General features: G+C 40.9%; 105 protein-coding genes and 5 pseudogenes (2 of these 110 cut by a window edge). 24 read left to right on the forward strand and 86 right to left on the reverse strand.

Annotation, left to right across the window (positions count from 1 at the left end):
* Positions 1 to 697, reverse strand: partial view of a malonate decarboxylase subunit epsilon gene (mdcH, locus tag QYF49_RS20545; protein ID WP_290401466.1) — the 5' portion only. The gene continues 239 nt to the left of window position 1, outside the view; only the first 697 of its 936 coding nucleotides appear in the window; the start codon lies at positions 695 to 697; the stop codon falls past the left edge of the window.
* A 61-nt stretch (positions 698 to 758) separates the two neighbouring features.
* Positions 759 to 1415 carry a GntR family transcriptional regulator gene (locus QYF49_RS20550; protein ID WP_290401467.1) on the reverse strand — a complete coding sequence of 219 codons (657 nt, stop codon included), beginning with the start codon at positions 1413 to 1415 and terminating at the stop codon, positions 759 to 761.
* Between the two features lie 337 nt (positions 1416 to 1752).
* Here QYF49_RS20550 and QYF49_RS20555 point away from each other — a divergent pair, with 337 nt between their 5' ends.
* The gene (locus QYF49_RS20555; protein WP_290401468.1) at positions 1753 to 3033 is read left to right on the forward strand and encodes an SLC13 family permease; all 1281 of its coding nucleotides are present in this window, start codon (positions 1753 to 1755) and stop codon (positions 3031 to 3033) included.
* Between the two features lie 335 nt (positions 3034 to 3368).
* Here QYF49_RS20555 and QYF49_RS20560 read toward each other — a convergent pair.
* A pseudogene (locus tag QYF49_RS20560) lies at positions 3369 to 3658 on the reverse strand (zinc-binding dehydrogenase); the annotation flags it as partial.
* Positions 3659 to 4391: 733 nt separating this feature from the next.
* On the opposite strand from QYF49_RS20560, the gene QYF49_RS20565 reads away from it, so the two are divergent.
* A complete protein-coding gene (locus tag QYF49_RS20565) occupies positions 4392 to 4994 on the forward strand; it encodes a hypothetical protein (protein WP_290401469.1) in 603 nt (200 codons plus the stop codon).
* 339 nt (positions 4995 to 5333) lie between these two features.
* Here QYF49_RS20565 and QYF49_RS25880 read toward each other — a convergent pair whose 3' ends face one another.
* From QYF49_RS25880 to QYF49_RS20620, 12 genes are all read right to left on the reverse strand, one after another.
* Positions 5334 to 5654, reverse strand: coding sequence for an aminopeptidase P family N-terminal domain-containing protein (locus QYF49_RS25880; RefSeq protein WP_354005860.1), 321 nt, complete (start codon positions 5652 to 5654; stop codon positions 5334 to 5336).
* A 61-nt stretch (positions 5655 to 5715) separates the two neighbouring features.
* Positions 5716 to 6699 carry an ABC transporter ATP-binding protein gene (locus QYF49_RS20570; protein ID WP_290401470.1) on the reverse strand — a complete coding sequence of 328 codons (984 nt, stop codon included), beginning with the start codon at positions 6697 to 6699 and terminating at the stop codon, positions 5716 to 5718.
* Complete coding sequence (locus tag QYF49_RS20575) at positions 6674 to 7687, reverse strand: ABC transporter ATP-binding protein (protein ID WP_290401471.1); 1014 nt, start codon at positions 7685 to 7687, stop codon at positions 6674 to 6676. The genes QYF49_RS20570 and QYF49_RS20575 overlap by 26 nt, the downstream gene beginning before the upstream one ends.
* Before the next feature lie 13 nt (positions 7688 to 7700).
* Complete coding sequence (locus QYF49_RS20580) at positions 7701 to 9020, reverse strand: aspartate aminotransferase family protein (protein WP_290401472.1); 1320 nt, start codon at positions 9018 to 9020, stop codon at positions 7701 to 7703.
* Positions 9021 to 9031: 11 nt separating this feature from the next.
* On the reverse strand, positions 9032 to 10231 hold the full coding sequence (locus tag QYF49_RS20585; protein ID WP_290401473.1) for a DUF885 domain-containing protein: 1200 nt from the start codon (positions 10229 to 10231) through the stop codon (positions 9032 to 9034).
* A 1-nt stretch (position 10232) separates the two neighbouring features.
* Positions 10233 to 11171 (reverse strand): succinylglutamate desuccinylase/aspartoacylase family protein, encoded by a 939-nt coding sequence (locus QYF49_RS20590; protein WP_290401474.1) that lies wholly within the window; start codon positions 11169 to 11171, stop codon positions 10233 to 10235.
* Between the two features lie 13 nt (positions 11172 to 11184).
* The gene (gene nikC, locus QYF49_RS20595) at positions 11185 to 12087 is read right to left on the reverse strand and encodes a nickel transporter permease (RefSeq protein WP_290401475.1); all 903 of its coding nucleotides are present in this window, start codon (positions 12085 to 12087) and stop codon (positions 11185 to 11187) included.
* Between the two features lie 14 nt (positions 12088 to 12101).
* Positions 12102 to 13085 carry an ABC transporter permease gene (locus QYF49_RS20600; protein ID WP_290401476.1) on the reverse strand — a complete coding sequence of 328 codons (984 nt, stop codon included), beginning with the start codon at positions 13083 to 13085 and terminating at the stop codon, positions 12102 to 12104.
* Between the two features lie 48 nt (positions 13086 to 13133).
* Positions 13134 to 14732 (reverse strand): ABC transporter substrate-binding protein, encoded by a 1599-nt coding sequence (locus QYF49_RS20605; protein WP_290401477.1) that lies wholly within the window; start codon positions 14730 to 14732, stop codon positions 13134 to 13136.
* 21 nt (positions 14733 to 14753) lie between these two features.
* The gene (locus tag QYF49_RS20610) at positions 14754 to 15857 is read right to left on the reverse strand and encodes a M24 family metallopeptidase (protein WP_290401478.1); all 1104 of its coding nucleotides are present in this window, start codon (positions 15855 to 15857) and stop codon (positions 14754 to 14756) included.
* A 226-nt stretch (positions 15858 to 16083) separates the two neighbouring features.
* On the reverse strand, positions 16084 to 16425 hold the full coding sequence (locus QYF49_RS20615; RefSeq protein ID WP_290401479.1) for a DUF3870 domain-containing protein: 342 nt from the start codon (positions 16423 to 16425) through the stop codon (positions 16084 to 16086).
* A gap of 352 nt (positions 16426 to 16777) precedes the next feature.
* The gene (locus QYF49_RS20620) at positions 16778 to 17635 is read right to left on the reverse strand and encodes a helix-turn-helix domain-containing protein (RefSeq protein ID WP_290401480.1); all 858 of its coding nucleotides are present in this window, start codon (positions 17633 to 17635) and stop codon (positions 16778 to 16780) included.
* 150 nt (positions 17636 to 17785) lie between these two features.
* Between QYF49_RS20620 and QYF49_RS20625 the strand changes: the two genes are divergently transcribed.
* Complete coding sequence (locus QYF49_RS20625) at positions 17786 to 18559, forward strand: phytanoyl-CoA dioxygenase family protein (RefSeq protein WP_290401481.1); 774 nt, start codon at positions 17786 to 17788, stop codon at positions 18557 to 18559.
* Between the two features lie 732 nt (positions 18560 to 19291).
* Here QYF49_RS20625 and QYF49_RS20630 read toward each other — a convergent pair.
* Positions 19292 to 19522: a hypothetical protein gene (locus QYF49_RS20630; protein WP_290401482.1), complete on the reverse strand. Its 231-nt coding sequence runs from the start codon at positions 19520 to 19522 to the stop codon at positions 19292 to 19294.
* Positions 19523 to 19771: 249 nt separating this feature from the next.
* On the opposite strand from QYF49_RS20630, the gene sda reads away from it, so the two are divergent.
* Complete coding sequence (gene sda / locus QYF49_RS25885) at positions 19772 to 19876, forward strand: sporulation histidine kinase inhibitor Sda (RefSeq protein ID WP_354005865.1); 105 nt, start codon at positions 19772 to 19774, stop codon at positions 19874 to 19876.
* Between the two features lie 265 nt (positions 19877 to 20141).
* On the opposite strand, the gene QYF49_RS20635 is transcribed toward sda, so the two are convergent.
* Both QYF49_RS20635 and QYF49_RS20640 read right to left on the reverse strand, forming a co-directional pair.
* A complete protein-coding gene (locus tag QYF49_RS20635; RefSeq protein WP_290401483.1) occupies positions 20142 to 20366 on the reverse strand; it encodes an alpha/beta-type small acid-soluble spore protein in 225 nt (74 codons plus the stop codon).
* Between the two features lie 581 nt (positions 20367 to 20947).
* The gene (locus QYF49_RS20640) at positions 20948 to 22009 is read right to left on the reverse strand and encodes a 2,3-butanediol dehydrogenase (protein WP_290401484.1); all 1062 of its coding nucleotides are present in this window, start codon (positions 22007 to 22009) and stop codon (positions 20948 to 20950) included.
* Between the two features lie 555 nt (positions 22010 to 22564).
* Here QYF49_RS20640 and QYF49_RS20645 point away from each other — a divergent pair.
* On the forward strand, positions 22565 to 22855 hold the full coding sequence (locus QYF49_RS20645; RefSeq protein ID WP_290401485.1) for a hypothetical protein: 291 nt from the start codon (positions 22565 to 22567) through the stop codon (positions 22853 to 22855).
* Positions 22856 to 23932: 1077 nt separating this feature from the next.
* Here QYF49_RS20645 and QYF49_RS20650 read toward each other — a convergent pair.
* Together QYF49_RS20650 and QYF49_RS20655 are read right to left on the reverse strand one after the other, a co-directional pair.
* Complete coding sequence (locus QYF49_RS20650; protein ID WP_290401486.1) at positions 23933 to 24082, reverse strand: hypothetical protein; 150 nt, start codon at positions 24080 to 24082, stop codon at positions 23933 to 23935.
* A gap of 92 nt (positions 24083 to 24174) precedes the next feature.
* Positions 24175 to 24918: a hypothetical protein gene (locus tag QYF49_RS20655; RefSeq protein WP_290401487.1), complete on the reverse strand. Its 744-nt coding sequence runs from the start codon at positions 24916 to 24918 to the stop codon at positions 24175 to 24177.
* Positions 24919 to 25202: 284 nt separating this feature from the next.
* On the opposite strand from QYF49_RS20655, the pseudogene QYF49_RS20660 reads away from it, so the two are divergent.
* Positions 25203 to 25570: pseudogene (locus QYF49_RS20660) on the forward strand (translocation-enhancing protein TepA); the annotation flags it as partial.
* A gap of 648 nt (positions 25571 to 26218) precedes the next feature.
* Positions 26219 to 26515: a hypothetical protein gene (locus QYF49_RS20665; protein ID WP_290401488.1), complete on the forward strand. Its 297-nt coding sequence runs from the start codon at positions 26219 to 26221 to the stop codon at positions 26513 to 26515.
* A gap of 80 nt (positions 26516 to 26595) precedes the next feature.
* Here QYF49_RS20665 and QYF49_RS25890 read toward each other — a convergent pair whose 3' ends face one another.
* The 3 genes from QYF49_RS25890 to QYF49_RS20675 form a co-directional block, all read right to left on the reverse strand.
* A complete protein-coding gene (locus QYF49_RS25890; protein ID WP_354005861.1) occupies positions 26596 to 26988 on the reverse strand; it encodes a helix-turn-helix domain-containing protein in 393 nt (130 codons plus the stop codon).
* 618 nt (positions 26989 to 27606) lie between these two features.
* A complete protein-coding gene (locus QYF49_RS20670) occupies positions 27607 to 27777 on the reverse strand; it encodes a hypothetical protein (RefSeq protein ID WP_290401489.1) in 171 nt (56 codons plus the stop codon).
* Between the two features lie 320 nt (positions 27778 to 28097).
* A complete protein-coding gene (locus QYF49_RS20675) occupies positions 28098 to 29789 on the reverse strand; it encodes an L-lactate permease (RefSeq protein WP_290401625.1) in 1692 nt (563 codons plus the stop codon).
* A gap of 282 nt (positions 29790 to 30071) precedes the next feature.
* Between QYF49_RS20675 and QYF49_RS20680 the strand changes: the two genes are divergently transcribed.
* The 4 genes from QYF49_RS20680 to QYF49_RS20695 all read left to right on the forward strand — a co-directional run bounded on the left by QYF49_RS20680 (position 30072) and on the right by QYF49_RS20695 (position 33879).
* On the forward strand, positions 30072 to 30800 hold the full coding sequence (locus tag QYF49_RS20680; protein ID WP_290401490.1) for a FadR/GntR family transcriptional regulator: 729 nt from the start codon (positions 30072 to 30074) through the stop codon (positions 30798 to 30800).
* A gap of 182 nt (positions 30801 to 30982) precedes the next feature.
* Positions 30983 to 31699 (forward strand): (Fe-S)-binding protein, encoded by a 717-nt coding sequence (locus QYF49_RS20685; protein ID WP_290401491.1) that lies wholly within the window; start codon positions 30983 to 30985, stop codon positions 31697 to 31699.
* Between the two features lie 36 nt (positions 31700 to 31735).
* Positions 31736 to 33160 (forward strand): LutB/LldF family L-lactate oxidation iron-sulfur protein, encoded by a 1425-nt coding sequence (locus tag QYF49_RS20690; RefSeq protein WP_290401492.1) that lies wholly within the window; start codon positions 31736 to 31738, stop codon positions 33158 to 33160.
* The gene (locus QYF49_RS20695; RefSeq protein ID WP_290401626.1) at positions 33160 to 33879 is read left to right on the forward strand and encodes a LutC/YkgG family protein; all 720 of its coding nucleotides are present in this window, start codon (positions 33160 to 33162) and stop codon (positions 33877 to 33879) included. Before QYF49_RS20690 ends, QYF49_RS20695 begins: the two co-directional genes overlap by 1 nt.
* A gap of 179 nt (positions 33880 to 34058) precedes the next feature.
* On the opposite strand, the gene QYF49_RS20700 is transcribed toward QYF49_RS20695, so the two are convergent.
* Positions 34059 to 34634, reverse strand: a complete 576-nt coding sequence (locus QYF49_RS20700; RefSeq protein WP_290401493.1) for a dihydrofolate reductase family protein — start codon at positions 34632 to 34634, stop codon at positions 34059 to 34061.
* A gap of 18 nt (positions 34635 to 34652) precedes the next feature.
* Between QYF49_RS20700 and QYF49_RS20705 the strand changes: the two are divergent.
* A pseudogene (locus QYF49_RS20705) lies at positions 34653 to 34856 on the forward strand (SAM-dependent methyltransferase); the annotation flags it as partial.
* Between the two features lie 366 nt (positions 34857 to 35222).
* Here QYF49_RS20705 and QYF49_RS20710 read toward each other — a convergent pair.
* The 3 genes from QYF49_RS20710 to QYF49_RS20720 form a co-directional block, all read right to left on the reverse strand.
* Positions 35223 to 35660, reverse strand: a complete 438-nt coding sequence (locus QYF49_RS20710; protein ID WP_290401494.1) for a YybH family protein — start codon at positions 35658 to 35660, stop codon at positions 35223 to 35225.
* A 61-nt stretch (positions 35661 to 35721) separates the two neighbouring features.
* Entirely contained in the window at positions 35722 to 36621 is a 900-nt protein-coding gene (locus tag QYF49_RS20715; protein ID WP_290401495.1) for an RCC1 domain-containing protein, read from the reverse strand.
* A gap of 585 nt (positions 36622 to 37206) precedes the next feature.
* Complete coding sequence (locus QYF49_RS20720; protein ID WP_290401496.1) at positions 37207 to 38784, reverse strand: FAD-dependent oxidoreductase; 1578 nt, start codon at positions 38782 to 38784, stop codon at positions 37207 to 37209.
* 513 nt (positions 38785 to 39297) lie between these two features.
* Here QYF49_RS20720 and QYF49_RS20725 point away from each other — a divergent pair.
* On the forward strand, positions 39298 to 41154 hold the full coding sequence (locus QYF49_RS20725; RefSeq protein ID WP_290401497.1) for a family 43 glycosylhydrolase: 1857 nt from the start codon (positions 39298 to 39300) through the stop codon (positions 41152 to 41154).
* A gap of 296 nt (positions 41155 to 41450) precedes the next feature.
* Here the strand turns inward: QYF49_RS20725 and QYF49_RS20730 are convergent, their stop codons facing one another.
* From QYF49_RS20730 to QYF49_RS20775, 10 genes and pseudogenes are all read right to left on the reverse strand, one after another.
* Positions 41451 to 42656, reverse strand: coding sequence for a family 1 glycosylhydrolase (locus QYF49_RS20730; RefSeq protein ID WP_290401498.1), 1206 nt, complete (start codon positions 42654 to 42656; stop codon positions 41451 to 41453).
* Between the two features lie 5 nt (positions 42657 to 42661).
* Positions 42662 to 44422, reverse strand: a complete 1761-nt coding sequence (locus QYF49_RS20735; RefSeq protein ID WP_290401499.1) for a glycoside hydrolase family 2 protein — start codon at positions 44420 to 44422, stop codon at positions 42662 to 42664.
* A 13-nt stretch (positions 44423 to 44435) separates the two neighbouring features.
* Positions 44436 to 45260: a carbohydrate ABC transporter permease gene (locus QYF49_RS20740; protein WP_290401500.1), complete on the reverse strand. Its 825-nt coding sequence runs from the start codon at positions 45258 to 45260 to the stop codon at positions 44436 to 44438.
* The gene (locus tag QYF49_RS20745) at positions 45260 to 46159 is read right to left on the reverse strand and encodes a carbohydrate ABC transporter permease (protein ID WP_290401501.1); all 900 of its coding nucleotides are present in this window, start codon (positions 46157 to 46159) and stop codon (positions 45260 to 45262) included. The genes QYF49_RS20740 and QYF49_RS20745 overlap by 1 nt, the downstream gene beginning before the upstream one ends.
* Positions 46160 to 46175: 16 nt before the next feature.
* Complete coding sequence (locus QYF49_RS20750; RefSeq protein ID WP_290401502.1) at positions 46176 to 47423, reverse strand: ABC transporter substrate-binding protein; 1248 nt, start codon at positions 47421 to 47423, stop codon at positions 46176 to 46178.
* Between the two features lie 125 nt (positions 47424 to 47548).
* Positions 47549 to 48457 (reverse strand): ArsR/SmtB family transcription factor, encoded by a 909-nt coding sequence (locus QYF49_RS20755; protein WP_290401503.1) that lies wholly within the window; start codon positions 48455 to 48457, stop codon positions 47549 to 47551.
* Positions 48458 to 48759: 302 nt separating this feature from the next.
* Positions 48760 to 49018 (reverse strand): annotated as a pseudogene (locus tag QYF49_RS20760) (zinc-binding dehydrogenase); the annotation flags it as partial.
* Positions 49019 to 49298: 280 nt separating this feature from the next.
* Positions 49299 to 49610, reverse strand: coding sequence for an alpha/beta hydrolase (locus QYF49_RS20765; RefSeq protein ID WP_290401504.1), 312 nt, complete (start codon positions 49608 to 49610; stop codon positions 49299 to 49301).
* 456 nt (positions 49611 to 50066) lie between these two features.
* Complete coding sequence (locus QYF49_RS20770) at positions 50067 to 51161, reverse strand: zinc-dependent alcohol dehydrogenase (RefSeq protein ID WP_290401505.1); 1095 nt, start codon at positions 51159 to 51161, stop codon at positions 50067 to 50069.
* Between the two features lie 38 nt (positions 51162 to 51199).
* Positions 51200 to 52480, reverse strand: a complete 1281-nt coding sequence (locus QYF49_RS20775) for a Rieske 2Fe-2S domain-containing protein (RefSeq protein ID WP_290401506.1) — start codon at positions 52478 to 52480, stop codon at positions 51200 to 51202.
* A gap of 259 nt (positions 52481 to 52739) precedes the next feature.
* Between QYF49_RS20775 and QYF49_RS20780 the strand changes: the two genes are divergently transcribed.
* Entirely contained in the window at positions 52740 to 52982 is a 243-nt protein-coding gene (locus QYF49_RS20780) for a Rossmann-fold NAD(P)-binding domain-containing protein (protein WP_290401507.1), read from the forward strand.
* A 176-nt stretch (positions 52983 to 53158) separates the two neighbouring features.
* The gene (gene pheA / locus QYF49_RS20785; protein ID WP_290401627.1) at positions 53159 to 54055 is read left to right on the forward strand and encodes a prephenate dehydratase; all 897 of its coding nucleotides are present in this window, start codon (positions 53159 to 53161) and stop codon (positions 54053 to 54055) included.
* Between the two features lie 203 nt (positions 54056 to 54258).
* Here the strand turns inward: pheA and QYF49_RS20790 are convergent, their stop codons facing one another.
* Genes QYF49_RS20790 through QYF49_RS20820 form a run of 7 tightly spaced genes read right to left on the reverse strand, consistent with a single transcriptional unit; the run spans position 54259 to position 60392 of the window.
* A complete protein-coding gene (locus QYF49_RS20790; protein WP_290401508.1) occupies positions 54259 to 55107 on the reverse strand; it encodes a DODA-type extradiol aromatic ring-opening family dioxygenase in 849 nt (282 codons plus the stop codon).
* Positions 55108 to 55126: 19 nt separating this feature from the next.
* Entirely contained in the window at positions 55127 to 55321 is a 195-nt protein-coding gene (locus QYF49_RS20795; RefSeq protein ID WP_290401509.1) for a 4-oxalocrotonate tautomerase, read from the reverse strand.
* Positions 55322 to 55343: 22 nt separating this feature from the next.
* Positions 55344 to 56129, reverse strand: coding sequence for a 2-keto-4-pentenoate hydratase (locus tag QYF49_RS20800; RefSeq protein ID WP_091007438.1), 786 nt, complete (start codon positions 56127 to 56129; stop codon positions 55344 to 55346).
* Positions 56130 to 56143: 14 nt separating this feature from the next.
* A complete protein-coding gene (gene dmpG, locus QYF49_RS20805) occupies positions 56144 to 57172 on the reverse strand; it encodes a 4-hydroxy-2-oxovalerate aldolase (RefSeq protein ID WP_290401510.1) in 1029 nt (342 codons plus the stop codon).
* Between the two features lie 13 nt (positions 57173 to 57185).
* A complete protein-coding gene (locus QYF49_RS20810) occupies positions 57186 to 58070 on the reverse strand; it encodes an acetaldehyde dehydrogenase (acetylating) (protein ID WP_091007445.1) in 885 nt (294 codons plus the stop codon).
* Positions 58071 to 58094: 24 nt separating this feature from the next.
* Complete coding sequence (locus QYF49_RS20815; protein WP_425589614.1) at positions 58095 to 58904, reverse strand: 2-keto-4-pentenoate hydratase; 810 nt, start codon at positions 58902 to 58904, stop codon at positions 58095 to 58097.
* A gap of 12 nt (positions 58905 to 58916) precedes the next feature.
* The gene (locus tag QYF49_RS20820; RefSeq protein ID WP_290401511.1) at positions 58917 to 60392 is read right to left on the reverse strand and encodes an aldehyde dehydrogenase; all 1476 of its coding nucleotides are present in this window, start codon (positions 60390 to 60392) and stop codon (positions 58917 to 58919) included.
* Positions 60393 to 60614: 222 nt separating this feature from the next.
* Between QYF49_RS20820 and QYF49_RS20825 the strand changes: the two genes are divergently transcribed.
* Both QYF49_RS20825 and QYF49_RS20830 read left to right on the forward strand, forming a co-directional pair.
* Positions 60615 to 61391 (forward strand): IclR family transcriptional regulator, encoded by a 777-nt coding sequence (locus QYF49_RS20825; protein ID WP_290401512.1) that lies wholly within the window; start codon positions 60615 to 60617, stop codon positions 61389 to 61391.
* Between the two features lie 33 nt (positions 61392 to 61424).
* Positions 61425 to 62363, forward strand: coding sequence for an amidohydrolase family protein (locus QYF49_RS20830; RefSeq protein ID WP_290401513.1), 939 nt, complete (start codon positions 61425 to 61427; stop codon positions 62361 to 62363).
* Between the two features lie 1074 nt (positions 62364 to 63437).
* Here QYF49_RS20830 and QYF49_RS20835 read toward each other — a convergent pair.
* The 5 genes from QYF49_RS20835 to QYF49_RS20855 all read right to left on the reverse strand — a co-directional run bounded on the left by QYF49_RS20835 (position 63438) and on the right by QYF49_RS20855 (position 71192).
* Positions 63438 to 64835, reverse strand: a complete 1398-nt coding sequence (locus QYF49_RS20835; protein WP_290401514.1) for a hypothetical protein — start codon at positions 64833 to 64835, stop codon at positions 63438 to 63440.
* A gap of 282 nt (positions 64836 to 65117) precedes the next feature.
* Positions 65118 to 65351: a ferredoxin gene (locus QYF49_RS20840; RefSeq protein ID WP_290401515.1), complete on the reverse strand. Its 234-nt coding sequence runs from the start codon at positions 65349 to 65351 to the stop codon at positions 65118 to 65120.
* A gap of 178 nt (positions 65352 to 65529) precedes the next feature.
* Positions 65530 to 66546 (reverse strand): NAD(P)/FAD-dependent oxidoreductase, encoded by a 1017-nt coding sequence (locus QYF49_RS20845; RefSeq protein ID WP_290401516.1) that lies wholly within the window; start codon positions 66544 to 66546, stop codon positions 65530 to 65532.
* Positions 66543 to 70019, reverse strand: a complete 3477-nt coding sequence (gene pyc, locus QYF49_RS20850) for a pyruvate carboxylase (RefSeq protein WP_290401629.1) — start codon at positions 70017 to 70019, stop codon at positions 66543 to 66545. Before pyc ends, QYF49_RS20845 begins: the two co-directional genes overlap by 4 nt.
* 291 nt (positions 70020 to 70310) lie before the next feature.
* On the reverse strand, positions 70311 to 71192 hold the full coding sequence (locus QYF49_RS20855; RefSeq protein WP_290401517.1) for a LysR family transcriptional regulator: 882 nt from the start codon (positions 71190 to 71192) through the stop codon (positions 70311 to 70313).
* Between the two features lie 408 nt (positions 71193 to 71600).
* On the opposite strand from QYF49_RS20855, the gene QYF49_RS20860 reads away from it, so the two are divergent.
* Complete coding sequence (locus QYF49_RS20860) at positions 71601 to 72845, forward strand: MFS transporter (protein ID WP_290401518.1); 1245 nt, start codon at positions 71601 to 71603, stop codon at positions 72843 to 72845.
* A 325-nt stretch (positions 72846 to 73170) separates the two neighbouring features.
* Positions 73171 to 73404: an IS3 family transposase gene (locus tag QYF49_RS20865; protein ID WP_290401519.1), complete on the forward strand. Its 234-nt coding sequence runs from the start codon at positions 73171 to 73173 to the stop codon at positions 73402 to 73404.
* Positions 73405 to 73510: 106 nt separating this feature from the next.
* Here the strand turns inward: QYF49_RS20865 and QYF49_RS20870 are convergent, their stop codons facing one another.
* The 23 genes and pseudogenes from QYF49_RS20870 to QYF49_RS20980 all read right to left on the reverse strand — a co-directional run bounded on the left by QYF49_RS20870 (position 73511) and on the right by QYF49_RS20980 (position 96710).
* Positions 73511 to 73633 carry a Rossmann-fold NAD(P)-binding domain-containing protein gene (locus QYF49_RS20870; protein ID WP_290401630.1) on the reverse strand — a complete coding sequence of 41 codons (123 nt, stop codon included), beginning with the start codon at positions 73631 to 73633 and terminating at the stop codon, positions 73511 to 73513.
* Between the two features lie 362 nt (positions 73634 to 73995).
* On the reverse strand, positions 73996 to 74676 hold the full coding sequence (locus tag QYF49_RS20875) for a class II aldolase/adducin family protein (protein WP_290401520.1): 681 nt from the start codon (positions 74674 to 74676) through the stop codon (positions 73996 to 73998).
* A gap of 19 nt (positions 74677 to 74695) precedes the next feature.
* Positions 74696 to 75640 carry a DMT family transporter gene (locus QYF49_RS20880; protein ID WP_290401521.1) on the reverse strand — a complete coding sequence of 315 codons (945 nt, stop codon included), beginning with the start codon at positions 75638 to 75640 and terminating at the stop codon, positions 74696 to 74698.
* Positions 75641 to 75650: 10 nt separating this feature from the next.
* A complete protein-coding gene (locus QYF49_RS20885) occupies positions 75651 to 75887 on the reverse strand; it encodes a ketol-acid reductoisomerase (protein WP_290401522.1) in 237 nt (78 codons plus the stop codon).
* Positions 75888 to 76072: 185 nt separating this feature from the next.
* On the reverse strand, positions 76073 to 76966 hold the full coding sequence (locus tag QYF49_RS20890; protein WP_290401523.1) for an ABC transporter substrate-binding protein: 894 nt from the start codon (positions 76964 to 76966) through the stop codon (positions 76073 to 76075).
* Positions 76967 to 77163: 197 nt separating this feature from the next.
* A complete protein-coding gene (locus tag QYF49_RS20895) occupies positions 77164 to 77802 on the reverse strand; it encodes an isochorismatase family protein (RefSeq protein ID WP_290401524.1) in 639 nt (212 codons plus the stop codon).
* A gap of 162 nt (positions 77803 to 77964) precedes the next feature.
* Positions 77965 to 79239, reverse strand: coding sequence for a Rieske 2Fe-2S domain-containing protein (locus QYF49_RS20900; protein ID WP_290401525.1), 1275 nt, complete (start codon positions 79237 to 79239; stop codon positions 77965 to 77967).
* Positions 79240 to 79305: 66 nt separating this feature from the next.
* Positions 79306 to 79605, reverse strand: a pseudogene (locus QYF49_RS20905) (hypothetical protein); the annotation flags it as partial.
* 114 nt (positions 79606 to 79719) lie between these two features.
* A complete protein-coding gene (locus QYF49_RS20910; RefSeq protein WP_290401526.1) occupies positions 79720 to 80526 on the reverse strand; it encodes an ABC transporter permease in 807 nt (268 codons plus the stop codon).
* Positions 80526 to 81341, reverse strand: coding sequence for an ABC transporter ATP-binding protein (locus QYF49_RS20915; RefSeq protein WP_290401527.1), 816 nt, complete (start codon positions 81339 to 81341; stop codon positions 80526 to 80528). The genes QYF49_RS20910 and QYF49_RS20915 overlap by 1 nt, the downstream gene beginning before the upstream one ends.
* Before the next feature lie 39 nt (positions 81342 to 81380).
* A complete protein-coding gene (locus QYF49_RS20920) occupies positions 81381 to 82391 on the reverse strand; it encodes an ABC transporter substrate-binding protein (protein WP_290401528.1) in 1011 nt (336 codons plus the stop codon).
* A 489-nt stretch (positions 82392 to 82880) separates the two neighbouring features.
* Entirely contained in the window at positions 82881 to 83648 is a 768-nt protein-coding gene (locus tag QYF49_RS20925; protein ID WP_290401529.1) for an IclR family transcriptional regulator, read from the reverse strand.
* A 642-nt stretch (positions 83649 to 84290) separates the two neighbouring features.
* A complete protein-coding gene (locus QYF49_RS20930) occupies positions 84291 to 85511 on the reverse strand; it encodes an MFS transporter (RefSeq protein WP_290401530.1) in 1221 nt (406 codons plus the stop codon).
* Between the two features lie 95 nt (positions 85512 to 85606).
* Positions 85607 to 86827 (reverse strand): Gfo/Idh/MocA family protein, encoded by a 1221-nt coding sequence (locus QYF49_RS20935; protein ID WP_290401531.1) that lies wholly within the window; start codon positions 86825 to 86827, stop codon positions 85607 to 85609.
* A 198-nt stretch (positions 86828 to 87025) separates the two neighbouring features.
* Positions 87026 to 87820 carry an IclR family transcriptional regulator gene (locus tag QYF49_RS20940; RefSeq protein ID WP_290401532.1) on the reverse strand — a complete coding sequence of 265 codons (795 nt, stop codon included), beginning with the start codon at positions 87818 to 87820 and terminating at the stop codon, positions 87026 to 87028.
* A gap of 229 nt (positions 87821 to 88049) precedes the next feature.
* Complete coding sequence (locus QYF49_RS20945) at positions 88050 to 88727, reverse strand: isochorismatase family protein (RefSeq protein WP_290401533.1); 678 nt, start codon at positions 88725 to 88727, stop codon at positions 88050 to 88052.
* 60 nt (positions 88728 to 88787) lie between these two features.
* Positions 88788 to 90764: a TRAP transporter permease gene (locus tag QYF49_RS20950; protein ID WP_290401534.1), complete on the reverse strand. Its 1977-nt coding sequence runs from the start codon at positions 90762 to 90764 to the stop codon at positions 88788 to 88790.
* A gap of 43 nt (positions 90765 to 90807) precedes the next feature.
* A complete protein-coding gene (locus tag QYF49_RS20955) occupies positions 90808 to 91893 on the reverse strand; it encodes a TAXI family TRAP transporter solute-binding subunit (protein WP_290401535.1) in 1086 nt (361 codons plus the stop codon).
* Positions 91894 to 91979: 86 nt separating this feature from the next.
* Positions 91980 to 92258: a hypothetical protein gene (locus tag QYF49_RS20960; RefSeq protein WP_290401536.1), complete on the reverse strand. Its 279-nt coding sequence runs from the start codon at positions 92256 to 92258 to the stop codon at positions 91980 to 91982.
* A complete protein-coding gene (locus QYF49_RS20965; protein ID WP_290401537.1) occupies positions 92255 to 93505 on the reverse strand; it encodes an aromatic ring-hydroxylating dioxygenase subunit alpha in 1251 nt (416 codons plus the stop codon). The genes QYF49_RS20960 and QYF49_RS20965 overlap by 4 nt, the downstream gene beginning before the upstream one ends.
* A gap of 55 nt (positions 93506 to 93560) precedes the next feature.
* Positions 93561 to 94301: a class II aldolase/adducin family protein gene (locus tag QYF49_RS20970; protein WP_290401538.1), complete on the reverse strand. Its 741-nt coding sequence runs from the start codon at positions 94299 to 94301 to the stop codon at positions 93561 to 93563.
* A 305-nt stretch (positions 94302 to 94606) separates the two neighbouring features.
* Positions 94607 to 95698 (reverse strand): zinc-dependent alcohol dehydrogenase, encoded by a 1092-nt coding sequence (locus QYF49_RS20975; RefSeq protein WP_290401539.1) that lies wholly within the window; start codon positions 95696 to 95698, stop codon positions 94607 to 94609.
* A 19-nt stretch (positions 95699 to 95717) separates the two neighbouring features.
* Positions 95718 to 96710: a substrate-binding domain-containing protein gene (locus tag QYF49_RS20980; RefSeq protein WP_290401540.1), complete on the reverse strand. Its 993-nt coding sequence runs from the start codon at positions 96708 to 96710 to the stop codon at positions 95718 to 95720.
* Between the two features lie 59 nt (positions 96711 to 96769).
* On the opposite strand from QYF49_RS20980, the gene QYF49_RS20985 reads away from it, so the two are divergent.
* Positions 96770 to 97216 carry a hypothetical protein gene (locus tag QYF49_RS20985; RefSeq protein WP_290401541.1) on the forward strand — a complete coding sequence of 149 codons (447 nt, stop codon included), beginning with the start codon at positions 96770 to 96772 and terminating at the stop codon, positions 97214 to 97216.
* Between the two features lie 679 nt (positions 97217 to 97895).
* Here QYF49_RS20985 and QYF49_RS20990 read toward each other — a convergent pair.
* From QYF49_RS20990 to QYF49_RS21015, 6 genes are all read right to left on the reverse strand, one after another.
* The gene (locus QYF49_RS20990) at positions 97896 to 98834 is read right to left on the reverse strand and encodes a DMT family transporter (RefSeq protein WP_290401542.1); all 939 of its coding nucleotides are present in this window, start codon (positions 98832 to 98834) and stop codon (positions 97896 to 97898) included.
* A gap of 249 nt (positions 98835 to 99083) precedes the next feature.
* Positions 99084 to 100376 (reverse strand): SLC13 family permease, encoded by a 1293-nt coding sequence (locus QYF49_RS20995; protein ID WP_290401543.1) that lies wholly within the window; start codon positions 100374 to 100376, stop codon positions 99084 to 99086.
* A 567-nt stretch (positions 100377 to 100943) separates the two neighbouring features.
* Positions 100944 to 102155, reverse strand: coding sequence for a Gfo/Idh/MocA family protein (locus QYF49_RS21000; RefSeq protein ID WP_290401544.1), 1212 nt, complete (start codon positions 102153 to 102155; stop codon positions 100944 to 100946).
* 13 nt (positions 102156 to 102168) lie between these two features.
* A complete protein-coding gene (phtC, locus tag QYF49_RS21005) occupies positions 102169 to 102906 on the reverse strand; it encodes a 3,4-dihydroxyphthalate decarboxylase (RefSeq protein WP_290401545.1) in 738 nt (245 codons plus the stop codon).
* Positions 102907 to 102933: 27 nt separating this feature from the next.
* Positions 102934 to 103119 (reverse strand): hypothetical protein, encoded by a 186-nt coding sequence (locus tag QYF49_RS21010; protein ID WP_290401546.1) that lies wholly within the window; start codon positions 103117 to 103119, stop codon positions 102934 to 102936.
* Positions 103120 to 103187: 68 nt separating this feature from the next.
* Entirely contained in the window at positions 103188 to 104444 is a 1257-nt protein-coding gene (locus QYF49_RS21015; RefSeq protein ID WP_290401547.1) for an aromatic ring-hydroxylating dioxygenase subunit alpha, read from the reverse strand.
* A gap of 943 nt (positions 104445 to 105387) precedes the next feature.
* Here QYF49_RS21015 and QYF49_RS21020 point away from each other — a divergent pair.
* Positions 105388 to 106350 (forward strand): LysR family transcriptional regulator, encoded by a 963-nt coding sequence (locus QYF49_RS21020; RefSeq protein WP_290401548.1) that lies wholly within the window; start codon positions 105388 to 105390, stop codon positions 106348 to 106350.
* 150 nt (positions 106351 to 106500) lie between these two features.
* Positions 106501 to 106854, forward strand: a complete 354-nt coding sequence (locus QYF49_RS21025) for an LUD domain-containing protein (protein WP_290401549.1) — start codon at positions 106501 to 106503, stop codon at positions 106852 to 106854.
* 326 nt (positions 106855 to 107180) lie between these two features.
* Here QYF49_RS21025 and QYF49_RS21030 read toward each other — a convergent pair whose 3' ends face one another.
* The 8 genes from QYF49_RS21030 to QYF49_RS21060 form a co-directional block, all read right to left on the reverse strand.
* Positions 107181 to 107342 carry a hypothetical protein gene (locus QYF49_RS21030; protein ID WP_290401550.1) on the reverse strand — a complete coding sequence of 54 codons (162 nt, stop codon included), beginning with the start codon at positions 107340 to 107342 and terminating at the stop codon, positions 107181 to 107183.
* Positions 107342 to 108511: a DUF4062 domain-containing protein gene (locus QYF49_RS21035; protein ID WP_290401551.1), complete on the reverse strand. Its 1170-nt coding sequence runs from the start codon at positions 108509 to 108511 to the stop codon at positions 107342 to 107344. Before QYF49_RS21035 ends, QYF49_RS21030 begins: the two co-directional genes overlap by 1 nt.
* A 391-nt stretch (positions 108512 to 108902) precedes the next feature.
* The gene (locus tag QYF49_RS25895) at positions 108903 to 108989 is read right to left on the reverse strand and encodes a putative holin-like toxin (RefSeq protein WP_354005866.1); all 87 of its coding nucleotides are present in this window, start codon (positions 108987 to 108989) and stop codon (positions 108903 to 108905) included.
* A 62-nt stretch (positions 108990 to 109051) separates the two neighbouring features.
* Positions 109052 to 109498: a PIN domain-containing protein gene (locus QYF49_RS21040; RefSeq protein WP_290401552.1), complete on the reverse strand. Its 447-nt coding sequence runs from the start codon at positions 109496 to 109498 to the stop codon at positions 109052 to 109054.
* A complete protein-coding gene (locus QYF49_RS21045; protein WP_290401553.1) occupies positions 109495 to 109791 on the reverse strand; it encodes a helix-turn-helix domain-containing protein in 297 nt (98 codons plus the stop codon). The genes QYF49_RS21040 and QYF49_RS21045 overlap by 4 nt, the downstream gene beginning before the upstream one ends.
* A gap of 19 nt (positions 109792 to 109810) precedes the next feature.
* Entirely contained in the window at positions 109811 to 110071 is a 261-nt protein-coding gene (locus QYF49_RS21050; RefSeq protein ID WP_290401554.1) for a hypothetical protein, read from the reverse strand.
* A 503-nt stretch (positions 110072 to 110574) separates the two neighbouring features.
* Positions 110575 to 110907 carry a hypothetical protein gene (locus QYF49_RS21055; protein WP_290401555.1) on the reverse strand — a complete coding sequence of 111 codons (333 nt, stop codon included), beginning with the start codon at positions 110905 to 110907 and terminating at the stop codon, positions 110575 to 110577.
* A gap of 78 nt (positions 110908 to 110985) precedes the next feature.
* Positions 110986 to 111672, reverse strand: coding sequence for a zinc-dependent metalloprotease family protein (locus tag QYF49_RS21060; RefSeq protein ID WP_290401556.1), 687 nt, complete (start codon positions 111670 to 111672; stop codon positions 110986 to 110988).
* A gap of 1116 nt (positions 111673 to 112788) precedes the next feature.
* Here QYF49_RS21060 and QYF49_RS21065 point away from each other — a divergent pair.
* Both QYF49_RS21065 and QYF49_RS21070 read left to right on the forward strand, forming a co-directional pair.
* Positions 112789 to 113232 (forward strand): JAB domain-containing protein, encoded by a 444-nt coding sequence (locus QYF49_RS21065; protein WP_290401557.1) that lies wholly within the window; start codon positions 112789 to 112791, stop codon positions 113230 to 113232.
* 1300 nt (positions 113233 to 114532) lie between these two features.
* A protein-coding gene (locus QYF49_RS21070; RefSeq protein ID WP_290401558.1) for an ArdC-like ssDNA-binding domain-containing protein crosses the window boundary here: on the forward strand, positions 114533 to 115343 show its 5' portion. The gene runs 26 nt beyond the window's last position; 811 of the gene's 837 nt are visible here — the first part of the coding sequence; its start codon is at positions 114533 to 114535; the stop codon falls past the right edge of the window.

The raw sequence follows: 115343 nt of genomic DNA on the forward strand, positions 1-115343 counted from the left end.
TCCTTAATGCCCGAGCTGTACGATTTCCTGCATACGGAATACAAGGCTCATGGAACGAAATATCCTCAAAAGCTTTCTCTAACGCATCAGAGACAAATTGCAGGAGTGCACAGTGAGAAGGAACACTTACATTTAGGAAATGTGCTTTTCTTGCACCTTTACGACGGGCTATCTCAAAAACATTCTCGATTGCCGAAAGCATACCTGCGATGGTGATTTGGTCAGGAGCGTTTACATTGGCTAGGAAAACAGGATGGGTAGAAGTAGAGATTTCTTCAATGATGGGTAGTAGGGTGCGCTCATTTAAACCTAACACAACACCCATACCATAACCATGAGGATAAGCGCCTTCCATCAACTCTCCCCGCTTTTTTACCAATAGCAGCGCATCCTTAAAGTTTAGTACTCCTGCAATAACCGCAGCACTGAATGATCCAACGGAATGTCCAGCAACCATATCAGGTACAGCTCCTTCAGACATTAAAGCGCGAGCAGTCGCCACTTCCACAGTGAGTAGCGTAACCTGTACAGCAACAGTGGATTGAAGGGCTTCCTCTGTATCCCATAACAAAACGTCTTGATTAAGAACCTCATTGGCTTCCAGCAGAGTCTTTAATATGGACGTATGCTGTGGTAAATCGTGGAGCATTCCGGCTTTTTGGGAACCTTGACCAGGGAATAAAAAGGCCGATTTCACCCCATTATCTCCTTTCCTTTAAGGTGATTTTATGAAAGTAGGTTATTATAAAATCCCCTAACTAAATCCCTTTATTTAACCATTGTTGAATACTTTTTATGACGTCTTGATTATGTTTATTTAATACTCTGGAAGCATCTAAAACGTTTCCTTGTTTTAATAGTTTTACGATAATTGCATGCTCGGCCACTGATTTTTTTATATTCCCCTCACCCGAAAAAGACAGATTCTGAATTCTTTGGAGCGGATGTTTCAATCGGGAATAAACGTTATGGATTACCTCACTTTGACTCATCTCGATCAGACACATATGAAAGGAGTGGTTTAATTGTGTATAAACACCGATCTCCTTCTGTTCTTGCATCTCTACTAATAGAGATTCCATTTTCTTAAAAATGACTGAATCCACTCCGCATTCCGCTATTCGTTTCATTGAAAGTGATTCCAGCATGATACGAATTTCGAGTAAATCATGAATTTCGCTCGTAGTATAACTTTTTACAACCGCACCTTTTCTTGGAATTTTTTCAACAAGTCCTTCCATTGTAAGCAAATAAATAGCTTCTCTTACCGGGGCTTTACTAATTCCAAATTCTTCTGCATATGAAAGTTCAATAAGTTTTTCGCCAGGTTTTAATTCCCCTGTTACGATCTGCTCTATTATATGTTCTGCAATATGGTTGGAAAGCGCATTGTTCTTAAGATCTATAGTACTCATCGGGTAACCTCCATTAGAAGAATTACTATTTGGTCGACTGTCGTTTTGATTATACAACATAAAATAATATTATTCAATATTTTCGGAATATTATAAAAATAGATTGCAATTCTAAAACATTGCGATTAATATAATGATAGAAATATAGTCGACTGTTGAATCTTTTGTTTTGTAAGCGCATTTATTTTAAAGGACAGAGGGTGTATATAGGGTTCGATCCGTTTTCTGTATGTAATCTTTTTTTGTCGGGGGACAAGTCTCCACAATTCTTCCTACATCATGTCCTTCCCCCTAACTTTAAAACATTATTGTTATTTAAGAATAGGAGGAAGTTAATATGAGTTTAGAACTTATTAGTATTATTGTACTTTTATTAATGTTTGTGATTGGGGCTTTCTTGCCAATTAACCTTGGCATATTGGGTTTTGTCGCGGCTTTTTTGGTCGGTTCTTTGGTCAGTGGGATGAGTGTTGATGATATCTTTAGCGGATTTCCAGGGGACCTCTTTGTTCTCCTTGCAGGTGTCACCTACCTTTTTTCTATTGTCCAGAATAATGGGACTGTTGATTTGATCACAGGCTGGGGACTTCGCTTAGTTAAAGGGAATCTCGGTTTAGTCCCTTGGGTTATGTTTTCACTTTGCACGCTTTTGACCGGTGTGGGTACGTTAGGTCCGGCTGCTATTGCAATCCTGGCTCCCATTTCAATGCGCTTTGCTTTCCGATATAACATTAACCCTCTTTTGATGGGTGTCATGGTTGTTATCGGGTCGACAGCCGGTTCCTTTTCTCCCCTAAATCCCTATGGAGTAATTGTGAATGGTGTCATGGAGTCTCGGAATCTTCCATTCTCTCCAGGAATGCTCTTCATAAATGCTTTTATTTATGGATTCGTCGTGTCGATGCTTATATTTATCGCTCTTGGCGGTTTACGTATGTTTAAAAGAAAAACCAGTACTGAGGTACAAGTAGCAGCTGCCTTAGACATAAATGCCGAAAACAACATAGAAAAACAAGAAAACGGTTTGACATTCTATAAAGGAGTTACTCTTCTAGGGTTAGTTGCCCTTGTTGTGTTAGCTTTAGGCTTCAAAGTCAACATCGGATTTGCTGCGTTCATCATCGGATTGATCCTGGCATTGATTGCTCCAAAACAACAATCTGCAGTCCTTGGAAAAATGCCATGGTCGGTAATCCTTCTTATTACTGGAATCGTGACATACGTTGAAGTATTGGAAGCGATTGGAACCATTGAATACGTTACAGAACTAATAGCTAATGTAGGAAACCCAGTCATCGCGGCTCTTTCTGCGTCCTATGTCGGAGGATTTGTCTCGGCGTTCGCCTCAACTACAGGTATGCTTGCAGCACTTATCCCGCTTGCAGCTCCTATCCTGCAGGATCCGGCTATTTCATCAATCGGTGTTGTCTCCGCGATTGCCATTGCTTCCAGTATTGTTGACTTAAGTCCTTTCTCAACAAACGGAGCGTTGCTTCTCGCAAATGTTCAAGGCGTGAACGAACGAGTGTTTTTCAAACAACTATTACTTGTTACTGCCCTCGTCGTAGTTTTTGGACCAGGACTCGCTTGGCTTATATTTGTAGTGATCGGAGGGTGACAATTTACAGTATGGGTTGCTGATGTCGTACACACAGTAGGCGAAGTGAAGTCCGCAACCTTAAAGTATAGGTACACTTAGCCATGGAGCTATGATCTTCTTATTGGTTAGAAATGCCCCACGTTCATTGTGTTTACATTAGTAAAATACAATAAGATTCAAAAGGAGCTGACTGTATGTCTATCAGGATTTGCATCAGCTCCTTAATATCATTCATGAGCGCTTAACTATTTTTCAAACCCTTCCCCGTACTCCGCCTGCTTGCTTTTGCTACCTCTTCTAGAGAAAAGCGCTTACCAACTTTCATGTCCAGCTGCTTATCCGCTAAACTGCCATATAACGCCAGACAACGAAACAATAATATCCGCTCTATGCCCATTTGTTAATTCATTTTACCTTCTCAGAAAAATCCTCTATCTGAAAACAAATAACATGATACGCCCCAGCTTCAAGAGCCGCCTCAAACTTTTACTCATATCCTACTGTTCCAATCACACGGCCAGCACTTAAAATTTTTTTCCAGCTGGATCGTTGTGGTACCGATTCCACCAGCTGCAGCATGAATGAGCACCGTTTCTCCGGGCGCAAGCCTTGCTACACCAGCGAAAAGCCTATATGACGTGAATACATTTTGCGGGTCAATTCCCGAGTATTAAAGACGGTGCCAATATAGCTCCGATTTTACCAAACCCGAGTGCCCAGCCAACACCTGTTGCAAGCCAAACGCATGTTGGATTTATATTTATGCGGCACATTTAGCTCGATTTATATGGGGAAAAGAGCAGATCAGTATGGACTCTCCCTTATATTGAAAATTTTAGGCATTATGGCTTCCGCGGCGCCATCCTCACACGGGTCACTTACCCTCACTAGTCATGGTATGAGGAGCTTGTACAGTCGGTAACCAGAAACTTATAAACCCACAGTGTGTACTGGAAACACATGGAGCAAAAAAGTACTGGAAACAGCAGTTAGCTGTTTCCAGTGCTTCCGATGTCTATAAATAACAGCCAATAATCCCATCCATCCTGACCACGAATAAGACAGTCCGTCGAACAAGCCTCTTATTAAGGCAGCCAGAATGTACCACTAAGCATAAAAAAGAATTATATATAATAACCGGTCAGGTTTCCATTCCATAACGAATTCACCTCTATATATGTTTCTTAATGATGATTCAGCTCAAGTTGCTGTAGTCTTTAAGTATATGACACTTTGATGTGCGATAAAAAATTTCAAAACAAATTTTTCTCTAAACCTTCATCTTGAAGAATAACCGGTAACTGGGAATATAGCTATATATTACTCCTTTAAATAGGGGTTAGGAATGATACAATGTGCACACGGAGGTGTGGGATATGTTATTTCAAAAAAAGGAAGAAATAAAGAAAGACTCTACAAGTCTCAATTTAGAACTAACGAAATTAGAACTTATTAATATTCTTAGCGTTTTAAAAAATCGTTGGGTGAACATTGTTGAGTTTAACAAGCAGCACTTTCTAATTTTCGACATTAAAAGATCTGCTCATGTAAAAGGAACAGAACTATCAGACATAAAATATGACTTCTGTTTAAAGGTGCCCCTACATCATGAATTTGACCTAAACGGATTAAATGTATTAAAACCAGAATTCCAAGATGGAAAGGGTCAAAAGAAAACGGCCAAAATTGATTTTGAAAATGCGATTTTGGTAGTGGTAGAGTCAACGGCACCATTGTTCTCTATTCATAAAAAGATAGTAGGTGTTCCAAAAGAGGATGAAGACTTCGAGGGAGTGTTTGATACTATAAAATTGAATGCTGGAACCGTGGAATATCTAAAAGAACGATACACAGATAGATACGATAGGCCCCAGTTTGAAAAGTTCATCAATGAAGTCAAAGTAAATGAAGTAGTTAAAAGACAACATAAATGGATACAAAGTTACCGGAAGAAAGTCGATAAATACTTCATTGTATAATACCACTTTTGCGATTCATTATATATTGATAACCAATATAAGTTATGCCTTTGTCAAGGTCAACAGAAGGCGTTCTTACGAACCCTTCTGTTTTCATTTTCAAGCTTTTTTTCTTTCATTCAAATAACATTCTCCATTACATTAATGAACCCAATTATCCTGCCCGTAAACTTAATAATCTTTATTGTTGATAAAAAATCTGGAAATCACTCTTCAACCTCCTCTATATAGAAAGGAAAATCTTTCTGCATGATTCTTTAATCAATTCAATTTCAGACGATGATTTTTTTGCTCTCATATCCTGTATTATCCGATTTATCAATGGAAACTCCCGAACATTTAAAAATTGATCCAGACCGGGTCCGTGAACCCAGAGGCCGATCCAAAGCCACTTGAAACACACCCTACCGTTTTTCCTTGAAAACCTGAGTTCACCATCTCTTCCTTCAAGTACTCCATAGGATGCTTAATTCCAGGATATTCTGGGTAGGAATGCACGAATTCTATTACAGCAAAATCTTCTGTATGCTCATGCTCCAAATACGGTACCAACAAATGTGTCTTTTGTTGAGAATCAATAAAAAAGGCAATGGGTCTCTTTGTTGGATGAAAGTGAAACCCTGTAACATAAAAGATATCAATGGGACTATAACGGCACAATCAATTCCTTTTTCTTCTGTATGTTTTGAAAGAACCTATGTCGTACCTCCCTTAGTATTCATTAATACAAATGACAGGCTACCGATCGGCCGGGAGAAACTTCTTTTAACGCAGGTATTTTTACTTTACAGACATCCATACAACTCGGACACCTTGTATGAAAGGTGCAACCACTAGGAGGATTCGCGGGACTTGGCACATCTCCTTTTAAAACAATTCGTTCTTTTTTCTGTTTTGCATTTACTTCTGGAGCTGCTGACATTAGCGCAATCGTATACGGATGAAGAGGATCAGAGAATAGTTGAGCTTTATCAGCCATCTCCACCACTTTTCCAAGATACATTACAGCAATTCGGTCCGAAATGTGCTCGACCACCGATAAATCATGCGTGATAAAAACATAGGTGAGGTTGTATAGTTCTTGTAAGTCCTGCATTAAGTTAATCACTTGTGCCTGTACCGAGATATCAAGAGCCGATACCGGTTCATCCGCAATAATGAGCTTGGGATTGAGAACTAAGGCTCTCGCAATCCCAATCCTTTGTCTTTGTCCACCACTGAACTCGTGAGGATGACGTTTGGCATAGCTGGGGTCTAAGCCGACCTTGTTCAGCAAATCGGCCACTTTTTCTTTTCTATCACGGGGAGTTCCGATTTTGTAAACTTTCATGGGCTCTAGCAATGTTCGTTCAATTGTCCATCTAGGGTTTAAGGAAGCATATGGATCCTGAAAAATCATTTGAATGTCTTTTCTTGTAGAACGCATTTCCTTTGAAGGAAGGGTCGTTAATTCTTTGCCCTGAAGTTTAATGGAGCCGTCTGTGGCTTCTAGCAACCGAATGACTAAGCGAGCCATCGTGGATTTACCACAGCCACTTTCACCTACAATTCCCAAGGTTTCTCCTCGTTTGACGCCGAAAGAAATACCATCAACTGCTTTAATAGAACCCACTTCTTTGGAAAAAACGCCTTTTTTTATCGGAAAATATTTTTTAAGATTTTCTACCTCTAGCACATAGTCATCTGACGGTTTCATGCTTAACATCTGCCTCCCTCCCTTCTTCTTTTACGAGCCAGCAAGCCGCGTGTTGATCTTCTGAAATTGGAAATAGCGGGGGCAGACTCACGTAACATTGGTCCATCACATAAGGACAACGATCTGAAAAGCGGCATCCTTTTGGCCAGTTCTTTGGTGCTGGGACTTGTCCGGGAATATAACTCAATCTTTTATGGCTTTCACCTTTTCTCGGCAAGGATGCAAGCAAGCCTTTTGTATAAGGATGTTGAGGGTTCTGTAAAATTTGTTTTACTGGCCCTGATTCCACAATTTTTCCGGCATACATGACTAACACCCGATCGCAAACTTCCGATACGACGCCCAAATCATGCGTAATTAATATCATGGACATTCCTTTTTGTTCTTGAAGTTCTTTGATCAACTCTAGTATCTGAGCTTGAATGGTTACATCTAATGCTGTTGTGGGTTCATCAGCAATAATGAGCTTCGGATCACAGGCCATGGCCATCGCAATCATGACCCTTTGCCGCATACCGCCTGATAATTGATGCGGATAACTGTAGAAGATTTCATCAGGACGAGGGATTCCCACCAATTTCAATAATTCAACGACCTTATCTTTTTGTTCTATTCCTTTTATTTTTTTATGAATTTTTAACGTTTCTCCGATTTGATTACCGATACGGTAAACTGGATTTAATGAAGTCATGGGTTCCTGAAAAATCATCGCAATCTCATTTCCCCGTAGCTTCCTCATTTCTTTTTGATCCAAATGGAGCAAGTCGATGCCATCACCATCAAACCGAATGTGCTTGCCCGATACTTTTCCGGGGGGCTTAACAAGCCCCATAATGGAAAGAGAGGTTACGCTCTTCCCGCAGCCTGATTCTCCTACAATACCAAGCGTCTCCCCTTTTTCAACATGAAAAGATATTCCATCCACCGCATTAAAGGTACTTTTGCGGGATGTAAAGGTAGTGGTCAAATTGCTGACTTCTAACATATTCTGCTGCATGGATCAATCCCCCTTACGATCTTGCGTTGACTTCCACGGTTTGTTTTAAACTTTCATCCATATAAGTTGTCAGTTGGTTCAAAACCTGATCGTTATGTGCAAATGAAATTGCATGATGCAACAAATAATTAGGTGAACAGTAAACTCCCTTTTCAGAAAGCTTTGTATGAAAAGCTACATATTCTTCCTTATTAGTGCTTGCGGCATCACGGTAATTATTTAATTCTTGATCTGTAAAATACCACTGGAAGTGTCCGCCTCTACCCTGTATTTTAGTCGCCACGCCATGCTTTTCGCCCAATCGTTTAAATTCAGAAATTAATTTTTCTGTTCGTTGTTGCAAAATTTTAAAAACCTGTTTTTCTTCATAAAGCTCCATGAAGGACATTGAAGCGGCAAGCGATATTTGATGGCCATTATACGTTCCCACAAAGGAGCAGTTCCCTATTCCGGGGGTAACCGTTTTAAAAATGTCTGCTTTACCCGCTAATGCTGCCAACATATACCCGTTGCTAATGGCTTTTCCAAAAGTAGAAAGATCCGGGATCACCCCATAATATCCTTGTGCCCCACCTGGAGAAACTCGAAAACCGGTTAACAGTTCATCAAAGATCAACAAGATATTCAAGTTATCGCAAATCATTCGTAACCCTGTTAAGTATTCTTTTTTTGCCGGTATATAACCAATATCAATCATAGTCGGCTCGATAATAAGGGCAGAGATCCGATGTTGGTTTTGTGTTAACAATCGTTCTGCCGTTTCTAAATCATTAAAGGGAAGTACCAGTGTGCTTTGGACGGTTTCTTGAATTAATCCAGGAGAACCAGGAAGAGATCGAGGGGAAGATGAGCCCCCAGCTTGGGTTAAATCAGGCCATGTGCTCACAAATACGGCATCGTGCCAGCCGTTATAAGCTCCTTCAATTACGGCGATGTCGGTTTTTCCAGTAGATACTCTGGCCATCATCATCGCATGCATAATCGCTTCCGTGCCGGTATTCGTAAAACGAACTTGTTCGGCGGTCGTCACAAAGGATAGGAATTTTTGAGCTGCTTTAATACTGAGTTCTGTCTCTAATCCAGTGACGATTCCAGAGGAACAATACGTCGTCATTCGTTCATTAAAATCTGAATCATTGTGACCTAAAATGATTGAACCATTCCCCATCACGCAATCAATATAGGTGTTACCATCGATATCTTCGATGAAAGCCCCGTCACCCTTTTGAAAGTAAATCGGATGCGGATTTCGAAAGCGGGAATTGGAATGTACGCCACCAGGAACAAAGACGTTTGCCTTTTCAAAAAGCTCTTTTGATTTTGTCATAGACATAATGTCACTTCCTATCTAAATTGTTTGACGGTATCGGCTGATAACATGTTTTTATACAAAAAGTGATAAAAGAAGGATTTTTGCTTCTCATTCAATCTTGTGAACACTTCGCTAACCGCCTCATTTCCTCTCCAATACGAATAAATAAAAGGCGCTCGTAAGGAATGCTTAAAAAAACGCATTCTAGACCGTATCCAGTTATCCTTCGCAAAAGCAAAATTCCTTAAAAAGTCACTCACTTCTTCGTCAGATTTGTTTTCCTCGTGAATCATATGGGCGGCATTCATGCCGGAAATAGAACGGATTAGCTGATAAACGAGATAAATTTGATCATCCAGTGTATCAACCCAATTTATAAAATGAATACCGTTATCCCCAATCCCTTCAAAAACGGAACTGCTCGCTGTATTCGTAATCACAAGTGCCGCATCCATAGGAACATCACCTGATCGAAAGCCCATCTCCCGCATTCTCATATGGGTGGTATGTCCTGGAAAGCATTCATGGGTTACTAAATGTTTCAACGATTCATAGGTATACGATAAATCACCGTTGATATACATTTTTCCATTTTCATAATCACAGTAGGCACTGTAAGGAACCCTCTTTACAACCACCGGCATAACATCTACATCTTCAATTTCTTTAAATAGGTATTGAATCACTCGTTCTTTGGCTTGTGAAAGTAATTCCTTTAATACAGATTCAATTTGATTAGAAGTAACACTTTGACTTTCTTCCCATTGGCGCACCTTTTCTGTTAAGGGTCCTTTTAAGCCCTTTTGAATCAATAGAGAATCAAGCTTGTCATGAAGACGTTTCCTCTCCGCTTCCACATACGGATTTTCATTCACATATAACAAGCCTCTTACTTTTTCTCTAAAGGACATACCTATACCACTGCACCATTTCGCTAGCGTAATCAATGATCCAATTTGTTGCTGCATATAATTGCGGCGCACCTCATCCTTAATTATGATGTAGCGTTGTCTTAACTGTTCCAGATGTGAAATAATATCCTCCCAGCTGGAATAGTTGTTAGGCGTTTCGCTTGTTAAATTTATCGGAACGAGGCCTTCCTGATCCAATGATGCCTCTGTACCTGAATTTGTTTTTTCTCGATAAAACTGATCCATTCCTAAAACGATCTGAGTGTAATCTCTCGATAGCTCAAAATCTCGTGCTTCAAATGTCGCCGTTAGGGAGTTCATTTTAACTCTTCTCCGCTGTGAGCGTATTTCCAATCATAAAGCCATAATCACCCGGATTTACTTTATTTAAAAGCCCTCTGGTTAAGATCACTAAATTTTTTTCAAATGGTGTTCGGATGACTTCAAGTTCCTCAAATGTTCGTGGATTATAAGTCCGTGCAAGAACCTGGTTACCCTCAATGACAGTGCCAACGGAACTGAAGTCAAACTCAGGCACCATAATACCTCCATGCTTAGGACGAATAATTTGAATTTCTGTCATGACTGTTTGCTCAGGCGGCGGAACAACTTCTCCTGGCAACATGTTAAGCTTACGCATACAGTTAAAAATCCCATCTACTCCTCGTTCTATATCATTCTCAAAGTTTGGCCCACCTCCGACCTCGACGGTGACACTTGGAATCCCCCTTTCTACTGTATAGGTAGCTGTTGTTCCTTCATAAGGATAGGACGGACGGAAAAGAACAGGGAAGTTAAACGCTCTGGATAGCTCCTCATCGTTTTGGATGTATACGTAATCAACGATGGGAACCGTTCCTCCAGCATGTAAATCAATATAAATATCAATTTCATTTAAGAAGTTTTCCACCATACTGTGGGCCACTTGTTCTGTTACCCATCCATCTTCAAATCCCGGAAAAACTCGATTAAGATTGTTCATATCAAGCGGTGTGTTTCTGGTCATGTTCTCAAATGCCAATGGATTAGAAACCGGAAGAAGTTTGACTACACCAGAAAGCTCAGATTCTTTTAAACGGTTATAAACGCGTCGTAAAATTTCAGCTCCAATGATTTCATCACCGTGAACAAGTGCGGATAAGCCTAAAACTGGGCCGTCTTTTTCTCCATGTATTGTGTGAATGGGTAAGCTTAATGGAGTCCCATTGGATAGGTGGGTTACTAATACTTCCTTATACTCTCTAGTTGAAGTGACTGGCATTGCAATTCCTCCCTTATTTTCGTTTTAATTTTGAATCTGTTAGATCACGAATACCATCGCCAAGTAAGTTGAAGCCTAAAACCGTGATCATAATGGCAAGTCCTGGATAGAGGGATAAATACGGAGTTTCCCTAATGAATTTCATACCAAATGCGAGTGTCCATCCCCAACTGGCTTTTGGTGGTTGGATACCAAGACCTAAGAAACTTAATGTAGCCTCTGCAATTATCGCAACGCCAAGTCCAAGAGTCGCAACTACGACTATTGGTGCCAAGCAGTTAGGCAATATGTTATAAAAAATAATACGAAAATCACTCGATCCGATCGTTTTTGCTGCCTGAATATATTCCTCTTCCTTAATCGCCAGTACACTGGCGCGAACAATTCGTGCATAATTTGTCCAATAAACCACTCCTAGTGCCAGTATCACGTTTTGAATGCCTGGACCTAAGGCCGCAACCAATGCAATGGCTAGCAATAAAACAGGGAAAGATAAAACGATATCTACAAATCTCATAATAATCATATCGATCCATCCACCGTAATAACCCGCAATTAATCCAATCGTTACGCCGATTAATAGTGATAAACCAACAGAAATAAATCCTACCTCAAGTGAAACCCTGGCTCCGTAAATTATGCGTGTGAAAAGATCCCGACCATATTGATCGGTTCCTAATAGGTGTCCATGTTCCATTGGCTTAAGAAGTCGATCCCCGATATTCATTTGATACGGGTCATGGGTAGCAATAAGTGGAGCGAAAATAGCGCAAAAAATGACAATAAATACGATCATTCCACCAATTAGAACAGACTTGCTCTTTGTCAACACATATAGAATTTCTTTCACATCAAGTGCTAACTTTGCTTTTTCTCTCACTGGCTCGTCAAACTTAACTTGCTTAAATAGTTCCATTCTCCCCTCCCTCCTTACACATGCTGAATTTTTGGATTGATGATGGCATATAAAATGTCTACAACTAAATTGATTAAGGCAAATAATAAAGCAATGATAAGAACACAACCCTGCACAACTGGAAAGTCTCTTTGACTGATCGCTGTTATAACCAATCGACCGATCCCTGGCCACCCAAACACGGTTTCGGTGACGATTGCACCACCAAGCAAGTTGCCAAATTGCAAGCCGACAATGGTTACAACTGGAATTAATGCATTTCGGAAAACATGCTTTAAAATGATGATATACCCCTTTACTCCTTTTGCTTCGGCTGTTCGGACATAATCTTCTTTCAAAACTTCTAGCATTGCAGAACGTACCATTCTAGTAATCAATGCGGCACTCATTAGCCCAAGTGTAAACGCAGGTAATAGTAAATGTTTGAAGCTGTCGATGATAAAATACAAATTTCCAGTTTGGATCGTATCAATTGTAGCCTCGAAAATGGGGTCTCCCCTTCCAAACGAAGGTAGAACATTTAAATTGACAGAAAAACCGATAATTAATAAGAGTCCCATCCAAAAGACGGGCATGGAAATGCCAAGTTGCGCGAAAAACATACTGCTATAATCCAACCACGAAAATTGTTTTACAGCCGAGAGAATGCCTAATGGAATAGAGATTATCAAGGCAATAATCAGTGAAAGTAACGCTAATTCAAGGGTTGCGGGTAAATGGTCGAAAATTAAGTTCAAAACAGGGACATCTTGAAAAATTGAATTACCTAAATCCCCCTGAAGGAGGTTCTTAAGAAATACGAAAAGCTGTATCCATAAAGGTTCATTTAATCCCAATACATTCCTCAATCTAGCGAGATCCTCTTTTGATGCATCTTGTCCAAGAAGGGTTAAGGCAGGGTCACCTGGAATTAGATGAAGGAGAAAAAACACCAGTATCGATATACCGAGTAAGACCGGTATGAATTGAAATAACCGTTTTATAATATAGGTAGCCATTTACACCACTCCGATTTGAACAGAGGAGGGGCAAGCCTCCTTCCGTTTTTATTCTGCTATTTCGGCGTCCTTTAAACGATAGAAGCTTCCGCTTGGATATGGTTTAAAACCTATAAGGTTTTTGTTATACATGGCAATATAGCCTTGATATAAAAGAACGTCATAAGGAGCTTCTTCCGTAACAATACTAGCTGCCTTCTGATAAACTTTAATGCGTTCTGCTTGAGATAATGCCGTTCTTCCCTTTTCTAAAAGAACATCGACTTGACGATTGGAATATTTTCCATAGTTGCCTCCCCCATCAGTGTGAAACTGGTTATACATGGCTCGATCAGGGTCGACGAGATTTAGCCAACCTACTAAAGCGATATCGAATTTACCTTCTGTTAAACTAGCACTGAATGTCGGCCATTCATTAGTGGTAACTTTTGTTTCAATCCCTGCTTTTGTAAATTCGTTTTGAAGATACTCCACCGTCTGAACGCGGTTAGGATCTTCACTATGAGTAGATAATGTGAATTTTAGTTTCTTTCCATTTTGATCTAAAACCCCATCTCCATCACTATCTTGCCAACCAGCTTCTTTAAAAAGTGCTTTAGCTCGTTTGACATCATAATCAAATGTCGGAACATTATCGGTATAAGCCCAGGATGCAGGAATAAGTGGAGATTTACCAGGCTTGTCCATCCCTTTATAAATCTTGGAGGAAATCACATCTTTATTAACTAAGTTGGAAAGTGCCTGACGAATTTTTACTTCAGAGAGAATCTTATTCTTTACGTTAAAGTTTAAGTAGGTAAACCCTAACCCTTGTGTTTCAACTACCTTTAACTTATCATTTTGTTTTATTCTACTAATGTCTTGAGGTGAAACTGGCGAATGAACTAAGTCCACATCTCCTGATTCCAATGAAGCGACTCGCGTGGTATTATCCGGAATGATATAGTACGTTATTTTCTTCGTTTTCGGTGCTCCCCCCCAATATTTAGGGTTGGCTTCAAAAGCAATTTTGTTATTTTTACTCCATTTCACCAACTTGTAGGGCCCAGTTCCAATGGGATGATTAGCAAGAGATTTGTCATTTTTTTCTCCAATATGTTTTGGAACGATTCCAATATCTAAATAGCTTAATAGTGCTGCATAAGGTTGTTTTAACGTAAATTTAACTTGATATTTATTGACAACATCCACAGATTTTATAGGTTCATAAAGGATGGCTGATGGAGCCTTTAAATTCGGATCTAATAGAGTATCAAACGTATATTTGACATCTTCTGCTGTAAATGGTGTTCCATCTTGAAAGTTAACATTTTTTCGTAACGTAAATATCCATGTGGTTGGATTCGGATTGTCCCATTTGGTCGCTAGAGATGGTTCTGCTTCTAGGTTGTCAGAAAGGCGGATTAGTCCATCATAAGCTAACTCCGATACCCTTTTGCTAGATGTATCACTCGATAACCGTGGATCCATTGTTCCGGCATCTACATCCAGTCCCACTTTAATTTCATCTTTTTTTGAACTAGATTCCTTACTTGAACTGGAATTAGAAGTACCACTTGATGGTTTGGAATAAGAACAACCCGTGAGCATAATAGCAGAAAGCAAGGCTACAACAATAATCCAACTTAATCTTCTTTTGTTTTTCAATTCTCTCTCCCCTTTCATTTTTTAAATTCCTAACAATTCTAAGTACTGCACCTCCTTAGAAAATAGATTTAATACTTCACAACCTCCATTTTTTACAACCACTATATCTTCAATCCGGATACCGTAGTGGTCCGGTAGATATAAACCAGGTTCTATGCTGAATGCCATTCCTTCCTTTATCAATTCATGATTGTTTCCATGAATAAAAGGTCCCTCGTGAAGTTCTAACCCAATACCGTGACCTGTTCGATGAATAAAATAGTGTTCATAACCCCATTTGGCGAAGCCTTTTCGAATCAATAGGTCCACCTCCGAAAATGGAACTCCCGGCTTAATGATTTCGATAGCTTGCATTTGTAAGTCCTTTACAATTTTATATAGGTCTTCATATTTGGAATTAACTTTTCCACGGAAAAAGGTTCTGGTGATATCCGAGCAATAGTCGTTATATAAACCACCCATATCAATTAAAATCGGTTCATCTGGATAACTAATCTGATCACTAATGGTATGGTGAGGGTTAGCGCTGTTTTTCCCAAAACCAATAATAGGCTTAAAGGAAAGTTCATTGATTCCATGCTCCGCAAAGAAGCTTCTAATCGTTCCCGCTATTTCTCTTTCTGTTGATGGGAAATATTGTAATTGTACAACTTGATGCATTACTGCATCTGCAATTCTTGCCGATTGGCGGAGCGTTTCGATTTCCTTTTCGTCCTTAATCTCTCTAAGTTGTTCTACAATAGTGCTTTTTTGAATGTGGGATTTTGGGACAATTTTCAAAATATCAAGCAAATAAGAGCTTGACCAATTAAGATCGATTCCTAATGTGCGGCTTTTAGAAATAGAGGTTGCTAATAGTTGGATCGGATTCATGTCATCACGATAGAAAACGACTTCTATTTCGTTTGAGGAGGGTGCTTGGTCAAAAAACATCTCGTGAATAAATAGTTTTGATTTATTATCTGATGACATCAGTAAAACCGTCATACGCTCTCCTGTTTCAAGATCTGTACCAAGGAGATATTTTAGGTTGTATTTCGAACTAACGATTAACTGGTCCATTCCAAAGTCTTGCATTTTATTTAAACAATTTGCTCTTCTAATGCTAAAACGGTTCAATGCCATCTCTCCTTATTTTGAAAATGGATAAAAATAAAAGACCAAGCCATACCGAATTAAACCCAAAGGGATTAACCGGACAGCTCGGTCTTAAAATTCTTAAGGTATGAATAGGGGATGCCTATTCACTGAATTTTAGGCTCGCTGGTAAAATATTATCTGAAAATAAAATATAATCTAATTATACAGAAAATTACTGCGTTAGCAATAGGTTAAAAAAATTAATTCCTATTTATTTTGTCGTAACAGGCGGATTCATTGCTTTATAAATAGAGTACTGATTATATGCATCTCTCATAGCCGAAATGATCGCTTTCTTTCCAAGACCGAAATACCTCTTTTCAAATTTTTCAATAGGTTCCTCTATTCCATTCTTCAAATCATGTCCTTCTAGTATACTTTTAATAAAATCGTTACACATATTCGTTACAAAGGTACAAGAAGCATTCAAAATACAATCATTTTGAGGATCAACTTCAAACCCTACACCCATTACTCCGTATAAATTTTTTGCAGCCATTCCATCAGGTAAACGGGAATAACCGGTGCATATGATCGTTTCACGATAATTCATAGATTTTCCCCCTGCTTATTCTAAGTATGAATAATATATACGATTAATAATATTTGATTCCTGCAAATCTCCTTTCTTAAATATTAAACAAACGTTGATTTTGTCGCTGGGGAAAAATGAGCAGGAAGATAAATTTCATTCAAAGAGACCTATCACTGCAAAGACGCAATCAGCGTTAAATTCAGCAATCCTTTATATATTTATACCTTTTATTTACACCAAGTCATAAAGCAGATTGTTTTAGTCTCTCTCCAAATAGACAGCTCATAGTCCCTACACCGACTACCAAGGATCTGGCCGCTGATGAAGTTGCTGTCCGGAGATGCGAAGAACACACGCACATTCCACATCTTCAAGAGCCTTTCCGAAAACGCCCTGGCGGCATGCCTGTTTCTTTTTGAAAAACTCTTGTAAAGTAATGAACACTTCCAAATCCGGTTGCCTCCGCAATCTCTTTTATAGGAAGGTTTGATGAGTTTAATAGATAAGTAGATTGTTTTATCCGCTCTTTTCGGATAAACGTAACAAAATTTTCATGGATGCCAGAGGAAAATAAGCGGGATAAATGCCTTGTCGACACGTTCAGGTATTGAGCGACCATCTCAAGGGACAATTCCTTTTCTAAATTATCGATGATAAATGTTTTCGCTTGCTGCAAAACAATAAGCGATGTTTTTGAAATCCTTTTTACGGCCTCTTTCGGCGGAAGAAAAAGGGAAGGAAAGGATGTAAGCAGCGTATGAGCCAGAAGAGGTACTGCACTTGATGATACTGCCCATTGCTTCTCTTCAGGAACGAGAAGTGTTTTCCATAATGAGGCAGAAGAAGACGTTTCCCCCTGCGGCACGACCACTTGATCGTACTGGGCAAGCGTTACATATTGGTTGACATATTCTCTTGATGATTGGCCCTCATCCACCTCAAAACAAACGAAGACTAAAAAAAGACCAGCCTCACTCCGTATTTGATGATCAATGCCTGGCCTAGAAACAAAAAACGTTCCTGGAGAAAGAGGAAGGAGGATCCCATGGTCTAAATACGTCCCTTCTCCATGTAAAACATAACATACCTCAAATGACGAATGCCTGTGAACCGGGTTGTAGGTTAACTTGGGATCAACTCCCCAATAGTTAATGCGAAAAGAAACATCCTGCCCCTTTAACACCAAATGCTGATTCAGCCGTGTAACACTTTCCCTACAAAGATACATCGCAACTTCTCCTTCCCTGCTGCTTTATAAGGTATGGCGGAAAAAGACAAAAACATGGCATTTCTCTTCAAATACAGATATAGCTTACCACGCTTATAATTATGCTGAAAGCGATATCAATTTCGCAAATATAGGAGGGGGCTTGATGATATGATCCTGTCGAACGATGCTGATTTTTACAAAGATCAAGGATACCTGTTAGTAAAAGGAGTCTTCAATCAACAGGAAGTGGAAGAAATGCGTATGGGGGTCGACAATATAATTAAACGGGCAGTCTTGGCCAATAAGGACCACAATGCCACTTGGGATGGCGATTATTTACCGAAAGAAAAGTTGAAGAAGCTTGTGTTAAAAGGATTTCATAACGTTCATTACCATGACCATGTCTTTTTAAAGGCATTGACCCACCCAAACATGAAAGCGGTGTTAAAACAGTTAATTGGACCAAATGTACAGCTCCATCATTCCAAAATGCTTGTTAAGCCACCTGAAAACGGAGCTGCGTTTCCGATGCATCAGGATTATCCATACTTCCCTCATGAAAAACATACGATGCTGGCGGCGAGTATCCATTTAGATGAAAGCAACGAAGAGAATGGTTGTCTTTCCGTGGTGCCAGAATCCCACAAACAAGGGGTCCTTCCGCATATTGGCAGTCATTATTTAAATCAAAAGGAATACCCGCTATCCTTGGGCACGCCATGTCCTGCAGAACCTGGCGATGTATTATTCTTTAATTACTTAACCATTCACGGTTCAGGTGTTAATAGAAGTAGCCGTACTAGGAGAAACTTGCTATTCCAATACAGAGATGCATCAGACTTTCCAACGAACAACGAACATTTTGACTGGGGCATGGGATTGATGGTGAGTGGTGAGAATCCTCATTTCGAAAGGGTAACTCCGAAATATAAGATTGTGTAAAATAGTGTAACTGAGTCAAAGAGATGAGTTTTTCATTACTGTTGTACATTTAAATTTAGATGAGTTTTTACAGAAAAATCCGAGAGATTTTGTAAATTTTGTGTTTTCGATGATAAAAGATTTGACTTTCTTTACTTCACTATCGTACAGCTTGAGAAGACAGGATGGCAAAGCATCGCCAGGTCTATAGTTCGCATGCTCGTTGAACTAGAATCTTAATTAAGTGAATAGGTCCATTCAGCAAAAACAAATCCCCTCCGCCATTTACTTATCTTTTCGGGGTTCTTTTTCTTCTTTTTTCTTCCTTGGATTTAAGTTTTTTTATTATCCATATTGGCTAGAATATGTTTCCTACCTTTTTATTATTGTAGGCCTAATCTTCTTTTTTAAAGAACTAGCTATAACTTATAAAACAAAGAACCAGCAGTAGTAGCTGCCGGTTCTTTTTTCTACCATGTAATTAAACTCCGTCTCAGTAATTTCAGTATTTTTTATGATAATGAGACGGAATTTTCCACTTTATTTATCGGTCATTTTTTATTTTAAATTTTTTATAAAATTACGGTACGTGAAATTATTTTCCGTTAACAAGGGACCTATTCCGAAAAACGATTTATACCGTTTCTTTTCTTCCATAATTTTAAAAAGAACTTATATCTAAAGATCGATACAAGTTCTAAAATGCCTATTGAATTGTCAGCACCCCCGTATTGGGAAGCCTTTTTTACATCCTTATTCAAGAAGTAACGATCTCATATTTCTATTTCGTTCTAATCTTTCCAATTCATCAGCTAAATCATACTTTTTTAGAAGATGAAACATCTCATTTAAGGTTGTTTGTGAGTTATTCCTGTTTAAAAAGTCATCAAACAACGCACAAATATCGTCTGGAAGCTCTTCCTTCTGTGCCTCATATTTATGTTTCACATCTACTGTTGAGTGATCCATGTTACACTTGCTCATAACATCCCTCCTCTTCTTCTTTTATCTTAATATGATTGGACTATTCTCACAACAACACAAAATATCCTTTTAAATCAGAGAAAACAAGGAGACCCAGAATTAAGAATCATATTAGCTATTGGTACAACTAGCGGGTGTATTCGCGCCACTGCGGAGTGCTCTCGGCTGGTTCCGACATGGCTTTCACCTGATCGTGTGTTTGTTCAAATGTCGAAACAATTGGGCATAGTGAGGGTTGGTACTGACAAGATGTCTAACAAGTCTCTAAAGCAGTGTTATGTGCAAGCTAAAAAGCTAAAGTTGGTCCAAGATTTTATTGAATTGCTCGATAATGAATTAGAACCTCTCGTTTAACAGAAACAGTGGGTAAAACTCCTAAACTTTTTCCTCATTATCCTTTATCAAGAAATTTAATAATTGCAAACACACGTGTTTTCGCAAGTGTATATGGAAATAAAAACACATATTATAAGTTTATCCTTCTCGAATTGACTGCTAAGGTAGAGAATTGCAAGAAAAGAGAAAGGTCTCTCCATTTTGCGTTAGTTGTACTAAGACATAAAAAATAAAGACTGAAACCACAATAAGAGGTAGCTTCAGTCATAGAAGAATTCGTTGCTTATCTAGATTGCATTTCTCCACCCATTCCAGCAAGTTGGGATTGAGCTTGTGCTACAAGGCGTTTAGTAATTTCACCACCTACTGATCCGTTTGCTCGGGAAGGTGTGTCAGCCCCAAGCTGAACACCGAATTCAGTAGCGATTTCATATTTCATTTGATCAAGCGCTTGTTGGGAACCAGGTACCAAGGTGCGGTTACGATTACTTCCACTGCGATTTGCCATATGTATTCACCTCCTTAGGTATAACATGTGTCTAGGAAACACTTTTTATTCAAAATCCAATCCAAGTCATCCCTTACTCTATAAAGTTGAATTAATCATTAGCTTAGAGGGTCATATACGACTGAAGTCAATTGGTGATAATTAAAGCTAAGGTGACCACAGCAATAAAAAATGACCCTAGCCTAAACCGGAGCCATCTTCTCACCACCAAAGTGTCTTTTATTACTGTCTATGGTTGAAATGTGGAACTAGGTTAATGGTGGCACTTTGCGGGGTTTCTTTAAATTAATCAACGTGGGAAAAGCAGGCTTATAATAGCAAATTTGAATTAAGTGATTACAAAATTATTATCCTTCACATCTCCTAATAAACATATATCCAGGGATCATAATTTCAGGTTTGCTTGATTTTAGCAATAGATTGTTTTCAGCATACCTACTACTACCTGGACCTTAGCAAAGAAATAACCTCCAAAGTAAAACTAAGCTTTACAGGTTTAGTTTTTTGTCTACTTTAGAGGTACTTTATCAAGGTTTTTTTCTTGTTATTTAATTGAGTCTAGTAATCTTTTATTTCTATCTTCAATCTTCACGAGGTTTTACAAGAATCTTGACATGGCTCTTATCATTGACTAATGCTTCAAATCCTTCTTGTACAATATCATCAATCATTATTTTTTTTGTAATCAGATCTTCCGCTTTCATTTGCCCCTGAGAAATCAGCTTAATGACGGACGGAAATATATTACGGTATGCCAATACACCAATCATATCACGCTCTTTGAGTACCAATTCGTTTGGCGGGATAGAAGCTGTGGCTTCCCAGATGCTGATGATAACTACTTGCCCATCAAAACGGGTGCTTTGAATGGCGCCATTTAACGTCGGCTCAACGCCCGCTGCATCAAAGCTTACTTCGACTCCTAGATCATTAGTTAGACGCTTAATTTCCTGTACAGCGTCCACTTCAGCAGGATTTAGTATAACATCTGCACCGATTTTCCTAGCCAAATTCCTTCTTTCCTCTGAAAGATCTACAACAAACACTTTACTTGCTCCAGCAGCTTTCAACGCCTGGATCGTTAATAACCCAATAGGTCCGGTGCCGAAGACAGCTGCTGTATCGCCTGGTTTAAATTTGCTTTGTCTTACAGCATGCAGGGCAACTGCTGCCGGTTCCACTAATGCTCCCTGTTCATAGCTCATATTATCCGGTAACTTATGTACCATGTTTTCATTCACTACTGTGTATTCCGCAAAACCGCCGCCTCCGCCTGCAAGTCCATGAAAACCAAGCTGTTCGCAAACATTATAGTGTCCGGCTCTACAAGCCACGCATTCTCCGCATGCATAAATGGGCTCAACGGCAACGCGGTCACCAACAGCCACCTGGGTAACCCCTTCGCCAATTTCTGTAACCTCACCTGAAAACTCATGCCCAAGAACAATCGGGGCTTTATCCTTTGTAAGAGGATGAGGTTCTTCCACAGGAATAAAAATGGGTCCAACTAAATATTCATGCAAGTCACTTCCACAAATACCTGCCCATTTTACTTTAATTTTAACCGTTCCTTCTTTCACCTGGGGCTCTGGAATTTCTTCTACTCTGACATCTTTAGCCTGATACCACAATACACCTTTCATGATCGATCACCTCTGGTCATAGAATGTTTACATTTTGTATTGTATCACATCTATTGTAAACGCTTTCTATTAACCCTGTTATCCTTCAGACAGGATTTTTCGTTTCCGCTACATGTACTCCGGCCATTCCAAAATGATCGGGATATGGCGCATTCCCTATCGGGGTTAGCATACGGTATCAGGAAAATGGCGGACAGCAAAGAGTAACAAATTTCTTTGAAATAATTCCAATTGGGGAGTTATAGAGCGAAGCCGCTCCACTGTTATACGCGTATGGAAGGCAATTGAATCCGTCTTGTCTGGTACAACAAAACCAATGTGTATACAAAAGGCACAACCCTCATCCAAATATCAAAGCCGGTATGGATGGATGCTTCAATATAATCCCGAATGGTTTTCGTGGGCATGTCCGCAGCGACCCAGCTATCAATTATAAAAAAAGAATAAGAACGGAATAAAACGGTTACATTTAGAGCAGAATATCTGTAACTAAAATTAGGAGAAGGTCTTTCATTAAGATATTGCATTACATCTTTATCTAAAGGAGGTTTTTCTATGGATGGAATGAGAGTACGATTTGAAATCAAGAACCTTCATCTTAGAGTTGGGAATGTAACACGGGACAGTCAGAGTTATGTTCTATTCACAGCTTTTGATGACAGTAACAATGAAATCGTCTTAGAGTTAACCCATGAACAAGCAGGATTTCTTGAAGATCAATTCTATGAAGCGAATTCAAGGTACGAACAGCGTATATCTCCAGATCAACAGCCTGGACCGAATACATTTTTTAATGAATCATTAGCTAATCCTCACGACCAAGGAAATGACCAAATAAGTAACTGATGAGCAATAGGTCCTGTTTTAACGTCAGAATGTAACCATCATTCCCAGCACCTGTTACACGGACTTCGCGAATGCTGGAATCCGCTTAATTTCATTCGCAACTTTTTCAATCGATGAACGGAGCGGATCTGCATCTGTGTTAGTAGAACCGCAGCCCAAACTCAATCGCATAAAAGGAAAGGAATTCATGACCTCAAGGTAAATTGTTTAAATATCCTCAAAACAAGAAAATCCGTTCTCTTCTTATCATCATTATTCTGGCAGACGGATCTACTGGAATCGTTATTACAAATTTGATTTAGAAATTAGCCAAAGCCGCGTTCCGTTCAATACTAAATATGTAATTATCCAAGTGCAACTGTTAAGTTCTACAACGATGCACGCGCTAAGTAACAAAAATAGTGACATGGCTATATATTTTTATAATCATTTGCGTAAACACTTATGTTTTTACAAACGCATATCTTTTAGCACTTGTTTATATGTTCAAAATTTGGTGCAGTTGAGTATATTAATAGAAGATATATCGAAACGTTATTTTATTAAAGGCAGAGCGGGATCAGGAAATCAACCATGCTGAAGAAGATTGCAATTGCTGGACAGGAAAAAGGATACGATGTTGAGATTACTACTGCGGATTTAATCCAAATAGTCTAGACAGATTTTAGGCAAAATTCAGGGTTTTTCTGCACACGAAAATGAAACAAGGGCCAATCTTTCAATGGTCGTCTCTCTATCCTATGGGATAGATAAATCACCCCCCATGGTCGAATAAACAATTATCAACAAAGTGGAGGTGTTTTTCTTATTGTGAGAAATCAGAATGTCTATTAAGAAGAGCTGAAAAGAGACTGATTCGTCTCTAGTTAAAAGGAGATTGTTCAAACCAAGAATTGGTGAAGCAGTTTGGAATTCAAAAACAGAACACAGATTAAAACCTGGAAGAGGGGAAAGAACTACGATACTTTCCCAGTAGTTCTACTCTCATCTTGTAATACGATACTTTTCTTCTAAGATGTTCAACCGCGCTTAGGGCCCCAGGTATGTAGTTCACCATTTCTATTCACAAATTGTAAATTAATTATTGATTTTGTTAATGTCCGTCTGTTTTTTTTGGCTTTGTACTTCTTTTTCGGACGCGCCTGAATGTCCACCCATACCGCCTTGGTTTCGATCTTGCCTGCCCTTTGTTCGAGCAGTAGAGTTGTTAGGTTTTTGTTGCGTCAATTCAATTACCTCCACACAAATTTTCCAAAGTATGTGTATCTTTAAGAACCAAACACGCCTGTTAACTACAAGCGTGTTTAGTTTTTCCTTCTTTAAAAAGTGCTCTGTTGTCCGTTGGATCCACCATAACCATATTGTTGTTGGGAATATCCACCTTGTTGGTTTCCACTATTCTGAGAGTTCATGTTTTGCTGTCTCACTTGTTGTGCATCAGTTCCTGCAAAACCTGGCTGCATAGCGGATTGTGCTCCACCATAACCAGATTGACCCATTGAGCTGCCATTTTGTTGAGAATAACCACCTTGTTGGTTTCCACTATTTTGAGAGTTCATGATTTCCTGTCTAACTTGTTGTGCATCAGTTCCTGCAAATCCTGGCTGCATAGCGGATTGTGCTCCACCATAACCATATTGACCCATTGAGTTGCCATTTTGTTGCGAATAACCACCTTGTTGGTTTCCACTATTTTGAGAGTTCATGATTTCCTGTCTAACTTGTTGTGCATCAGTTCCTGCAAATCCTGGCTGCATAGCGGATTGTGCTCCACCATAACCTGATTGACCCATTGAGCTGCCGTATTGAGAATAACCACCTTGCTGGTTTCTACCGTTTTGTGAGTTCATGATTTCCTGTCTGACTTGTTGTGCATCAGTTCCTGCAAATCCTGGCTGCATAGCTGATTGAGCTCCACCATAACCTGATTGACCCATTGAGCTGCCATATTGCTGTGAATAACCGCCTTGTTGTCCCTGTCTACTTAATTGTTGAGCAACTTGTTGAATCTGTTGAAGCGAGTTTTGAGCTTGTTGCGATAATTGATTGATTCGTTGTGGCATTTTAAATCCTCCTTATAGTGGTACTTTTTGTGAAACAGTATTTAAAATGTCCTTTATCATTTTTTTTATTCCTCCATTTTTTAGAAAGTTTTTTAAAGCACCGAATTATCGTTAAACTTAAGGTTTATACTAAGCAATAGTGTTGAAATCGGAGGAAAGAAGCATGCAGAATTATAACTTTTCAAACTCTAACCACAGTTCTGCACAACAGCAAAATAAGCTCAACCGTTTCAACAGGGAAATGACGGCCAACAGTAGTCAAAAGTTATGGGTATAATCCAGCGGGCCAGACCAACGCTCCACAAATGGTATTATCTAATATCCATTGTTGAACGATCGTTGGTCAAATTGAAGGACATTTTCAACTGCCACCAAATAAATAAAACAACAAAGTTTAAACATTTAATCCCGCAGCTGGTTGCCATCGAACAAAAACCCGAAAATACAAAGAGTCTTAATCGTTTTAAAGAGGAGACGTTAAAGCATTGCTATTGCTGAAATGTTTTCATCTCTATCCAAATCCCTGGTTCTTGGGGGTGTACATTCTACTGGGGTCCCTATGGCAGTTTCGGCCAGTTATTCCTTTATAGTCATCGGTGTGCCTCAAGCCTTTGAATATCTTGATAAAATGCAGGATAGAGTTATCAATTTCGATATTGTCCAATATAAATGCGACTCTTCCAATCCGTAAGGAGTTTAATAAAAAAAGGAAATTAAGTTTCCATAAGTGTTGAACACTATATTAAACTTTAGAAAATGTTTAAGTGGGAAGTAACCCTATTTGCGAAACAATCTATTTTAATGGCTTGCTGAAAGTCAAAGGGCTATTTGTTTTGGTCATGAAACTGAATATTAAGAAAGAATTAGTCGCTGACAAATGCCTTAAACGTGGTATAAAAAAGACCAGCAGAAAAGCCAGGGAATCCCCCATCACGCTTATTAGTTTGAAAAAATTGTTTAATCTTCCAAAGAATTTTTTATCAATGAGATTAATTAAACGTTCGTTGAATTTACGAAAGAAATTATTATTGGAGAAAGTTTGGTAATATTTCCAACTTTTTGTAGCCATTCTAATCCTTTAGTACTTGTTGTTACATCCATCATCTTTCTAATGTTTTCTATGATTAAAGTATAGGTCAAAGTATGCCTGGCTTACGGTTTTTGCCCAAGGTGTTGTCCATAAAATATGGGTAGAATCAAAAGCGTTCCGGTTAATATTGGAAAGGATTTAACCAACAAGAATTGTTCTTTATGTCGCCAATCAATATATGGACAATCTACATAAGGGAGTGGTGTTGGAGTGTCTGATGCAGGAGTTTCACGGCAAGATCAAGCAAAAATCCCCTCATTTAAAGATCATGAACAGGCACAGTCATGGTTTAAAGAAAAGTATGGCGATGCTTTTGAGCTCTCTTGTGTTGAGCCGATTAATGGTCATCAATGTTATTTTTATGTGCTGATCTTAGATGAGCCCACTTACAAACAAGGCCAGGCTGAATTAAATGAGCATGGAATAATGAAAGGTGCACTGAAGTATTTAGGTAGCCATCAATCGATTTATATCATGGAAGATGGAACCGTTCACATTGTTCCTTAAATGATTATTTTGTAGAACGATCATGGGAACTTTAAGGAATAGCTCACAAAGACACCATTTTTTGCTGGGATGGTGTCTTTTTATTTTGAGCAGACATTGGTCAATATTTCAGACTTATATTTTCCTGGAGAACATCCAACAAATCGGCGAAATAAGCGGCTAAAAAAGGCGGAATCATCATAACCGACTTTCATGGCAACATTTGTTACTTTTTCACTAGGATCACACAACAGGTATTTCGCCCTTTCTATCCCTATCCTTATTTTATGGACGACCTCTACCACTGTCTGGCCAGTTGCTTGTTTAAATAAGCGATTAAGGTGGCGAGAACTGATACCAAATAAGTTACAAAGTTCAGGTATCGAGATTTTCTGATCGTAATGTCTTTCCAGATATCCCTGAATTCGATGGACAAGAACATTTTTCTCATTACTCTTTCCAAGATAGCTTGAATATGGAAATAGAGATTTCAAAAAATCCTTTCATTTCTTTTTGCCCCTGGTGCTGTACTCCTCACTTTGTAGCTCAGGGGCCATTCTATGTCTAAAAGTACCTACTGTTGGCTATACTGTTTATATCCCTTAAACTGGATGAACCCTTTATGAGATTGTCCTTGATACTATTGTCCTGATGACAATAGAGAGCTCAGGGGCATTTTTTATGTCTATAGTAGCTTTGCCATAGCTTGGGCAGGAAAAGCAGAAATGATAGCTTTGCCCAAGTGTAGCTATACTGCCACTCTGAGGCCAGATTATGTTTTTTATTGTTCATCTTTGTTCACCTTTTCTTCTCAATATATAAGCTCTAATATGAGCAAAAATAGCGAATTGACCGAGGACGATGAATTACCCACATTCCAAAAGGTAGGTAAAAAACCTATATAAATCTCCCTCCTTAATTAAGTATGTCCTTTTTCTTAGACAGTAATAGTTTTAATAAATGATATATTCTTTTTAAGATCTGTTATTCAATGTTCCTCTCAGTGAAACATACCTGATGTTTTGAGACATTTCCAAAGATGGATTATATCCTCTTGGTAGGATCAATCAGGAATATTTGAATGCAAAAAAAAAGAGGCCTTATAAGCCTCTTCAGGTTTTTCTTTCCTTTTCTATACCATCAGACACAACTTTATCTAAAAAGAGGTTAACAGTCCTGCCGCTATATTTGTCTATACTGGTCAGGATGTACTCAGTATCAGTTTCCTCTTGGTAGTATTTCCTGCCCTTGTAATTAACAATGGTTTTACCTTTGTTATTCACCTGGCATACCTCCCTACCTAACCCAGTACCCTGTCAATGCATTCCTTAAACTAAAAAATATACTGGTACATAGTTCCAATAGGGATAATTTTCGGCTATCTCTGCTTAGGACTGACAACAGCATCCGGAAGTGCCTGAAAATTGGGTGTGGAATCATAAGAATATACAAGCCGTCCTGTTTTTGAGTCATTCAAGTTTTGAGTGATACTTTTTCCTTAACCTCGTTTTGTCAGCATGTTTCTTCACTCATTTCTGTTTGCAATGTATACTCACTTCAATTCCTTGGACATTGGCAAGAACGTTCATCGTCCACTCCATTCTTATGGAATCATCCACGTGAGAACGGTGTTTTGCAGGAACGTGATGATTCCTACGAGGACGACAAGGAAAATACTATGTTTGATGGTGAATCGGAATAAATTTGATTCTTTCCCGGCAAGTCCCACTGCTGCACAGGCTACTGCAATCGATTGAGGAGAGATCATTTTACCAGCTACCCCTCCTGACGAGTTGGCCGCAACCGCTAAAACGGGATCCATGCCGATCGATGTTGCCGTGATCTTTTGTAAATTTCCGAACAAAAGGTTGGCAGACGTATCGGAACCTGTAATAAAAACACCAAGCCAGCCCAGGATTGGAGAAAAGAACGGGAATAAGACGGCTCCGGTTTTCGCCAAAGCCATCGCAAGCGTTGTACTCATCCCTGCCGCATTGGTAACGTACGCAAAACCCACAACAGATCCGATCGTAAGGATGGGATACTTTAATTCGTTTAACAGTTCGCCAAAGGTAACCATCCAATTTTTCCACGAGATCGCAACAATAAATTTTGTGACAATGGCCGCTAACAGGATAGCCGTTCCTGCCGACCCGAGAATTTCAAGTTTGTACACTGCCTCAATGGGAGTACCATCCGTATTTATCACTTTATTGTTCAGGAAAGGGACCTCCGGGGCGAATGTCAGGGCATTTCCAAGTGAGTTGATGGCTTTTAAAATTCCGTTTGTCCCTTCATAGTGACCGGTCAAGGCCAATTTAAATGTTGGTATTCCCCACAAGGAAATCGATCCTGTAAGCACAAGAAACGGAGACCAGGCCCTAAACACTTGTCCAGACGTATAGTGCTGTGGGCTGGTTGAAGTTTTCACAGCGACGGTGGCGGCCATTTCCTGTTCGGCCGGAAAACGGTAGATGGTTTTCGGCTGCCAAAATTTAAGAAAAATGACCATCGCAAAAAGTGAAACAAGCGCAGAGAGGACGTCTGGAAGCTCAGGCCCTAAGAAATTGGAAGCTATATACTGTGTCAACGCAAAGGAGACACCTGAAACAAGAACCGCCGGTAAGATTTCCATGGCTTTTTTAAATCCCGCCATGATGACAATTAAATAGAAGGGTATAAAGGCGGAAAGAAACGGAAGCTGGCGCCCGACCATTTTCGATATTTCCATCGCTGGGATGCCAGTGGGACCCTCTACCGCAGTGATGGGAATCCCTATGGCACCAAAAGCAACTGGTGCTGTGTTAGCGATCAGGCACAGGCCCGCAGCATACAACGGGTTGAAGCCGAGACCTACCAAAAGCGCGGCGGAAATGGCAACCGGAGCCCCAAATCCGGCTGCCCCTTCAAGAAAGGCCCCGAACGAAAACGCTATCAATAATGCCTGGATCCGCCGGTCTTCTGTTATCGACAGCACCGAGTTACGGATAATATCGAACTGACCGGTTTTCACGGTTAACTTATATAAGAATACAGAAGTGATAATAATCCAGCCAATTGGCAATATGCCGTAAACGGCACCCTGTGTGGCTGACATCACTGCCATACCTGCGGGCATCTTAAACGCGAGGATAGCCGTAACCAAGGCGACCCCCAATGTCGTAAGACCGGCCACATGGCCTTTCATACGTTTGAAGGCCATCGCCCAGAAAAAATACAAGATTGGAATCAACGCAACAATGGCGGAGAGGGCGAGATTATCCCCTATGGCCGTGAAATTCTGTTTAAATAACATCATGGTTCCCCCTTTAAAATCGAATTGCTACCGTGTCACCTATAATCGTAATCGCTTACCAAATAAGGTATGGTCATCAGATGACTAGATCATTAACTATTCATAACGAAAATTATAGTTACCCTTCAGTCGATTTACAACTATTTATTTGATTTCTTAGAAAATTTTTAACTTTCGGTGAGTCTGGGACAATGGTTTTTCAAAAGAATAATTTCAACTAATTTGCCATTTATGATTATAATAGGATGTAAGTTAGCAAATAGCAGTGTGGAGGCTTTGAACTTGGAATATAAAAAAATTAAGCCAAAGAAAATATATGAGGAAGTCGCTGAAACCATTTACGAGATGATCAGGACCGGAAAATTAACACCTGGGCAAAAACTATCTTCGGTCCAGCAGCTGGCTGAAAATTTTCAGGTTGGCCGCTCTGCCATAAGAGAAGCTTTAACGGCTTTAAAGGCGATGGGACTGATTGAAATCAGGCAAGGGGAAGGCACCTACATCAAGGAATTTGAAAGAGAGCAAATCGCCTTCCCTTTGTCCACGGCGATTTTAATGAATAAAGAGGATATTGCCCACCTGTTAGAAGTAAGGAAGATCATCGAAACGGGGATGGCCTACGCTGCAGCACAAAAACGAACGGAAGTACAACTTCTGGAAATGGAAGATGCGCTAGAAGAAATGAGGTCGGTCAACGGGAATGAAGAACTTGGAGAAAAAGCAGATCTCCGTTTCCATTTTGCTGTTGCAAAGGGCTCACAAAATCCGTTACTCATCAACCTGATGAACCATGTATCCGGATTGATGGGTGAAACAATGAAAGAAACCCGCCGCCTTTGGCTGTATTCAAAACAAACAACCCTAGACAGGCTGTACGAAGAGCATCTCGCGATCTATCATGCCATCAAAACGCAGGATGCGGAAAAAGCAAGGACCATTATGCTAGGACATATCGAAAACGTGGAGGCCGTCCTGCACAACTACTTAACACAGGCGAAATTCCAGGCATAAATAATGCTTAAAAACACCTTTTTAGAAAAAAGGTGTTTTATTTTAAAGTACCTGTAACCCCTTTCAAAATTTGTTATGTTTATAGTGATATTATTTTGAATATTTGTTATAGTTTAAACCAAGTCATCTGATGACCTGTTCATCATTCCTATGTAAATGAGATTGATCAAGGAGAGGTTGATATGAAAGTAACTCTTTTTGCAACATGCTTAGTAGATATGTTTCAAAGTGATGTAGGAAAAGCAACTGTAGAATTGCTGGAGCGGCTGGGTTGCGAAATCGACTTTCCAGAAGCCCAGGTGTGCTGCGGGCAGCCCGCTTATAACAGCGGATATGTAAAAGAATCCAAGGAAGCCATGAAGAGGATGATTGAAACATTCGAAAACGCGGAATATGTGGTATCTCCATCCGGATCATGCACGGCGATGTTCCGGGAATATCCGCATGTCTTTAAAGGAGACAGCATATGGGAGCCAAGGGCATTGAAACTCGCCGAGAAAACCTACGAGCTGACACAATTCATCGTTGATGTTTTAAAAATTGAAGATGTGGGGGCGCGCTTTGAAGGCAAGGTTACCTATCATACTTCCTGCCATATGACGAGATTGCTACGTGTAGCATCGGCCCCTATGACTCTATTGAAAAACGTTAACGGCCTTGAGTTTACCATGCTGCCCGGTAAGGAACAGTGCTGCGGTTTTGGGGGAACCTTCTCGGTGAAGATGGGCCAAATTTCCGAGCAAATGGTAGATGAAAAGGTCATGCATATTGAGGAAACAGGTGCGGATTATATCATCGGGGCTGATGCCGGATGCATGTTAAACATCGGCGGACGGATTCAAAGAACAGGAAAGCCCATCCAAGTATTGCATATTGCTGAGGTGTTAAACAGCCGCTGATCTAAGGGCATATCACATAGAATGGAGGAAATTGTGATGACAATGAAAATCGGGACTGGCCAATTCAAAGAACGCGTTGACCAAGGCATCAATGACTCTTTTATGAGGGGCGCAGTTGCCGGAGCACAGGAGAGAATAGGCACCCGCAGAAATGATGTTATTTCTGAATTGAATTGGGAAGAATGGCGGTCACACGGGGAAGAAATTCGCCAGCATGTTCTCGAACATTTGGATTATTATTTAGAACAGCTTAGCGAAAATGTAGCGAAGCGAGGCGGCCACGTGTTCTTCGCGCAAACCGGCGAGGAAGCAAATGAATACATCCAGCAGGTCGTTGCCAAAAAAGACGCAAAAAAAGTCGTGAAATCAAAATCAATGGTAACGGAAGAAATTTCGTTGAACACTGCTTTAGAACAAGCCGGTTGTGAAGTCATTGAAACAGACCTTGGGGAATACATACTCCAGGTTGATGACCATGATCCTCCCTCCCACATCGTTGTACCGGCGTTACATAAAAACAAAGAAAAAATACGTGATGTTTTTTCAGAGAAGCTTGGCTATCAACTTACCTCAAAACCGGAGGAACTTGCCGGGCATGCCCGAAAAAAGCTGCGTGAGGAATTCATGGCCGCTGATATCGGAATCACTGGATGCAATTTTGCCGTTGCAGAAACTGGATCATTTAGTCTCGTTACGAACGAAGGAAACGCAGACTTAGTTACTTCCCTGCCCAAAACGCAAATCACTGTAATGGGTATGGAACGGCTGGTCCCAACCTTTGAAGAAATGGAAGTGCTTGTCAGCCTGTTGACAAGAAGTGCGGTTGGACAAAAGCTAACCAGCTACATTACGGTTCTGACCGGTCCACGCGAGGAATTGGATGTAGACGGGCCTGAGGAATTCCATCTCGTCATCGTCGATAATGGGCGGTCGAACATACTTGGCGGCGATTTTCAGTCTGTCCTTCAGTGCATCCGCTGTGCGGCCTGCGTAAATGCATGCCCGGTCTACCGCCACGTCGGAGGCCACTCGTACGGATCCATCTATTCAGGACCGATTGGGGCTGTGCTTTCTCCATTGCTCGGAGGGTACGATGAATACAAAGAATTGCCGTATGCCTCTTCGTTGTGTGCGGCATGCACGGATGCCTGTCCGGTAAAAATCCCTTTGCACGAGCTTCTTCTGAAGCACCGTCAAATCATTGTCGAAAAGGAAGGAAAAGCTCCCATTTCAGAAAAACTGGCGATGAAAGCCTTTGGTTTAGGTGCTGCGTCACCGCTGCTTTATAAGATGGGATCAAAAATTGCACCGATGGCGATGAACCCCTTTACAGACGGAGATAAAATTTCAAAAGGGCCCGGTCCATTAAAGGCCTGGACCGAAATTAGGGAATTTCCAGCCCCGAATAAAGAGAGATTCAGAGATTGGTTTAAAAACCGAGAAAAAGGAGGGAAACAATGATGCAAGGCACCATTCAAAACCGCGATGCCTTTTTAAATCAAATTGCAAGCCGTCTTGGCCGGGAACGCTTGTCGGCTCCTTTGCCACGACCGGCATGGCAATACCAGCCACAAGATGAAGTGCTAAAAGACGCCACGGTTAACGAATTAGTAGAAGTTCTAAAAACCCACTGTTTAAAGATCCATACAAGTTTTGTGATGACCGATTTGCAAAATCTTCCCGAGACACTTGAAAAAACGATTGCGGATTACGGAAATGAATCCATTGTGACATGGAAGGACCAAAGGTTTTCGGATTGGGGGCTTGACCCTTTATTAAAGGATACCCTGCCCCGACAAAATATCGACGTGTATGAATGGGACTATACCAGAGGCGCTGAAAACATCCGGCAGGCTGAAAAAGCCAATATCGGGATTACAATCAGTGAGATAACACTCGCAGAATCAGGCACTGTTGTCCTGTTCAGCGACAAAGACAGAGGCAGGACGGTTAGCTTCCTGCCCAAAACCTTTATTTGCTTAATTCCCAAAAGCACCATAGTCCCCCGCATGACCCAGGCTGCACGGATCATGCGTGAAAAACATCTGCAAGGAAACAACATTTCATCATGCGTCAACTTCATTACGGGGCCAAGTAACTCGGCTGATATTGAATTGGAATTGGTTGTGGGTGTACACGGGCCGGTGAAAGCTGCTTATATTCTTATCGATGATTTGTAGAACAGGACTGGGACAAAATCGATTGCCACACCACATCTTACCTGTGGTGTCTACCGACAAACTGAATTAGACTGACTCGCAAAAAAAGCAGTGACGGACTAGGAACTCGAAAGACCTAGACTGCCGCTGCTTTTATTGTAACGTAATCCGGTTAGCGTAATCTACTTTAGGAGACAAGTTCATCTAACCGTCTGGTAAACGAGGCCTATGGCTCCAGAATCAAATGTCTTGTTTTCGATAAGTTTAAGATTGATCTCCTCCTTGAGACCTTGGAATAACGGCAACCCGCTGCCAATCAGGACGGGTGAAACCGTAATTTTATACTCATCTATTAAATCAAGCTGCATAAGGTAGTGTGCGAACCTAGGACTTCCGAGGATGACCATATCCTTGCCTGGCTGCTCTTTGAGGTTCTTGATCTCTTTCTCGACATCTTCTTTCACCAGTCTGGAGTTGTTCCATTCGACTTTCTCCAGCGTCGTGGAAAAAACGATTTTGGATGTCTTTTCGATCCACTCGGCATGATCCCGTTCATGCTGCGAAGCTGATGGGTTCGAAGGCACAGATGGCCAGTAATTGTGCATCATCTGATAAGTCCCACGTCCCCAAATAACAGTGTCGGCAGTACTCAGAATTTCTTTCGCGTGTTTCTCCAATTCAGCATCGTAGGAAACCCAGCCAATGTCCATTTCACCGTTCGGCCCTTCTACAAAACCGTCAAGCGATGCGTGCAGAAATAGAACGAGCTTTCTCATTTTCAGTTCTCCTTTGTTCATAATATTTTTGAATTAGATATTAAAGAGGGTGCATATGACGTCGTTTATGATTTGGGTTGCTTTCACCATATTGCTCCTCACCGTAGAATGAACTACATAGGTCTAATCAAGAAAGCTTTAAAACCGAATGGCTTCTATGCAATCACCTGTTTTCTACAAGGTGGAGACTTAGGCGTAGCAGACATATACGATTGGAAAGTCTTGCAACAAAGAATCCAACATTGTTAAAACATCTTCATACCCATAAATTGTCTCGTCCAAAAATACCCCTTCCATCTTACCCCCACCCCACTGACCCTAAGTCTTAATATTAGATCTATTCTAACTTAAAATCTTTAATTAACATATATATCCAGTGTCCGTTATTCCACAATCCCGTTTGTTCAATAAGTTCAATAAAAATGGCGTTAATCCTTCTTGGATTAACGCACCCGTTAAAAAGAGCTGCATAAACAGCCCTTTGGATCTTCAATTAAAGCACCCGTTTTATTGAAGAAAGAGGGATATTCTATTTAAAGAATACCCCTATAATTTAAGGAATGATTATATTTTAGATAGTTCTGGTTATTACTTTAAGTAACAAATGTATTTTCCCGTTTCCATACTTATTGGTAATGATGAATGTTGATGTATTATTTTCCAAGAATTATTTTCCTTTTTTAATCCAAATGTAAATCTATTAGTAATCTGGCGTAGTTTCTCTTCAGACCCATTGTAAGCAATTAAAGACATATTACTATATATGAAGGCAAGTTCCGCATTTTCTTCAACAACTAAATCATTCAACTCTACTTTGAGTTGAATACCTCCCTCTTTCAAGTGGTTGAACCAACCATTCACAGCTTCCTTCCACTTCGCAATACCTTTATACTCCCAGTCTTCCCAACAATCATAAACTTGAATGTTAGTTGCGTATGCTGATACAAACTTCTCAACATCCTGTTCATAAACGGCAGACTTATAATTTTCTATAACGTCCTGAACCTTTGTAAATCCATCATTCATACTATAACCTCCCTCGTAATTTTTTGATAATATAAAATAATGAGATAATATATAGTGGAGTTTAATCATAATGTTGTTTTTGGATGCCGCACCACCCTTTTACATCGCATTGTCCATATTCGTTACTACCTACGGACACCACCGTGCCGTCAGCTTTAAGTCCAATGGTATGAGTTAAACCTGCAGCAACAGCTACTATATCGCACCAGTCACTTACATTGCATTGACCATATTCATTCCAGCCCACAGCCATCACTGTTCCGTCGGATTTAAGTCCAACGGTATGCTTACTGCCCGCAGCTATCGCCACAATACTACGCCAGCTACTCAAATCGCATTGTCCTACTTTATTTTGACCCACAGCAACCATCGTACCATCCAGTTTAAGACCAACAGAATGAAGATAGCCCGCATCTACCGCTTCTATATTGCACCAATCGTTTACATTGCATTGACGATACCTATTATTACCTGCAGCCGTAACTGTTCCATCCGATTTAAGACCGATGGTATGCCAGTCGCCCGCAGCGACTGCCACTATATCATGCCAGCCACTTACATTACATTCACCATCATTATTTCTTCCCACAGCAATCACCGAACCATCCGATTTAAGACCAATGGTACGACGCCAGCCCGTAGCTACTGCTACAATATCAGACCAGTCGCTTACATCGCATTGACCATGCTTATTCCAACCAACTGCTTCCACAGTACCGTCAGATTTAAGACCGATGGTATGAGCATTACCCGTATTTGTCGCCATATGAACATTACCGGCCGCTACCGCCACAATATTACACCAATCACTTACATTACATTGTCCATGTTTATGATCACCAACAGCCATCACCGTTCCGTCAAATTTAAGACCAACCGAATGACGGCTACCTGCTGCTATGGTATTTTTAGCCCACCGATTCACCCTTAATGCTGATTCTTTCGGTGAAATGTAATCCATGTTATTTTACCTCCCCTAGAAAACAATACCTATTTTATTATTTATCACTTTTGATTGTGATACTAACCTGCTAGTTCAATATAAGGATCAAATAAGCAAGCTAGTTAACATAAAGCTAGCTATCGGGAGCGCAATAAAACCGACATCCTTAAAAGACGTCCGTTTTATTTTATTGCACTTTATAAACTGGTGTGTACCCAATATTCCAAAGTGATGCGTGATGCATTATGCGGTTGCATAAATTTACCTAAATCAATTGGTAATCAGCATCTTAATGAAAATTAAATGCCTTTAAGAACAATCGAATGTGTACCTAGAGTTCATACTCAGCGCAAATTTTGACATGAAGAAAGCCGATATTTCCCTATGCGAAGGAATCATCGGCTTTAATTTTATTGAATGATGAATTCAACCCATCGATGACATGTTAGCATCTCTTGTTTTGGTACTTTTATAACGTAATGCTCTTTGTTGGGGTCGCATACTAACCTTATCACTACATTATTGGATTGAAGATCATATGGCCCCCGAAAGAAAGCAATAAAAAGCCGAAATAGCCACAGTCGGATTCCCTTTGAATTTATGTCAATAACCGGAGTCTTCCGATGTAAGATTGTCAATCATCTTATAATCATATTTCTGTAATGGCTTTTCCGCCGGACCTTCAATTACGTCACCGGTATACGAAAATCTAGAGCCGTGGCACGGGCAATCCCAGGTCCGCTCACCGCTGTTCCATTCAACTTCACATCCTATATGAGTACAAGTTGTATCTACAATATGCAGCCTTCCTTCCGTATCCCTATAGGCACCCTTTCTTTCCCCTTTAATGCTTATGATAGCCCCTTCATCGTTAGGTAACATACTCGGGTTAAGATTGGTCATTTCAATTTTTCCTTTAATTAAATGTGAAACAACATTTGCGTTCTCCACCAAAAAGTTTTTCAAGCTGGGATTTACGTAAAATCTCGATGGTGTGTAAAGTTTTTGAAACTTATTTTTTTCGCCCAATACAGTGTCACATAATAGAAGGGCAGCAGCAGTACCGTTGGACATTCCCCATTTTCTATATCCAGTAGCTATCAATATATTCGGCTGACCAGATGTAATTGCCCCGATATAGGGGACCTTATCCAGTGTTGTTAAATCTTGCGCGGACCAGCGGTAAGGAATGGTTTCAAGTCTGAAAATTTGTTGGCCAAAGTCCTCTAGCGCCTCGTAATGTTTTATAGTGTCTATTCCCTGGCCAGTTTTGTGACTTTCCCCAGCAATAAGTACCATTTCCTCCCCGTTAATCGTAACAGATCTTAGTGAACGTGTTGGTTTGTCCGCACTAATAAAGATTCCACCCGGAAATTTACTTTTGGGCTTGGCTGCTAGAACATACGAACGATCGGCATACATTCTCGTAGAATAAAGCCCAAGCCCTTCATAAAAGGGAAAATGCGAACAAGCAAGGACATAATCGGCTGTAACTCGGCCCGCGTCCCGTGTAAGGACCGTTGGCCGCGTTCCTTTCTCGACATTTACCGCTATTGTATTTTCAAAGATGAGCCCGCCTTTTTCCGTAATATTTTGGACAAGATGCTTTAGGTATTTAATTGGGTGGAACTGAGCCTGATTTTTCATAATTAGCGCATTTTTAACTTTTATATCTAAGGGAATTGTATCAACCAATTCACCATCAATGTTAAGCTTTTCATATGCCTTAGACTCTTTTTGGATCTTTTGTTCATATTCCTCCGTGGTTGCAAACATATATGCGTCCTGTGTACTAAAGTCACAGTCAATTTGATGCTGGTCGATTGTTTTTTTGATAAAGTTTAAGGCCTCCATATTGGCCTCATAATACAACCTTGCTCTACTTATTCCCATGTTAGTAATCAACTCATCATATATTAAATCGTGTTGAGCGGTAACCTTTGCAGTTGTATGTCCCGTTGTTCCATTCAGTAATTTGTCTGCCTCCACAATAGCAACCTTCAATCCCTTATTTGCCAAAAGGTAGGCAGATGTTATTCCGGTAATACCGCCACCTACAATAACAGCATCAACATGAATATCATTATCCAGCCGGGGGAACTTTGGCAAAACTGTTGAGTCCGTCCAAAAAGATTCGGGAAACTCTGGCAACCTCCCCCCTACATAACCCCTGTTCGTCATCACACATCCTCCATTCAGTACTCTGGTAATATTAGGATAGCCATTCCTCATTCGGCTATACCCACCGCATTAAATAGGGCTTCATGTTATTTAGGGGGAGTAATAGTTTGGATGAAGCATTTCTGACCTTCCATACAAGGCCGCTGCATGAACAATCGCATCAACATTTTTCGTAGCTTCCATTACCGCTTCCCGATCGGTAACATCTGTCTTTATAAACTATTAGGTGTGAGACTTCCCTGAAATCCAACAAGACAGGCTCATGTCCTTTTGGTTTAGGGCGGGCGTCAGTACTCTTTCAAGATTGCCCCTGCTCCTGTAATAAGAACTTTCATCTTTGATTCCCTCCTTTTTCTCTATGTTTTTCGACTTACTTTCAATTCTCCATAAAAATCTATAATTATGTAAAAATTTTGTTTTTTCTGCTCATGATCAGGATAAGTTCCAACGAATGTATATAAAGAACGGAATTTATTACATATCAAACTGGAATAAGAAGGGATGTTGCGTACCATGATTCGAAAGAAAATGTATACGGTTACATTTGGTTTACTACTGTTCTCGCTCGTTTTATCTTTATCTACTGATGCAGCGTTGGCCTCAGAGACACCGTTCAGCCCGGAAAATAACAAGGCGTTTAAACTATTTAAAAATCCTGTTGTAGGAGATGGCGCAGATCCTTGGATTGTGAAACATACGGACGGCTATTACTACTACACGCAAACTACTGGAAATAATATAACAGTTCGAAAATCGAAAACACTTTCCGATTTGGATCATTCCGAGAAAAAGGTAGTATGGACTCCCAAACCAACGGATCCTAACAGTCAGCATATGTGGGCACCCGAGCTGCATTTTCTCGATGGCAAATGGTATATCTATTACGCCGCTTCAGATGGTGACATGGGCAAGCAGCAAATGTATGTACTTGAATCTGAAAATTCTGATCCGCTAAGTAGCTACTCTTATCCGGAAGGTACGGAATTTGGTAAAATCGCAGATCCCTCAGACAAGTGGGCCATTGATGGAACCATACTGGAATATAACAGCCAACGATATTTTGTCTGGTCAGGCTGGGAAGGCGATAAGAACGTGAGTCAGCAGATTTATATTGCGCCAATGAAAAACCCTTGGACCATAAGCGGAGATCGTATTGAACTGTCAAGACCTGAGTTGGAGTGGGAAAAGAAAGGAACTCCATTGATTAATGAAGGTCCGCAAATTTTAAAAAACAAATTGGGCCACGTATTTATTGTCTATTCTGCAAGCGGCAGCTGGACCGACGATTATTGCCTTGGCATGTTGACCTTAACCGGTCAAAACCCGCTTAATGCCAGCTCCTGGACGAAAAATCAACAGCCAGTCTTTCAAAGCAATCCTGAAGCACATGTATACGGGCCGGGGCATAACAGCTTCGTCAAGTCGCCAGATGGTAAACAAGACTGGATTGTTTATCACGCGGCAAAATTTAAAGGTGCTGGCTGGAACCGCAACGTAAGAATGCAAAAATTTTTATGGAACAGTGATGGCACCCCGAATTTTGGTGTTCCCGTTGCGGCAGATACGTTATTGCGTGCACCATCCGGTGAAGAAAACGGATCCTTGATTCCAGCTTTACCAGGGAAAGTTTATTCTTATGAAGCGGAAAGTGCAACAGTGAACCATGCGGCAATTATCAGCAACACAAGTGCTTCCGGCGGCAAAAAAGTTGGACAAATGGATTATGACGATAGTTTTGTGGAGTTTGATGTAAACGTACCTGCCGGTGATTATACAATGAAAGTAAGGTACTCCAATGGAATGGGAGAACAAGCGAGCCATCATATACAGGTAAATGGTGAGCCATTTGGCCAGCTCATTTATGAAAGTGACGGCTGGGATACATGGCGTGATGCCCCAATGGATCTTCATTTAAATTCAGGATCTAACAGAATAAAAATCTCGAAACATCATCTCTTCACTGAGCTGGACAGGATTGATCTCATACCAAAAAAGACAAAAACCTTTCAATACGAAGCAGAGCATGCCTACTTAAACAAGGCAGACGTGGTTAATGATTCAGAATCAACAAACCTTCAACAAGTCGGAAACATGACGGCACAAGAAAGTCATGCTGTCTTTCCGATTCAGGTATCAGAGCCCGGAACGTACAAGATGAAGATTCGGTACAAGAATGCTGACACAGCTTCCAGTACGCAAAAGCTTTTTGTCAATACTGATTTCAGAAAAACAGTAGAATACCAAGGTTCAGGCCAATGGGGCTACACAACCGTGAGCTTAAACCTCAAAAAAGGCAAAAACATGATTTCCTTCTATAAAGGAAAAGGTGTGACGGCATTGGACCACTTTACACTCGAAAAGGTAAATTAAAAATGAATTGTGGGGCAGTATGCTTCTAACTTACATCCATATGAATCCTTTTTTCAACTCGATTTATTTAGTCACCATAAGAAAAGTCATCCCATGGGAAACGATTAATATTTCTTATTTGAGTGAAATCGATGACGTTATTGGAATTTTTGAAATAGTCTCAGGATATGAAGTGTAACTCAAACCGATTTTACCAATTTAGCCATTAATTAAGTAGGAGCTTCTTAAAAAATGAAAGACCCTCCCTGATCAGTTTGATTGGCTGCAATCAGGGGGGGTGCTTTTAATACCAAGACTTAGAATGATATAACCTCATGTTCAAATGCATTGCACACTGAATTTTTTATCCGAATCATCTGTCCGTTTTCTGATGTTAACGTATACAAGCCAAATGGAAGAAGTTCTTCTTCAATGGTTTTGCCGGAGGTTCTATACTCCCAATCCACCAAATCATAAAAAGGAAACCAGGTATACCCAAGAATAGCTTTACCTCTCTCGCGCTCTTTTTTTATTTCTTTCAGGCTTGCTCTCAGCCAGTTTATCCGCTCTTTTTCCGTTCCTCGATAGCTTGTTTCAGTAACAAACACGGGTTTTTGGTACCGGTTAAAAAAACGGTTAATGATGTCCATCATGTCTTTCGCTGTTCCCATAACATGAGGATAGTGAGTACCCGACGTCTCCTGCTTTACGTCATGGACACTGAACTGCGGATAATAGTTTACTCCGACGATATCCGGTGCGATCTTTCTTTCGGAGAACCAGTTGATGTGTTCATCCGTTACCCCATTTTCCTGGATCCATGGAAGTAGGATCTCATTTTCACCAAGCTTACCTTGGATCATCTCCCAGGAGTACATGGACAGTTCTGTCCATTTCTTCTGTTCCATTTCTAATGAAGGATCTTGCGCCGTATACTTTTTGGTAGCATCCACATGGATGGCCACATTCTCGGAAGAAATGGATTTAACTTCTTCTACAGTCATAACAATTCCTTTGCCAAGCTGTATCATCAGCTGATTGAAACCTGATAATCCTTCTTTATAAGGCGGCCATTTTCCGAGAAGCCCGCAATACTCAGCATTTACATAAGGCTCGTTAAGCGGCGTAAAATAAGGAGTGACGTCTTTATATCGCTGAAAAAAAGCCTTGGCAAAACGGGCCACTGCCGTTGGATACTCCTCATTTAAAAACTCGTGCTTCATCCATCCCGGTGTACCATAATGAACAAGGTCGATGATCGGCACGAAACCAGGGTGTTTCCGAAAATAATTCATTACCTGATCCACCCATGTCCAGTTGAAGGTGCCTTTCGTCTCTTCTACCTGATGCCAGGGTATCCCGTAGCGGATCATGGAGGCACCAGTTTGCCTGGCCAGTTCCAGGTCTTCCATCCATTTCTCGTAATGCTGGGTTAACGCGTATTCGTCAAGCGGACGTTCGCCCCGCTCAGATTGCGTTACAAACGTGTCTTCGATTCCAACTGCAAATGAAAAATTGTTCACCGTTATCACCTTCGATCGTTGATTTCTTTAATTTTTGATAGTTCGCATTTTGGTTTGCGATCGTACGTTAACAATCCGTTGATTTCCTGTTCCACATCCGTCAGCTGCGTATAGCAGAACCCTTGAACAACAGGAGAATCAAAAAGGGCTTCTGTGATGTCTTTATATTCCTGAATGAGTTCTTCCCCGGATTGAACAGAGGAATAGCCCCAACCGTCTCCGCAAACTTTATAGGCGATCCCGCCGTATTCCGTAATCAAAATAGGTTCACCGTTATATTCAAAACCGCTAGCATAGATCGAACGGTTGGCTGGCAGTGTTGACATGGCGCGTTCAGAACTTTCATAAGCTTTCTTCATTTCATTGGCAGATTGATAGTTGTGAATCCCGCAGATATCAGAAATCGTATGTTCCCAGCCATCATTGGATAACACCGGACGTGTGGTATCCAGTGATTTTGTTAAATAGTACATCGCCAATGAATGCGACTGCTGCTGCTTATCCCTGGCGACCCTGGAGATTCCCCAACTTTCATTAAGGGGAACCCACACGATGAGAGACGGATGGCTATAATCCCGCTTTACCGCTTCGATCCACTCACGAGTTAAACGGGCTGCAGCTTCTTCGCTGTATTCCGCGGCATTCGCCATTTCACCCCACACCAGAAACCCAAGTGTATCGGCATGGTAAAAATACCGGGGATCCTCGATTTTCTGATGTTTTCTAGCGCCATTGAATCCCATCTGTTTCGCAAGAAGAATATCGTTTTTCAGGGAGTCATCAGAAGGAGCGGTTAACAAACCACTCGGAAAGTACCCCTGATCCAGAACGAGTTTTTGATAGTATGGTTGGTTATTTAATAGAAGCTTTCCATTATCAATCGAAACTTTTCGCATGCCAAAGTAACTCTTAATGGCATCACGCTCCGCTTTTTCATCCTGTAAACGCAGCTCTACATCGAACAGGTTCGGGTTTTCCGGTGACCAGTACCAGCCTGCTCCATGGATATTGCTTCGCTCGGTAAACCGGTTTCTAAGATCAAAGCTGCGTTTGGTGTAGGAACCAAGTATGGAAATAGTATCATTAATGATGGTTTTTCCTTTAAAGGAAATATGGACGTCCACTTTTAGGTTTTCAACGACATCACTTATTTCCATCTCAACACCAATGCTTCCGTGGTCAATGTCCGGGGTCCATCGAATAGAGGTAAAGTGAACAGTGTCCACCGGTTCAAGCCATACGGTTTGCCATATTCCGGTTGTTCTTGTGTAAAAAATCGACTCCGATTGTTCTTTCCAATACTGCTTGCCGCGAGGAATGGTTTCATCGTTTGACGGATCTTCTACGCGAAGGACAAGATGATTGCTGTTCTCTTGGTCAAGATAAGGGGTCACGTCAAAATGAAATGAAGTGTGACCTCCTTCGTGAAACCCGACTAACGAGCCGTTCATGTACACCCAACAACGGTAGTCCACCGCCCCAAAATGAAGGTGTACTTTTTGATCCTTCCAATCATCTGGTATAGAAAAGGCCCTTTCATACCAAACGATGTCATGGAATTCATGTTGGTTGATCCCACTTTCTACCGATTGATAAGCAAACGGCACCTGGATGATTTTTGACTCATGCGGTAAGCCATTTTTAAACCAGCTGTTGTTGATTCCTTCGTTTCTGTCGTCAAACGTAAAGTTCCAATCTCCATTTAAATTGATCCAATTCTCTCGTTGAAATTGGGGGCGTGGATACTCGTTGCGTTTTTGTGTCATGATTGTTCCTCCTCTATTTGATCCCTGTTTGTGTAATTCCTTTAATGAACTGACGCTGCCCCACTAAGAAAATTGCAAGCATCGGCAGTGTGGCCAACGTGGTTAAGGCCATCAATTTACCGTACGAAGAAACAAAGCTTCCTTGCTGCATGATTGCAATTCCTGTTGTGATGGTCCTAAGCTCGATGGAGTTGGTCGAAACGAGCGGCCACAAGAAGTCGTTGTATATGGTCATAAATGTAAAGATGCCGAGTGTCCAAAGCATCGGCTTTGCTGATGGAAGGACAATCCGGATAAAGACTTGCCATTTATTTGCCCCATCAATAACAGCTGCCTCTTCCAGTGCTTTTGGAAATCCTCTGAAAAATTGATAGAGAAGAAAGACCCCAAAGGCGTTTGCCGTGTAAGGAAAAATTAATGCGGCATACGTGTTCAGCCATCCCATGTTCCCAAACTGCAAGTAGAGCGGAATAAACGTAATGACCCATGGAATCATCAGTGTGCTAATAAATATCGGAAACAGAATCTTTTTAAAAGGAACATTCAGCCTAGCTAGTCCATAAGCAGCCATCGCGTCAATAATTACCACTAGAAGTGAACCGCCTACTCCTACGAACAACGAGTTAAATAGCCATCTTACGATCGGTACATCCAGACCTTGGCCGAAAAGCGTGTAAACATAATTATCAAAGGTAAAGTGCTTTGGAAACAGACTCATACTCGTAAGTGCCTCGGTATCTGTTTTAAACGAAGTAGCTACCATCCATATCATTGGAATCATGAATAAGAGACCCAGAAAGACTGCGATGACAGTCAATGTAATCTTGGATTTTCGCATTACGCTACACTCCCTTCACTGTTGCGGGTTAACCGGAACTGAATGATGGAAATCACAATCATGATCAACGCCATAAGAATCGCCATGGCCGAAGCAATGCCCAACTGCCGCTGAACAAACGCCTGGTCAACAATTTCCATGAGAAGGACTTTTGTAGACGTCCCGGGTCCCCCTCGGGTCATCAAATAAGGTTGCCCATAGATGTTAAAAGAAGCAATTGTTGAAGTAACAATCGTAAAGACCATCACCGGACGAATGGATGGCAACGTAATGTTCCAAAACTTTTGCCATGGTGTTGCTCCATCTACAGAACCCGCTTCATACAGCTCATTTGGAACCTCGTTTAAGGCATTGATATAGATAATCATGTTGAAGCCAACGGTCCACCAAACGGTTGCTGCCACGATGGAGATCCAAGCATACGGCATTTCTGTCAGCCATTGAATCGGCGCTGCTCCTATTTTGGACAGCAAATGATTGAAGAGTCCGGAGTTCGTGTCAAGCAACCATAACCACAACACGGCAATAACAGAAACGGAAATGCAATATGAGATAAAAAAGATCGTTCTGAAGATCCCTTTCACCTTATCCGGAAGATGCTGCAACAATAAAGCGAGTAGCAGTCCTCCGATGATCAGAATTGGCACGGAGAACACAACAAATTTCGCCGTATTCCACAGACCATTCATAAAAACAGAGTAAAAATAAGTCGACGGATCAAAAAGCTTTGCATAATTGCTAAATCCTACGAAGCGATGCGTACTTCCCAGCAGATCCCAGTCATGAAAACTGATATACGTTCCATAAATCAGGGGGATCAGCAAAAATAAAACGAACACGATAAAGTAAGGAAGAACAAACAATGATGATGTAAATTTAGATAATTTCGTCTCCTGCACAACCTGCACCCCTTTCTTAGTCCAAATACTGTTCAGCTTTCTTTTGAGCATCTTCCAACGCCTTTTTCGGATTCTTTTTTCCCAACAGGACCAGATTGACTTCCTGGAACAAAAAGTCGGAAACTTGTCCCCAATTTTCCACTTGAGGGGGGTACTCAGCAAAGTCAAACGATTCTGCGACTTTCGGTTGTTGATTCAGCTCTTTAAATGGCTTGCTGGTATACACAGCTTTTGAAGCCGGTGCCTGTCCCGATTCTGCCCAAGCCATCCCATGGTCTCCAACATAATTAAGGAAGTCCGCAATGGCTGGTAGCTTTTCTCCTTCTTTCTTCTTAGGAACAACAAAGTTATGAGAATTTGCCCAAACTTTCTGAACCTTTTCTCCAATTTGAGGCACCGGCGCAACCCCAAAGTTCAGACCAGAGCCTTCAAATTGTGCTAGCATCCATGGACCATTGAAATGCATAGCGTTTTTACCCTGTAAAAAGAGCTTCAAATCGCCATCAATGGCCAAGCCGCTCGGCGACACTTTGTCTTTATAGATTAGATCCCGCACAAACTTCAGGGTACTTAACGCTTCCTTGGACGTGTAATTGAAATGTCCATCATTGTATAACTTTCCGCCCTTTTGAGCCAAGATGGTTTGGAAGAGAAACGGTTGGGTTCCTACGGTCGGAACAGCAAATCCATACTGGTTCTTCTCTGGCGCCGTTAATTTTTTCGCATATTCCTTAAATTCCTTTTCATTTTGCGGCGGCGAGTTGGGATCCAATCCAGCTTTTTTGAAAAGATCTTTGTTCCAATAAAACATCAAAGGATGAATATCGAGCGGGATACCATACGTGCTGCCGTTTACCTTTGATGCCTGAAGAGCTTTTGGATGATAATCGGCTGCATTGATCTTCTTGCTCTTCGTTAACACTTCTGTTTGTAACAATTGGTCTTTTGTCGCATAATCCACAATCCGATCCGCATGCATGATCATTAAGTCTGGTAAGTTGTTCTTTGAACTCAGCGTCAAATTGACCATCTTATAGTACTCTGACGAAGGTATGATCTGAAGATCCACCTTATATTTTTCTTGTGATTGGTTATAAGCTCTGACGATTTCCTCAAATTTAGGACCATCTGGCCCTGAAAACGGAACCCATAGCTTAATATTGTTTTCGTCCCCTTTTGTTGCACTGGCCTGCTGCCAAGAACAGCCCGAAAGGAGTCCTCCAATAAGAAATAAAATCAGTCCTGCCACCTGCAACTTTCTCATTTCATTCCCTCCTCTTTTAAGAGCGCTTTCATTATTGGCACCATTATTACATAAAAACATATTTTATACCAACTTTTTTGTAAATAAAAAATATCGATTCCTTTTCGAAATCGATATTTTTCAGGTTATGAATATTTTATTTTCATCAAAAGATCCTGCTCGTAATTCCCAAACTTCGAACCGAACAAATTCATGCCACCGACTTTATCCGCATCTCGCTTCACGCCGAATTTAGCTGAAATGTAAGGACGACCTTCCAAACGCAGTGTTTGGACAGTGTGTTCTGATATTTTCATGCTGTCAATATAGCTTCCCTCATCATTTACTTTCCAATGTTTGAGCATCCCATACTGTGTATTATGGTCCTCCCACCAAGATGGTGTTAAAAAGCCCCGTTCTCCTCCAAAGTCCGAAGGGCTTGTCCAACTGCCGATCTCAATCCCGTTAAGCCAACAGGTAATATCAGACGGCCAGTCCAGTTTATGATAAGGTGCTTCTGAACACAGCTCTACGCTGAGGCTGATTTCATCTACCTTGGAGCCATAAGGTACCCGGTTTGGGAAATGGTACTCTAAAAAGCCGCTTTTGAACCAGATGAGCTGCGCTTCTTTCCGTTCAGGTTCAAAAAAGGAACGTTGATCATCTAGAATGCTGATGATGCTTCTTTCGCTGGCGAGTCCGCATGTGGGTTCTACTTCACAGTGAACATAGTGTCCGATCGGCATTTCTAATGTAATAAATTTTTCAGGTTCCGGTTTTTTATCTTCCAGATCAATCACGATGCGATCGTATCGTTTGGAGCTCACTTTCTGACTCCCTCGTCCTGGCACGATTTCAGTCGTGATCAATCCTGCATCTTCTAATTTTTTTATGTTAACAGCCGCTGTTGAAAAAGGAATGCCTAGCCGCTCTGCCAAATCATTTACATTTTTAGGTCCTTCTGTAAGGACACTCAGCATCTCCATTCTTTGCTGATTTCCAAGCGCTTTATTTACTGCCAATGCTTTTTCAAGGGTTAGATGAAGTACTCTCACATGAACCTCCGTTTTTATTACGAAAAATATTGTTATAAAAGATATAATGCATCTGCGTTTAAAAGTCAAGGATTCGTATTCAAACCTTCTATAAAAGGATATATTGATCATTACAAGAACCAACTGAAGAACAAGTCTAGTATGATACATTCGGGTAAAATTTGTTAAGGTGTTTCATTCATCTTTTATGGATCTCCATAAAAGGAAAGGAACCCTTGAATACAAGGGTTCTCCAGCTATTTTTTCTGCTAATAGACTTTAAAATACCTGTACATGAAACCTGAACGACTTGAGGATAATCGTTACCACTTGTTAGATAAAACGATTTTGCCTATTGCCTTCCCAGACTCCAGGCAATCGTGCGCTTTCGAGACTTCATCAAACGTAAAGCTGATGGAATTAACGAGCGGGCGAGCTTCCCCTCCTCAACTACTTGGGCAACTCTTTTCAAAATCTCACCATGAAGTTTTCGCCCTACCGCACTTAGAATGTTTAATATCATAAAGGTGACATGCAGGGAAAGCCCCTTTGCATTGGTGAAAGATCATGTGTGGAGCGGGCTGTGTGTTTCCGTTAGTTTCGAATCTCCTGGTGTATTGTTTTCCCTGCCACACCAGCTATATGAACACATATAAAAAAGCCTCTCTTTAGTAGGGTGACCAACTAAAGAAAGAACCTTTTAAAAACATCATTAGGCTAATTTTTCCATTTTACCTTTTTTATTTCCTTATAAAACACGGATAAGTCCCTAAGATACAGTTTAAGTTCCTAAATGGGAAACTAGTAGGGCTATCCTAAGTAACTAATTGCCCTAAGATATTGAGTGTAAACGCGTTTATATTTATTTTACTTGATACGTATTGGAGCAAGCCTGATATAACCACTCAGCTAAATCCCGTTTATGAGTTGATGATACTTCATGCCCTACCGGATAAGTGATATATTTTACAGAGCCAGAATGCTCAAGCAAGTAATTATAATTTTCTTGACCAATTTGGACAGGGAAAATAGGATCCGTTTCGCCATCTGAAATAAATACATTTAAATTCTTAATACTCTTTATTGGATACTCCTCTTTCACAAAAGATGGAATATACCCGTGCATTGCAACAATACCTTTAATTGCATTACCGAGCACTAAAGCAAGGGACATGCTAAGTTTGTCGTAGAGATGGGCGCTCCTGGAGTCAAAAGAATGTCTTCTCTATTTTTTGAACTCTTCTAATGTGACAGCTTCACCATTATCAGTACGAGCTTGTCCGATCATCAGTCAGAAGTTTACTCGATATTTTAAGTAAATATTTATTTGTGTTAACAAAAACACAAACATACACAAAAGTGAAATCACTTGTGTATCATTTAATTTCCACTTTGTTAAGCTCTTTTAAGTGGTTATTTTGTCTGTAATAAGAGAGGCACACTTTGCAAACCCCGATATGGGATTCGCAAACAATGTCGGTAACTTTTTTACACTAAACCAAAGCACTTGAACCAATCTGTTATCGTCAATTTATCTTAAATCATACCTACCAAAAACACCATGAGATTTTTCAGACAAAAAAATAAGCTCCTTTGCCTAAAAAACAAGGAAGCTTATCTATTTCTTTATTTAGAGCCATGGAGAAACGGTAACTAACAATCGAGAAGAGTCAATCTCCCCTGCAGCGGTTCTTAATGCCAGGTCGGTCTCATTTAATGTATAATTATGGGAGTTCATGATTCCGAGAGGAAATTTTCCTGAGGAGATGAATTCGACCGCCATTTGTACCGATTTATAGCTATGTCCACGAACTCCTTTGATCGTTAGCGTTTTGTTGTAAATGATATCAAGATCAAAATCGTTGAAACGCTGGTTTTTCAAAGCTCCTAATAAAACCATACCACCCGTTTTTGCGGCTTCTAGTGATGAGATGACAGGGTCCGTTCCACCACTCGTTACATCTATCACCAAATCTGCCATTTTTCCGTGGGTGATTTCAGCAACTTTTTCAGTCAAATTCTCTGAACTTACATTCACCGTATAATCCGCCCCTAATTTTAGAGCGAGTTTCAGGCGTTCAGCACTACTATTTCTTCCGGTAATTATGACCGTTTCTGCACCAGCTGCTTTTGCCGCCAACGCACATGCAAGCCCTTGCTGGCCTGGACCTTGAATCACTACGACATCTCCGGGACCTGCCCTCCCTATGATGGACATCCATTCAAATCCGTTAGATAAGGGCAGTGTTAGTGCCGCCTCAACTGCAGGAACATGAGAAGGAAGTTTATGGATGACAGCATTCGGATGCAGATACATATATTGGCTAAAGCCGCCATAAAGTGAGGGTTCCATCGCGATTGGAGTGGCTCCATATCTGATCCCATCCACTCGTGGATTTGTGTTCGGACATAAACGGTACAAACCGGTCCGGCAGAGTTCACATTGGCCACAAGGGATATACTCTTCCATGACAACACGATCTCCTTCTTGGACTCCCCAACGTTTGGAGGCTAATTCACCAATCTTGTGGATATGACCCACGACATGATGACCTAAAATCATGGGTTCTTTTACATTATAATAATAAGAAACATCGGTTCCACAGACGCCGACAATTTCTACCTTTAAAATACCGGTATCTGTCCTTACATTCGGTAACAGAACTTCTTGAATTTCTGTTTGTTTTGTATCCGTAGCTATCGCCGCTAATCCCTTTTCTTCCATTATCTGCACCTCAATTAAAAGTTGATGGACTCCATCTATTAAACTGCCGCAAAGTCCTTTTCAGTAAGTTCTAAAGCTGCCTTTGCACCTTCCTGAAAGGGCATGCCCTTTGGAAGTAAGACAGAAGCAGAGCGAATTCGATGACTGCTAGGGTCTAAAGCCGGCAGTTTTTCCCCTTTTTCTTGCATTTTTACAGCTTTTAACAAACATTGCCGAGCCTTGATAATGGCTGTATCACTGGTACCTAACTTTTCTTGTGAGCGGTCTACAATAGCTCCGGCACTTACTTGAACGGCATGATCCTCCATGCCTACACCAAATATACCCGCAAATGAATCTCCTCTTTTTTGCATTTCACGATCAATCAGGAAATCATTTTCTTTATTTGCTTTTGTACGGAAGGTACCTGGTATCAAGGATGGATGAATCCCGGCTCCAGACTGCATCTGTTTAATTTCTTCTTCGGTCAGATCACGATCTGGTGTCCAGCTCCAGCTCCACACCCAACAGTTTTCATCGTCAATTGGCACCCAAGCATGTCCACCTCGGGGAGCTCCCCCAAAAGGAGGAATCATCGTATACCAAGGCATGAGAAACTGTGTAATTCTCCAATAAAAGTTATCCTGATCGGCATTTCTTCTTGCACCGATTAATAATCCATAATCGGTATCTGCTACCTCAAATCGTGGCGCTGTATCCTTCGCTAATAAGGTGGTGCTGTTACTTTTTTTAGATACTCCTAAACCTCCAACTGAGCCAGAGTGAAGAATAGAGACATGACTAGAATCGATGCCTCCCTCTAAACCTTGGAAATAATTGCATTCTTGGACTTTTTTAGAAAGATATCGCTGGCTGTCAGAAACGAGCATCCACTCTTGTTCAGGTAATTCAGGTTTAGAATCAGGCGGTCCCATATAGGCCCAAATCACCCCGCCACGTTCCTCACAGGAATAGGACTTAATTTTTACTTTATTCTTAAATTTACTTTCTGTGGGTTCAGAAGGTAAATCAATACAGTTGCCCTGGGTGTCGAATTTCCAGCCATGATAGGCACATCTAAGACCACATTCTTCGTTCCGGCCGTAAAAGAGTGACACTTTACGGTGTGGACAATATTCATCTACGATTCCAAGTTTCCCATTTGTATCACGAAAGGCGATCAATTCCTCACCTAATAGTTTCACTCGTACTGGAGGACAATCCGGTTCAGGTAGTTCCTCTGCTAAAAGTGCAGGAATCCAATATTGCCTCAGCATTTTCCCCATGGGTGAATCCGGGCCAGTCCTAGTCAATACGTCATTTTCATTACTAGATAACATCCATTTCCCTCCTGTATCGTTTCAACTATGTTTTTATTCTCATACATAAATAAAGCGTTTGCAAATTGATTCTTTTTATTAGACTCATAGAAAACATTAATAGCTTTTTGCACATTATTAACATTTTTTATAGGCTCAATTAAAAACATCAATTTGGCTGTGGATCATTCCTCGTCTATACTAAAATAACAATGTTCTGAATTATTTGTGTGTTGATTTTGATTAAAGATATGAGTTGGTAGGAAAGAGGTTTGAGAGTATGAATGACAGAGAATTTAAAGAAATAATTTTAAAGTGTTATAGTAATAAAACAGTGGCGATCCTCGGATACCAGGATAATGGTGGGCAGCAACGAGCGCATTTATTAAGAAGCCTTGGCATTGATCTCGTGATCGGTCTTCGAATTGGGGATGAAAACTGGGAGTTAGCAACGCAAGACGGCTTCACTGTTTTACCCGTCTGGGAGGCAACTAAAATCGCTCAAATTGCTCAAGTCTGGTAGGGGGGGTTAAAGGCAGACAAATGTAAATCAAAATCAACATGATCTGCAAAATGAAAAGAAGTGGATTGTTTCCGCTTCTTTTTTTTCATTAGTTTTAAATGCAAAAGGAGTAACAAGTTCGGAACCTTCATGCTAGACTGGTAGTTAGAAAATCATTTTATATATGGAAGGGATTAATCAACGTGGGAAAAGCAGGTTATTTAGGGCCCAAAGCAACGTTTACCCATCTTGCGGTTCAAGCCGTCCTGCCAGGGGAAGAGCATATTCCGTATGCTACCATCCCTGCTTGTATAGATGCAGTAGAGCATAAAGAACTTGATTTTGGGCTAGTTCCGTTAGAAAATGCATTTGAAGGGACCGTGAATTTAACGCTCGATTATTTGATTCATGAGAAACGGTTACCGATCGTGGGTGAAATCGTGACACCCATTCGACAACATTTAATGGTACATCCCCAACATGCGGATCAGTGCGAAGAGCTAGAAAAGATTTACTCCCATTCTCATGCGATCGCCCAATGCCATAAGTTTTTTCGCAGCCATTTTTCAAGTGTTCCGCTAGAAGGTGTCATATCGACTGCTTTCGCGGCTCAGCATGTGCAACAACATCCGGAACGTCTCATCGGAGCCATTGCAAATGAGTTCGCAGCCAAAGAGTACGGTTTAAAAATCGTACATGAAAATGTCCATGATTATAACCATAATACAACAAGGTTTATTATGATTAGTCGTGAAGCACACGACATCCCCGTTTCCAATCAAGTCATCGAACATTATAAAACGACTTTGATGGTGACCTTGCCTTCGGATCAAGCCGGAGCTCTTCATCAAGTACTGGCTGCGTTTTCCTGGCGGAAATTAAACTTATCTAAAATTGAATCACGTCCCATGAAAACAGGTTTAGGAAACTACTTTTTTATCATTGATATCAATCAACGTCTGGATGACATCTTAATACCTGGAGCGATTGCTGAGCTCGAATCACTGGGCTGTACCGTCCATATCCTGGGGAGTTATCCGTGTTTTGCAGTAAAAACAGCTGAAACATGTCAAGTGCCGCAAATGACTTATTAAACGTTAAAAAAGTAATCCCAGATATTCCTCCACTATCTCCTAGTGGAAACGACACCACGCTCTAACTATGAATGCAGATGAAAAACTGTCGAATGAATACTCAAAAGGAACGCCATGTCCCGTATATTTTCTTTCGAGAAAACATTAAAATCCCACCTACTTAACAGGTGGGATTTATTGATGTTGGAAACATGAATGATCCTTTATTTCGCCTCTACCGTATGAGAGGGATGAGGATGAAGTTTTGCATGTTGAGGTTCAAAGGTCATAATGACATTGCCGCTCCCTGAGGATTGGCCATAACCATAGTAATCGCTCTTATGATTCCCTTCCAATACACCCAGCAACATCGCTAAGTGGCGTCCTCCTGATTCGACACCTGCATTTTTTGCATACTGAGGAAGCATGTTCCATGCCGATGAAAGATCACTTTGCTGCAAGTAATCTATGAACTGACGGTCTAGAGCCTGTTCAGACAAGGATGGCATCGCTTCCGGACCCCTTACTAGATTATGAGACAGGGCGCCGCTGCTGGCAAAAATAACGCGTTTATCGCTTTCTCGTAACACTTTCCCTATTTGCTGACCCCACACATAGGTTTCCTCTAGACTGGCTGCCCATGTAACCGAAAGATCAATGACAGGTATATCCCCGTTCGGAACAAGATACCGAAGAGGGACCACTGTACCATAGTCCCACACATAAGTTGGGTCGTTGACCTTTACGATTGGAAGTCCAGCCTCGATTCCTGCTTCCACCAACTGGGTGGACAAGTCTTCATCTCCCGGATAACGATATCGAACATCAGAAATCAATTCCGGGCACTCGAATGCGGTTAACACCCCTTTATGCTCAGGCGTGGCATCGACAAAGTGTTGAAAACTAGACAGCCAGTGGCAGGAGATCATTACAATCACATCAGGCTTCACGTCTTCAATGACCCTCGCAGTTTGATGCATACCCTCTATGATCTCATTCAGGAACTTTGGCGCTTGATCCTCATGGCACATTCGAGGTGTGTGCGGCACAAGCATTCCCAATTCAATCGTCATTTCAATTCCTCCCCGCGTATTATTGATTCTGTTTATCCGATACCGTCGTTCCGCCGATGCCCCAATGCGTTTTAGGAACCTCGGATACTAGAACACGCACGTTTTCTTTGGGAGCGTCCAGTGTGGCAGAGATGACTTCGGTTACATTGTGAATGACTTCCTTTATCTTCTCTTCCGGTCTTCCCTCTAACAGTTGAATGTTGACAATTGGCATGGTACCCTCCACTATGAATTTTCTATTCTATCACCTTAAAGGACACTTCCCCTAATCCGTCCAGTTTAGCCGAAACGGTGTCACCAACAGACAACATGACCGCACCTGTGACCGCTCCGCTTAAAATGACATCCCCGGCTTTTAATTTTTCTCCCTTTCTTGCCAGCATATTGGCCAGCATGGCAATCGAGTTCGCAGGATGTCCGACCACGGCCGCTCCCGCTCCAAAATCTTTGATTTCCCCATTGATGGATAATGTGACCCCGACCAAATCCAGCTCTAAACCTGCGGGGTCTGTTACGCGGTTGCCAATCACTACCCTGGATGAGGAGGCATTATCAGCAATGACATCGGGTAAGGTAAATTTAAAGTTTTCATACCGGCTATCAATAATTTCAAGTGCTGGGACCACATATTCTGTAGCTGCCAGCACTTGAGCGCCTGTCATACCCGGACCTTCAATATCCTTTCCTAACACAAAGGCGATTTCCGCTTCCACTTTAGGATGAATCAACTCTTGCATCGACAGTGCCCCGCCTTCGGGCACGACCATGTAGTCAAAGATGTAACCATAAATCGGCTCTTCCACATTCATCTGCTTCATTTTTGCCTGACTCGTCAACCCCATTTTGGGGCCGATTACACGGTGGCCTTGTCCTAATTTAATGGCTACGAGTTTTTCTTGAATCTTATACGCATCATCAATGGTCATATCCGGATAATCAGCTGTAATCCGAAACACATCTTTTTTTTCCGTTTCCGCTCGATGTAAAAATTCAGCTGTTGATTGATAATTAACCGTACTCATTCATGATTCCTCCCCTACCTGGCTGTCTTTTCAAGTTTTTTCTTTGCAATTTCCGCTGCGACGTCGACGATCATATCTTCCTGGCCGCCGACTACTTTACGTTTGCCGAGCTCGATTAAAATATCGCGAGAGTCAATTCCCAACTTTTTAGCCGCCCTTTGTGCATGGAGCTGAAAGCTCGAATAAACGCCGGCATAGCCTAACACAAGGCTGTCTTTTGTAATCTCCTGCGGCACGGAAAGAATAGGAGCGACAATGTCCTCTGCTAGATCCATCATCTTGTAGAGGTCCACCCCGGTTTCGATTCCTAATCGATCCAATACGGCCACCAGTACTTCGGTCTGGGTATTACCAGCTCCCGCCCCTAAACAGCGGACACTGCCATCAATCCTGGTCGCTCCTTCTTCGATCGCGACCAAGGTATTAGCCATGGCCAAAGATAGATTGTTATGGCCGTGAAAGCCAATTTCCACGCCTACATGCTGCTTTAGCGCCTGAATCCTCTCCCTGACTTGGTGAGGAAGGAGGGCTCCTGCGGAGTCGACGACATACACGATATCCGCTCCATAGCTTTCCATTAATCTCCCTTGCTCAACGAGCTTTTCCACCGGGGCCATATGGGACATCATGAGAAAGCCTACGGTTTCCATCCCTAACTCTTTGGCTAACCCAATATGTTGAGCAGAAACATCGGCCTCGGTGACATGTGTAGCGATTCTGGCCATTTTGGCTCCAAGATTCGATGCCTGTCTCAAATCATTCATCGTCCCGATTCCCGGAAGAAGCAAAACGGCGATTTTCGATTGTTCACAAACCGATGCGGCTGCTTCAATCAATTCAAATTCATTTGTACGGGATAATCCATATTGTAAAGATGAACCGGCTAATCCATCTCCATGGGATACTTCGATATAAGGGACATGAGCTTCCTCTAATGCTTTGGCTACTTTTACGACTTGCTCGACCGTAAATTGATGGGCGATGGCATGACTGCCATCACGCAACGCCACTTCCGTGATCAAAATGTCTCTTTTTTTTGTCATGATGTTCCCTCCTCTAAACCGTCTGTGCCGCAAGTCGATGTTTCGCGAATTCTTCAGCCACCTTCACCGCAGCAGCCGTCATAATATCGAGATTCCCTGAATATTTCGGCAAGTAATCACCTGCACCTTCCACTTCAAGGAAGACGGTGACTTTGTTTCCGTCGATGATCGGTTCTGTCCGTAAACGGTAGCCTGGTACATACGATTGAACCGTTTCTACCATCCCCTGAATGGAGGCTTGAATCGCTTCCTTATCCATGCTTCCTTCTTCCACCAGTGCGTACACGGTATCTCTCATGAGAATAGGCGGCTCCGCGGGGTTTAAAATGATAATGGCTTTCCCCTTTTTGGCTCCACCGATCACTTCGATCCCACGCGAGGTCGTTTGGGTAAATTCATCAATGTTGGCGCGTGTTCCCGGCCCTGCACTCTTACTGGAAATGGTGGCAACGATTTCAGCATATTCAACAGGGCTTACCCGATGAATCGCATGAACAATGGGAATGGTTGCCTGGCCTCCGCAGGTGATGAGATTCACATTCCCTTCCTCGATATGCTCACCCAGGTTAACCGGGGGTACCACTAGAGCCCCCACTGCAGCAGGGGTTAAATCAAGAACGGTTTTCCCTACTTCCTTTAAGAGTTTCGCATGACGAATGTGTGCCTTGGCAGAGGTCGCATCAAACACAACATCAGCCAGGTCAGGTCTTTCCAGAAACCCTTGAAGCCCTGTATCAATGACCTCATAGCCTCTTTCCTTTGCACGGCGCAAACCGTCTGATTCCGGGTCAATCCCAATCATGGTGGTTAATTGCAATAGAGCAGAACGCTCCAATTTCATCATCAAATCCGTGCCGATATTTCCCGATCCAAGAATGGCTACTTTCAGCTTGGACATAGATTTTCACCCCTTTCCTTCATCCTACTGATCTACTTTATTTGAAAATCGAACATTCACTTCACCTAAATGAGCAAAACGCGCTTGGAAATGATCTCCCGGTTCGCCGCTAATGGCAGCGGATAGGGCACCGGAAAGGATCACTTCTCCTGCTTTGAGCGTTATTCCGTATTCAAACAGTTTGTTGGCTAACCAGGCTACACAAGTCGCGGGATGTCCTAAAGCAGCCGCTCCGACCCCTGTATTCATGATTTCGCCATTCTTGTACAGAACCATCCCGACTTGGGCCAGGTCGAGTTTATCAATGGAAAGTGGCTTTCCGCCCAACACATAAAGTCCGGAAGAGGCGTTATCAGCAATCGTATCCTGCAATTTGATGTTCCAGTCTGCGATCCGGCTGTCTACAATCTCTAAAGCGGGAAGGACATAATCTGTAGCTTGCAAAACATCCATTTCCGTGACGCGCGGACCTGCTAAATCTTTTTTCAATACAAACGCAATCTCTGCTTCTACTTTCGGTTGAAGCACTTTATGGAATGAGATTTCCTCACCATTTTCAATCACCATTCCATTTAGGAGATGACCATAGTCCGGTTGGTCCACCCCCAACAAGTTTTGCATGGCGACAGAGGTTAACCCAATCTTTTTTCCGACTATCTTCTGACCGGCTTCCAATTGCTTTTGAATCGTAAGCAATTGAACCTGATACGCTTCCCTCACAGTCAGATTCGGATCAAGTTTGGTAAGGGGAGATACCCCCCGGCCTTGAATGTTCGCCTGATCCAAATGCTCGGCGAATTTTTCTGTTTTTTCTGCCTTTGTAGTTGTGTTCAAAGATAATCCCTCCTATAACTTAATGCAAATATTCGTTAATTCACTGTAGAATTCAAAGCTGTGCATGCCGCCTTCACGTCCAATACCGCTCTGTTTCATACCGCCAAACGGTGTACGCAAGTCACGCAAGAACCATGTATTCACCCATACGATGCCTGCTTCGATTTGTCCTGCCACACGGTGTGCACGGCGAAGATCATTGGTCCAAATGGAGGCGCTTAACCCATAATGTGTGTCATTGGCCTGTGCAATTACTTCTTCTTCTAAATCAAAAGGAATAACGGTGACAACAGGTCCAAAAATCTCTTCTCGAACCACTCGGCAATTACGGTCTAACCCTGTAATAATCGTAGGCTCGAGGAAGTACCCTTTATCCAAACCTTCCGGACGTTTTCCACCTGCTAAGATTTGTCCGCCTTCCTCTTTTGCCAATTGAATAAAGCTCGTTACCCGTTCGTAATGTTCTTCTCCAATAAGCGCACCGACCTTGGTTTTAGGATCAAAGGGATCCCCAACCACCAGTTGTTTTGTTTTGGCGACAAACTTTTGTAAGAACTCTTCATAAACAGTACGTTCCACGTAGATGCGCGAACCGCAAAGACACACTTCCCCTTGGTTGATAAAGCTGGATTTCACTGTTGTTTCAATGACTTCATCCAAATCGGAATCCGCAAAAATGATATTGGGGTTTTTACCGCCAAGTTCGTATGAAAGTTTCTTTAATGATTTTGCAGCAGCGGACATGATCACTTTTCCTGTTGTGGTTTCCCCCGTAAAGGAAATCGCATCGACATCAGGGTGTTCGGTTAATGCTGATCCAGCAGAATCCGGACCGAATCCATGAACAATGTTCACGACTCCATCAGGCACCCCAGCATCACGGCAGATCTCACCAAGCAGAGTTGCCGTCATCGGTGTTAATTCTGCCGGCTTAATCACGGCTGTGTTTCCTGCTGCCAAGCAGGGCGCCAACTTCCAAGTTAATAATAGAAGAGGCAGGTTCCAGGGATTGATCAATCCAACTACACCTACAGGGCGGCGAACCGAATAGTTAATGGCCACGTCATCAGTTTGATACGCTTCTGTTCCCAAACCTCTTAAGTAGTCGGCAAAGAAATGGAAATTATACGCGGCCCTTGGGATATCAATTGTGCTTGAAAGCCAGTAAGGTTTCCCCGTATCAAGCGATTCTAATCTGGCCAGTTCATCTTTTCTCTCAAGGATAATATCCCCGATCCGTCTGATTACGTTGATGCGATCGTTTGACGTCATCTTTTTCCATGTCCCGTTTAAAGCTCTTCTCGCAGCCCCCACGGCTAGGTCAATTTCTTCTTTTCCTCCTTCACAAACCTGGCCTAAAACTTCTTGGGTCGCTGGATTAATATTGTGAAACGTTTTTTCACTTTGTGAAGTCAGATATTGACCATTAATAAAATGCTTGCAATCTAATGCTTTTACATTGTTCTCTAACGTTGATTGTAATGACATGTGAAACCTCCTTGAAAGGGTATACAAACCTGATTTTGGATTTCTTTCTTCATAGTAACGAGAGAAAAATCATTATACAACACCGTTGTTCTTCTATATGGAACAACAGAAAGAATTTAAAAAATTTTTTGAATATTGTATAGATTAAGAACTTACGTTACACTTATTGTGTACCATAGAAGATTATTGTTCTGTTATACGCAACAAGAAAGGCGGGATGGTATGGAAACTAAGACCAAGCAGGACTATCTACTTTCTTCGGTGAAAAATTCGCTTCGTTTGTTACGCAGCTTTTCTTTAGATGAACCAGAGAAAAAAGTGACGGATTTGGCTTCTTCATTAGGATTGGGAAAGAGCACGGTTAGTCGTTTATTAGCCACTCTGGCAAGCGAAGGCTTTGTTTTAAAAGATCCGGAGACCCATAAATATCGTTTAGGTCTATCGATTCTTAATTTAAATACGGTGGTCACTTCAAACTTGGAAATCAATCGGGAATCACTGCCCGTTCTTCAAAGGATCGTCCAGAACATTGGAGAAGCTGCCCATGTGGCGGCTTTAGAAGGTATGGATGTTGTTTATTTAAATCGAGTCGAATGCAAACATCCGGTACAGATATTATCTCATGTGGGAAGAAGAAACCCGATACATTGTACAAGTTCTGGGAAAGTGATACTGGCCTATCAAAAACAGGACGTCATCGACCAATTACTTGAAAGCCCACTGCAAAAGTACACCGTAAACACCATCAGCGATTCAGATGATTTGCGCACGAGTCTGCACACGATAAAAGAACAAGGATATGCCATTAGCATTGAGGAACTGCTTGAAGGGGTGGCATCCGTTGCAGCACCCATACGGGATTATACCGGAAAAGTTGTATACGCCATCAGCGTGACGGGGCCTGTTCATCGCATGAACCCCCACAATATTACGATTATTAATAAGGTCAAAAGTGCAGCTAAGGAAATTTCGGAGAACTTAGGGTACTGGAGAGGTTAGTGGATCTTATAAAAAATAGGGAGCGTGATGTTTTTGTTTGATATGCATACTCACTTTATTCCACCAGAAGTATTGCTTTGGCTGAAGGAACACCAACATGTGGTTGACGCCAAATGGGAGAAGAAAGCGCCTGATCAGGCCGAATTTTTGGTCATCAATAACAAATGGGGGTTTGAACTCAAAGAGTCATTTACCAAACCTGCATTATACCTGCAAGAACAAGAAAAGGCCGGAGTTTCTCACTCTCTGGTTTCACCTATACCGCAACTATTTATGTACGATTTTCCTGAAGCGATTACACGTGAGGTTTCATCTGTCTATAATGCTGCCCTCGCTCATTGGGTGGGAGAGGAAAGCGAACGTTTATCTGCCTTAGCTACCATTCCACTGAATGATCCTCATCAGGCAGCAGATGAGTTAAAACATGCAATGGACTTGGGCTTAAAAGGGGCCATTATTGGTCCTGGAGTATCAAACGTCATGTTGAGCGATGAATTTTTTATTCCTTTCTGGGAAGAAGCGAATGTTCAAAAAGCGATTATTTTTATTCATCCTTTACTATGTGATGATGCGCGTCTGAAAAAAAGAATGATGCCTAATTTAATAGGGGTACCGTGGGAAACGACGGTCTGTGCGACAGATTTATTGTTAAGCGGTTTGCTCGACAAATATCCAAAGGTAAAAATTTTGCTGGCCCATGGTGGTGGTTTCCTTCCCTATCAAATTGGCCGGTTAAATAAAGGGTATGAGAAATGGACAAATGTTTCGGCCTCACTTCAGGCGCCGCCGGAAGACTACTTGCGCCGGTTTTGGTATGATAGCGTACTTTGGCACAGTGAAAGCTTGAATTACCTCGTTGAAGTGGTGGGATCTGACAGGGTGGTTCCTGGATCCGATTTTCCTTTTGACCTTTGTGCCTGGCCCCCTATGATACATAATGAGAGAGGGGTTCAATCTCTATTATCGATCTAAATGTTTATTTTTTGCATACCCAAATCAATTTTTGATAGAAAAGTTTAATCGAGTAGGAGGGGGTGATTAACCCCCGACCTCTCACACCACCGTACGTACGGTTCCGTATACGGCGGTTCAAAAGTTTATGAAATCATGTTCGTCAAGGTTTTCAAACCTAGCTTTTGCCAGTATTGATTGTTAAGAGCTATATGTAAAATTGGGTTATTCGAGAAGCGCCAGTATCCTTTCCGGGTATTGGCGCATTTCCATGCCTGTTCCGATTCGATTCCAAATCTTTTGAGGTTCCGGTTTTTCGTCTGGGTCTTTTTCACAATAGGACTCCACACTATAGTGAGTTTGTCTGGTTTTCCGAACCTTCCTCCTCTCTATAGTCCTAAAGGTGGGCTGTGTCTGCATTTTGAAATGCCCCCTAACACGGTCGCTCCTTTCGTTCTGTCCTTCCCAACCGTTAGGTTGTACTATGACGTCTACTGACTTCTCGTAATTCATCTATCCATCACTGAATAGGTTCCCATAACAGGTTAACACGAGATCTCTCAGGGTAAGTTCATCCACTTTCCCCTCATCTATCTGCCACATTTATTCCTGTTTCATCCGGGGATATTTTGGACTTCGTTTTGTTATGCAAACTCGTCCTGAAAGCAGAAACCTCAAATGTGATTCGTGTACCTCAGATCGAGGATTTGTCTCGAGCTTCCTTCAGATTCCATGTCACCATGGACACCCTTGCTTCCGACTAATGGTTCGCATATCCCAACGCCCATAACGGACTTTCACCGTCTAGTTGATGAACATGCCTGGCACACATAACAAAGGGCAGCCTCGATTGGCTGCCCTTTATCTATGATTTGCATTTAAATGGATGGCATCACTTTAACTCTTCTTTTTTTTGGAGGGAAAGGGCGATAGATTTTAATCTCAGCCTCTTTCTTGCAAAATGAACAGGGAAAGTGGTGATTTTCCACTTTTTTCACATGAGGAACCTCAAAATGTTTAAGCCCCTCTTTAACATGTTTGTTACACACCAAGAGCATATGAACCTCTCCATTCTAATATTGAATAGATTTCTTCCTAAACCAACAAAATAGCTGCGGCTAAAATAAGGGAAAATCCGACAACATTCACTAGGCTCCATCTAGCAATACGTAACGGAGCGACATCAATCATGGATGACAACAGCCCAAGAGTTCCGCTAAATGGCCCCATATAAAACGTCATGACTGCACCGCCCAGAAAAGCGATCGTCATTTGTTCGGGTGTAAATCCGAGAATAGCCGGTGTTAGGGATTGGGCCAGCAAATGGACGACGACAATCGGATGCAATCCGATATAGGATAACAGCAGCGTCATGTATGGGATCAGAAGTAAAAACAAATGAATACCAATCAGCTCTTTGCATTGAACAAATAGCTGATTGACCAACTGGTCATTTCCGGAATAGTGAAGAGCCTGTACAAAAAAACCGGCGCTCAAAAAAATCGCAAACGATTCACTCATTTCTGCTACTTTTCGTGTAAAATGATGTTTCACCTCCAGCCAAAAAGACTGGCCCCTCTTTAGCAAAAGACACCATATCCATGCGAAGGGAACTGTTAAAAGGGTGACGGTTACAACTAAACCCAATGAAAAAACCGCATCGACGCTGACGATCAAGAATAAGAGCAAAACAATGGCAAGCACGATTTGAAACATCTTACGGAAAAGCAAAGGGGGATCATCAAGGGGTATTTGTTCGGCGGCGGATGCTGTTTCTTGATCTCCAACAACGGATGGCCTCCCGCCTTCCATCCATCTGAAAAGAATCCAGTTCATGACGAGCGTTGCTAAACTGATGGAAAATAAAACGGGCACGATTGACAACCACCGAACGTGAGTAACATAAAGAACAACCCCGACAATGCCCGATAAAGGGGTCCACATAATAGGTAAAGAGTATCCATGAAGAATGCCGATCGCCAAAAATCGCTTGGGATTTTTCATTGGCAAAGCTTCCACAGACGATTTAACGCTGGAATGGACAATGGGAATCGCGGCCATATTCAAAAAACTCCCGAGAATATAAGATAATCCCGTGACAACGCGATACAATGTAGAAATTGATTTTACTTTCCTCTGAAATAACTCTTCAAAAACCTTCCTGTACCCTCCAACCTGTATGGGGAGCGCCAATAAAGGAACGATGGCAAAGAGGGAGAGCAAATAGAGCATGTCCCCATAAAGCTTTACGTAGGATGAGAAATCAATTCCCTTACTTTCAACCATCCATGTCCCTAACGTCAAAAATAGAATGGACAAGAGTCTCGTAAAAAAATGACAGGATGGAAGCGATGCTGCAATAGCCAATATGGAAACGATTGACAACACCAACCCTATCCCTTTAAATGGGGCGAGCTGAAACACAGGAAACAGAGCCACAGCAAGTGTGAAAAGAATAGATTTTCCATAAATCGAGAAGCGCTGTATTTTCATCTATCATACCAGAAAGGGAAATCATCGATTTCCCTTGTAGCCTTTCTGTTAACATTTCAAAAATTACGTATCGATCGTCAGCTTTTTTTCTTAAATTTCAGGAGCATCCTCTTTCCAAACTCCCCTTATCAACAGAGCTTTAATCATATATGTTAATGTTGGCATAAACGTCTATGTTGTAATCAACATTAACATAAGTAGTGAACTAGATCATGATTTCTATAAAGATTCAAGAAATGACCTTTTAAAAAAATTTTTACACGGGAACAATAATGATTCGAATTAATTGGCCTCACCGTTAAAAGGCTCATTCCCTAGCTTAATCGATTCAGTCGGGCAACCTTCAAGAGCATCTTCCGCGTCATCAATCAATTCGTTTGGAATTTCTACGATACCCTGATTGTCATCTAATGTGACAAAAGCAATACCTTCCTCATCATAGTTATAAATGTCAGGGGCTGCAGCTCCGCATGCTCCGCATGCAATACACGTGTCTTTGGCTACAATAGTGTACATGGGTCAATCCCTCCTACTTTTTTTAAAAACCAAATCTGATCATTTATATCATGCAGGAAACCCGCATGTGTCTTTCTTCTGATAAACGTTTTTATAGTTGTAAGAATCTGGTCGCCTCGTGAGTTTCCTCCCTTGCCAACCAACAAAAGCCTTTGTTCCTTGATATATGCATGAGGAATTACCCTATCGGAACAGTAGGTTTAAAGGCCTGCATGGAAGTACTGTGGCCGGGTTGAATCTTCGCATGTGGATCGATATAGGCCTTTGCATTATTAACGGCGATAGGCGCTTCACCGAGACCCACGGCAATTAATTTCACCTTTCCTGGATAGGTACTGATATCTCCTGCTGCGTATATCCCCGGAATATTGGTTTCCATTTTTGAGTTCACCACTATACTTCCTTTTTCTAATTCAAGTCCCCACTTTTTAATGGGACCTAGACTTGAAATGAACCCAAAGTTCACAATTAAATCATCCAATTCGATCAATTTTTCCTCTTTCGTGTCATTATGATAAAGAACAATTTGCTCGACCTGGTCTTCGCCGATCAGATCTTTGTACTGATAAGGCGTCAAAATGTTTACCGTAGAGTTTCTCAATTTTTCTACGCTATGTTCATGAGCACGAAATTTATCTCTGCGATGAATAAGGGTCACCTTTTTGGCAATCGGTTCTAACATTAAAGCCCAATCCACAGCGGAGTCTCCTCCACCAAGGATCACCACTTTTTTATTAGCGAATCGACTTAATCCACTCACAAAGTAATGAAGATTTTTCTTTTCATAGTGGTGTACAAATTTGTGAGCAAGACGCCTTGGTTCAAAAGCTCCTACGCCCGCTGTAATAATAATCGATTTGGCAAAATGCGTTCCTTTATCTGTGGTCACTTCAAACTTATCGATTTGCTTGTCTATATCCAAAACACGTTCCTCTAATGAAACGGCTGGGTTAAAAAGCATGGCCTGTTCTTTTAATGAATCGACGAGTTCTTGTGCACGTACTTCCGGGAATCCGGCCACATCATAGATATACTTTTCAGGATATAATGTGGCAAGCTGTCCCCCTAATTGAGGCATGCTTTCAATGATTTTCACACTACAATGGCGCATTCCTCCATAAAAAGTAGTGAAAAGGCCAGTGGGACCCCCACCAATTACAATAATGTCATAGATTTTTTCATCACGGTAACTCATGTAAAAACCTCCTCTTTTTTGGCTGATTGATTGACCAGTTCAAGTTCGATTAAGAGATCACCCGTATCAATAAAATCTCCTGCTTTGACGTGAGTCTCTTTCACAATGGCATCATACGGGGACTGTATGGTGGTCTCCATTTTCATCGCCTCGGTCACGATGAGATGTTGTCCTTTTTTGACTTGATCTCCCGGTTGGACCATCACTTTAAGGATATTTCTCCTCATAGTTCCCCCAATTTGATTGGGGTTGGCTCGTTCAGCTTTGCGTCGAGTATCAGCGGTGACTTTAATCGATTGGTCTCGGACCGTAATTTCACGGGGATAACCATTAAGCTCGAAATAAATGGTTTTCGTGCCGTCTTCTAACAAAGGACCTATTGCACAGAGTTTGATGATTAATGTTTTTCCTAACTCAATTTCTACGGCTATTTCCTCTCCCACACGAAGACCGTGAAAAAAGGTTGGTGTATCAAGGACCGACAATTCATCAAATTCAACGAATAACTTCTCTCGATCTAAAAATACCTTTGGATACATGATATAGGACATGACATCATATTCAGTGGCTGGGCGGCCGATTTTCGTTTCTAGTTCTTCCTGAACTTTGTCAAAGTCTACAGGTGGAAGTAATTCACCGGGTCGGCAGGTAAAATAATCGCGTTCTCTCAGAATAATGTCACGGAGCTTTTCTGGAAAGCCGCCAGTAGGCTGTCCGAGATAACCCTGAAAGAAGTTGATGACAGATTCCGGGAAATCAAGCAGGTTGCCCTTTTCATAAACATCTGATTCCGATAAATGGTTTTGGACAAGAAATAAAGCCATATCCCCCACAACTTTAGAGGATGGGGTGACCTTCACAATGTCGCCAAACATTTGATTCACCGTAGAATACGTCTTTTTAACTTCCTCCCAGCGATCAGACAAACCTAATCCCTTTGCTTGTTGATGGAGATTGGTATATTGACCCCCTGGCATTTCATGGGTATAAATTTCGGAGTTCGAAGCATTCATTCCGCTTTCAAAAGGCGCATAGTATGGACGCGTATCCTCCCAATAATCGGAAAGCTTTTGTAGGTTGTCAGGTTGTAAACCGGTTTCCCATTCTTGCCCTTGGACAGAGGCGACCAGCCCATTTAAGCTGGGTTGGGAAGTGACTCCCGACATGGAACTGATCGCGGTGTCCACGATATCGACACCGGCTTCACACGCTTTGATTAACGTGGCCATTTGATTTCCGCTTGTATCGTGCGTATGAAGATGAATCGGAATCCCAATTTCCTCTTTCAATGTTTTGACCAATTTGTATGCGGCAAAAGGTTTGAGGAGCCCCGCCATATCCTTGATCGCAAGGATATTTGCGCCAGATTTTTCTAATTCCTTCGCTAAGGCAACATAATACGTTAAAGAATACTTATCTCGATTGGGGTCCAGGATATCTCCTGTATAACAGATGGCAGCTTCGGCCACTTTACCGGATTCTCGAACATTATAAATCGCGCTCTTCATATTTTCTGTCCAATTTAAGCTGTCAAATATTCTAAAGATATCGATTCCCGATTCTGCCGCAAGCTGGATAAATTTTCGGATACTATTATCTGGATAATTGGTGTATCCTACCGCGTTGGCACCTCTAAACAGCATTTGAAACAAAATATTTGGAATTCGTCGCCTTAGTAGGTGCAGTCGTTCCCAAGGATCTTCATTCAAATACCGCATCGTGGTATCAAACGTGGCACCACCCCACATCTCGATGGAGAAGAGATTAGGAGCTAACTTGCCTGTTGCTTCAGAAATGTTTAAGAGATCATGGGTACGAACCCTTGTGGCAACCAAGGATTGATGGGCATCACGAAAGGTGGTATCCGTGACTAATAATTGTTTATTGTCTAGAATCCATTGCTGCAGTCCCTTGACCCCTTGTTGCTCCAAAATTTGCTTGGTTCCGGCTGGATATTCCTGTTTAACTGGCGTAAACGGAATTCTCGGTGCATCAAAGGACGGTTTCTCTTTTGATAGCAGACCAGGGTGACCATTGACTAGGGTTTGCCCAATATAGTTCAATAACTTCGTACCCCGGTCTTTTCGTTTCGGAAATTCAAATAATTCGGGCGTGCTTTCAATAAAGGAGGTGTTGTATGTGCCCTTTAAAAAATCTGGATGTTGGATCACATTTTCGAGAAACGGAATATTGGTTTTGACGCCACGGATCCGAAACTCTTTTAGGCTTCGCAATATTTTAGCGGCCGCCTGTTCATAGTTCATGGACCAAGCAGACGCTTTCACTAACAAAGAATCATAGTGCGGGCTAACGACGGCGCCTTGGCTTGCGCTTCCAGAGTCTAAACGAATGCCAAAACCGCCACCCGACCGGTAAGCCAGTATTTTTCCTGTATCGGGAAGGAAGTTTTGTTCTGGGTCTTCGGTTGTCACGCGGCATTGGATCGCATATCCGCGAGGGTTGATTTCGTGTTGATCCGGGATCGAAATTTCAGGATCTTCCAACGCATATCCTTCAGCAATCCGGATTTGAGACTGCACGATGTCTATCCCGGTAATCATTTCGGTGATGGTGTGTTCCACTTGAACACGAGGATTGACCTCAATAAAATAAAACTGTTGATCTTTTGTGACCAGGAATTCAACTGTGCCGGCATTCACATACTCCGATTTTTTCATGAGCTGTAAAGCTGCATCATTGATTTGTTGACATAACTGAGCCGGTAAAGAAACGCTGGGTGCCACTTCGATCACTTTCTGATGACGTCTTTGGATGGAACAATCTCGTTCAAACAAATGGACCACCTTGCCGTACCGATCAGCTAAAATTTGAACCTCAATATGTTTGGGATTTTCGAGATATTTTTCAATATAGACGGAGGTGTTTCCAAATGATGATTTCGCCTCTGAACTCGCACGTTCTAACGAATCCTGTAATTCCTCATCGCATCGAACAATGCGCATCCCCCGACCACCCCCTCCGGATGATGCTTTGATGATAATCGGATAACCGTGTTCTTCAACAAAGCGAGAGGCCTCTTGAAGTCTTTCAATCGGCTTAGGTGTCCCAGGAATAACCGGGATTCCAGCATGTATCGCCATTTCTCTCGCATCGACTTTATCGCCGAACCTCTTAATGTGTTCTGGGGACGGTCCGATAAATGCGATTCCTTCCTCTTGGCATCTTTGGGCAAACTCTGCATTTTCAGCGAGGAATCCGTATCCTGGATGAATGGCATCCACATCATGGCGATGGGCCACTTCCAAGAGACCCTCAATATCAAGATAAGCTTCAATGGGCCCCTTTCCTTTCCCGATCAGATACGATTCATCTGCTTTGAATCGGTGTAAAGAAATTTGATCTTCCTCAGAGTAAACCGCAACCGTACGAATTCCGAGTTCGGTACACGCTCGAAAAATGCGGATGGCAATCTCCCCTCGATTCGCAACTAATACTTTCTTAAAAGGTGTAATGGCTTTATTAATCTTCCCTCACTCCTATCGGAAAACAACATGAAAACAGATAAAAAGACCTAAGTGAATGAATTTTCATATTATTTAATTTGATTTGCTTTATGATAGGATATAGAAATATACTATACAAGACCATTGTTCTGCTATACGGAATTAAAGAGAAAAAAGTGAGGGAAAAACAATAACGATTACCATCATTTTTGTTTTTTATCGGTAAAAATAAAAAAATTCAGCTAAAACATAAGCCGAATTCCAAAAGATGCTGATTTGTGCTGCTTGCGACTTGTAACGTTATGAAAAAATTCGTTTAGAATTTTGGATGATCGTTTCTTTTATAGTTTGAGGGATATCAGCATGTGAAAATAAGTAAATAGGAGTAGATGGAAGAGATTTACGGAGATTCACTTTTTTCAACTTTCCATTCTTCAGTTCTTCTTGTACTAAAATCTCTTGTAAAAAAGCAACCCCCACCCCTTTACGCACCATCATCTTTATCCAGCCTACATTATTAATTTCTACTTCCTTATATTCTTTTAAACGATGTTTCTCCAAAAATTGTGCGATCACAAACTCGCGATTATAGACAATGATACGTTCGTTTTCCAAATCCGAGGGTACAATTTTATCGAATGCTGCAAGAGGGTGATCAGGTGCACAAACAAGGATATTTTCTTCATTGGCAATCTTAATCACCGAAAGATCGGTATGGTTCTTTTTAGCATCCACATCCACGTAAGCAAATGCAATGTCTATTTCTGCTTTGCGAATATCTTCCGTGATTTCCTCAGTCGATCGAATGTCAATCGGGAATTCAAAGCCCGGAAAACGATCATATAAACTTTTTAAGATTTCTGGCAATATCTCAACACCCATGTGATGCGTACAGGATATTTTGATTTTTTTAGATTGGACAGGTTCTTCTTTAAGGACATCTTGTGCTTTATTGATGAGTAGAAAGGCCTCTTGAAAATATAAAAAAACTTTTTTTCCGGATTGGGTCAATACGGTTTTCTTTCCACTTTCTCTTTCAAACAAGGTAGTATTTAGATGTTTTTCCAGTTGTTGAATGCGAACACTGATCGTTGGCTGGCTAATATACAGAGCATGGGCTGCAGCTGAAAAACTGCCTTTTTCTACTACCATGAGGAATGCTTCAATGTTCTTTAATTCCATAGTTATTTTCCTCTCCTTATTGGAAGTAACAAACATTAACCTATTAATAATATTAATGCATCACATATAAACTATCAATTTGAAATTTTGGTTCATTACGACTAATGTTAATAACAACAGTTTTAATTTTCTGAAAAAACTAGTCTACTTGAAAGAGTCAAAAGGGAGTTTGATAACGAAACAGAGCCGGTCCCCTATCCCGTTCAAGCCTGAAAGTATAACAGGAGGTGAAGTAAGGCAAAAAAGCAGGCTCAAAATGAAAGCGTTGTCAACAGTGGCTAACTAGCTTGTATAAGAAAGGGAATTGATGACCATACATCCCCATAAACCTTCATAGCTTTTTGAGTATTTAATCATCAAATTCTAACAATAAGGAGAAAAAAATGAAATGCTAGGAGGATTAAAAAATTGAATAATAGAATGATGTCAGCTTTTACCGTTTTATTTATTGCATGGTTAACGTACTTCTTTTCTTATATGAGTAGAATGTCATGGCCTCCCATTATACCCTTGGCATCCAGTGACTATGGCATAAATTCTGCTCAGGCGGGAAGCTTCATGACCGCTTTTTACGTGGGATATGTCATTACGCAGATCCCAGGAGGCTTTTTAACGGATCGATATGGTTATCGAAAGGTGTTACTAGGCTGCTTTTTTATCATCGGCGCATCCACGCTGATGACGGGACTTGTTCCTGATTTCCGACTGGGACTTGTAGCCAGATTTTTTGCAGGAGTCGGCTCAGGGGCGATTTTTTCTTCTGGCCTCGTCGCGATAACGGATTGGTTTCCTAAGAACAGACGTGGATTGGCGAATGGAATATTTATGACGTCCACTTCTTTAGGTGTTTCAGTGGTAAATTTATACGTTCCGGTAGTGGCCAATGGGTTTGGTTGGCGGGCAACTTTTTTGGTATCAGGTATCCTTCCTTTTCTAGGATTACTACTGGGCTATTTTTTACTTAAGGAACGCACCCCAAAAGCCCAACAGCCAAAAGAGCAAAATAGCAGTCGTCGTTTTTCGCACGATTTGTTGTCCATCTTAAAAAATAGAAATCTAATGTTAGTAGGACTATCCGGATTTTGCGGACAGTGGGCGACTTTAGGAGTCGCAACATGGGCCAATACGTACTTAAATAAATCTTTGCATCTTTCTCTTGTACAAGCAGGTTTATTTATGTCTGTTTATGCCATCGCAGCGTTACTTTGTAAACCCTTGACTGGATTGATGTCAGACTATGTGAACCGTAAATCCCTGACGTTTTGGATTCTCTTGTCAATCGTTCCCATCCTGTTATGGTTTGGTGTGAATCGAAATCTATCGATGTTATATTTCCTAATTCCAACAATTGGCGTTTTAGCCTATGCATTTTATCCGATCATGAATACGATCATTTGTGAATCGATAGATAAGAAACTTGTGGGGACCGCCTCTGGCGTGGTAAATTCACTTTGGCAGTTAGGTGCTCTGATCTCACCTTTAGTTGTAGGGGCTGTCATTGATGCAACACATAATTTCTTTTATGTTTTTGCGACGTTGGCTCTTGGCCCGCTGGTGGGAGCATTGGTCATTTTATTCGTTAAACTCGAGAAAAAAGAATCAACGGTTAAGCCTACTGAACAACAATTTTCTGCGGTCAAAGGGATATCCTGACTCATCCTGCCAAGAATTTATCCAACTTGGTTTTAAGGGTATCAGTATCATTCTTAATAACCGTAGAATCATATCACATAGCCCTATTTCATTGCTTCGGCCATACATCCTGCAAACTCCTTGTTATTCAAGGAGTTTTTTGCTTTTGAACGGCTTCGGTTCAATGTCTGCTCAAACTAATGAAAGGCCCCTTACGAACAATTAAAAGTAACTTATTCATGGCCGGGGAACGTCCTTCAACTTTCCGCTGCACTACGCGAAGCAGTGTTGATTCACCAATGCCGAAAAAGTGTATCGATTTTGCTTTGGTTAAGGCTTTTACTGCATGGCTGAGTTTGTCCGTATTGATGATTTGTGCTGTTTCTTTCAATTTTTGAATGCTGTTGTTCGTCATCTTCTGGATGACCGCTTCTTGGGAGATGAAATTGACGCTTCTTCCTGCATAACGATTGAAGAATTACGGCGAGTAATTGAGGATTATATTGAATTCTACAATTCGGGGCGTTATCAATGGAGCAAAAAGAATAACCCCGGAAACAATTTCGAGGTCATCTGTTAGCTGCCTAAAAGAGGCTTTTATTAAACTGTTAAGGGTACAGTTCATTATCCACTTCTGTTCTTTATGTGGATCATGTTGGTTTTGATTTTGCCAGCTCTAAACCGCCCTACCAGACTTGAGCAATTTGAGCGATTTTAGTTGCCTCCCAGACGGGTAAAACAGTGAAGCCGTCTTGCGTTGCTAACTCCCAGTTTTCATCCCCAATTCGAAGACCGATCACGAGATCAATGCCAAGGCTTCTTAATAAATGCGCTCGTTGCTGCCCACCATTATCCTGGTATCCGAGGCAGTCGAATTCATCTCCTCAGGAAAATTTCCTCTCGGAATCATGAAACCCCATAATTATACATTAAATGAGACCGACCTGGCATTAAGAACTGCTGCAGGGGAGATTGACTCTTCTCGGTTGTTAGTTACCGTTTCTCCATGGCTCTAAATAAAGAAATAGATAAGCTTCCTTATTTTTTAGGCAAAGGAGCTTATTTTATTATCTGGAAAATCTCATGAAGTTTTTGGAAGTGAGCTATGTATGATTTAAGATAAATTGACTCTCGAGAATTACTTTTTTCCTAGTATATGGGACTACCAGTATTACAGCTTGCTGTAATGGTAATCCCATACTTTTTGGAGGTTATTCGGCCGCCAAATCACACTTTTTGTCATTTGTATGTCTTCGTCTCCAAGGGAATGTGCATACGCCATTTGACTTGCCATGTACTGTCTATAAGCATTCTCTTCTAAAAATACACTGCGCACGAACGTTTCTACTATCGAAGCGCCAGTGACGACTGCTCCGTGGGCCTTCAATAGTATAATGTGATGCCCTGCCAATTTTTCAGCCAGTTCATCCGCTATTTCTTGTTCGCTGATTGACTGTGATTTTGGGAATACCGGAATTTCGCCTAATACTGCACCTTGTATAACCACCGGCCGCAAAGGAATCTTTGCAATGGTAAACAATGTGGACCACCGGGGATGTGTATGAGCAATGGTTTGAATGTCCTTTCTCCGCTTGTAAATTTCGGTGTGAATCAGCAATTCATTCGGTGGTCTACCATCCCCTTCTATGACATTTCCCTGCAAATCAATCATAATTACATCGTCAGCGGTTATTGTGCTTCTACTCGCCGGAGCAGAGTTTATTAAAATAAAGTCAGTTTCAGGAACACGGGTACTCATATGACCGTTAAAGTCGATATGATTTGCTTGTTCCATCATACGTATTGATACGGCTAGCTGTTCCTTTAACGTTTGAGTTGGCGTACGACTCAACCACAACCACTACCTTTCTTTAAACGGAGGCAATTAACCCTGCTCCCACCATTGCCGTAATCGAAGCGAAGATGACCTTTTTTGTAATCGCCTCATTAGTTTTAAACACCATTGAAGACAAAAATAATGTAAAGATTACGTCTGTTGAAGCAATAACAGCTACTTGTGAAACACCATTCTGTGATAACGCGGCGAAATATAAGATTTGACCTAATGATGTAGCGATTCCTGCACCAAACAACCATGGTTGAAAACTTGAGAAAGTGGACTGAATGGACTGTCTGTACCGTTTCTGAAACAAGGAAAGGATTAATAAGACCAGAATACCAACAAGTGCGCCAATCATTGTTCCCATATACGGATCAGGCATTTCCTCTAATCCTTCTTTTCTCACTACGTACCCAATCGCATAAGCGAAAGCAGAAATGACTCCATAGACATAACCGAATCTAGCAATCATTTTCAATTTGTTGAACTGACCGTTGCCTGCTTTCTCTTGTTTGGAAGCTGGTACATTTTTTTTATTCTTTCTTGCTACGATGAACGATTCGTACATGAGCACGACAGAGCTTCCGAAAATACAGATGATACCGATTATAATCCAAGTGTTTAGAGCTTCATGAAGAAAGAATATGCCGATTAAAACGGCAAACAAAGGGTTTAAACGCTTTATGGCAGAAGCTCTGACAGAACCTAAATGCTGAATGGATGTAAATAAATGAGTTCGCCCGATAAATGCCGTCAGTATTCCGGCTAAGATAAACCACCAAATGCCTTCAGCAGTAAAAATAACCCACCCTTCTAACAATCCTTTTCCAAGAGCTATGCCCCCCGCCAGAAAGAACGTAATCAAAATGGATAAAAACGTTCCATTATTGATCGAATTTGGTTTAGTCCCTTTCTTGACCATTACATTTGCACAGCCAAATGAAAAAGCAGCCAACAACGCTAATGATTCTGCCATGATGACACTTCTACCACACTTGAATAATACTGGCGGATTCTACTGCTTCCCACAAGGTTCTCACATCAAACCCATCACGTTCAGCATCAGTCCAAATATCATCCACTGGTCTTAACCCAATCACGACCGGAATGTGATGCTCACGCAGTAACTGTGCATATTCTTTTCCTTCATTGCTGTAGCCTAAAATTGCGATTGTTTTGCCGTATAAATAATCTGGAATGTGTAATTGTTCTGTTTGATACATGTTAATGACCTCCTATTAAATCAGTTTCTGAAACACTTAATAGGTTTATTTTACAAAGAAAAGAAAACCAGCAGTGGATGTGGTTCTTATATACAGAACAGTTTCTATTTTTTTCACATCATAATAAAAAACCATTGCCTCCACTCCGCAATGGTTTTTTGCTAAATGAATAATTGCTGAACCATTTATTTAGCATAATATCTTTCGTCTACCAGCTGATCTAACGCGACTTTTTTTTCAGATACCTTTGCTGCTTTTACGGTATCCATTGCCCACTTAACACCATCCATATTTATCTTTCCTTTTTCCGCCAGAGCTGGCAGTACAAAATCAAATGACTTTTCTGCATCAGTTTTTTCCATTTGTAATTCATCCATGACAATTTGGATGACTTCATTCCGGTTTGTTTCATTTTTTATAAACTCTACAGCATCTGCTTGAGCAGACATAAACGCATAAACTACTTCAGGATGATTTTTAATAAGATCTCCATTAGCGGATACCATATTATGATTATATGTTTTGAGTTCATCTCTCATAAGAAATCGCTTTAGACCTAACTCGTCAGCTTTTAAGTCTGTGGGTGGACTTAAAATGGTAACGGCTGCCTCGCCTTGCTGTAGTGCCTGGAGCCGTTCTGCATTATCTCCTGCATTGATGATTCTGACATCTTTATTAGGCTCTAACCCTTGTTTCCGCAACCAATATTCCAATTGAATATTGGTCCCGTTTCCAGTTACCATACCAGCCGCAGCCTTTCCCTTTAAATCCCTTAACTCTTTTATATCTTTTGAAACATAAATGGAGTACATAGATTGATTGTCTAATGTTCCAATGATCTTCACATTAGCCCCTTCAGCGACACCTGTAATGACCGATTCAGGTAAAGATGAGATGAAATGAAAGTCTCCCGTTTGTAATCCTCTAAGTGCTAAGACTCCGCCTTGAACATACGTGAATTTAATATTCAGATTATTTTTCAGATAGTACCCCTTTTTTGCTGCCACATAAAAAGGCAGATAGCTCATATTGCGTTTAGAAGGTAATCCTACGATAACCTCCGTCTGCTCGTCAGGCATCCTCTTTGTTCCATTATTTGACGCGGTTTGTGCTGTTTGAACATCCTCCTTTTGAACACAGCCTATTAGTGTAATCATGAAAACAACAGATAAAAAGACGGCGAACCCGTTTAAGAACAATTGACTCGTTTTCACTTTTTAACCCCTCTCAGAATTAAGGACTAATATGACTTTGTATTGATCATGATTTTAACTTACTAAAGAGCATGTTCCATCCATTCCATTACTCCACCCAACGGGAGTACATCTCCGTACTTCATGTGGATATCCATTAAACTCGTTTTATGAGAGATTTTGCTTCGGTCCCCTACGCATTCTTCCGGCACAATCACCTTATAATTATAAGAGAATGCATCCACAACACTGGCTCTAACACAACCACTCGTTGTTAAACCGGTAATGATTATGCAGTCTATCCCATGATAAATGAGCATATCAATCAAACTTGTACCAAAAAATGCACTGGGTCTTCTTTTCTGAAGAACTACTTCATTTCCCCTTGGCGTAATTTGTTCAACAATGGTATTTTCTTCTTCAGATTTTACTTCTCCCCCTTTCCACAAACCGATTCCCGATTGATGTGATTCCGAGAATGGTTTTGTGAAAAATATAGGAAGCTTTTTATCTCTTGCTTTTTGCAATAGACGTGATGTTGCCTCTACCGCTGGATATCCCGTTTCAGTATGTCCTAAACGGAATTTACTGTCTGAAAAACCATATGTCATATCCACAATGAGGAGGGCCGGTTTTTTACCGAACCCTCTCGTTCCGCCCATGTTTGATTTTAAAAACCTTTTTCGGTCCTCTTCATTTAACACATCATCCCAAATTGCCACAGATTTCACCCCCTCTAGATTTAATTAAATATCTTTTAAACAAAACAAGGGATAAATCAGCCTAATCTATCTCCTCGTTTAAATGAGGAGAAGTACCGCTCCATAAGGCCAGCACATCTTCTTTTGGCAGAATCATGCACCTGCACCCATTTAGCATCCTTTTTAATACTTCGCGTACAGTTCTTCTTTTAATCCTTCTCGCCAGTCCACCCCTTTTGGGAGGAAATCATCACAAGCTCGTACATGGCGATATGATTCCGGATCCACACCTTTTGGCTGACGCCCCGCTTTAATATCTCTCGTGGCTTCCAGTAACAATTGCCTGGCTGCAATAATCGCCAAGTCAGCTGTTCCTAAACGCTCCTTTGTACGGTCCGGAAATGGCTTTTCCATCGTTTCCTGAAGTGCATAATCCTGCGTGTTAATGCCTGCAATTCCTGTAAACGTTTTGGTGCGCTGAAGTTCACGGTCGATCAAGAAGTCATTGGATGGATTTCGTAATAAGCGGTAGCCAGGAAGCATATCATCGGGTCCCCGCCCAAAAAGAATTTCTTGCTGTTGGGAAAACTCAGGATCTAAAGGGATCGACGGCTCACTCGTGTATTTAAAGTTCCAAACCCACACGCTTTCGTCGTCAATCGGCACCCATATATGACCTCTGATCGTCGGATACTCTTCACGGCTTCCATCATGCCATTTCATCATTTGACCTCGCATTTGCTGGGCGGGCATTATAAATTGATAGGCACGAATGTAATTTCCGTCTTCTTTTACATCACGGATGCCCACATACTTGAATCCATAATCCGTTTTATCCACTTCCAGCTTCGGATTGGTTGCACGGCTTCTCATTGAACTTTTGTCTTGAATATCATTGTTGTGGGCAAATGAGGAATGAGAGGTATCAATCCCTCCTTCAAGTCCTTGCAGCCAGTTGCACCCCTCATATGTTTTGGATACTTGAAAATGCGTCTTAGGTGCGCGCAGCCATTCGTAATCCGGCATTTCTGGTTGTTCCTCTTTTGGACCCATATACGTCCAAACAATTCCTGATTTCTCCCAAGTGGGATAAGCCGTTAATTGAACTTTATGCTTGAATCTACTTTCCTCCGGCTCATTCGGCATGTCTACGCATTTTCCGTCTTTATCAAATTTCCATCCGTGGTAAACACATCTTAGTCCGCATTCCTCGTTTCGCCCCCAAAACAAATGCGCCCGTCGGTGAGGACAGTATGCATCTAAAATGGCGACTTTTCCATCTGAATCACGGAAAGCCACAAGCTCTTCACCCAGCAATTTTACTTTTACAGGCGGACAGTCTTTTTCGGGGACTTCTTCTGTTAACAACGCCGGAATCCAGTACCGTCTGAAAACCTCCCCCATTGGTGTTCCTGAATCCGTCCGGCAAAGCTTTTCATTATCTTCTTTCTTTAACATAACTCTCCACCCCTTCTTCCATTAATAAATGGTGATTTTTTCATAGTTTTATTATAAAATGACTGTTTACCTGTCTTTAATAAATGGTTCTTTTATGCGGAACATCATGAAAGATTTTTTTATTTTTGCATGAAAAAGAGACAATGCTCGGCACTGTCTTAGACCGTCGACAAACACGTAGTTTTTCATTGAAATAAGTAGTTCGTCGTGATGGGTGTAGTGTCTTCCAACCCATCTTGCCATTTTCTTGAGATTCATGGCAGCAAAAGTAAGCTTCGCCTGCATGGACAATTTTTTAAAACCCCTAAGGGTTTTCTAACTTATACCATGCTTTTTGGGGCATCGGTTAATCGTTTTTTTATGCTTTCCCTAGATCTCTTTGTTTTGTTCTTTTCATTAAACAAAAAAATCCTGCAGACAAAGTTCAAAAAGAGACTTTGTCTACAGGCTAAAGACAGTGCTCTGCACTGTCTCTCAAGTTTAACGATCTCGCCAAGGTGCCAATTTCTTTTCAAACTTCTTTAACAATTCCGTCAGTAAAACAGAGAGCACCATCAGGACAACCACATAAGCTAAATATTCGGCTGTATGGAAAAGCTCAGAAGCATGTCTAATTGCAAAACCGATCCCGATATTTCCAGCCAGCATCTCAGCAACGACAACAGCAATTAAAGCCCGGCCAATTGCTAATCGAATGCCTGTTATAATAAATGGAATCGCAGAAGGAAAAATGACTTCTTTAAACATTTGACGCTCACTGGCTCCATAGGAACGGGCAGCTTTAATTAAAGATATATCGGTCATTTTAACGCCCGCCATCGTGTTAATTAAGATAGGGAATATGGATAAAGCAAACACCATCATTACTTTTGATAATGTTTCCAAACCAAACCATAGAACAAACAATGGAGTTAATGCGATCATCGGTGTTGTGTAAAGGGCTGTGACAAATGGATCAAAGGTTAATTCTAGCTTTTTCCAGTATCCCATCATCAATCCGATCGGAATGCCGATCAGTGCCATGGCAAAACCAAAACCAACTTCCATTCCACTAACCGCCAGATGTTTAAATACCTCGCCTGTGGCGAAAAAATCCTGAGCTTTAGCGAAAATTTTGCTTGGCCAGCTAAACATAAATGGGTCAATCAAATTCAATCGCCCACACAGCTCCCACACAAATAATATGATCACTAATGTTACTGATGGATAAGAAAAACTTTGAGGTATCCTTTTTCTTTTTTTCAGAGAAAAAGAAGGAACATGGAGCGCAAGATCTACTTTTTTCACTAAGCTTCCCCCCTGCGGTACTGTCGTCTAACTTCTCCTTTAAGATGATCCCAAATAATCTGCTTGTATTCTTGGTATTCAGGTAATAATTTTGTTTCCAATGTTCTCGGATACGGTATATCAATCTTTACTTCTTCTACAATTTGCCCCGGCCTGACGGACATTAAGAAAATGCGGCTAGATAAAAATACAGCCTCATCGATTGAGTGAGTAATAAATATCACGGTCTTCTTTTCATGAAGCATGATCTTTAAAACTTCTTCTTGCATAATCTCTCGTGTTTGTTCATCTATCGCTGAAAATGGTTCATCCATTAGCAACACTTTTGGTTCTACTGCAAAACCACGAGCGATTCCAACCCGTTGCTTCATCCCGCCTGAAAGCTGATGCGGATATTTTTGTTCAAACCCATCCAGACCGACAAGCTTAATATAATGCATTACCTTGTCATGGATTTCACTGCCTTTCTTCCCGGCTAGCCTCAATCCAAATTCGACATTCTGATAAACAGTTTGCCACGGCATTAAAGCGAAATCTTGAAAGACCATCGCCCGGTCACCGTCCGGGCCATGCACTGGAGAGCCGTTCACAAATATCGTGCCCGATGTTGGTTGGAGCAAGCCATCCAGCGTATGAAGCATTGTACTTTTCCCGCAGCCACTGGGACCGATGATTGAAATAAACTCACCCTCATGGATTTCTCCAGAAACATCTTTCAAGGCATGGACTTGATTTGGCTCCCCTTCGTTATAAATGACGTTCAGTGAATCAAATTGCAGAATGGGTATTTTGGTTTTTACTAAGGTTTCGGTCATCAAAATAACACCTCGATCATCTAAATTAATATTTATGGATTACTTGGCTGAAGCATTTTCATAAATTAATTGATCCGTTGTTACATTTTCTTTTAACAAGCCGGTTTCCTTTGTTGTGTCAATTGCCCATTGAACACCATCACGGTTGATTTTCGCTTTATCTGCTAATGCTGGGAGTACAAAATCAAACGATTTTTCTGCATCTTTTCTATTCATTTGCAGTTCATCCATAATCACCTGAACCATTTCTTTACGATTTTCGGGTTTTTTCGCGTACTCGGTTGCTTTTCCTATTGCTTCCACAAATGCTTTTGCCGCTTCTGGTTGATTTTTTAAGAAATCTCCATTCGCCATCAGCATGTTATGGTTATACGTTTTCAGTTCATCACGCATCAAGGCCAACTTCTTCATTCCTGAAGCTTCCGCTTTTAAATCCGTCGGCTGACTTAAAATCGTTAGTTTTGCCTGGCCTGATATTAATGATTGAAGGCGTGTTGAATTTTCACCCGCTTCAATAATACGAACATCTTTTTCCGGTTCTAAGCCATGTTTTTTAAGCCACCAGCGCAGTTGAATATCCGTTCCATTTCCTGTTCGGTTTGTTGCGACTACTGCCCCTTTTAAATCCTCAGGGCTTTTAACGTCTTTTGTGGTGTAAATGCTGTACATCGACTTATCATCCAGCGTTCCAATCATTTTAACGCCAGCACCTTCCGCAACGCCGGTAATCACTGATTCAGGCAAGCTTGAGATGACTTGGAAATCATTCGTCTGCAAACCACGAAGCGCTGTGACGCCTCCTTGTACTTTTGTAAATGTAACTGTTAAATGGCGATCCTGAAAAAATCCTTTTTTATCAGCTACAAATAACGGCAGATAACTGGCATTTGATGAAGGAAGACCCATTTTGATCTCTGCTCCTTTACGCTCGCCGGAAACTGCTTTTGCTTGTTTTTGAGATTCCGCGTTGTTGCACCCGCTTAAAACTGAAAAAACTAAAAGAAGAAGAGTAACTATACTGATAAACGCTTTATTAGAAAATCTATTCATACCATAATTTCCCTCCCTGTACTATAGGTTTGATGTGAAAGATTCAGTTGATTAAGTAAACGCTTACAGTTTTAAACGACATTTAATCATTACTACTTAAGATTCCTCCAATTAAGCTGGAAATTTGTAGTGGTAATTTGACATTATCACAATTCGATGAAATGAGAACAACCACATTCCGCTATGTGGACACCAAAGAAAAAATTAACATTTTAATTGAATAAGCGGGTGTATCTGGGTGCTTTAAGATGTTCCGATCTAAAAATACAATGTTTCATCATGGCACGCACTCCTTTTCAGAATTTTCAAATCTTATATTGATTTTCTCACAAACGTTTTTAACAACAACAATCCCGTTCTTATATACAGAACAGATTTAAGATTTTTATGTTTTTTTATTCTTTATAAAGGCGAACGAATAATGAAAGAATGACTGGCATCTACCACCCATTTCAGAAAATAAAAATTTACTTTTTGAAGTGATCGTTCTTAATAACCCATCCCTAACCGTTCTGTGATCAGACGGCTACAATTTCTCATCTCTTTTACATATTGCTTAACACGATCAGGTTTAAAATAAAAATTCGATCCTGTTACACTGATCGATGCAATCATTTTTGCAAAATCATTGTAGACGGGCACCGCAACAGAAGAAATACCTTCTCGCAGCTCTTCCCTTGTAATCGCATATCCTTTTTGTTTGCTTTCAAAAATTTGTTCTTTTAAATGGATGGGAGATGTGATGGTTTTGCTTGTATACGCACTTAAATACCCATTTAATACATGGTCAATCTCTTGTTCGTTTTGATAGGCTAATAACATTTTTCCTATTGCCGTGCAATGGCTTGGGGCCCTCTCTCCAATTTTTGAAATTGTCCCATTATCCTCATCATGTATGCACTTACACAAATAGACAACGCCGCCATTATCGTAAACCGCAAGCCTGACGACTTTTCGCAGCGAAGCCGAAAGCTTTTCCAAAATCGGGAGTGCAATCTTTCTAAGTTCCATTGAATGATAAACCGTGAATCCAAGTTCAAAAGCAGCAATACCGAGATGATATTTTTGTGTTTCTTTATTTTGAGCAACCAGATTAGATTCGTTTAACGTTTTAATTAATCGGTAGACTGTGCTTTTGGCTAATCCAAGGCGTACACTCAACTCGCTTATGCCTAACTCAGGTTCTAATAATGAGAATGTCTGCAAGATCCGAATTGCATTATGAACGGAAGATAGCCCTTCTGTTTTTACTGACATAAAAAACCCTCCAAAATCCAGAATGTAGTTGCTGACGCTCGCCGTGCTGCGGCAAAGGCCATATCTACTTCTTCTTTCCCGTCTTCTGCCACTGTACCCAGTCCTTCTTCTGTCGCTGGATGGATATTGTCAAACTTTTTTATTAAGGGAGTATGTGAATTGACCATTAATAAAATGCAGGCAATTGATTGGATTGGTGATTGGCTCATTTTGTTTGTTATTTTTTTTTCACTGGAGGTGTTAACATATGTACCCCCATCCTTTACATCTTGTTTGTATGATAATGAATTCGATTAAGACAAACAACACACCCGTTCTTTTATACGGAACAAGTGAAAAAAATGGCATCGTGAGGGTTGTCTGCACTAGTTTCCCTTTCACATACAGATCAATTGCAAACATCGCAGCCGGATGCTCACCGATCCCACTTTCTCATCTTTTTGAAGAAGCAGACCGGCTTGGATGAAAATGAAGTTACAGCAGTGTCCCGGAAGATTTACATGATGACTTGGAACTTTTGAAGGATGCCCAACGAGTCGATTAAAATAGCTGGCACAAAGTGTACAGAAGACATGAAAATCAATTAACGAACAAAACGATCTGTGCCAGGTTCATCCAGACACAGGTTGTTTTTTTGCACGGTTAATTTGTTTTTTTCCTTAGTCCATCTTCTTCTTCACTAGAGTAAAGGGGAAAACCGCTCATACTACTTTGTACTTTTTCCATTTCTACCTGCCGCATTCTGGTAAACCAGGCTCCTAAGAGAAGGACAACCCCGCTCACCAGGAAAATCGCTGAAACCCCGGCCATCCTGCCCACTGCTCCAAAGAAAAAGGGAGAGACGAACTGGGAAAAACGGTTAAAGGTCAAACGCAAACCTAGTACTTCTCCCTGTTTATCTAGAGGACTTACATTCATCGCATAAGTCAGACTGAGCGGCTGACCTAATCCTAAACCAATTCCAAGAAACACGGCGATCAGCCCAAAGATCACTGGCCATGAACTTAAATTCAATGACATAAAAGAAAGCCCGCTGATCACCAATGTTGCGGTTAAAATTTGTGCCCGCCCAAAGATATGCAAAAGACGAAATTGAATTAGCCGGACGCCAATGGATGATCCTGCCACAAGGGACAAAATAATGCCAATGCTGCTTGCGTTCATTCCGACTTCAGTGCCCAAAACAGGGAAATAAGCCACAAAAAGATCTTTTGAATACAAGACTAACCCGCTGATAATGAGTGCTTTCCGTAAATTTACATGTTCTAGCATTTTCCAGGATGATGTTTTATCACTCGTTTTTTTCATTCCAGAAGCGGCAGCGCTTTTCCAGAATTCCTTCGGGACGAGCAAGCAGCTTAAAAAGACGAGACCGACCAAAACAGCTGCGATTGCAAACGTAAAGCGAAAACCGAAGTATTCATATCCAAACCCGCTTGCGAGTGGCCCGATTAGCTCGCCTAACGAGCCGGTAAGGCTAAATATGGTAATAAGATTATCCCGGTTTCCAGGCAGGTTCCCGACTGTTTTCTGCAAAGAGACGAGACAGCATATTTGAGAAAACCCCATTAATAATTGGGAAAAAAAGAGTGACGCAAAAACAGGGACCATGATGGGAATTATTAAAGACAGCAACATGCCCATGCTTCCTAACAAACACATATGCCGGGCGCCATACACATCCAGCCATTTTCCTGCTTTTACCGCGAAAAGCATTGGAAAAAAAGCATAAGCGGAAACCAAAAATCCAATCACCGCAACGGATACGCCTTGTGAGTCTGCAAATAAAGAAACAATCGGCCGTGTACTCTGCACAGCAATTGAATATAACGTTTGAATGATTAAAAAGTAAGAAAAAACCAATCTCCTTTCACCTCAAATAAAGGATAACGAGCTTCAACACCTGGTGTGTTGAAGCTCGTTGCGTCCTTAACTAATTTTTTTATCAGTATTCAGCCTTACTTCATCAGCGTTCGTTGAGATGAGTTGATTGCTACTTGATGGGACAAATAAATTTCTTTACGTTCCCTGGCAGATTGCAGGACCGCCTGACAAACTTCTAAATTCGCTTTGCCCCACCTTCCATCATGTAAAGAAGGCGTATCACGGGCAACAGCATCATATAGCTCGGCAATCATCACGTCGCGCCCCGTTTCATTTCCAAGCTTAATTTCGTATTTTTCATTTTCTCCATAAACGTACAATCCATTGGGTGATTGACGGATATCGCCCCGTTCACAACTGACAACCGTTAAGCCAAAAAACGGCTGATGCGCTTTTTCTTGATCATAGTTTTTAGATTGCTTTCCACCGTACCCTTTTTGACCTTTTAACCTTCTTTCCTCATCACTGCTGCTCAATTGCTGAATGGCTTTTCGGGAAGACGCGTAGCCTTGAGACCTTTGCGAAGGACCTCCTTCACCAATTCCAAATGTAAGTTCCGTTGTTAAAAAATGATCATATCCATTATAAACAGCGGTTGCTGCAGTGCCATCTTCAAATTCCAAAAAGGCCGCATGAGCCCCTTCTGTCGGTCGGGATTCATCCCACCGGCCAGTCATGGCACGGACACTTCTAAGCATCCCGCCGCCAATATAGCGGATAACATCAAACTGGTGGGAGCCTTGACGGTATGTTACACCACCGCCGAGCGCTGTATCCAGCTCTTCAGGCGTGCGCGGGCGGTACATCCAGTCGTTATAATACCAATTGTTAATCATGCGTACGTTCCCAAGCTTGCCTAACTCGATGATTTCTCTTATTTTTCGTATAGGCGGTTCAAAACTAAACGAATGCCCAACGATCATATGAATACCTGCCTGTTCAGCAGCCTGAATCAGCAAATCGGCTTCCTCAACCGACACAGCTAAAGGCTTTTCAACAATAATATGTTTTTTATAATTCGTTGCGGTTTTCACATGTTCCACATGAAGTTCAGTCGGGCTGGCTATGTATACAGCATCAACCTGCTCACTGCGACATAAATCCTCTACACTCAGATGATACTCCGCCTGATAATCATCGGCAAACTTCTTCAAACGTTCGACATTTCTCCCGCTGGCCGCCGTAACCATCACATTCGGATGTTTGGCAATGCTCGGCAGCAGGGCACTTCCTGCATTCCCCAGGCCGACAATGCCAATACGGAGCTTGTAAGAATGATCTTGAAAAATCGTCATTATGTCACTCCTTTAATCAGGATAAGTAGTTTGAAATTAACCCTACATTATTTCGTATTGTGGAACGCGTTTTGTTTTTGGATTTAAAAAAATCATAACATTTTGAAGTTATATTTTCAATGTTTAAATAACTATGAAATTTCTGAAAATAAACAAAATCGCACTGATCGCTAATGTATCAGTACGGTTTTATCTTCATTACAGTGTCATTAGAATAGGATAACGGCTTTTTGCGCTACTGTCACCCATGGCTTCTGAAATCTTGTAAGCAGTATACATGACCTGCTTAATAATAAACGGCTTTCGGTCTTCTGACAATCGATGAATGGGGCCAGCCGCTGTTATTCCGCCTATAAGTTTTTCAGCATGATTGAAAATCGGTGAAGCAATAGCAAATGACCCTTTAAGTCGATCGTCAAGAGAGAGAACGTAGCCCTGTTTGCGAATAACCTTTAGCTCTTTTTCTAAAACGCTTTCCTCGATGGTCAGCTGATTAAGCATTTTCGCATCGTCCAATATCCGCCTACGTTCGGCTTCCTCCAGGTGTGCAAGCAGTACTTTACCGGAAGCCCCGGTCCATAGAGCATTACGCTGTCCGACTTTTACAATATTACGGATTTGCTCTGTACTTTCCACCATTTCAATGCAGACCCTTTGATCCGCTTCAATAATATTAAGATCAATCGTTTCTGATAATTCGTCACACAGTCTTTTCATAAATGGCAATGCTGTGTCTCTTAAGGATATATTCCCTGCAACAACTGCACCCAAATTAAATAGCTTGAAGCCCAAACTGTATTTTTGAGTTAATTCATCCTGTTTAATGTACCCGCATTTTGCCAGTGTGGTTAACAAGCGATAAATGGTGCTTTTCGACAAATTTGTTTGGGCCGCCAGTTCACCCAATGATTGTTGCGGCTTCTCGAGTGTAAAGCATTCCATAATCATCAGAGCTCTTTCAACGGATTGTACTGTTTGGGTTGATTCTCTCATCAACACTCCCCCATCTCTCTTAACCAACATGTAACGTCTCTTGTCCTTTTGGAGCTGAAAACACATGTTAATTAAATATATCTATATAGAATATCATGTTTTTATAAATAAGAGTCAATACTCCTTTTGGAAATAAACGTGATGATGAACAAATACGTTCCCCTTTGCAACCAGAGCAAGGGGTCACCATTACCCAAATACAATAAAAGAAACTAGTTTCATTGGACGCTCAGAACTCGACCATTCGTAAATCAAGATGCGCTTTTACTTCATCCAGACTCATCACATCAGCGTATTTATGGTGAAGATCAAACAAGCTTACTTTATGGGAAATAAGACTTCGATCAAAAGTGCACTCCTCTGCAATAACTGAATGAAATCCGTAAGAATGCGCATCCACCGCAGTAGCTCGGACACATCCACTTGTGCTTTCACCGCAAATGATAAGAGAGTCAATGCCCATCTTAGTCAAATAGGCAATCAAGGGTGTCCCGAAAAAACAACTGGCGCGTTCTTTTCGAATGATGAGGTCATCTGGTTCTGGACGGAAGGCTTCATGGATATCATACGAGTTGTCGAGAACTACATTTCGCACCCGGTTTGTAGCCTCTAAATGATTGGTCACCTGTGTGGAATAAATCAATGGAATATCACGACATCTGGCCAAGGAGATTAATTGTTTTGTTGGCTCCACCGCATCCCAGGCATGAACGCCGCATGAACTCGGATGGTTCTTCACCACTACTTTTACCGGCAACGATCCACCTTCGTAGACCAGATTATAAAGATCGATCAGCAACAAAGCTGGCTTTTTCCCGATGAACGTCACCCGTTCATACGGTTGATAGATTTCCCTAGTATCAGAATCAATCACATCGTGCCAACAGTGTTTTTTGAATTCACTCATTTACATCCTCCTTATCGTAAAAAATCTCCAGTTTTTAAACTGGAGACGTTTTTTTCTCTCTTATGCTTCCATGACATCTACATCGTCTGTTTTCTTTTCAAGGAGTAGCTGATTCATAATCTTCTTGGCTTTTATTCGATTCAAACTAATAACTGTTACCGTGATGAGTAGTCCTATTACATGACTAAACATACCTGGTACTATGAGCAGGAGGCCTCCTGCAAACAAGACCACTTGCTCTATCATATTCATTCTTGATTTGTACCAGCCTTCTACGGCGGCAGCAATCGCAATAACGGCGATCACCGACAGCACGATACTGCTTGCGATATCCCACAAATTACCTTGTAAAAGGATTCCTGGGTCATAGACAAACATAAAAGGTAGAATAAACGCTACAATCGCCAACTTACAAGCATTTAACCCGATTTTTACTGGGTCCGCCTGTGCAATGCTTGCGGCAGCAAATGCTGCCACTGCAACGGGAGGAGTGATAGCAGATAAGCAAGAGTAGTACACAATAAACAGATGAGCGTTCATCACCGGTATATTCATATTGATCAATAGCGGTGCCGCTAAAACCGCGGTCAAGATATAAGCGGAAGATACGGGCATTCCCATTCCTAAAATTATACATAAAACGGCTGTTGCCATTAATGTAAAGAACAAACTTCCTGTTGTAAGCGAGAAAATTAAAGTTCCAAATTTAGAGGAAAGTCCTGTCAGCATAATCCCGTCAATGAGCATTCCCGCTGCAGCACACGCCATTGTAACAGGCACCATTCGTTCAATCACTTCTTCGAAAATAAGAATCAATTTTTTAAACCCGATCCGATACCCCGGTTTAAGCCAGCTGCACACAAGGACAATGGCAGTCGCCAGCACTGCGGCCAAGGAAGCCGTCATCCCATTCATAATGCCAATTACCAGGAAGACGAGAGGAACAAGGTACATCCATCCGTCTTTAATCACATCTTTAACTTTTGGGATCTCTTCTTCTTTCAACGTCGGCATATTTTGTTTGATGGAACGGAAATGCACCTGCAGAAAAATCCCTAAATAATAGAGAATAGCGGGAATTGTCGCCGCTATCACGATTGCCCCATAACTGATTCCTGCATATTCCGCCATTAAAAAGGCGGCGGAGCCCATGATCGGCGGCAATATGCTACCACCGGTGGAAGCGGCCGATTCTACACCCCCGGCAAATATAGGGGAATAACCCATTTTTTTCATAGTTGGTATATTTATCGATCCTGTCGTTAACACGTCGGACGTTGGACTTCCGGAAATCATTCCAAACATTCCAGATGTGATGACCGTAATTTTGGCAGGGCCGCCGACCCTTCTGCCGGAAATAGTCGCCGCTAAACGGAAGAAAAAGTCTCCACCTCCAGCAGCGGTAAAAAAAGCTCCAAATAGAACAAATAGAAAGACGTACGTAGCGGCCACTCCGAGAGGCGTGCCAAAAATCCCATTCACTGTGAAGACCATATCATCCAAGAAGTGATTAAAATCAATCGGGCGATGGGAATAGGCGCCTTGAATATGCTGCCCGAAAGATACGTATGCTAAAATAACCAGCACAACAGAAGTAAGCGTGAAGCCCAATGTCCGACGGGTCGCCTCCAGTGTTAAAAGGACAGTCGCAATCCCCACCGCTAATTCCAGCGGAGTAAGCGGTGTAAATAAAGGAATTCGTTTCAAGTAAAGATCAATATTCAATAAGAAATATATTCCAATACCGAGTGATAGCGAGGCCATAATAATATCCAGCCATGTCGGTTGCTGCCCTTTTACTCTCTTCGTTGAACTAAACTGGAGGAAGGCAGCTGTTAAAAGCAACGGATAAAACACGGTTGTATATTGATACAAATCCATCGATCCGATTGCGCCAAGCCAAACTTCAAAGATACACAAAATGATGGACATCGTTAAGATGAGTTTGCGAAACAACCCTTTTAGTTCCCTGCGATTTCCCTCTTTAAAAAATGCCCGGAACATACCCAATTCTTTTTCAACTTTTTGAGAACCCATTCATCTCCCGCCTCTCTCTGTCGAAATCGTCATAAAACAGAAATTACTTAATGGCCCCAATTTCTTTGTAAAATGCTTCTGCCCCCGGAGCTAGTGGAATCGTACCTGTATCTGCCAGGTTTTTCGCAGTCATGTCTTTCATTGCAGGGTGAAGTACTTGAATGTTCTTCAGGCTGTCAACCAATGACTTGGCCATCTTGTATTGATCCGTTGCATTTACTTTATCACTGACTAAAATAATCCCGCGCATTCCAACTGTCTGAACATCTTTCTTTTGAAAGTCATAAGTTCCTTTTGGAATCGTTTGCGCCGGCAACTCCCACTCTTTTTTTAAAGCATCGACCGTATCCTGATTAACGGACCAAAGCTGCAGATCAGTATGAACCTCGTTTTCTTGTACTTTCGCATCCGGAGCAAAAACAAAGTCAATCGAAACGTCCATCCGATTACTTCCCATCGCATCCCAGCGCTGGGAACTGCCGGCCCAGGTCAGGGATCCTCCCCATTTCTTCAATTTTTCTTCCGTTATCCCGTTAGACTCCAGTGCCGTTTTTGCTGCCAATGAGTTTAGATTTCCTTGTTGATTAATTGCAATTCTTGCCGGAACCTCTTTTTTTGCAATATCCTTCAGACTCTTCACTCGATGCTTCTTAGCAAATTCATCCCGAACCATAATCTGCATTGTTGCATTTTTGTAGATGGTGGCGATTGCCTTCATATTTTCATATTTGTGGGCAAATGGCGGAATTCCTTTTTCGGCTGCCACCCCTTCCACATCTTGAATAATCCCCAGCTCTACTTGGTTTTCATCCACTAACTTGATGTTTCCGGCTCCGCTACCGGGTTCATATGTTGCCGCTGAACCTCCATAACTATCGCCGAATGATTTAGAAACGACTTGTCCAAGGCCAGACCAAAACCCTCCGACAGAACCGCCCGCCAATGTCACTTTAATGGCATCGGTATTTTCTTTATTGATCGTTTGAGCTTTCGCGCTGGCAGTGCTGGTAGCTGGTGCAGATTGATCATTTTGACTCGACTCACCGTCGGAACAAGCCGCCATTCCTGTAATCAACATACAGCAAATGAACATAACACCCCATTTAGTAAACGTACTTTTTTTCATCATTGCCCCCTCATTTCGGTTTTTTTGGTCTCGTTGTGAAATCGCTTTCAATAAAATATAAACGAACATATCCCTCAAACGTTGTTCTGTCAAAAGTCTTCATTATCCTCATCAAGCTCCATCGTCGTCACTTGTTTTATCTGCGTTAATTCCCAGCGGTATCCACAACAATGGCACCAACAAAAATAAACGGTTTGCTCGGATCTCCAATACTCCACAATAAAACTGCTCGGGTCACTCATAGTATGGCCGCAATGATTGCAGTATTGGACCGTTGGCGCAAACGTTGTTCCTCCCTCACCCTTTTGGATGAGGGAGGAATTGACAGGTGGTTTGTCTTTCCCTCGCAGCGTATACCCCATTTTCATTTAACCCCCACTTGATCAAATAGGGCGACTACATCATCAATAATGGGTGAGAAACGCGTCTGGAATCTCTTAAATACACTTTCAAATCCGTCACTGAAATGATGCTTTTTTCGCTCTAACGGCAACACGATGATTTGATTATCTGCCTCATTACGAATCGTACCAATTGGATCTTCTCCCCTCGCCACTTTATCGATTTGTTTTTTAAGCATTTGGCGATAGAAGATGATGCCTTTATCCGTTGTGCCAAGACGTTCGTCCATTCGGTCCGCGATCGTACCCTGTGTAATCCAGCACATTATATCCTGGCCATCGATGTAATCTGTTAAAAACTCGCCGTTTTCATCTTTGTAAGGAACGTCATATAACGGAATTTCTTTTAAATGTTCAGGAATTTCCACATCCGGCCCGGGTGCATAAGCCATGTACCATACGTGCCATGTGTTTTCATCATCAATCGGTACCCTGATTTGGAACTGATAAGATCCAAGTCCACCACTGCCAACCGCGAGCATAAAAGGAAATACAACCGGATGACCGATGCGCCAATCGTCACTGTCCTCTGACTGGCCTTCGAGCAATCTTCTTTTTACAACGCCATACTCAAACTGATCAAAAGCAATTTTGTTATGCTTTCTCTGGAAGGCTACTTCTTCTGTTTCACCCTTTAAACCTGTCACATAAGCATGGTAATGGCCGTGCAGCCATTCTGTATGGATCGGATCGAGCGAATTCTCCATAATTTGCAGCCAGTTACAAGGAAGGACGGCGCTGCCAATCATTCGGACAGCATTATCGATGACAAAGCCATCAAAACGAGGAAGCAACGGTGCCGGCGCCGGGCCTAGATAAGCAAAAATGAGTCCGCTCATTTCTTGTACCGGATATGCTTTTGTTTTAATCCGGTCTTTAAAGGTACTGGTCTCCGGTTCATTTGGCTGCTCCGTACATTGCCCTTTTTGATTAAAGCACCATCCATGATACTGGCACCGCAACCCTTCTTTATCGGGCATTCCATAAACTAAGGATACTTTTCTATGCGGACATTTCTCGTTAATCAGTCCAAGGTTACCTGAAAGGTCACGGTATAGAACCAAATCCTCACATAAAATCCTGACTTTTTTGGTAGCTCTGTCCTTTAATTCGCTGACGGCGGCGATTGGAATCCAATAGCGCCGCATCAAATTCCCCATTGGTGTACCGGGTCCAACGCTTGTTAACAACTCATTTTGTTGCTGACTCAACATCTTATTTCCCCCTACTGTGTTGATAGATGAAAAGATATATAATCACCCGTACCTGTTAGGACAACACTGTTTTAGGTGATGGATCATTAATTCCTACTAAATCGCCTTGTTTTATTGCTTTTTCCTCATGGTACGTCCAGACTTTTTGAATAATACTCGGCTGCCATGCCGTCTCTCTCGTACGCAGGAGATTGTCTCCTTCTAGCACTCGAGTATCTTGTCCCAACAGCATCGCATCATATTGCTTTTTAGCGTTTTCTTCCAGGAATACCGACCTTGCAAATGCAGCCTTTACACTTTCAGCGGCGACAACTGTTCCATGATTGCGGAGCTGCACAGAGATTTCATTTCCGAGCGACTCGGCTAATTCAGCTCCCATTTCCGCTGTGTTGATCAAACTTGATTTTTCATACACAGGCACGTTGTTTACAAAGGCTCCTATCCCGAATACCGGCTTCATCGCCATACCCGCAATACCAAGCACGGTTTGATAATGCGGATGGTTGTGAATTACACTCATAACGTCACTGCGTCTTTTGAAAATTTCAGTGTGAATATGGTACTCACTTGGCGGTTCTGAATCTCCTTCTACCAGTTTTCCATTCATATCACACATCACGATGTCATCCACCGTAACAGACGCTCTGCTTGCCTTACGGGAGTTAATGAAAAAGCAGTCTGTACCTGGAATTCGGCAACTGACATGCCCATGCATATCAAGCAGTTCAATCGTTTCCAATAGTCGTATTGCTTTTGCTACCTGAAGTTTTAAATCCTTTTCATCTACCTGGCTCATAATCTTCCCCCCTGTAAAGATGATCCGTTCTTGACATATAGCTTATATAAAGCGCTTTCTTAAAAATTATGAAAGAATCCCCCCCGTGAATATTTTTAGTTGCCATCAATTCAAGTTGTAGAAAATAGGTATGATTATGTTGATGTAATTCCACGATGCGAAACACATTCCGTATAATGGTTTCATTATACTGACGATAAATAACTTAGTCAATACTGAATATAGAATATTTTCTGAATATACAGTCTAATTGAAATAAAAAGCACCCTTATTAAGGGTGCTCAATATGATTCTCTAAACTTTAATTAAGACCAGGGGGATACGGTAACCAAAAGCGGAGAGGGTTCGCCTTCTCCTCCTGCCGTTTTCAATGCCTCATCAACCTGATGCAATCTATAATTATGCGAGTTCATCTTATATAGCGGAAACGTTTGGGATGCGATAAACTCTGTCGCCATTTTTACCGATTGGTAACTATGCCCCCTGACGCCTTTGACAGTGAGCGTTTTTTGTATAATTAAATCCGCATTAAAGTTTGGAACTTCCTGATTTTTATAAGCCCCCAAAATAACCATGCCGCCTTTTTTGACGATTTCTAAAGAAGACGTGATGGGAGCCGTTCCTCCAGAAGTCACATCTAAAACAATATCCGCCATTTTGCCATCCGTAATTTCATGTATACGGGTTAGGATATCTTCAGTCTGAATATTGATAATGTGATTGACACCCAGTTCTTTTGCCAATTCTAAGCGACGCAGACTTGTCGAGCGGCCAGTGACAATCACTTCTGCTCCGGCTGCTTTGGCTGCCAGAGCACATGCTAAACCCTGCTGTCCTGGTCCCTGTATTACGACTACTTTACCTGGCTGAACTTTTCCTTCGATGATCATCCATTCAAAACCATTTGCTAATGGAAGCGTTAAAGCCGCTTCCTCAGCAGGGACATGATCAGCCATGCGATGCACGACCGAATTGGGATGGAGGTACATATATTGGCTGAATCCTCCCCATAAAGAAGGCTGCAACGAATCTGGCGTTGCTCCATAGCGGATTCCGCCTGCACGTGGATCGGTAAATAAACAGGCACGGTAGTTTCCCGTCCGGCAATGTTCACATTGCCCGCACGGAATGTACTCTTCAAGAGCTACTCGATCTCCCTCTTTTATTCCCCATTTTTTTGCCGCTTTTTCACCAATTTTCTCAATATGACCTACAATATGGTGACCTAAAATTCGAGGCTCTTGGCTTTTCCGGTAATACGAAACATCCGTCCCGCAGACGCCAACAATTTCTACCCGCAAAATGCCTTCTTCAGGAGATAAATCGGGCATATCAAATTCCTGCAGCTCCGTTTGCCTTTCACCAACTGCGACTGCTGACAAAACTTTTTGGCTCAAACCAACCCCTCCTCATGTTTTAGAGTGTATAGGCTTCCAGCGTTGACTGTGCAAACAAATCCTCCATGTTTAAACGGTTTTTAATCATTCCTTGGTTATAAGAATACGTTACAGCCGCTTCCAATGTTTTTCGATTTTTCTCCAGCCCATATGGCCAGAAATCTTCTCCCATTAACTGACGGGTATTTTCCCATTCCGAAACAAACCATGGCAAGGTGACTTTTAAAGCGGCCGTTTGGTTAAATCCGTCATAAACTTTTTGCTTGGCTTCTACAAAAGCCTGATAAAGATTGGTTGCCACCCATGGATGCTCTTCCAAAATTTCATCTTTAATTGCAACGACATGCATAATCGGAAAAATGCCTGTGCGTTCGTAGTAATCTTTTTCGACAGAGACATAGTCAGGAAACAACCGCTGTACATGAGGCGAACCATTTAAAAAACAAGATGGGGCCCGTGGAGCGATCAACGCATCGATATCTCCGGATTCAAGCATTTGATTTAACGTTTGTTCGTCATTAATGGGCTGTATGTTAATATCCGGCGGTAACGTGAGTTTTATTTTTTCAACCCTTCCCGGTGCTTCCTGTCCGCCTGTATACCAGTTCATTTCAGACGGATGCACACCATAATCATGATGTAAAATACCCCGAATCCAAAGGCAGGCCGTCAACTGGTACTCTGGAATTCCCACGCGTTTGCCTTTTAAGTCGACGGCCTCTTCAATACCGGAATGCTTATTAATATAAATACCGGAATGGCGGAAAAAACGGGACATAAATACAGGGATGGCGGTGAAGTTAGGATAACCGCGGTCTTTTGCAATTAAATAAGAGGATAGCGATAATTCGGATATATCAAATTCCTGGTGACGCATCATTCGCCAAAATGTTTCTTCAACCGGCATGTTCAGCCAGTTTAAATCAATTCCTTTTGCCTGGACAGTTCCATTCGTTAACGCTTGAATTCGGTCATAATCCCAGCACGCAAAACTTAAATTTAAATTCGACACTTTTTTCATCCTTTCTTCTTCACTGTTTATGTCATTATTATGACTCGGATTTTTTTTGATTGAAACAATACATTCTTCTATGCGGAACAGGTTTAATATTATTTTTTGAGACCACTCGTTATGGGATCAGTAAGCCCCTGGAAGCCTCAAAACCGGCACCGTTGCTCGCATGCCCCGATTGCTACTCGGTAGCTAAAGCCAGGGTCAAAATCATTTTCGGAAGCTCTGTCGTGCTCATGTACGAATCGTTCATCGTAGCAAAAAAGAATGAAAAGAATGTACCAGCTTCCAAACAAGAGAAAGCAGGCGACGGGCAGTTCAACAAATTGAAAATGATTGCTAGTTTCGGTTATGTCTATGGAGTCATTTCTGCTTTCGCTTATGCCATTGGGTACGTGGTGAGAAAAGAAGGATTAGAGGAAATGCCTAATCCGTATGTGGGGACAACGATTGGCGCTCTTGTTGGCATTCTGGAAATTAAAGAAGACTATTCCAACGTTAATTAAGGAAAATCGGCTTTTGTTCACTTATTTACCTAACGATCTTCTGTATAGGATCCAGCAAAAGTGGAAAACCGATTTGTTCCCCTCTTAATTGAAACCTTAATAAGTAGTGAAGAATACTACCTGAACCAACCATTAGATCTGCGGTAGGCGAAACACTGTAATATTACTATTAGGAATTTTCTGTTTTTTAATTTGGAGCTAAATTCAAAACAATAATCCTAACAAAACCGGATACATCAAAAGAGTGGGATTCTTTCATTATATCATTTACTTATCTCTCAATCAGAGAGGATCTCTCTAACAGGTACACCAAGAAACAGGTCTCACACGCTCTAAAAATTCCAAGACAATAGCCCTTGGCATTATGGACAATCAACGATTAACCATTTAATTATGTGTTTGAGCTGCATGATTGGCTAAACGGGCATGTTAAATGAATAAGATCTCTATAATTACGTTGAATTAGGGATCGTTTTAATTGAAAAAAAAGTAATCCTTTACTATGATAGGTAAAGGATTTTAAAAGTCAATATAGGAAAAACTTTTGCCATTCCAAACCATTTTTATAGATTCATATATAGGTAAATCAATGATTAGTTATACAGCTAAAACAAATTTCATTTGGCCAGAGAGTTAACCTTATCGTATATCTTCACCAAAACCATTAATTTATTTTCTTTTATAAAACAATAAAACAAATGCCCCCCATTACTAGCATTATCCCTACTATTGTTCTATAAGTAAGCACTTCTTGATTCTTGAAAAGAAAATAACTTAAAGGTGCTACGATGACTGGTGTAGACAGTGTAATAAGATTTGCAATAGAAATCGGAATATATCGCATCGATGCAATAACTAAGATTTGAGCGGAAATGGTAATCACACCGCTGATAGTATAAAGTAAAACACCCCCGCGGTCTGAAATTCTTAACTGTGTCCAAAAACCACGAGAGTTTTTATTGGTCACTACATGTAGCAACAAGCCTAATAATGCCCCAAGTATTCCACCAAAGATTGGCTGATTCCAACTTTGGATAGCAGCTCCTCTGACAACATTCCCAACGGCATATGCAAGGGAACTGAGAAAAGCTAATAGAATCCCTGATTGAAGTAGCCATTTGAAGGAAAAACCCTTGACCGATTTTATCTCTAATTGTCCTCCGGTTGCAGCGATTTCCTTGACATGATTTTTTGCAACGAAGGAGACCAGGACTAACCCGAATAAAATAAGAATGACAGCCGATAAATCCATCCAGTGTAACTTTTCACCCATAAATAACCAGGCGATAATTGTTGTAAACAACGGATTACTCACCTGGAACGCACTTGCTCTTGTTGGACCCAATTTATCAATGGTATCAAAGAAAAACCAACGTCCCAGGTATGTACTAAACAAGCCAGCTGACATAAAAAGAAAAAATCCTTTCGTATTCCAATCAAGGTTTCCACCTTCAAAAAAAAGTACGTAAATTAAAAATAGAAATGCCCCGAATAAAACATTGACTCCTACAGAAATGAGAAAACCAAAATTAAGATTCAGTCGAGTTGCTGCCATCTTTGTTATGATAATATTGGCGGAAAACAAAAACAATGCAAAAATTGCTAGCAATTCACCCATTCTTTAATTCCTCTTCTCTTGTAGACTCTAGAGATTTACAACCCAAAATCTCTCCTTACCCTTTTCTCTATTAAGTTGACGATTGACCTCTCCGTCAATGGAATCTTAACCAACATTATTTTATATACTAATGAATGAACCCTCTCAAACGTTTATTATTCTTTTTCAATTGTATGTTCTAGAGCACTTTGGGTGAAAATCTCTTTAAGCTCGCACTTCTACATTCTTGAAAATTCTGTCTTGCCTCATTTACCATGGCATTCCGATTAACACAAATAGTAGCCAAGCTAATCCTGGGCCAAGAGCTATAAAGACTCCGGTAGTAAGTAAAAGCTGTCTGAAAAACACCCTATCTTTAATGCCTTGTACATTCGCCAGTAATATTGCTCCAGCCGAAGAAAGTGGACTTAAGTCAACAATACTCGAGGAAGCAGAAATCGCTGATATTACATTGTTGGACGAAAGGCTCGGATCCTGCAGGATAGGTGTCGCAATTGGGATAATAGATGCTAGGAAACCTGTTGTCGATGCAAAGGCTGACACAAACCCACCTACGTATGAAACAGCCAAAGTTGCCAGTAATGGATTACCCATGTCCGCTATAAGCCCTGTTACATAGTCCATAACTCCAATTTTCTCCATGACTCCAACGTATGTCACGATTCCCATGACTAGGAGGATTACTCCCCATGGCATTTCTTTAAGAATTCCTTCTTGTTTACCAGGTGCTATCAAGGCCAGTACTAAACCTACTAGGATAGCAGCAAAACCAATATTTATTTCGAATCCAATAGATAAGATACCTAAGACAACAATAGCTGCGAGACAAGCTCCTTTATATAAATTAAAAATGCCTTCTCGTTTTTCTGTCAGTTCATCCCTGTCTGTTTGAATGACTTCTGCGGATGTTGCTACAAAAGCAAGAGTAGTCTTTTTCTCTTTGAAGAAACGAAGCCCTCCAAAAATGATGAAAGCTATCATCGCAACCAATCCAAAATAGATTAAACAATTAATTAAAAGTAATGCTGGAGAATGTGGCAGGTCTCTAGCTTGCATGCCACCGTTGACAATTATGCCAAAGACATTTAGTGGTGAGAAAGAGCCAGCTTGCATTCCAAGAATAATCATTATGCTCATCAAAAGAGGACTGATTTTGTATTTGTAAGCTATTTTTAATCCAATTGGACCCACAAGAGAAACAACTGCAATCCCATAAGTACCAACACTTGCTAGTATCAAACTCAACATGAAGATGAGCCATGGTACGAGACCGAGGTTACCTTTAACTAAACGAAGGCCCGAATCGGCCATTAAGTCGACGAGTCCACTTTTTTGTATAATGGCGAACAAATAAGTGAGCCCTACAATAAAGATAAACAGTTCTACTGGAAAGACGCTATAAATTTCATCAATACTTAGCCCACTTACAGTACCTACTATAAATGCTGCGGCGAATCCTAAAACACCGATATTGATCGGCAAGCTTGCGCCAATTACAAATATAATCAGAAGCACGAGAATGGCAATAATTTCTAAGCTCATTTGTTCTCCCCCTAAACTATAAATGAAAAAAGTTGGTATTTAGTCCCAATCCACCAGTATTCAGTATTTTTAACCGCTTACATTTTTTCAAAAATTTATTTCATCATCTATACCTTCTCTATTAGAATTCGAAGAAAAATCCTATTAATATCAGAAATCTATCCTTCTGTTCGTAAAAACGCTTACAAAAAACCTTAAGGTGGAAATTCATTTCCCACGTTGGGTCAGCGAAAGGAAAACAAGAGGAAAACAAGAAGTAATCACTCACATAATAGTGGTGAAATGTGTAGGGAGTTAGTCTGTTTATGCAAACAAGGTTACATAAAACTGGAGGAGTATCATTGTAGAAATGAGTTATTCATGAGTGATTGTTCAAACTTTTTGTATCTGTACTCAATAATTTCTCAATAAAGCTTCATTATGTTGACTAAAAATTTAATAGATATATATCCTATCTTATCTCTTGTCATCAATGAAGAATTTCCTATACTGAAACTAGTTATAAGTACAGTATCGATTAAACGGGAAAATAGCTACATTGTAAGTTGTTTATCCACTTCTGGACAATCAAATCGTATTTTTTACCATTTCTTTGATTGGTACTTGATGATCTAGATATAGTTCTTTTCTTTCTTTGGATGATTGGATAGCTCTAACACACACCTCTAAGTTAGCTTTTGCCCATTGTCCATCATGGACTGGTTTTTTTCCTTGGATCACAGCTTTGTAAAGCTCATCAATAACATTGATGCGTCCAGTCTCCTCTTTAGATATAGGAACAATATACTTTTCGTCTTCTCCATAAACAATTAGCCCCTCCGGATGCTGACGGATATCTCCCTTTTCACAACTTACAACAGTCAATCCAAAGAAAGGATGGTTTTCTTCTGAATTTTTGTAGTTTTTTGACCGATTGCCACCATATCCCGATGCTATTTTTAAAGCTACTTCATCCGTTTGAGATTTTGTTTCTTTTATCAGTCGGCGGGCTTGCGCATAAATATTTGATTTTGTTAAAGGGCCACCTTCTCCGATATCAAAAGTTAATTCAGTTGTATGAAAGTGATCATAGCCATTATAGACAGCCGTTGCTGCAATACCATCTTCGAATTCTAAGAAAACTGTGTGGTTCCCTTCTGTTGGTCTAGAATCATCGTATATTCCTGTTACTCCACGAATACTTCTAATCATTCCCCCTCCTAAAAACCTAATGATATCAAATTGGTGTGACCCCTGACGGTACGTAACTCCCCCTCCAAGTTCTGTTTTTAATTCTTCAGGTGTTCTAGGACGATATAACCAATCATTGTAATACCAATTGTGAATCATCAAAACTCTCCCCAGTTTTCCACTATCAATAATTTCTCTCATCTTTTGAATGGGGGGTTCAAAACTATGAGAATGCCCTACAATAAGCTGAACATCGTTATTTTCTACTATTTCAATTATGTGATCTGCATCCTCCAAAGACACTGCTAATGGTTTTTCCACTATAATGTGTTTTTTCGCTTCAGCAGCAATTTTCACATGATCTGTATGTAATTCGGTAGGTGTCGCAATATATACTGCATCTACTCGAGGGCTTTTACATAAGTCCTCTATTGAATAGTAGGTTTCAGCATTGTAATCTTTTGCAAACTTTTCAAGTCTATCTTTATTTCTTGTTGCAGCTGCAGTCAATCTAACGTTTGGATGTTTTAATATAGCAGGAATCATGGATGCCCCAGCGATTCCTAATCCTACGATCCCAATATTTAATATTCCATGTTGTAGAGACATATGGTATCCCCTTTCATTTTTTTATGTTCTCTGCTTCTTCTAATTTTTTTACATAATATCGCCAAACCCATTTCGCATTAAATTTCGTTCCTAAATCAGGCAACTCCGCAATATCCTCTTCAGAAATTGAAGGGGCCTCACCCCCTGTTTTTGCCACTTCTAAAGTTACTTTTGCCAGTGTATTGAAGTTTAAAGCGTTGATCGTCGCTTCCTCGATGGTTGCACCCGTTGCAGTAATTCCATGTCCCTTCATTAAACAAATATCTTTATCTCTCATCTCTTTAATCATAGGATCTGCTAATTCTGGTCGTGTTACTAGGTAAGACCTTGAAAAAATCGGAATTCCTTCTAAGGCCATACGCATGGCTGGAATATTAAATGCCCCAAAAATAGGACGTAATGGTAAGTCTGAAATTCCACAAATTAAGGCTGCTGGAGGATGAGCATGGATAACACAACCCACTTCTGATCTCGATTTCATTATTTCACCATGAATGGGTAATTCTTTCGGAACCTGATACTTTCCTTGAAGGTCTTCTCCCTGACCATCAAAGTCTACCCTTCTAATTGCTTCTACGGTCGTATACCTAACTCCATTTTCTATTTCTCCCCTGCAGCGGATAAACATTTCATCAGTACCTGGGATTCGTGCACTAACGTGACCTAGCGTTTCATCTACCAAACCTTCCATTGCTAATATTCGACAAGAGAGGGCTACATTTTTTCTGAGTTCGTCTAATGAATCGCTCATCTTCCTGCTCCTTTCTTTATATAATGGCTAGACTAGTTCTGGTGCTGTAACTCGTTTAACCTCAACAATTTCTCCTCTCCATGAACATTCACTGCACCAACAAAAGTAAGCTGTATCATCAGCTATCCAATATTCATTTAAGAGGCTTTTAGATTTCAAGAGAGACTCCCCACAATTTGGACAATACTTTAACTTTATCTCATATTTTTTCATTATCGAATCCTCCCAAGTAAGGATAGAGAAAGAAGTTCTTTCTTAACTTAGAAGGAACCTCTTGCTTATTAAACACTGGATGAAACCTTTCCACCTTTGCAAAGCTCAATAATTTCTTCAAGATTTGGGGCATACCTTGTATTCCAGTCTTTTGCGACCCCTGACAGTAAGCCGCCTTCACTAAATTTGTCTTCCTCTTGTGGCAACTCAATATATTCATTTTTCTTAGGGTCACGAATAATGCACTTTGGATCCTCTCCATTCTCTATGTTCTTTAATTCTTTCTTTAATAATTGCCGATACATTATAATTCCTTTATCAGACGTCCCTAGACGTTCTGTCGTTCGATCTGCAATAGGCCCTTGTGTAATCCATGCCATCATATCCTGTCCATCAATATAATCTGTTACAAATTTGCCATCTTCATCTTTGATAGGGCACTGATACAAAGAAATTGGGTAATCTTCTGGTACCACAACTCCTTCTTTTGGAACAAAGCAGGTATACCAAAAATGAAATGTATGTGTATCATCCATTGGGACACGAATTTGGAATGAGTGGGCACCACTGTCACCAACACGTAACATATTCGGAAATACAATAGGATGACCGATTGCCCAGTCTTCGTTTTCCTCAGTTTGTCCCTCTAATACACGGCGTTTAATAATTCCCCATTCAAATTCATCAAATCCTATCTTAAGGTGATGCTTTGTTATTTTCCATTCATCTTGAGGCCGACCTTGCTGCTCGAAAATATGTTGGAAATAATGGCCATGTAACCATTCAAGATGAGTTGGGTCTAAAGAATTTTCCATTATTTGCATCCAATTACATGGGATGATAGCGTAACCAATAGTACGAATGACATTTTTTTGAACAAAAAGGTCCCATCTCGGTAATTCAGGGGCAGGAGCAGGTCCCATATAAGCAAATACCAGACCTCCTAATTCCTCTACTTTATAACCTGAGATTTTAATTCGAGCTTTAAAAGTACTGTTTTCAGGTTCGTTCGGTTGTTCAATACACTGTCCTTCACCGTTATACAGCCAGCCATGATATTGACAGCGTAATCCACATTTGTCTGGAATGCCATATTCTAGTGATACTCCCCTATGCGCACATTTGTCTGCTACTAGTCCTAAATTATTGGATTTATCTCGGTATAAAACAAGTTCTTCTCCCAGAATCTTTACTTTTTTTATAGTTCCAATTCTTTCAACCTCTGAACTTGCAGCAATTGGATACCAATATCTTCTTAAAAGTTCACCCATTGGTTTGCCAGGACCAACTTGAGTTAAGGTTTCGTTTTGTTCTTTACTTAACATAAACACCCTCCTTATAATATAAATCCAACGATCTTCACTTAAGCAAGTCTCGAAGATAAAAAATTTCACGACAGCTAATTGGAATTTTTCACTAACATCTTTTATTAACGTGGATCAAATGCAGAGTTTATTTTGTCCAAACTTCACTACTAAAAAATTTAATTAAATTTTCTGAATTGAATGACTGACTATTTGTATTATAAGCTAGATAAATATATAAATCGAATTAAATAATATAGATAAGGTTATATATATAAGTTTATAACCAACTAAATTTGTATGGATTTTAAATGGCTTTTTATATCTATTAAGATACCTACTTGACGTAAGGAGCTGCAGCTCTATATGCTCCGAATGCAACTCACGTTTCTTTGTCTACAATTGTGTACATTAACATATCAAATACCTCCTTAATTTGTTGATGGAAGTGTTTTTAACCTGGTTGGACCTTTGCATCAGGTTCCATGTAAGCCCTCACATCATTAACTGCTATGGGATCGCCAGACCAACGGCATTCAGTGTTACTTTTCCTAGAATAGGTACTAGTGAGCATGATTATCTCGTCTATGAAAATCTCGTTTTTCAATGGATTCCAACATTAAACAATCTTCATTCTCCTTTCCCCCATACATGCCCGAATTTCCTCCTCAAAGCATTGACAAAGTGGCAAGTTCAAAAGTTTTATCAAGTCCGGCCATTGGAACAATAATAATCATTCCCTTTTTATTAAATGCACTCGTTGATATTAAACAATCATTAGCATTTAGCCGATGGTTTTATAGTTTTTATGCTGGTAGTAAATGCTTTACAGTATAATTCAGCCTACTATATACTACAAATAGCAATTAAACGCTTTAAATATATATAATCATTTATAACCTAAAGAATTTTTCCTCCCAGGTTTAGGAGTCTTCAAGAATGAACCAATAAAAGGAGGATTAACATGGATATACCTATTAACCTTCATCAATTGCAATTGTTTTGCTGTGTTGTCGAACATGGCAGTTATAGTCAAGCAGCAAAAAGTCTAATCATGACACAGCCTGCCTTAAGCATTCAAGTCAAATCGTTAGAAAAAAAATTAGGTGCGAAACTTTTTGTGCGTAAGGGGAACAAAATTGAACTTACAGAAGCTGGTAAACTCGTGAATCAATATGCCTCCAGTTTACTAAGCCTTGATAAACAATTGCGTTCTTCCGTTGGAGAATTAATATCAGGTGAAAGCGGACAAATTGTGATTGGTAGTAATCGTCCCATAGGCCGCTATTTACTGCCTAACTATATTCTAAAATTTATGCAACGATATCCTACTGTGGAATTGACAACTACCTATGATAATACAGATCAGATCTGTCGTTATGTGTTGGATGAGAAAGTGAATGTTGGATTTGTTACATGGTCAAAGGAACAAAAACATGCTACATCGTCCAAAATTATAAAACACCTAATCGGTAAGGATCACTGGATACTGGTTTGTGCAGCAGGTTCTCCTTGGGCAACATGGCGAGGAAGTATCCAGGACGTACTACGGAAAGCTCCTTTGATAGGTTCATTGCCAAAGACCACTCATGGGGAAATTATAAATAGAGAGATGCATCGACTTGGTTTGGATTCCAATGATTACCGTTTTAGTTTGCGCCTCGACGATATTGAATCAATCAAAATGGCGGTAATCTCACAATTAGGAATCGCCTTCCTACCGCAAACGACTATTGAAAGGGAATTGTCTAACAAAGAATTAGTTCCAGTTCCACTAACAACTGAGTACAAACTTTATCTTGATTACTATTTAGTCTTAAAAGAAGGAACTTATATTACTCCTACATTGAACAATTTTATTAAATTTATTTTAGAAATAAATGATGTTACAGAGGGTAAGCGTGAAATAAAACGGGAAACTGTATAACTCAAAAGAGACTAAGAATTAATAATAAAGATGAAGATAAGATAAAATAAAAGTCTTACCTCAAGGTCTTTTTTAACACCAAAGTAAATAACCGATTTCCCTAATTTTAAGGAGGTTCTTTGCTAATATTGATATCACTATTTTTTTGTGATGATCGATTTACAACATCTGCCTGAGACACTTGAAAACACGATCGCGGACTATGGCAATGAATCCATTGTGACATGGAATGACGAAAGATTTTCGGATTGGGGACTTAACCCTTTATTAAAGGATACCTTGCCCCGACAAAATATCGACGTGTATGAATGGGACTATACCAAAGGCGCTGAAAACATCCGACGAGCTGAAAAAGCCAATATCGGGATTACAATCAGTGAAATCACACTCGCTGAATCAGGTACTGTTGTCTTTTTCAGCGACAAAGACAGGTGCAGAACGGTCAGCTTCCTGCCCAAAACCTTTATTTGCTTAATTCCCAAAAGCACCCTAGTCCCCTTATAGTTCGTCATATCGTTAAGAATGGATGTTACTTCATTTAAAGATACTTCCTTTGATACGAGGGACCTTGGGTTCAATCGGAGATCAACGACAACAAACCGTCATAGCCAGTATGAGGATTGCCGATGCTTCCGATCACCTCTAGTTCCATCGCCGTAATGGCATCGATTGGTAATTCCACCATCCAAGGCTATTTGACTGTTCTATGGTATTTTTTCATTAACTTCATATCCAATTACAAATGTTATTTCAAGAATATTACAACAAAAAAAACTTGCAAGCACGGTCATATGACCGAGCCTGCAAGTCCTTTAAAAATATATCATGTTTTATTTTTTTTTGCTTTTTGAAAAGATTTCTTTTAAAATTCGGTTGTTTTCATCAAATCGTCTGGCTTTCTCCTCGATAAATCGCTTTCCAGCATTCACTGATCCGGAGGCGACGTGGATAATCTTATCATTTTCAAAACGCATTTCTTTAATGGTGGACATTATCTAATCCCTCCTAGGAGTTGAATGGCGAAGTCACGAAATAAGGCTGATTCTGTTTCCATTATATCACGCATGATGTCATCTTTAAAGCGGTGAACCTTATCTTCCGACCAAAATCCTTCAACCGGAAAATGAAAGCAGATTACATAATTTCCGCATTTTATGGCAAGATAAAACTGTTGTTTTTCTTCACTAAAAAACAGTTCTGTTTCCCCGCTGTGAAAGGCTTGCACGACATATGACTGTGTATCCTGCAGATCATAAAAATTGTTATCTCCACCTGCCATACCTGAAGCACTAATAAGTCGCAAAAGATTTTCTTCTTTTTTATATAATGTGCTCCCTGAACAGGATTCATATACCCCGAGCTCTTGTTCAAACATAGTACCTGGTTGATTGTATATGGTTCCTTTTGTTAAAAAGCGCTGTAAGTACTCCAAAAACATCCTTGGGTTCTGTAGTTCCCCATCTCTTAAGTAATGAATCATTTTACCGGAGAACTCGGCGTGTTTTTTGTAAATCGGCCCTTGTTTCAGCTGCTCTTCAATGGTTGATTGAAACGCAAGGTACTGACTTCCTTGCCGAAATAAATCACTAAAATAGCGTTTAATCGTCGGAATAGGATCAATGCCAAACGGAAGCTTTTCTAAATAGTAGCCTTTTTTATAAATATCATATAAAAAACCCCAGATGTAAGGCTCAATGTTTGAATACTGTTCTTTACTTGGGTGTTCGTCCCATGCTTTCTGGGCCACTTCCATATAGGAATCTGGATCTTTTCCATGTTCCTCTTGGTAAGCTTTGAGCATCTCCGCGATCGTTAATCTCAACTCATACCAAAACAAATCATAAATATAATCTTCCACAAAAACAATAATATATTTCTGTGATTGATACGCTTTTTGAAATTCGCAATGCGTAATGGTCGCCATATAAAAGTTGCTGTAATTTCCGGCCTTATCAGAGATAAGAAGAAGAAAAATATCGCTTCTTCCTACATGTTGCAAACAGTTCTCGACCAATTGATCGGCAGGCCAGGGACCAAAGTCTTTTTCATACATCAGTGGTTTGTGTTCCATGGCACGAAGAGCGGTATGTATATTTTCTCTCAATGGTTTTAATCGATCTTGTGCTGCAGAACTAATAAAAATTTTCGTCGGTTCAGCCAAAAAAACATCAACTCCTTCTACTTGGAACAGGCTACAAAATAGTATAACACGTATAGCCCTCGACCTTAGATCGGAATCACAATGATGCACTCGCTGACAGATCTTGTACCAGTGGAAAGCTTTCACTTGTTTATCTTTTGGGGTTTACCTCTAGGCACGTGCGATTATCGATAAAAAAATGAGTACATTCCATTTGGGATTATTAAAATGAAGTTTTGCATAATATTTCAAGAGTGGTGTATAATAGCGATATATTGAAGCGAAAAATAAAAAAGGACGTAGGTGGATCAGACCTACGCCCTTACAGCTACACAACCGCAAGGTGCGGTAACCAGTTGAATAAGTAAAGGAAAGTAACCTCACCTATCACATGCTACTGGACAGGGTGGGGTTACTTTTTTGTGTTTGCATTGATTATCGCTACGACTAATGATGCAAATGCAATCATAACTAGTAAATGCTGCGTAGTAACAACCATTTAAGCACCTCCCTTCTTTCGGGAAGTGCCACCACACCCTGCATATGTAACTGATTTGAAAATTATACCATAACATACCGAAAGAATTTACAAGAGTATAATACAAAATCTTTTACGTTACGCGTGACAATATGAGCTGCTAAAAGGATTTTTGCATCATTGGTGCTCGGGACATCTATTCGTTTTGTGGGTGAATGTGACCGTTTCAGCTGATATTTCACGGCAATATACGATGAAATGTCTCGTGTTTCGTGAACTTGCTGATCGGTGGCCTCACAATTTAATACATCGATAATCTGTAAAAAACGGTTGATTTTTTTTACTTCTTTTTCTGGAAGTAGGTGTGATTGAACTTGTAATTCTTGTTCGGTTGTCTTACTTATAAATAAGTCAATGTGATTAGGGTACGAACGAATCAAGTTCCAAAATGACATGACTTTATATTGATTTCCCTCATGCGCACGATAGCGTAGAACATTGGTATCTAATAAAAGTGACAACGGACTCATTCACTATCCCTTTCTTGCTCGATCTGATCCATTGCTTCCTGATATTCTTTGCTGGTCGAGAGTTCTTCTACAATGTTTGCCATCATTAGATTTTTTGTTCTACGTTTGACCATCTGGATGTAATTTGGATTCTTTTCAAATTGTTCAACATCAATACGCCATTCACCTCTGTCCCCAAGCGTCCGCCATGCGTTAAGTGTACCTTCTGCACAATATCTTCTTACCATTTGTGGTGTGATATTAAGAATCGTTGCTACATCATGTGTGGTCAGATGTTCTGGATCATTGCCCACGTCATGCGCACTTCTTTTCTTACGAGTGGATACTTCCCTCATGCCAGGTATATTTTTTTGTCACGTTTGAAAAAACAAATTCATTTAGAACTTTCCCAATATCGGGGAAATTCTTAGAGATACGTCTAAGTTCAATTAGATCTTCAGGTTTGAATTTCCGCATGATATCGGTAGCATACTTAAGCGTTGTAAGAAACATTTCGATATCTTTGCCTGTTCGAACTTCTTTCGCTGCCACTTCAAGGTGCTCAGCCTGTCGATCTATTACTTGTGTGTCCATTATTTCCAACACCTTTCACCTCTTGGTGACAAAAAACGACTTCATCCATAAGAGAGTATGAATTAGCTAAAACAATAAGGGTGTTTGTGATGGTTAAGCAAAAAGAGAATGCAGAGAAACGCTCTGGATTGCAACGAAAGCTCGTTTTATGGACCATCCATCATCTCATTGCAAAATAAACGCCGTGAAAACGCGTGGTTATAGGCTTTTTGACAAATAAAAACAGGCACCCATTGTCAAATCACCCATAGGATAGCAAAACGGAGAGAACCCACGAAAATGGAAGATGAGGCCCCTTCCAGAAACCGTGCTTTTTCCTTCTCTTTCGCACAAAGAAAAACCCTGAATTTAGGCTGATTTGGCCGAATTCAGGGTTTTGTTTGGTTACTTGGTTCCGGGAACTACCATTATGTTAACTAGTTTTGTATAGAGTATTCATATGATACTTGGGGATTTTGTTGAACTACATAGCTTTAGTTGAAGAAGGTAGTGTATATTGGATATCAGTCTCTATAAATCGTTTTTGGCGGTTTTCTCCCTTCGTATCTATTTTTCATAGATTTAACATCTTTACAAATGACAGTTTCTCGACGGCTAAATGATGCTCTATAAATCGTTTTTGGCGGTTTTCTCCCTTCGTATCTATCTTTCATAGGTTTAACATCTTTACAAATGACAGTTTCTCGACGGCTAAATGATGGAGTAGCTGTAAAAATGGTTTTTTTGTGGTCATTATATTTTTGTTCGTCCTGGTTACTATATTTTTGATCATCATTTTTACTCTTCTTTTGGTCAGATTTATTATAATGTGATGATTTATGTTTTTTCGGAGGCATGTGAATATCTTCTTCCTTTCTTATTTTTTAGGAAAAAATGCGTTTTCGTTTTGATTTGGATTTTGGATATTGCATTTATTACAATGCAATATTACTAGTACCTGCAAGTTCTAATTGGGCAGCTGTTATATTTCTATTGGTTCCAAATGTTATCGGATACATGATATTATCGGTAAAGCGACTATGATAAGGCTCAACCACTATTAAGTCGCCCGTATTTGGATCTATTTCTGTGTAAGGACCGGTTGGATCATCATCATTGTATATGATTTCATTGTTTTGTGGATTTGTTATATAACGGGCAAATAAAACATGTCCAACTTCATGGGCAAAGAGATCCGAATTAAGCGCTGCATCCGTAAGTGCTACTTGTCCAATAAATTGGTAGTTATTTTCGTCAACAAATGAAATGGGCTCTGCACCGCCAACACTGTCTGCATCATTCGAAAATCCATTTCCACTTAGATAAATGACATAAATGCCAATGGCATTATTGGTCATATTTCTGACCTGGTTGATAATTGTGGTAGGGGCAGAGCCATTCATAAGTGCCTCATCACTTGTCATATTAGTAGCGTTAACCGTTCTATTAATTATAAATCGTCTGGCTATTACAAAATTAATCCTGTTTTCATCATTTAATCTCCAAATCTCATTTGCTCTTCTGACATCATCTTCTAACCTAGCACGACGCTGAGCTACTGTACTTCCAGATGCTACTCCGCTCGTAAAAATCCCATAAATATTCACTGTGTAAATTGGCAATTTTTCAAACTACTCCTTTTCTATATTTTTGTTATATGAAAATCAGTTTTAGTAGAAAAAAACTGTTCATTTTATAATTTATTCAGAAATTGGCTGAAGGTTTGTACTAATAACTAGGAAAAAAAAGCCGATTACCTGTAGTAACCCTGTCAAGCATTCAAATTTACCTATGTTTTTGATGAGAAGCCAGCTTGGAAACTTGAAATTTCTAAAATTTGTTAAGAGCGATGGCGCACTTGATTACGTATATCTGCCACCTGCTAACTCATAATAAACTTTAAGATACACTTCTTCACATATCGCTTTTTTAGCTGGGTCAATATCACAGATCGCTCCGAGACCCATGTTTTTAAAATGTCACTCCAGCTTTTCATTTCAGATTAAATCGTTATACTCCACAACTTTTCCTCATAAAGGCTTCGATCTTGTTCGCACAATTACCTGTTGGTATTCAATACTTGCAGGTCACCCTCCAATACAAACCGGCGCGTTAGCTTCGATGAACTATTTATTCAATATTATAGTTTAATAGCGCTATCCACCCACCGCTTATCATACCTTGGTTTTGTCTGCTTCTATAAACTTAAAGCAATAGCGTTTGTCCAAAAACACAAACATACACAAAAGCGAAATTGCTTGTGCATCAATTAATTTCCACATTGTTCAGCTCATTATTTTAATAAATGAATTCTTCTCAAGTGACGGATCTTTTTTAAACAAACGTTTAATTCCATTTAGTTAATTAAGAAAACGCGAACGGTACCTCAACGGACCCAGATAAAAAGCCATGATGAAGTCAGCCTCACTTTAACTTTATCCGTTTCCTTCCTTTGTTCTCTCCATTATAATGTGTGGGCTTATGACAGCCGGAAGGGCTGGCGTGAGCCGAAAGAAATCGGCTAAACCAAGTCGGCTAACGGATCCTAAAAAAGCAAAAATCGCTTTCTAATGGTCCCTAAGTCATTGGGCTTACCTCCATTTCTAACGGCAAAACGCTAAGAACTGGCGTTTTGCCTACGGCTCACTGGCGAGTGCGCTTCTTTGTCAAGCGCCCCCTTCCCCCTGTTCGTGCCCAACATTCCTTCCGTCTCAAACTATGGAAGGAGCTTTTTTGCTATGGAGAAAATTTATGAAATTCAACGGATTAAACAAATTATTCAGGAGGTGGAAGGAGGCGAACAATACATCATACGCTCCCCTCAAGATGGAGCCCAAATACCCACAAGCTTCATCGGCGAGGACGATCGCGAGGTGTTCTTCGTGATGTGTCTCAATACGAAGAATCGAGTGGTGGCTGTCCATCGCTGCCATATTGGAGGATTGAACGCCAGTATTGTTGTACCTCGTGAAGTGTTTAAATCTGCCATCTTAAATAATGCTTCGTCGATTATCATCAGCCATCAGCATCCTTCCCAGGACTGCAAGCCATCAAGGGAAGACATTGACGTTACGATTCATTTAGTCGACTGTGGTAGACTCCTTGGAATTAAAGTGCTGGACCATCTGATTGTCAATGCATCTGGTGATTTTTTCAGCTTGAAAGAACGAGGATATTTATAAACCTATTGGGAGAAGAGGTTCCCCCTTCTCTCTTTTCTTTTTTATTGCAAGTAAGCCATTCATGGAACTACGATAAAAGCTCGAGGGAGATTTAGAAGTGACAAATGAAAAATACTTTTACTATTGAGTACAAAAGTTCCGTGACGATAGCTGAAGATCTAAGATTTTCATGCTCCATCTTTATTGTAGGGATTTTACGGTTTCCATAAAAAAAGAGAAGTGCACCAATGTGCACTTCTTCCTTCAAAAGTTCTTATATAGAATTAGGGGGTATTTTGATTATACTCCCGGCTGTTATAATGTAAATCCGACGAAAGATGGACTTCGCAGCATTCCTGTCCTCGTCCAATTCCTTATCTTTACCTTAGCCTGGATTTTTGGTTGATTTCTTTATCGAGTAATTCGTTAATATCAGACACCAAAACCTTTCCTCTTAAATAATCATAACGGGGACTTAAGGGGGGAATTTTTCGACCTTGGAAGAGTCAATCGCTATCCATTATTGTCATGTCATGAAAAATGTAAAACAAAGAAATCATGATATTCTGCGTCGAATTCTCATAAATTTAAAACCCTCTTAGTACCTGGGTAAGGTTAGAGTTGAATGAATGATGAGCGTGGGTTGCTGGATTTCAGCAACATAATTTGTAAACAATGAAAACGGGGTAATTTGCAAATCACAACAGAATGGAACTAAGATACACACATGAATCATGGATGCCCCTTTCCGAAAGGTAAAAGAGAACGACGAGAAAATAAAGAATGGAATGAATAGCGGGCGACTGCACAACAGACTGATCAAAAAGCATAGAACGCTTTCTGTCATTCTGTATGTGTCGCTTCGGCATTAATTCGCTCGATAACCACGGTCTGTACGGAAGCCCAAGCCCACCTACAGTCCGTAGGTTCCTGACCCCTTTACGGCAGGCCGCCATACCGAACGAGCCGAATACCATTAACTAAAATCAATATTTTTAAGGACAGCAGCCTTCACGGCTGCTTTTTTATGTTCTTTTTCCACCCTTTTGCGCTGCGAATCGTACAAGCACGCCATCCGAGCTAACCGTTCAGCCGTCCGAGCCTCCCAGGCTTGCGCCCTCCCCCGGCTGAACGCCAAGTCGGATCGTCGGCCAGTCAAGGGGCAAAAAACTTTTTTGTTAAAGTCGCTCAAAAAACTTTTTATGCTGGTCCCTTGACCGTCCACCGAGGCTCCTTGTTCGTTCTCCACGTCAAAAGGGCGAAATGCTCCCCTTTAGGGAAGGGATTCGCTCTCAGCGCAAAAACAAGGGAGGAAAAAACGATGGGACAAGCTAAAGGATTAGAAGACATTCAAAAACGGTTGGATCAAGGGATTCAGGACGTTATGACGGGGGAGAAATTTCAGGAGTGGCTTCGGTTTCTTTCGAGTTTTCATGCCTACAGCTTTAACAACACCATTCTCATTTACCAGCAAAACCCCCAAGCGACGCTTGTCAAAGGATTTCAGGAGTGGAAGAAACACGGGCGGTTTGTGACTAAGGGCGCAAAAGCCATTATGGTGCTGGCTCCTTTGATTCGAAAGAAAAAAGAAAAGGAGGAAAAAAGGGAAGGACAGGGAAAAGAAGGGAAGGAGTTGTATGGATTCCGTTACGTGAATGTATTTGACGTAGCGAGTACGGACGGCCAGGACCTTCCGGCGCCACCCGTTCAAACGTTAGAAGGCGATGGGGAAACAGAAAAGACCTTGTTGCAGGATTGGATCAAAAAAATAGAGATCCCGGTCCGATTGGAGGATACGGGCGACGCCAACGGATATTATCATCTGGTGGAGGGATATATCGCACTCCATGAGAAAAGAAGCATGCTGCAGCAGCTTAAAACACTGATTCACGAGTACGCCCATCATTTGCTGCATGCAAAAGGCGCCCCGTTTGAAAAAGAAAACCGTGCCATTCGAGAAGCTCAAGCGGAAGCGGTCGCCTATGTCGTCCTGCATCATTTCGGGTATGAGACCGGTGAGTACAGTTTTGGCTACATTGCCGGATGGACCCAGGACCTTCAGATCATGAAACGGATTGGAACGGCTATTGTGAGCTGCAGCCATCAGATCATTGAACGGCTTGAGAAACACT

The sequence above is a fragment of the Fictibacillus terranigra genome (assembly GCF_030412265.1).
Classification (GTDB): domain Bacteria; phylum Bacillota; class Bacilli; order Bacillales; family Fictibacillaceae; genus Fictibacillus_C; species Fictibacillus_C terrinigri.

What these genes read in the sequence shown, in the direction of transcription:
- QYF49_RS20550 (WP_290401467.1), bottom strand. Translation starts at nt 1,415, where the DNA reads ATGAGTACTATAGATCTTAAGAACAATGCGCTTTCCAACCATATTGCA.
- QYF49_RS20555 (WP_290401468.1), top strand. Translation starts at nt 1,753, where the DNA reads ATGAGTTTAGAACTTATTAGTATTATTGTACTTTTATTAATGTTTGTG.
- QYF49_RS20565 (WP_290401469.1), top strand. Translation starts at nt 4,392, where the DNA reads ATGTTATTTCAAAAAAAGGAAGAAATAAAGAAAGACTCTACAAGTCTC.
- QYF49_RS20570 (WP_290401470.1), bottom strand. Translation starts at nt 6,699, where the DNA reads ATGTTAAGCATGAAACCGTCAGATGACTATGTGCTAGAGGTAGAAAAT.
- QYF49_RS20575 (WP_290401471.1), bottom strand. Translation starts at nt 7,687, where the DNA reads ATGCAGCAGAATATGTTAGAAGTCAGCAATTTGACCACTACCTTTACA.
- QYF49_RS20580 (WP_290401472.1), bottom strand. Translation starts at nt 9,020, where the DNA reads ATGTCTATGACAAAATCAAAAGAGCTTTTTGAAAAGGCAAACGTCTTT.
- QYF49_RS20585 (WP_290401473.1), bottom strand. Translation starts at nt 10,231, where the DNA reads ATGAACTCCCTAACGGCGACATTTGAAGCACGAGATTTTGAGCTATCG.
- QYF49_RS20590 (WP_290401474.1), bottom strand. Translation starts at nt 11,171, where the DNA reads ATGCCAGTCACTTCAACTAGAGAGTATAAGGAAGTATTAGTAACCCAC.
- nikC (WP_290401475.1), bottom strand. Translation starts at nt 12,087, where the DNA reads ATGGAACTATTTAAGCAAGTTAAGTTTGACGAGCCAGTGAGAGAAAAA.
- QYF49_RS20600 (WP_290401476.1), bottom strand. Translation starts at nt 13,085, where the DNA reads ATGGCTACCTATATTATAAAACGGTTATTTCAATTCATACCGGTCTTA.
- QYF49_RS20610 (WP_290401478.1), bottom strand. Translation starts at nt 15,857, where the DNA reads ATGGCATTGAACCGTTTTAGCATTAGAAGAGCAAATTGTTTAAATAAA.
- QYF49_RS20615 (WP_290401479.1), bottom strand. Translation starts at nt 16,425, where the DNA reads ATGAATTATCGTGAAACGATCATATGCACCGGTTATTCCCGTTTACCT.
- QYF49_RS20620 (WP_290401480.1), bottom strand. Translation starts at nt 17,635, where the DNA reads ATGTATCTTTGTAGGGAAAGTGTTACACGGCTGAATCAGCATTTGGTG.
- QYF49_RS20625 (WP_290401481.1), top strand. Translation starts at nt 17,786, where the DNA reads ATGATCCTGTCGAACGATGCTGATTTTTACAAAGATCAAGGATACCTG.
- QYF49_RS20630 (WP_290401482.1), bottom strand. Translation starts at nt 19,522, where the DNA reads ATGAGCAAGTGTAACATGGATCACTCAACAGTAGATGTGAAACATAAA.
- sda (WP_354005865.1), top strand. Translation starts at nt 19,772, where the DNA reads ATGTCTAACAAGTCTCTAAAGCAGTGTTATGTGCAAGCTAAAAAGCTA.
- QYF49_RS20635 (WP_290401483.1), bottom strand. Translation starts at nt 20,366, where the DNA reads ATGGCAAATCGCAGTGGAAGTAATCGTAACCGCACCTTGGTACCTGGT.
- QYF49_RS20640 (WP_290401484.1), bottom strand. Translation starts at nt 22,009, where the DNA reads ATGAAAGGTGTATTGTGGTATCAGGCTAAAGATGTCAGAGTAGAAGAA.
- QYF49_RS20645 (WP_290401485.1), top strand. Translation starts at nt 22,565, where the DNA reads ATGGATGGAATGAGAGTACGATTTGAAATCAAGAACCTTCATCTTAGA.
- QYF49_RS20655 (WP_290401487.1), bottom strand. Translation starts at nt 24,918, where the DNA reads ATGCCACAACGAATCAATCAATTATCGCAACAAGCTCAAAACTCGCTT.
- QYF49_RS20675 (WP_290401625.1), bottom strand. Translation starts at nt 29,789, where the DNA reads ATGTTATTTAAACAGAATTTCACGGCCATAGGGGATAATCTCGCCCTC.
- QYF49_RS20685 (WP_290401491.1), top strand. Translation starts at nt 30,983, where the DNA reads ATGAAAGTAACTCTTTTTGCAACATGCTTAGTAGATATGTTTCAAAGT.
- QYF49_RS20690 (WP_290401492.1), top strand. Translation starts at nt 31,736, where the DNA reads ATGACAATGAAAATCGGGACTGGCCAATTCAAAGAACGCGTTGACCAA.
- QYF49_RS20695 (WP_290401626.1), top strand. Translation starts at nt 33,160, where the DNA reads ATGCAAGGCACCATTCAAAACCGCGATGCCTTTTTAAATCAAATTGCA.
- QYF49_RS20700 (WP_290401493.1), bottom strand. Translation starts at nt 34,634, where the DNA reads ATGAGAAAGCTCGTTCTATTTCTGCACGCATCGCTTGACGGTTTTGTA.
- QYF49_RS20710 (WP_290401494.1), bottom strand. Translation starts at nt 35,660, where the DNA reads ATGAATGATGGATTTACAAAGGTTCAGGACGTTATAGAAAATTATAAG.
- QYF49_RS20715 (WP_290401495.1), bottom strand. Translation starts at nt 36,621, where the DNA reads ATGGATTACATTTCACCGAAAGAATCAGCATTAAGGGTGAATCGGTGG.
- QYF49_RS20720 (WP_290401496.1), bottom strand. Translation starts at nt 38,784, where the DNA reads ATGACGAACAGGGGTTATGTAGGGGGGAGGTTGCCAGAGTTTCCCGAA.
- QYF49_RS20725 (WP_290401497.1), top strand. Translation starts at nt 39,298, where the DNA reads ATGATTCGAAAGAAAATGTATACGGTTACATTTGGTTTACTACTGTTC.
- QYF49_RS20735 (WP_290401499.1), bottom strand. Translation starts at nt 44,422, where the DNA reads ATGACACAAAAACGCAACGAGTATCCACGCCCCCAATTTCAACGAGAG.
- QYF49_RS20740 (WP_290401500.1), bottom strand. Translation starts at nt 45,260, where the DNA reads ATGCGAAAATCCAAGATTACATTGACTGTCATCGCAGTCTTTCTGGGT.
- QYF49_RS20750 (WP_290401502.1), bottom strand. Translation starts at nt 47,423, where the DNA reads ATGAGAAAGTTGCAGGTGGCAGGACTGATTTTATTTCTTATTGGAGGA.
- QYF49_RS20765 (WP_290401504.1), bottom strand. Translation starts at nt 49,610, where the DNA reads ATGTCCCTTGCTTTAGTGCTCGGTAATGCAATTAAAGGTATTGTTGCA.
- QYF49_RS20770 (WP_290401505.1), bottom strand. Translation starts at nt 51,161, where the DNA reads ATGGAAGAAAAGGGATTAGCGGCGATAGCTACGGATACAAAACAAACA.
- QYF49_RS20775 (WP_290401506.1), bottom strand. Translation starts at nt 52,480, where the DNA reads ATGTTATCTAGTAATGAAAATGACGTATTGACTAGGACTGGCCCGGAT.
- QYF49_RS20780 (WP_290401507.1), top strand. Translation starts at nt 52,740, where the DNA reads ATGAATGACAGAGAATTTAAAGAAATAATTTTAAAGTGTTATAGTAAT.
- QYF49_RS20790 (WP_290401508.1), bottom strand. Translation starts at nt 55,107, where the DNA reads ATGACGATTGAATTGGGAATGCTTGTGCCGCACACACCTCGAATGTGC.
- QYF49_RS20795 (WP_290401509.1), bottom strand. Translation starts at nt 55,321, where the DNA reads ATGCCAATTGTCAACATTCAACTGTTAGAGGGAAGACCGGAAGAGAAG.
- QYF49_RS20800 (WP_091007438.1), bottom strand. Translation starts at nt 56,129, where the DNA reads ATGAGTACGGTTAATTATCAATCAACAGCTGAATTTTTACATCGAGCG.
- dmpG (WP_290401510.1), bottom strand. Translation starts at nt 57,172, where the DNA reads ATGACAAAAAAAAGAGACATTTTGATCACGGAAGTGGCGTTGCGTGAT.
- QYF49_RS20810 (WP_091007445.1), bottom strand. Translation starts at nt 58,070, where the DNA reads ATGTCCAAGCTGAAAGTAGCCATTCTTGGATCGGGAAATATCGGCACG.
- QYF49_RS20820 (WP_290401511.1), bottom strand. Translation starts at nt 60,392, where the DNA reads ATGTCATTACAATCAACGTTAGAGAACAATGTAAAAGCATTAGATTGC.
- QYF49_RS20825 (WP_290401512.1), top strand. Translation starts at nt 60,615, where the DNA reads ATGGAAACTAAGACCAAGCAGGACTATCTACTTTCTTCGGTGAAAAAT.
- QYF49_RS20835 (WP_290401514.1), bottom strand. Translation starts at nt 64,835, where the DNA reads ATGAAAATACAGCGCTTCTCGATTTATGGAAAATCTATTCTTTTCACA.
- QYF49_RS20840 (WP_290401515.1), bottom strand. Translation starts at nt 65,351, where the DNA reads ATGTACACTATTGTAGCCAAAGACACGTGTATTGCATGCGGAGCATGC.
- QYF49_RS20845 (WP_290401516.1), bottom strand. Translation starts at nt 66,546, where the DNA reads ATGAGTTACCGTGATGAAAAAATCTATGACATTATTGTAATTGGTGGG.
- QYF49_RS20855 (WP_290401517.1), bottom strand. Translation starts at nt 71,192, where the DNA reads ATGGAATTAAAGAACATTGAAGCATTCCTCATGGTAGTAGAAAAAGGC.
- QYF49_RS20865 (WP_290401519.1), top strand. Translation starts at nt 73,171, where the DNA reads ATGGCTGAGTTTGTCCGTATTGATGATTTGTGCTGTTTCTTTCAATTT.
- QYF49_RS20880 (WP_290401521.1), bottom strand. Translation starts at nt 75,640, where the DNA reads ATGGCAGAATCATTAGCGTTGTTGGCTGCTTTTTCATTTGGCTGTGCA.
- QYF49_RS20885 (WP_290401522.1), bottom strand. Translation starts at nt 75,887, where the DNA reads ATGTATCAAACAGAACAATTACACATTCCAGATTATTTATACGGCAAA.
- QYF49_RS20890 (WP_290401523.1), bottom strand. Translation starts at nt 76,966, where the DNA reads ATGCCTGACGAGCAGACGGAGGTTATCGTAGGATTACCTTCTAAACGC.
- QYF49_RS20900 (WP_290401525.1), bottom strand. Translation starts at nt 79,239, where the DNA reads ATGTTAAAGAAAGAAGATAATGAAAAGCTTTGCCGGACGGATTCAGGA.
- QYF49_RS20915 (WP_290401527.1), bottom strand. Translation starts at nt 81,341, where the DNA reads ATGACCGAAACCTTAGTAAAAACCAAAATACCCATTCTGCAATTTGAT.
- QYF49_RS20920 (WP_290401528.1), bottom strand. Translation starts at nt 82,391, where the DNA reads ATGAATAGATTTTCTAATAAAGCGTTTATCAGTATAGTTACTCTTCTT.
- QYF49_RS20925 (WP_290401529.1), bottom strand. Translation starts at nt 83,648, where the DNA reads ATGTCAGTAAAAACAGAAGGGCTATCTTCCGTTCATAATGCAATTCGG.
- QYF49_RS20935 (WP_290401531.1), bottom strand. Translation starts at nt 86,827, where the DNA reads ATGACGATTTTTCAAGATCATTCTTACAAGCTCCGTATTGGCATTGTC.
- QYF49_RS20940 (WP_290401532.1), bottom strand. Translation starts at nt 87,820, where the DNA reads ATGAGAGAATCAACCCAAACAGTACAATCCGTTGAAAGAGCTCTGATG.
- QYF49_RS20945 (WP_290401533.1), bottom strand. Translation starts at nt 88,727, where the DNA reads ATGAGTGAATTCAAAAAACACTGTTGGCACGATGTGATTGATTCTGAT.
- QYF49_RS20950 (WP_290401534.1), bottom strand. Translation starts at nt 90,764, where the DNA reads ATGGGTTCTCAAAAAGTTGAAAAAGAATTGGGTATGTTCCGGGCATTT.
- QYF49_RS20955 (WP_290401535.1), bottom strand. Translation starts at nt 91,893, where the DNA reads ATGATGAAAAAAAGTACGTTTACTAAATGGGGTGTTATGTTCATTTGC.
- QYF49_RS20960 (WP_290401536.1), bottom strand. Translation starts at nt 92,258, where the DNA reads ATGAAAATGGGGTATACGCTGCGAGGGAAAGACAAACCACCTGTCAAT.
- QYF49_RS20965 (WP_290401537.1), bottom strand. Translation starts at nt 93,505, where the DNA reads ATGTTGAGTCAGCAACAAAATGAGTTGTTAACAAGCGTTGGACCCGGT.
- QYF49_RS20970 (WP_290401538.1), bottom strand. Translation starts at nt 94,301, where the DNA reads ATGAGCCAGGTAGATGAAAAGGATTTAAAACTTCAGGTAGCAAAAGCA.
- QYF49_RS20990 (WP_290401542.1), bottom strand. Translation starts at nt 98,834, where the DNA reads ATGGGTGAATTGCTAGCAATTTTTGCATTGTTTTTGTTTTCCGCCAAT.
- QYF49_RS20995 (WP_290401543.1), bottom strand. Translation starts at nt 100,376, where the DNA reads ATGAGCTTAGAAATTATTGCCATTCTCGTGCTTCTGATTATATTTGTA.
- QYF49_RS21000 (WP_290401544.1), bottom strand. Translation starts at nt 102,155, where the DNA reads ATGTCTCTACAACATGGAATATTAAATATTGGGATCGTAGGATTAGGA.
- phtC (WP_290401545.1), bottom strand. Translation starts at nt 102,906, where the DNA reads ATGAGCGATTCATTAGACGAACTCAGAAAAAATGTAGCCCTCTCTTGT.
- QYF49_RS21010 (WP_290401546.1), bottom strand. Translation starts at nt 103,119, where the DNA reads ATGAAAAAATATGAGATAAAGTTAAAGTATTGTCCAAATTGTGGGGAG.
- QYF49_RS21015 (WP_290401547.1), bottom strand. Translation starts at nt 104,444, where the DNA reads ATGTTAAGTAAAGAACAAAACGAAACCTTAACTCAAGTTGGTCCTGGC.
- QYF49_RS21020 (WP_290401548.1), top strand. Translation starts at nt 105,388, where the DNA reads ATGGATATACCTATTAACCTTCATCAATTGCAATTGTTTTGCTGTGTT.
- QYF49_RS21025 (WP_290401549.1), top strand. Translation starts at nt 106,501, where the DNA reads ATGATCGATTTACAACATCTGCCTGAGACACTTGAAAACACGATCGCG.
- QYF49_RS21030 (WP_290401550.1), bottom strand. Translation starts at nt 107,342, where the DNA reads ATGTCCACCATTAAAGAAATGCGTTTTGAAAATGATAAGATTATCCAC.
- QYF49_RS25895 (WP_354005866.1), bottom strand. Translation starts at nt 108,989, where the DNA reads ATGGTTGTTACTACGCAGCATTTACTAGTTATGATTGCATTTGCATCA.
- QYF49_RS21040 (WP_290401552.1), bottom strand. Translation starts at nt 109,498, where the DNA reads ATGAGTCCGTTGTCACTTTTATTAGATACCAATGTTCTACGCTATCGT.
- QYF49_RS21050 (WP_290401554.1), bottom strand. Translation starts at nt 110,071, where the DNA reads ATGGACACACAAGTAATAGATCGACAGGCTGAGCACCTTGAAGTGGCA.
- QYF49_RS21055 (WP_290401555.1), bottom strand. Translation starts at nt 110,907, where the DNA reads ATGCCTCCGAAAAAACATAAATCATCACATTATAATAAATCTGACCAA.
- QYF49_RS21065 (WP_290401557.1), top strand. Translation starts at nt 112,789, where the DNA reads ATGGAGAAAATTTATGAAATTCAACGGATTAAACAAATTATTCAGGAG.